This window comes from Vibrio sp. OPT20 (assembly GCF_963889365.1).
Lineage (GTDB): Bacteria > Pseudomonadota > Gammaproteobacteria > Enterobacterales > Vibrionaceae > Vibrio > Vibrio splendidus.
Window position 1 is genome coordinate 667,686 of sequence record NZ_CAWPOA010000031.1, and the last position, 115,343, is coordinate 783,028.

General features: G+C 43.9%; 91 protein-coding genes, 1 tRNA gene, 2 pseudogenes and 1 riboswitch (1 of these 95 only partly in view). Of the genes and pseudogenes, 51 read left to right on the forward strand and 43 right to left on the reverse strand.

Annotated features, from left to right (window positions below; translation table 11 throughout):
* A pseudogene (locus tag AACR09_RS04190) lies at window positions 1–405 on the reverse strand (translesion DNA synthesis-associated protein ImuA); the annotation flags it as partial.
* A gap of 155 nt (window positions 406–560) precedes the next feature.
* A complete protein-coding gene (locus tag AACR09_RS04195) occupies window positions 561–1,301 on the reverse strand; it encodes a YciK family oxidoreductase (RefSeq protein WP_004736577.1) in 741 nt (246 codons plus the stop codon).
* A 143-nt stretch (window positions 1,302–1,444) separates the two neighbouring features.
* On the opposite strand from AACR09_RS04195, the gene sohB reads away from it, so the two are divergent.
* Window positions 1,445–2,506 carry a protease SohB gene (sohB, locus tag AACR09_RS04200; protein WP_009849001.1) on the forward strand — a complete coding sequence of 354 codons (1,062 nt, stop codon included), beginning with the start codon at window positions 1,445–1,447 and terminating at the stop codon, window positions 2,504–2,506.
* 239 nt (window positions 2,507–2,745) lie between these two features.
* Here sohB and AACR09_RS04205 read toward each other — a convergent pair whose 3' ends face one another.
* The 3 genes from AACR09_RS04205 to AACR09_RS04215 all read right to left on the reverse strand — a co-directional run bounded on the left by AACR09_RS04205 (window position 2,746) and on the right by AACR09_RS04215 (window position 7,686).
* Window positions 2,746–4,326: a SpoVR family protein gene (locus AACR09_RS04205; RefSeq protein ID WP_017084003.1), complete on the reverse strand. Its 1,581-nt coding sequence runs from the start codon at window positions 4,324–4,326 to the stop codon at window positions 2,746–2,748.
* 11 nt (window positions 4,327–4,337) lie between these two features.
* On the reverse strand, window positions 4,338–5,609 hold the full coding sequence (locus tag AACR09_RS04210) for a YeaH/YhbH family protein (RefSeq protein ID WP_004736580.1): 1,272 nt from the start codon (window positions 5,607–5,609) through the stop codon (window positions 4,338–4,340).
* 142 nt (window positions 5,610–5,751) lie between these two features.
* The gene (locus AACR09_RS04215; RefSeq protein ID WP_004736581.1) at window positions 5,752–7,686 is read right to left on the reverse strand and encodes a PrkA family serine protein kinase; all 1,935 of its coding nucleotides are present in this window, start codon (window positions 7,684–7,686) and stop codon (window positions 5,752–5,754) included.
* A gap of 354 nt (window positions 7,687–8,040) precedes the next feature.
* Between AACR09_RS04215 and AACR09_RS04220 the strand changes: the two genes are divergently transcribed.
* Complete coding sequence (locus AACR09_RS04220; protein ID WP_017078144.1) at window positions 8,041–8,796, forward strand: MipA/OmpV family protein; 756 nt, start codon at window positions 8,041–8,043, stop codon at window positions 8,794–8,796.
* 149 nt (window positions 8,797–8,945) lie between these two features.
* On the opposite strand, the pseudogene AACR09_RS04225 reads toward AACR09_RS04220, so the two are convergent.
* The 7 genes and pseudogenes from AACR09_RS04225 to AACR09_RS04255 all read right to left on the reverse strand — a co-directional run.
* Window positions 8,946–9,023: pseudogene (locus tag AACR09_RS04225) on the reverse strand (type IV pilin protein); the annotation flags it as partial.
* A 12-nt stretch (window positions 9,024–9,035) separates the two neighbouring features.
* The gene (locus AACR09_RS04230; protein ID WP_004736526.1) at window positions 9,036–9,605 is read right to left on the reverse strand and encodes an outer membrane beta-barrel protein; all 570 of its coding nucleotides are present in this window, start codon (window positions 9,603–9,605) and stop codon (window positions 9,036–9,038) included.
* Between the two features lie 397 nt (window positions 9,606–10,002).
* Window positions 10,003–10,503 (reverse strand): YfbU family protein, encoded by a 501-nt coding sequence (locus AACR09_RS04235; protein ID WP_004736527.1) that lies wholly within the window; start codon window positions 10,501–10,503, stop codon window positions 10,003–10,005.
* 400 nt (window positions 10,504–10,903) lie between these two features.
* A complete protein-coding gene (gene pflA / locus AACR09_RS04240) occupies window positions 10,904–11,644 on the reverse strand; it encodes a pyruvate formate lyase 1-activating protein (protein WP_017084000.1) in 741 nt (246 codons plus the stop codon).
* A gap of 164 nt (window positions 11,645–11,808) precedes the next feature.
* Entirely contained in the window at window positions 11,809–12,810 is a 1,002-nt protein-coding gene (locus AACR09_RS04245) for a lipid A deacylase LpxR family protein (protein ID WP_017091534.1), read from the reverse strand.
* A gap of 200 nt (window positions 12,811–13,010) precedes the next feature.
* Window positions 13,011–15,287 carry a formate C-acetyltransferase gene (gene pflB, locus AACR09_RS04250; RefSeq protein ID WP_004736530.1) on the reverse strand — a complete coding sequence of 759 codons (2,277 nt, stop codon included), beginning with the start codon at window positions 15,285–15,287 and terminating at the stop codon, window positions 13,011–13,013.
* A 307-nt stretch (window positions 15,288–15,594) separates the two neighbouring features.
* Window positions 15,595–17,136 (reverse strand): DUF3360 family protein, encoded by a 1,542-nt coding sequence (locus AACR09_RS04255; RefSeq protein WP_004736531.1) that lies wholly within the window; start codon window positions 17,134–17,136, stop codon window positions 15,595–15,597.
* 790 nt (window positions 17,137–17,926) lie between these two features.
* Between AACR09_RS04255 and AACR09_RS04260 the strand changes: the two genes are divergently transcribed.
* The 5 genes from AACR09_RS04260 to AACR09_RS04280 all read left to right on the forward strand — a co-directional run bounded on the left by AACR09_RS04260 (window position 17,927) and on the right by AACR09_RS04280 (window position 24,122).
* Window positions 17,927–18,697, forward strand: a complete 771-nt coding sequence (locus AACR09_RS04260) for an ABC transporter ATP-binding protein (protein WP_004736532.1) — start codon at window positions 17,927–17,929, stop codon at window positions 18,695–18,697.
* Between the two features lie 136 nt (window positions 18,698–18,833).
* Window positions 18,834–19,604 carry an ABC transporter substrate-binding protein gene (locus AACR09_RS04265; RefSeq protein ID WP_017078148.1) on the forward strand — a complete coding sequence of 257 codons (771 nt, stop codon included), beginning with the start codon at window positions 18,834–18,836 and terminating at the stop codon, window positions 19,602–19,604.
* 79 nt (window positions 19,605–19,683) lie between these two features.
* Window positions 19,684–20,424 (forward strand): ABC transporter permease, encoded by a 741-nt coding sequence (locus AACR09_RS04270; protein ID WP_004736534.1) that lies wholly within the window; start codon window positions 19,684–19,686, stop codon window positions 20,422–20,424.
* A 2-nt stretch (window positions 20,425–20,426) separates the two neighbouring features.
* Window positions 20,427–21,104, forward strand: a complete 678-nt coding sequence (locus tag AACR09_RS04275; RefSeq protein WP_004736535.1) for an ABC transporter permease — start codon at window positions 20,427–20,429, stop codon at window positions 21,102–21,104.
* 222 nt (window positions 21,105–21,326) lie between these two features.
* Window positions 21,327–24,122 (forward strand): ImpA family metalloprotease, encoded by a 2,796-nt coding sequence (locus AACR09_RS04280; protein WP_193836043.1) that lies wholly within the window; start codon window positions 21,327–21,329, stop codon window positions 24,120–24,122.
* Window positions 24,123–24,245: 123 nt separating this feature from the next.
* Here the strand turns inward: AACR09_RS04280 and xthA are convergent, their stop codons facing one another.
* From xthA to emrD, 3 genes are all read right to left on the reverse strand, one after another.
* Complete coding sequence (gene xthA, locus AACR09_RS04285; RefSeq protein WP_017078150.1) at window positions 24,246–25,052, reverse strand: exodeoxyribonuclease III; 807 nt, start codon at window positions 25,050–25,052, stop codon at window positions 24,246–24,248.
* 171 nt (window positions 25,053–25,223) lie between these two features.
* Window positions 25,224–27,314, reverse strand: coding sequence for a S9 family peptidase (locus AACR09_RS04290; protein ID WP_193836210.1), 2,091 nt, complete (start codon window positions 27,312–27,314; stop codon window positions 25,224–25,226).
* Window positions 27,315–27,650: 336 nt separating this feature from the next.
* A complete protein-coding gene (gene emrD, locus AACR09_RS04295) occupies window positions 27,651–28,856 on the reverse strand; it encodes a multidrug efflux MFS transporter EmrD (protein WP_029405212.1) in 1,206 nt (401 codons plus the stop codon).
* A gap of 499 nt (window positions 28,857–29,355) precedes the next feature.
* Between emrD and AACR09_RS04300 the strand changes: the two genes are divergently transcribed.
* Entirely contained in the window at window positions 29,356–31,473 is a 2,118-nt protein-coding gene (locus AACR09_RS04300) for a methyl-accepting chemotaxis protein (protein ID WP_193836044.1), read from the forward strand.
* 164 nt (window positions 31,474–31,637) lie between these two features.
* Here AACR09_RS04300 and AACR09_RS04305 read toward each other — a convergent pair whose 3' ends face one another.
* The 5 genes from AACR09_RS04305 to dinG all read right to left on the reverse strand — a co-directional run bounded on the left by AACR09_RS04305 (window position 31,638) and on the right by dinG (window position 36,585).
* Window positions 31,638–32,771, reverse strand: coding sequence for a ribosomal protein uL16 3-hydroxylase (locus AACR09_RS04305; RefSeq protein ID WP_108093799.1), 1,134 nt, complete (start codon window positions 32,769–32,771; stop codon window positions 31,638–31,640).
* Window positions 32,772–32,870: 99 nt separating this feature from the next.
* Window positions 32,871–33,041, reverse strand: a complete 171-nt coding sequence (rsmS, locus tag AACR09_RS04310; RefSeq protein WP_004736541.1) for a pleiotropic regulatory protein RsmS — start codon at window positions 33,039–33,041, stop codon at window positions 32,871–32,873.
* The gene (locus AACR09_RS04315) at window positions 33,031–33,579 is read right to left on the reverse strand and encodes a primosomal replication protein (RefSeq protein ID WP_193836045.1); all 549 of its coding nucleotides are present in this window, start codon (window positions 33,577–33,579) and stop codon (window positions 33,031–33,033) included. The genes rsmS and AACR09_RS04315 overlap by 11 nt, the downstream gene beginning before the upstream one ends.
* 22 nt (window positions 33,580–33,601) lie before the next feature.
* Complete coding sequence (locus tag AACR09_RS04320) at window positions 33,602–34,381, reverse strand: sulfite exporter TauE/SafE family protein (protein WP_004736543.1); 780 nt, start codon at window positions 34,379–34,381, stop codon at window positions 33,602–33,604.
* Window positions 34,382–34,509: 128 nt separating this feature from the next.
* Window positions 34,510–36,585 carry an ATP-dependent DNA helicase DinG gene (gene dinG / locus AACR09_RS04325; RefSeq protein WP_193836046.1) on the reverse strand — a complete coding sequence of 692 codons (2,076 nt, stop codon included), beginning with the start codon at window positions 36,583–36,585 and terminating at the stop codon, window positions 34,510–34,512.
* Between the two features lie 514 nt (window positions 36,586–37,099).
* Between dinG and AACR09_RS04330 the strand changes: the two genes are divergently transcribed.
* Together AACR09_RS04330 and AACR09_RS04335 are read left to right on the forward strand one after the other, a co-directional pair.
* Window positions 37,100–38,095, forward strand: coding sequence for a porin (locus AACR09_RS04330; RefSeq protein WP_193836047.1), 996 nt, complete (start codon window positions 37,100–37,102; stop codon window positions 38,093–38,095).
* A gap of 190 nt (window positions 38,096–38,285) precedes the next feature.
* Window positions 38,286–38,942 (forward strand): DUF2057 family protein, encoded by a 657-nt coding sequence (locus tag AACR09_RS04335; RefSeq protein WP_193836048.1) that lies wholly within the window; start codon window positions 38,286–38,288, stop codon window positions 38,940–38,942.
* A gap of 71 nt (window positions 38,943–39,013) precedes the next feature.
* Here AACR09_RS04335 and AACR09_RS04340 read toward each other — a convergent pair whose 3' ends face one another.
* A complete protein-coding gene (locus tag AACR09_RS04340; protein ID WP_193836049.1) occupies window positions 39,014–39,742 on the reverse strand; it encodes a pseudouridine synthase in 729 nt (242 codons plus the stop codon).
* A gap of 321 nt (window positions 39,743–40,063) precedes the next feature.
* Between AACR09_RS04340 and AACR09_RS04345 the strand changes: the two genes are divergently transcribed.
* Entirely contained in the window at window positions 40,064–42,289 is a 2,226-nt protein-coding gene (locus tag AACR09_RS04345) for an NADP-dependent isocitrate dehydrogenase (RefSeq protein WP_193836050.1), read from the forward strand.
* 372 nt (window positions 42,290–42,661) lie between these two features.
* On the opposite strand, the gene cspD is transcribed toward AACR09_RS04345, so the two are convergent.
* Window positions 42,662–42,883 carry a cold shock domain-containing protein CspD gene (gene cspD, locus AACR09_RS04350; protein ID WP_004736548.1) on the reverse strand — a complete coding sequence of 74 codons (222 nt, stop codon included), beginning with the start codon at window positions 42,881–42,883 and terminating at the stop codon, window positions 42,662–42,664.
* 586 nt (window positions 42,884–43,469) lie between these two features.
* Here cspD and clpS point away from each other — a divergent pair.
* Entirely contained in the window at window positions 43,470–43,790 is a 321-nt protein-coding gene (gene clpS, locus AACR09_RS04355; protein WP_004736549.1) for an ATP-dependent Clp protease adapter ClpS, read from the forward strand.
* 39 nt (window positions 43,791–43,829) lie between these two features.
* Window positions 43,830–46,103 carry an ATP-dependent Clp protease ATP-binding subunit ClpA gene (gene clpA / locus AACR09_RS04360; protein WP_004736550.1) on the forward strand — a complete coding sequence of 758 codons (2,274 nt, stop codon included), beginning with the start codon at window positions 43,830–43,832 and terminating at the stop codon, window positions 46,101–46,103.
* Between the two features lie 385 nt (window positions 46,104–46,488).
* Here clpA and infA read toward each other — a convergent pair whose 3' ends face one another.
* The 3 genes from infA to aat form a co-directional block, all read right to left on the reverse strand.
* Window positions 46,489–46,707: a translation initiation factor IF-1 gene (gene infA / locus AACR09_RS04365; RefSeq protein WP_001040192.1), complete on the reverse strand. Its 219-nt coding sequence runs from the start codon at window positions 46,705–46,707 to the stop codon at window positions 46,489–46,491.
* Between the two features lie 81 nt (window positions 46,708–46,788).
* On the reverse strand, window positions 46,789–47,487 hold the full coding sequence (locus AACR09_RS04370) for an arginyltransferase (RefSeq protein WP_004736551.1): 699 nt from the start codon (window positions 47,485–47,487) through the stop codon (window positions 46,789–46,791).
* Window positions 47,484–48,197, reverse strand: a complete 714-nt coding sequence (gene aat, locus AACR09_RS04375; protein WP_017078161.1) for a leucyl/phenylalanyl-tRNA--protein transferase — start codon at window positions 48,195–48,197, stop codon at window positions 47,484–47,486. Before aat ends, AACR09_RS04370 begins: the two co-directional genes overlap by 4 nt.
* Before the next feature lie 53 nt (window positions 48,198–48,250).
* Here aat and AACR09_RS04380 point away from each other — a divergent pair, with 53 nt between their 5' ends.
* Complete coding sequence (locus AACR09_RS04380; RefSeq protein ID WP_193836051.1) at window positions 48,251–48,706, forward strand: outer membrane lipoprotein; 456 nt, start codon at window positions 48,251–48,253, stop codon at window positions 48,704–48,706.
* 162 nt (window positions 48,707–48,868) lie between these two features.
* Entirely contained in the window at window positions 48,869–50,149 is a 1,281-nt protein-coding gene (gene aroA, locus AACR09_RS04385; RefSeq protein WP_108161194.1) for a 3-phosphoshikimate 1-carboxyvinyltransferase, read from the forward strand.
* Window positions 50,150–50,211: 62 nt separating this feature from the next.
* On the opposite strand, the gene AACR09_RS04390 is transcribed toward aroA, so the two are convergent.
* Window positions 50,212–50,457 carry a YciN family protein gene (locus AACR09_RS04390; protein WP_004736440.1) on the reverse strand — a complete coding sequence of 82 codons (246 nt, stop codon included), beginning with the start codon at window positions 50,455–50,457 and terminating at the stop codon, window positions 50,212–50,214.
* 439 nt (window positions 50,458–50,896) lie between these two features.
* Here AACR09_RS04390 and topA point away from each other — a divergent pair, with 439 nt between their 5' ends.
* From topA to AACR09_RS04410, 4 genes are all read left to right on the forward strand, one after another.
* Window positions 50,897–53,527 carry a type I DNA topoisomerase gene (gene topA, locus AACR09_RS04395; protein ID WP_017095683.1) on the forward strand — a complete coding sequence of 877 codons (2,631 nt, stop codon included), beginning with the start codon at window positions 50,897–50,899 and terminating at the stop codon, window positions 53,525–53,527.
* Window positions 53,528–54,052: 525 nt separating this feature from the next.
* Window positions 54,053–55,282 carry a glucose-1-phosphate adenylyltransferase gene (gene glgC, locus AACR09_RS04400; RefSeq protein ID WP_076648142.1) on the forward strand — a complete coding sequence of 410 codons (1,230 nt, stop codon included), beginning with the start codon at window positions 54,053–54,055 and terminating at the stop codon, window positions 55,280–55,282.
* Complete coding sequence (glgA, locus tag AACR09_RS04405; RefSeq protein WP_193836052.1) at window positions 55,272–56,726, forward strand: glycogen synthase GlgA; 1,455 nt, start codon at window positions 55,272–55,274, stop codon at window positions 56,724–56,726. Before glgC ends, glgA begins: the two co-directional genes overlap by 11 nt.
* A 285-nt stretch (window positions 56,727–57,011) precedes the next feature.
* Window positions 57,012–57,809: an alpha/beta fold hydrolase gene (locus tag AACR09_RS04410; protein ID WP_193836053.1), complete on the forward strand. Its 798-nt coding sequence runs from the start codon at window positions 57,012–57,014 to the stop codon at window positions 57,807–57,809.
* Window positions 57,810–57,948: 139 nt separating this feature from the next.
* Here the strand turns inward: AACR09_RS04410 and AACR09_RS04415 are convergent, their stop codons facing one another.
* From AACR09_RS04415 to torD, 5 genes are all read right to left on the reverse strand, one after another.
* Window positions 57,949–58,266 (reverse strand): putative signal transducing protein, encoded by a 318-nt coding sequence (locus tag AACR09_RS04415; RefSeq protein WP_193836054.1) that lies wholly within the window; start codon window positions 58,264–58,266, stop codon window positions 57,949–57,951.
* Between the two features lie 70 nt (window positions 58,267–58,336).
* Window positions 58,337–59,017 (reverse strand): TVP38/TMEM64 family protein, encoded by a 681-nt coding sequence (locus AACR09_RS04420; RefSeq protein ID WP_004736447.1) that lies wholly within the window; start codon window positions 59,015–59,017, stop codon window positions 58,337–58,339.
* A gap of 135 nt (window positions 59,018–59,152) precedes the next feature.
* Window positions 59,153–59,743, reverse strand: coding sequence for a TfoX/Sxy family DNA transformation protein (locus tag AACR09_RS04425; protein ID WP_004736448.1), 591 nt, complete (start codon window positions 59,741–59,743; stop codon window positions 59,153–59,155).
* A gap of 127 nt (window positions 59,744–59,870) precedes the next feature.
* Window positions 59,871–59,956, reverse strand: a riboswitch (cyclic di-GMP riboswitch).
* A 170-nt stretch (window positions 59,957–60,126) separates the two neighbouring features.
* The gene (gene purR / locus AACR09_RS04430) at window positions 60,127–61,131 is read right to left on the reverse strand and encodes an HTH-type transcriptional repressor PurR (protein WP_193836055.1); all 1,005 of its coding nucleotides are present in this window, start codon (window positions 61,129–61,131) and stop codon (window positions 60,127–60,129) included.
* 316 nt (window positions 61,132–61,447) lie between these two features.
* On the reverse strand, window positions 61,448–62,095 hold the full coding sequence (gene torD, locus AACR09_RS04435; protein WP_017085859.1) for a molecular chaperone TorD: 648 nt from the start codon (window positions 62,093–62,095) through the stop codon (window positions 61,448–61,450).
* Window positions 62,096–62,379: 284 nt separating this feature from the next.
* On the opposite strand from torD, the gene torR reads away from it, so the two are divergent.
* A complete protein-coding gene (gene torR, locus AACR09_RS04440) occupies window positions 62,380–63,093 on the forward strand; it encodes a two-component system response regulator TorR (RefSeq protein ID WP_193836056.1) in 714 nt (237 codons plus the stop codon).
* 244 nt (window positions 63,094–63,337) lie between these two features.
* Here the strand turns inward: torR and elyC are convergent, their stop codons facing one another.
* Window positions 63,338–64,192: an envelope biogenesis factor ElyC gene (elyC, locus tag AACR09_RS04445; RefSeq protein ID WP_029222038.1), complete on the reverse strand. Its 855-nt coding sequence runs from the start codon at window positions 64,190–64,192 to the stop codon at window positions 63,338–63,340.
* A 115-nt stretch (window positions 64,193–64,307) separates the two neighbouring features.
* Here elyC and cmoM point away from each other — a divergent pair, with 115 nt between their 5' ends.
* From cmoM to fdhF, 5 genes are all read left to right on the forward strand, one after another.
* Window positions 64,308–65,093, forward strand: a complete 786-nt coding sequence (gene cmoM / locus AACR09_RS04450) for a tRNA uridine 5-oxyacetic acid(34) methyltransferase CmoM (protein WP_076668908.1) — start codon at window positions 64,308–64,310, stop codon at window positions 65,091–65,093.
* 125 nt (window positions 65,094–65,218) lie between these two features.
* Complete coding sequence (gene mukF / locus AACR09_RS04455) at window positions 65,219–66,556, forward strand: chromosome partition protein MukF (RefSeq protein ID WP_017078171.1); 1,338 nt, start codon at window positions 65,219–65,221, stop codon at window positions 66,554–66,556.
* The gene (gene mukE / locus AACR09_RS04460; RefSeq protein WP_017085861.1) at window positions 66,537–67,343 is read left to right on the forward strand and encodes a chromosome partition protein MukE; all 807 of its coding nucleotides are present in this window, start codon (window positions 66,537–66,539) and stop codon (window positions 67,341–67,343) included. The genes mukF and mukE overlap by 20 nt, the downstream gene beginning before the upstream one ends.
* Window positions 67,340–71,800, forward strand: a complete 4,461-nt coding sequence (mukB, locus tag AACR09_RS04465; protein WP_193836057.1) for a chromosome partition protein MukB — start codon at window positions 67,340–67,342, stop codon at window positions 71,798–71,800. Before mukE ends, mukB begins: the two co-directional genes overlap by 4 nt.
* A 355-nt stretch (window positions 71,801–72,155) precedes the next feature.
* Window positions 72,156–76,385, forward strand: coding sequence for a formate dehydrogenase subunit alpha (gene fdhF / locus AACR09_RS04470; protein ID WP_193836058.1), 4,230 nt, complete (start codon window positions 72,156–72,158; stop codon window positions 76,383–76,385).
* A gap of 128 nt (window positions 76,386–76,513) precedes the next feature.
* Here the strand turns inward: fdhF and AACR09_RS04475 are convergent, their stop codons facing one another.
* The 6 genes from AACR09_RS04475 to AACR09_RS04500 all read right to left on the reverse strand — a co-directional run bounded on the left by AACR09_RS04475 (window position 76,514) and on the right by AACR09_RS04500 (window position 82,956).
* Window positions 76,514–77,494: an alpha-L-glutamate ligase-like protein gene (locus AACR09_RS04475; protein WP_004736463.1), complete on the reverse strand. Its 981-nt coding sequence runs from the start codon at window positions 77,492–77,494 to the stop codon at window positions 76,514–76,516.
* Between the two features lie 3 nt (window positions 77,495–77,497).
* Window positions 77,498–79,003, reverse strand: coding sequence for an inactive transglutaminase family protein (locus tag AACR09_RS04480; RefSeq protein ID WP_004736464.1), 1,506 nt, complete (start codon window positions 79,001–79,003; stop codon window positions 77,498–77,500).
* Window positions 79,004–79,020: 17 nt separating this feature from the next.
* Window positions 79,021–79,761 (reverse strand): ATP-dependent zinc protease family protein, encoded by a 741-nt coding sequence (locus AACR09_RS04485; RefSeq protein ID WP_004736465.1) that lies wholly within the window; start codon window positions 79,759–79,761, stop codon window positions 79,021–79,023.
* Between the two features lie 267 nt (window positions 79,762–80,028).
* Window positions 80,029–81,000 (reverse strand): tRNA 5-methoxyuridine(34)/uridine 5-oxyacetic acid(34) synthase CmoB, encoded by a 972-nt coding sequence (gene cmoB, locus AACR09_RS04490; protein ID WP_004736466.1) that lies wholly within the window; start codon window positions 80,998–81,000, stop codon window positions 80,029–80,031.
* 182 nt (window positions 81,001–81,182) lie between these two features.
* Complete coding sequence (gene cmoA / locus AACR09_RS04495; RefSeq protein ID WP_017078176.1) at window positions 81,183–81,911, reverse strand: carboxy-S-adenosyl-L-methionine synthase CmoA; 729 nt, start codon at window positions 81,909–81,911, stop codon at window positions 81,183–81,185.
* 139 nt (window positions 81,912–82,050) lie between these two features.
* Window positions 82,051–82,956, reverse strand: a complete 906-nt coding sequence (locus AACR09_RS04500; protein ID WP_017095675.1) for a DUF72 domain-containing protein — start codon at window positions 82,954–82,956, stop codon at window positions 82,051–82,053.
* A gap of 314 nt (window positions 82,957–83,270) precedes the next feature.
* Between AACR09_RS04500 and aspS the strand changes: the two genes are divergently transcribed.
* The 18 genes from aspS to AACR09_RS04590 all read left to right on the forward strand — a co-directional run bounded on the left by aspS (window position 83,271) and on the right by AACR09_RS04590 (window position 101,107).
* Window positions 83,271–85,043, forward strand: coding sequence for an aspartate--tRNA ligase (gene aspS / locus AACR09_RS04505; RefSeq protein ID WP_004736469.1), 1,773 nt, complete (start codon window positions 83,271–83,273; stop codon window positions 85,041–85,043).
* A gap of 211 nt (window positions 85,044–85,254) precedes the next feature.
* The gene (gene ruvC, locus AACR09_RS04510; RefSeq protein ID WP_004736470.1) at window positions 85,255–85,776 is read left to right on the forward strand and encodes a crossover junction endodeoxyribonuclease RuvC; all 522 of its coding nucleotides are present in this window, start codon (window positions 85,255–85,257) and stop codon (window positions 85,774–85,776) included.
* A gap of 194 nt (window positions 85,777–85,970) precedes the next feature.
* Complete coding sequence (locus AACR09_RS04515) at window positions 85,971–87,431, forward strand: methyl-accepting chemotaxis protein (RefSeq protein ID WP_193836059.1); 1,461 nt, start codon at window positions 85,971–85,973, stop codon at window positions 87,429–87,431.
* Window positions 87,432–87,523: 92 nt separating this feature from the next.
* Window positions 87,524–88,135: a Holliday junction branch migration protein RuvA gene (ruvA, locus tag AACR09_RS04520; protein ID WP_017076435.1), complete on the forward strand. Its 612-nt coding sequence runs from the start codon at window positions 87,524–87,526 to the stop codon at window positions 88,133–88,135.
* A gap of 103 nt (window positions 88,136–88,238) precedes the next feature.
* The gene (ruvB, locus tag AACR09_RS04525) at window positions 88,239–89,255 is read left to right on the forward strand and encodes a Holliday junction branch migration DNA helicase RuvB (RefSeq protein WP_017083931.1); all 1,017 of its coding nucleotides are present in this window, start codon (window positions 88,239–88,241) and stop codon (window positions 89,253–89,255) included.
* Between the two features lie 552 nt (window positions 89,256–89,807).
* Complete coding sequence (cydA, locus tag AACR09_RS04530; RefSeq protein ID WP_004736475.1) at window positions 89,808–91,394, forward strand: cytochrome ubiquinol oxidase subunit I; 1,587 nt, start codon at window positions 89,808–89,810, stop codon at window positions 91,392–91,394.
* Window positions 91,395–91,407: 13 nt separating this feature from the next.
* A complete protein-coding gene (gene cydB / locus AACR09_RS04535; protein WP_114633768.1) occupies window positions 91,408–92,544 on the forward strand; it encodes a cytochrome d ubiquinol oxidase subunit II in 1,137 nt (378 codons plus the stop codon).
* A 31-nt stretch (window positions 92,545–92,575) separates the two neighbouring features.
* On the forward strand, window positions 92,576–92,683 hold the full coding sequence (gene cydX, locus AACR09_RS04540) for a cytochrome bd-I oxidase subunit CydX (protein ID WP_000270284.1): 108 nt from the start codon (window positions 92,576–92,578) through the stop codon (window positions 92,681–92,683).
* A complete protein-coding gene (ybgE, locus tag AACR09_RS04545; protein ID WP_193836060.1) occupies window positions 92,676–92,978 on the forward strand; it encodes a cyd operon protein YbgE in 303 nt (100 codons plus the stop codon). Before cydX ends, ybgE begins: the two co-directional genes overlap by 8 nt.
* Window positions 92,979–93,150: 172 nt before the next feature.
* Window positions 93,151–93,588, forward strand: coding sequence for a tol-pal system-associated acyl-CoA thioesterase (ybgC, locus tag AACR09_RS04550; protein ID WP_017078182.1), 438 nt, complete (start codon window positions 93,151–93,153; stop codon window positions 93,586–93,588).
* Complete coding sequence (gene tolQ, locus AACR09_RS04555; protein WP_004736480.1) at window positions 93,578–94,261, forward strand: protein TolQ; 684 nt, start codon at window positions 93,578–93,580, stop codon at window positions 94,259–94,261. Before ybgC ends, tolQ begins: the two co-directional genes overlap by 11 nt.
* A 3-nt stretch (window positions 94,262–94,264) precedes the next feature.
* Entirely contained in the window at window positions 94,265–94,708 is a 444-nt protein-coding gene (gene tolR, locus AACR09_RS04560; protein ID WP_004736481.1) for a protein TolR, read from the forward strand.
* Between the two features lie 13 nt (window positions 94,709–94,721).
* Window positions 94,722–95,789, forward strand: coding sequence for a cell envelope integrity protein TolA (gene tolA / locus AACR09_RS04565; RefSeq protein WP_193836061.1), 1,068 nt, complete (start codon window positions 94,722–94,724; stop codon window positions 95,787–95,789).
* Window positions 95,790–95,801: 12 nt separating this feature from the next.
* Complete coding sequence (gene tolB / locus AACR09_RS04570) at window positions 95,802–97,154, forward strand: Tol-Pal system beta propeller repeat protein TolB (RefSeq protein ID WP_017078184.1); 1,353 nt, start codon at window positions 95,802–95,804, stop codon at window positions 97,152–97,154.
* Between the two features lie 110 nt (window positions 97,155–97,264).
* Complete coding sequence (pal, locus tag AACR09_RS04575; RefSeq protein ID WP_004736484.1) at window positions 97,265–97,807, forward strand: peptidoglycan-associated lipoprotein Pal; 543 nt, start codon at window positions 97,265–97,267, stop codon at window positions 97,805–97,807.
* A 33-nt stretch (window positions 97,808–97,840) separates the two neighbouring features.
* Entirely contained in the window at window positions 97,841–98,629 is a 789-nt protein-coding gene (ybgF, locus tag AACR09_RS04580) for a tol-pal system protein YbgF (RefSeq protein WP_004736487.1), read from the forward strand.
* 210 nt (window positions 98,630–98,839) lie between these two features.
* On the forward strand, window positions 98,840–99,901 hold the full coding sequence (nadA, locus tag AACR09_RS04585) for a quinolinate synthase NadA (RefSeq protein ID WP_004736488.1): 1,062 nt from the start codon (window positions 98,840–98,842) through the stop codon (window positions 99,899–99,901).
* A gap of 174 nt (window positions 99,902–100,075) precedes the next feature.
* On the forward strand, window positions 100,076–101,107 hold the full coding sequence (locus AACR09_RS04590) for a potassium channel protein (RefSeq protein WP_004736489.1): 1,032 nt from the start codon (window positions 100,076–100,078) through the stop codon (window positions 101,105–101,107).
* Window positions 101,108–101,182: 75 nt separating this feature from the next.
* Here the strand turns inward: AACR09_RS04590 and AACR09_RS04595 are convergent, their stop codons facing one another.
* A complete protein-coding gene (locus AACR09_RS04595; protein WP_017083925.1) occupies window positions 101,183–101,752 on the reverse strand; it encodes a UPF0149 family protein in 570 nt (189 codons plus the stop codon).
* A 138-nt stretch (window positions 101,753–101,890) separates the two neighbouring features.
* On the opposite strand from AACR09_RS04595, the gene AACR09_RS04600 reads away from it, so the two are divergent.
* The 6 genes from AACR09_RS04600 (at window position 101,891) to AACR09_RS04625 (ending at window position 109,471) form a co-directional block, all read left to right on the forward strand.
* Window positions 101,891–104,377 (forward strand): ATP-binding protein, encoded by a 2,487-nt coding sequence (locus tag AACR09_RS04600; RefSeq protein WP_445329550.1) that lies wholly within the window; start codon window positions 101,891–101,893, stop codon window positions 104,375–104,377.
* Between the two features lie 248 nt (window positions 104,378–104,625).
* Window positions 104,626–105,075, forward strand: a complete 450-nt coding sequence (locus tag AACR09_RS04605; RefSeq protein ID WP_004736492.1) for an L-alanine exporter AlaE — start codon at window positions 104,626–104,628, stop codon at window positions 105,073–105,075.
* Between the two features lie 180 nt (window positions 105,076–105,255).
* A tRNA-Ser gene (locus AACR09_RS04610) sits at window positions 105,256–105,346 on the forward strand.
* A 254-nt stretch (window positions 105,347–105,600) separates the two neighbouring features.
* Window positions 105,601–106,815: a sodium/glutamate symporter gene (gene gltS, locus AACR09_RS04615; protein WP_017078190.1), complete on the forward strand. Its 1,215-nt coding sequence runs from the start codon at window positions 105,601–105,603 to the stop codon at window positions 106,813–106,815.
* 251 nt (window positions 106,816–107,066) lie between these two features.
* On the forward strand, window positions 107,067–107,993 hold the full coding sequence (locus AACR09_RS04620; protein WP_193836063.1) for a LysR family transcriptional regulator: 927 nt from the start codon (window positions 107,067–107,069) through the stop codon (window positions 107,991–107,993).
* Between the two features lie 224 nt (window positions 107,994–108,217).
* On the forward strand, window positions 108,218–109,471 hold the full coding sequence (locus tag AACR09_RS04625; RefSeq protein ID WP_193836064.1) for a D-amino acid dehydrogenase: 1,254 nt from the start codon (window positions 108,218–108,220) through the stop codon (window positions 109,469–109,471).
* A gap of 81 nt (window positions 109,472–109,552) precedes the next feature.
* Here the strand turns inward: AACR09_RS04625 and AACR09_RS04630 are convergent, their stop codons facing one another.
* The 4 genes from AACR09_RS04630 to AACR09_RS04645 all read right to left on the reverse strand — a co-directional run bounded on the left by AACR09_RS04630 (window position 109,553) and on the right by AACR09_RS04645 (window position 113,570).
* The gene (locus AACR09_RS04630; RefSeq protein WP_193836065.1) at window positions 109,553–110,290 is read right to left on the reverse strand and encodes a dienelactone hydrolase family protein; all 738 of its coding nucleotides are present in this window, start codon (window positions 110,288–110,290) and stop codon (window positions 109,553–109,555) included.
* Between the two features lie 216 nt (window positions 110,291–110,506).
* Window positions 110,507–111,442: a pyridoxal-phosphate dependent enzyme gene (locus AACR09_RS04635; RefSeq protein WP_193836066.1), complete on the reverse strand. Its 936-nt coding sequence runs from the start codon at window positions 111,440–111,442 to the stop codon at window positions 110,507–110,509.
* A 161-nt stretch (window positions 111,443–111,603) separates the two neighbouring features.
* A complete protein-coding gene (locus AACR09_RS04640) occupies window positions 111,604–112,896 on the reverse strand; it encodes a sensor histidine kinase (RefSeq protein ID WP_193836067.1) in 1,293 nt (430 codons plus the stop codon).
* On the reverse strand, window positions 112,893–113,570 hold the full coding sequence (locus AACR09_RS04645; RefSeq protein ID WP_004736501.1) for a response regulator transcription factor: 678 nt from the start codon (window positions 113,568–113,570) through the stop codon (window positions 112,893–112,895). The genes AACR09_RS04640 and AACR09_RS04645 overlap by 4 nt, the downstream gene beginning before the upstream one ends.
* A gap of 125 nt (window positions 113,571–113,695) precedes the next feature.
* Between AACR09_RS04645 and AACR09_RS04650 the strand changes: the two genes are divergently transcribed.
* Window positions 113,696–114,715 (forward strand): glycosyltransferase family 2 protein, encoded by a 1,020-nt coding sequence (locus tag AACR09_RS04650; protein WP_102535652.1) that lies wholly within the window; start codon window positions 113,696–113,698, stop codon window positions 114,713–114,715.
* On the forward strand, window positions 114,712–115,343 hold the 5' end (the start) of the coding sequence (locus tag AACR09_RS04655; protein ID WP_193836068.1) for an ArnT family glycosyltransferase. 856 nt of this gene lie beyond the right edge of the window; the window shows 632 of its 1,488 coding nt (coding positions 1–632); its start codon is at window positions 114,712–114,714; its stop codon lies off the right edge, out of view. The genes AACR09_RS04650 and AACR09_RS04655 overlap by 4 nt, the downstream gene beginning before the upstream one ends.

Genomic DNA, 115,343 nt, shown 5'->3' on the forward strand with positions numbered 1-115,343 from the left:
TATTTCTAGATCGGCTCCCCATAGCAATACTGAGTGACAGGCGCCGCTTTTAAGGCACTGCTCTGCTGCCCACAATGCATCGAGATCGCGCTGAGGTTGGATAACGAGGATGTTCTCTAGTTCAATACCTTGGCTGCTAAAAAACTCGGCACAGATCTTCCCCGGTGGGTTAATGAAGATGGCCAATTTTTGTGAGTTTTGTTGAGCTAAATAAGGTGTAAGCAGACGAAGTTCACCGATCCCTTGTTGCGATTCAACCTCAATAACACCATGCGTCGGAAAGCCACCATCAAGCTGTTTATCCAGTTGAGGATAGCCTGTTGAAGTAGTACTTCCTTGCGCTGTTGATTGTAACCCTGTCCAAATTAGCTGGCGGTCTTGTAAGTTTTTTATTAGTTCATGCATAATTAAATACCTGTATATTTATACAGTATATTTAACAATGAAAAAGATGCAAAGAGAAATGATGAAAATTAGCGGAAGTAAGTGTTAGTTGATTGATTTAGATACAAAAAAAGCCGCTATTGAAGCGACTTTTTACTATTGGTTAATGATATCAGTTACTTAGGTTGAGCATCGATACATTGGCCATTAATGTCTGTCACACTTGGGTTCATTAAGTGTAGATACAACGGGATGATGTCGAGTGGCGTTTTTAGCTTGTTCGCATCTTCACCTGGGTAGGCTTTTGCACGCATGCGTGTTTGAGTGCCGCCAGGGTTGATCGCGTTTACACGAATGTTGGTGTCTTCAAGCTCGTCCGCTAGGATTTGCATCATGCCTTCAGTCGCAAACTTAGAAATCGCGTAAGTGCCCCAGAACGCACGGCCAGAGTGACCAACTGTAGAAGAGGTGAATACGATACGACCGGCTTCAGCTTTTTTAATGACAGGCAGTAATGCTTGAGTCATTAGAAATTCAGCTTTAACGTTGATTTGCATAACGCCATCAAATGTTTCTTCATCGATTTGATCAAATGGGCTTAACGTGCCAAGCACACCTGCGTTATGCAGTAGGCCGTCTAAACGACCGAACTGTGATTCAATGGTTTCAGCCATATCAATGTAGTTCTGCTTTGTTGCTCCTTTGAGGTCTAGCGGAATGATCGCAGCCTGAGGGTAACCAGCACTTTCGATTTCATCGTAAATGAATTCAAGGTTTTTAACATTGCGGCCTAACAGAATGACAGTTGCACCATGTTGAGCGAAGCTTAGTGCGGCTTGGCGACCAATGCCAGCACCGGCACCTGTAACCAAAATTACTTTATCTTTGAGGGCATCTGTAGAGATTGGGTAATCCACTGTGCTTATCCTTCTTTCTTTTATTATGTTCGTCATTCCATTGGTGTTTAATCACACAGATAAACGCAGGAATGATGAGAAATTCTTGGTAATCGTGACAAGATGGTTACAATACACTAATTCATACATTAGGGGATATGACATTGGAATTTTTGTTGGACTACGGCTTGTTTTTAGCCAAGATTGCGACCGTTGTAATCGCCATCATTGCAATTTTAGTGATTGCTAAATCGGTGGGTGGAAAATCAAGCGCGATTAAAGGTGAGCTGGAAATCACGAACCTATCTGAGCACCATAAACAGACGATTGAACAATTAGAGCACCATCTACACGATGATGCTTTCATCAAAGCCCGTGATAAAGCAGAAAAGAAAGCGGAAAAAGAAAAAGTAAAATCACGTGGCAAAGAAGTGAAAAAAGCAGCGAAAGAGGGTGAGCTTGATAGCAAGCGTGAACCACACCTATTCGTTCTCGATTTTAACGGCAGCATTGATGCGAAAGAAGTGGCTTCGCTACGTGAAGAGGTAACGGCGGTGTTGGCTGTGGCTCGTGAAGGTGATGAAGTATTGCTTAAGCTTGAGTCTGGCGGTGGCATGGTTCACGGCTATGGTTTGGCGTCTTCTCAACTCGACCGTATCAAAGCAGCAGGCCTGCCTCTGACTATCTCGGTAGACAAAGTAGCCGCGAGTGGTGGTTACATGATGGCATGTATCGCGGACAAAATTGTATCTGCACCTTTTGCTATTGTTGGCTCTATTGGTGTTATTGCTCAACTGCCAAACTTCAATAAATTACTTAAAAAGCATGACATTGAGTTCGAACAGCTAACGGCGGGTGAGTACAAACGCACGCTTACTATGTTTGGTGAGAACAGCGATAAAGCACGCGAGAAGTTTAAAGAAGAGCTCGAAGAGACACATGGCCTATTCAAAGACTTCATCCGTGACCATCGTCCAGCACTCGATCTTGAAAAAGTAGCAACGGGTGAACACTGGTTTGGTACACAAGCACATGAGCTTGGGCTGGTGGATGAGATCAGTACTTCTGATGATTTAGTCGTAGCGGCATGTAAGGACAAAACGGTTCTAGCGATTCACTACGTACAGAAGAAAAAGCTGTCAGACAAACTAGCGGGCGTGGCAGGTAAATCTGCAGACAGCGTGCTGATGAAGCTGATTGAACGCGGCCAAAAGCCGATTGTTTAAGCTTATTTAGTTTTAGTATTAGCTCTAGCTCTAGCTCTAGCTCTAGCTCTAGCTCTAGCTCTAGCTCTAGTATCTAGATTTAGTGCCTTGCGTCTATTGAAGACGTTTGAGCCTTAAAAAGAAAGCGCATAAGTCATCAGACTTATGCGCTTTTTTATTGCTCCACTTCCGAGCGGGTGACCACTATGTTGTAGGGGGAGCGGAGTTTTATACCAAGCACTTACTTACTGTGATTGATATTAAATCTTGGCTCCATAATCATTACGTTTTGGACAAGTAGTCAGAATCTCTCTGTGACCCGTATCTTTGAGCTCTTCCAAAATTACATCAAAGCCCCATAAGCGATAGAGATGTTTCATCACTTCGTCGTAGCCTTTATCAAGCGGGATACGGCCGTGAGGCACATATTGCAGTGTCATCGAGCGATCACCACGAACATCGACGTTAAACACCTGAATATTCGGTTCAAGGTTACTTAGGTTGTATTGCGCCGCAAGCTTTTCACGAATCAAGCGATAGCCTGGGTCATCGTGAATAGCACTTATCTCAATGGTGTTTTTGCGGTCGTCGTCGAGCACAGAAAACAGTTTAAAGTCTCGAATGATCTTTGGTGAAAGATATTGGCTGATAAAGCTTTCATCTTTGAAATTGTGCATGGCAAAGTGCACCGCTTCCAACCAATCACTTCCGGCTAACTCAGGGAACCACTCTTTGTCTTCATCGGTTGGTTCTTCACAGATGCGTCGGATGTCTCTAAACATCGCAAAGCCAAGCGCATAAGGGTTTATCCCGCTGAAATAAGGGCTGTTGTAGGCGGGTTGTGCGACCACGCTGGTGTGGCTGTGTAGGAATTCTAAGATGAACTTGTCACTCACCAAACCTTCGTCGTAAAGGTGGTTAAGAATGGTGTAGTGCCAGAAGGTTGCCCAGCCTTCGTTCATTACTTGAGTTTGCTTTTGAGGGTAGAAGTATTGGCTCACCTTGCGAACAATGCGAACACACTCACGCTGCCAAGGTTCAAGTAGTGGTGCGTTCTTCTCGATAAAGTAGAGAATGTTTTCTTGAGGTTCGCTAGGAAAGCGGATTTTGGTCTCTTTTTCCTTGTCTTGATTTTTAGGCACAGTTCTCCACAGCTCATTGACTTGAGATTGCAGATACGCTTCACGTTCTTCTTGCCTTGCTGTCTCTTCAGCTATGGAAATCTTCTCAGGGCGTTTGTATCTATCTACGCCGTAATTCATGAGGGCATGACAAGAGTCGAGAAGTTGTTCGACTTCGGCGACACCGTATTTTTCTTCACAATCGGTAATGTATTTTTTAGCGAATAATAGGTAGTCGATAATGGAACTGGCATCGGTCCAGGTTTGGAATAGGTAGTTGCCCTTAAAGAAAGAGTTATGGCCGTAACAAGCATGAGCCATTACCAGAGCCTGCATCGTGACCGTGTTCTCTTCCATCAGATATGCGATACAAGGATCTGAATTGATCACGATTTCGTACGCCAATCCCATCTGACCATGCTTGTAGTTTTGCTCGGTTTGAATGAATTTTTTGCCAAATGACCAGTGATTGTAATTGATCGGCATACCGATGCTCGAGTATGCATCCATCATCTGCTCAGAAGTAATCACTTCAATTTGGTTCTGGTAAGTATCTAAACGGTAATGCTGCGCCACACGCTTAATTTCTACGTGATATTGTTCCAAGAGGTTGAATGTCCAATCTGGACCATCAGGCAGCATCTTGTCGTTTCTCTTCTGTGTCGCTTTGTCTCTATCTGCAATGTTTGATTTCTCTGCAACGTTTGATTTCGCTGTCATGGCAAGCCCCCTTACGCTGTCTCTTTCTGGAACAATTCTCTAAACACAGGAAAAATATCATCCACCGTTTTAATATTTTTCATGGCGAAGTTGTCAAAGCTACTCTCGAGTTTTTCGTATTCGTGCCAAAGTGTTTGATGAGAGCGGCGTGTTATTTCGATGTAAGAGTAATATTGGCAAGTTGGCAGAAGTGTATTGACTAATAGCTCTTTACAACGAGGAGAGTCATCAGCCCAGTTATCGCCATCAGAGGCTTGTGCTGCATAGATGTTCCACTCATTAGCAGGATAACGATCTGCGACAATTTCTTTCATTAGTTTCAGTGCACTGGAAACGATGGTGCCACCGGTTTCTTGGGAGTAGAAAAACTCGTGCTCGTCGACTTCTTTAGCCTGAGTATGGTGACGAATAAACACAACATCGACGTTTTCGTAGGTGCGGTTTAGGAACAGATACAGAAGGACATAAAAGCGCTTCGCAATGTCTTTCGTGGCTTGATCCATTGAGCCAGATACATCCATTAGGCAGAACATGACGGCTTGGCTAGATGGAATAGGGCGCTTCTCGTAGTTTTTAAAACGCAGGTCGAAGGTGTCAATAAATGGCACGCTTTCAATTTTTTTACGTAACTCGACAATCTCTTCTTTTAAACGACTTTCTTCAAAGGGTTGTGCGGGTTCCGTCATTTTAACTTGGTCAAGCTGCTCCATCAGTAGGTTAAGCTCGCGCTTTTTACCTGCTGTCATCGCGGTTCTACGAGCCAGAGATTGCTGCAGTGAACGCACGATTGCGATGTTGGAAGGAATCCCCGCGCTTTGATAACCAGAGCGATGTGTCTTCCATTCGGTGATTTTGTTGACCTGATTCTTCTCTAGATTAGGAAGAGCTAAATCTTCAAAGAGAATATCAAGATATTCATCTTTTGAAATTTGGAATGTAAATTCATCTTGGCCTTCGCCATCAGGGCTTGCGTCACCCTGGCCTGCGCCACCACCTTGACCGCCACCTTTAGGACGTTCAATTTTATCGCCCGTGATGAACTGGTCATTACCTGGGTGAACGCGTTCTCTTACGCCGCCTTGACCTTGGTGAAAGCTTGGTTCTTTGATGTCTTTATGGGGAATAGTGACGTCTTCACCGGTTTCAGTATTGGTGATTGAGCGTCGGTTGACTGCATCGGCCACAGATTCTTTGATTTGCTCTTTATGGCGTCGTAAGAAACGCTGTCTATTCACAGCACTCTTATTCTTGCCATTGAGCCTCCGATCGATAAATTGTGCCATAAGAACTCCCTCTCAGCTGATGTCGCGATCCTACTTTTTATAGGTTGTAAGAGTTATTGGTTTATTAGAGCTATTCGTATATTAGGGTATAAAGTTATTGGTTTGTACGAGCTGCTCAGTTGAGCAGCTCAGTACGATTTGGTTATGAGGATTTACGAACTCTTAGGTACCACTCGGATAGCAGTCTCACTTGTTTCTCGGTGTAGCCTTTTTCCATCATACGAGCAACGAAGTCGTCATGTTTTTTCTGATCATCCGTTGAGGTCTTAGCATTGAACGAAATAACAGGAAGCAGTTCTTCTGTGTTAGAGAACATTTTCTTCTCAATCACAGTGCGCAGTTTCTCGTAGCTTGTCCAAACTGGGTTTTGACCGTTATTGTTGGCTTTGGCACGAAGCACAAAGTTCACAATCTCATTTCGGAAGTCTTTAGGATTACTGATACCGGCTGTTTTCTCGATTTTCTCTAGTTCACCATTCAGAGAAGCTCGGTCAAATAGCTGGCCTGTTTCTGGATCGCGGTACTCTTGGTCTTGAATCCAGAAGTCTGCGTAGGTGACATAGCGGTCGAAGATATTCTGACCGTACTCAGAGTAAGACTCTAGGTAAGCGGTTTGAATTTCTTTACCGATGAACTCTACGTAGCGTGGCACTAGGTATCCTTTCAAAAACTCTAGATACTTCTCGGCGGTCTCTTGAGGGAATTGCTCACGTTCGATTTGCTGCTCAATAACGTAGAACAAGTGCACAGGGTTCGCAGCCACTTCGGCTTGGTCGAAGTTAAACACACGAGACAGGATCTTAAAGGCGAAACGCGTTGATAGCCCAGACATGCCTTCGTCAACGCCAGCATAATCTCGGTACTCTTGGTAGCTCTTCGCTTTTGGATCGGTGTCTTTTAGAGTTTCACCATCGTAAACACGCATTTTTGAGAACAGAGAAGAGTTTTCAGGCTCTTTCAGTCTCGATAGGATGCTGAATTGCGATAGCAGATCGAGTGTGCTTGGTGAACAAGGGGCTTTGGACAGCTCACTGTGCTCAAGCAGTTTTTGGTAGATCTTAACTTCTTCAGAGACGCGCAGACAGTAAGGGACTTTTACAATGTACACACGGTCGAGGAAGGCTTCGTTGTTTTTGTTGTTACGGAAGGTCTGCCACTCGGATTCGTTTGAGTGAGCTAGAATCATACCGTCAAATGGCAGTGCAGAAAGTCCTTCAGTACCGTTGAAGTTACCTTCTTGTGTTGCCGTTAGGAGTGGGTGCAAGACTTTGATTGGCGCCTTGAACATCTCTACGAATTCCATCACACCTTGGTTTGCTTTACACAGTGCACCAGAGTAACTGTAGGCATCAGGGTCATCTTGAGAAAAGTGCTCAAGTTTACGAATATCGACTTTACCTACAAGTGAAGAGATATCTTGGTTGTTTTCATCACCAGGTTCTGTCTTCGCGATCGCAACTTGGTCGAGAATCGAAGGGCGTAGTTTGATGACTTTGAATCTAGAGATATCACCACCGAAATCATGGAGGCGTTTCGCTGCCCAAGGAGACATGATAGAGCGTATGTAACGTTTCTCTATTCCGTACTCTTGTTTCAAAAGGTCGCCATCTTCGTTTACGTCGAATAGACAGAAGGGGTGATCATTCACAGGGCTTCGTTCACCATCTGCAGACAGCACATAGATTGGTAGCTTTTGCATCAGTGCTTTGAGTTTTTCAGCAAGGGAAGATTTACCACCGCCCACAGGGCCAAGCAGGTAAAGGATTTGCTTCCGTTCTTCTAAGCCTTGTGCAGCGTGTTTTAGGTAAGAAACAATCTGTTCAATCGCATCTTCCATGCCGTAGAAATCTTTAAATTCGCTGTAGCGTGAGATGACACGGTTCGAGAAAATACGACTTAGATGGGGGTCTTGAGCGGTGTCTATAACCTCCGGTTCGCCGATGGCCAGTAGTAAGCGCTCAGCAGCGTTAGCGTAAGCACTTTTATCGTCTTTACACAGCCCTAAGAACTCTTGCAATGTGAGCTCTTCTTCCTTGGCTGCTTCATAACGTGATTGATAGTGGTCAAAAATACTCATAGTCACATTCCCCTTGTTAACCAGTCAAAACTGATGAGCGATTGAAAAATAGGCTCTCCCTACATTTTAAGGTTAGACCCGCTTGCACAATTTTGCTTAACAATTATGTATTTATTTACAATTTTGCGTGTGAAAAACCTAGCGAGCGCAATAGGCAACTTGAGGCGTGTAGAATCCAATTATTTTACATTCGAGGGGATCTAGCCGTTTGTTTTGTGATTTTAGGTCGCTTAATAATACTCACACTGGATTTATGTGTATTAGATGTATAACTGAGCTCTATTGATTTACTGGAATGAAGTACCATATAATGCGCGGCGTTATCAAAAATTGCTCAATAAATAGGTAGATGTAGTGAAGAATTATGGGTTAAAAATAGTGGCTATCAGTGTTGCGTTACTGGCTTCGACAGCAACACATGCAAAAATCTCGCAGTGGTCACTGGGCGTTGCCGCTTCTTATTCTCCGGCTGTCTATAAAGATACACCGTCAAACCGCGCTGTGATTCCTATGATTGGCTATGAAGGTGAGCACTTTTTCATGCGTGGATTCAGTGCGGGTTATCGCTTACTTCCTGCGGGCTCACCACAGAATATCGTGTTTCGAGCGGTTTATGATTCGAGGACATTAAAGCCGGGTGATTCTGATAACGTTGATATTCAAAAGTTAGATGAACGTAAAGCATCAGTATTAGGTGGCATTAGCTACCAAGTGATCACCTTGGTCGGGATGTTTGAAGCGACAGCAGGCTCTGACTTAGGGTTTAGGCATAATGGTATCTATGCGGAAGCTGCATGGCGTTTACCGATTCGTCGCAATGGGTGGGCGATTACACCCTCTATTGGTTATGCTTATAACAGTGAGCGCTTGAATAACCACTTATACGGGGTGAGTTCAGCAGAAGCGTCGAGAACTAATTTGAATGAGTTCGATGCAGACTGGGATGGTCAGTACTTTATTGGTTTAGGTGGTTACTTGCATGTGACGCCAAATATCCGAGTCACTGGTGGCGTTCGTTATACCAACCTTGAAGGTGATATTGAGAACAGCCCAATACTTGAAAGTGGCATCAACATGGCCGCAAACGTCGGTGTTGCTTACGTCTTCTAGTTGCTTTGGTTTCCCTCTCTAAATGCGGACATTAAAAAAGGGTTACTCATGATGAGTAACCCTTTTTATTTATGCGAAGTACCGACCGATTATTACAGTAATCGAATCAAGGAAAGACATGGCTAGATTTAGCTCCCACCAGTGGTTTAAAAACTTGGGGCAGCGGTTAACGCTAAGATACCAAGAATAGCAATAACGATGATCAGCTCAATTAGTGTAAAACCTTTCTACTTCATACCTTAGAAAGTGAAACCGGCCTGTAGACCTAGAGTGCCGTCACTGCCTAGATTTAGACCACCAGAGCTGAAGTCGTACCAATCAAAACCAACACGTGCCATAAACTTCGAGTTACCAAACATTGGTTGCACTGACTTAAATTCAGCACCGATGCCGTAAGTTGCCCCCCATTCACTATTTGAATGCTTGTTATTCACTGAGCCATCTTTATCAGTGATCGTTGATTTAGAATTAAAGTTTGAGTAAGCAAGACCAACTTTACCGTAGATAGCAAAAGACTCATCGAAACTATATTTATACATTGGCGCTAGAGACATTTTGAAGTGTTGGTAATCGCCCTTGTGCTTAGTTAGGTCGCCGTTTACGTCTGAAGTAACATCGCTGATATCTGAATCGATGTAATTCATGGTTGATTCTAAATAAAAGTTTGTATCAAGAACTTGTGAACCAACAGTGAATTGTGCGCCTGTGTCGTCTTCGTTAATGCCAACGCCGCCAAGTACGTACATTTCGTTAGCTGCGAAAGCTGAAGTAGACATGATAGCTAGTGATGCAAGGATGAATTTTCTCATTTTGTTTATCGCTCTGGTTAATAAATTTCGGGGAGCATTCTAGCTATCTTATTTAAAATAAAAAACACCGTTCAAAATCGTTCGATGGTTTTTAATTTGTATTAAATGTTTCGAAGTGGAATTAATAAAGATGAATGACTTAATTGGTTATAAATACTAGGTTTGTGTTCGTTGGTTAATGGGCGATATCAGAGAAATTAATTGGAAATGGTTCAACATTTAATATCTTATCTTCATGATTAATTTGCGTTTTCTGTATATAAAGTACACTTTTTATCCACATCGCTTCATAAGTCCCGTTTTCTGTTTGTATGCGAACATTAAAAAAGGGTTACTCATGATGAGTAACCCTTTTTCTTGAAACTTTTTAAAAAGTTATCGCTGATCTATTAACGTATTAAGCACTAAAGATTTGAGATAGCTCTGTCGCACATAGGTGGTACTGACGAGGGCAGTTGCGCCATGTTGTTAGCATGCGGCGGTATTTCTCTAGCATTGGCATTTGGCTATTGAAGTGGTGATCTGCTTTGTCGAATTGAGGGTAAAGACCTTCAGAATCAACAAGGAAACGCACGTAATGTACGCTCTGAGCTTCAGAAGCGATATCAAAACCTAGGAACTGTAGGCGACGTTGGTCTACTTCAGCACGTTCTTGTTCTGCTAGCATTTTGTTCGACTCTTGCATGGCATGGTACATCTCCATGATGTCGATAACTTCGCGACACTCGGCTTCAGTCAAACAGCCAAATTCTTTATTAAGTTCACGCATTTGAAGTTCGTAACCACGCTCTACAACCGTTTGTAGACGTTGGTATTTAGCGGAGTTCTCAGGATCCATTTGAGACATTAGGTAGTATTGATTTGATAGAATTAGACGCTGAGCATTGGTCATTTCCATGGGAGGAGCCTCACTAAAAAACTAAATGTTATATTCTTTTGTTGCAGTAAGAGTAACAGCATTCCTACGAGTGGAAACATGATCTCAACACGGATTTAATATGATTTTTTGAATTGATAAACAAAAGTTGTAAAGAAAAGTGAAAGGATTGTTTTGATACCAATCACAGTAAGTAAGTGATCATAAATAGCGCAGGAAAAAGGTTTAAGAACAAGGCAGACATTTTCGATAAGTAATTATTCTACAATCAAAATTTCTAACGCAGTTATTGAGCGTTTTAACCAGCTAGGATGACCAGTTATTTACTACGATTGGTATAATCATAAAACAAAACGCCCCAATCGAAATTGAGGCGTTTAAATAGAGGTTGAGCACCGTCTTTATTCGAACTTTAGCAGTATTAGTACTTTACGTTTGAATGGTACTGGCTTAGAACAGCAACAATCTCGTCCATTTTCTCTTTGCTTGGCGGATTTGTACCTTCAAGAGGGTAGTCATAACCAAGCGCTTCCCATTTATGAGCACCAAGCTTGTGGTATGGAAGCAGTTCTACTTTCTCGATGTTATCCATGTCTTTAATGAATTCACCAAGAAGATGAGCATCTTCAGGCGTATCCGTGTAGCCAGGAACTATCACGTAACGAATCCACGTCTTCTTACCGATTTTGTGCAGGTAGCGTGCAAAATCCAGAGTACGTCTGTTTGATACGCCAATGAAATCGTGGTGTATCTCATCTCGCATATGTTTAAGATCCAACATCACTAGATCAGAGGCTTCTAGTACTTCATCGACCACTTCTGTGTGCTTACGAATGTAGCCATTAGTATCAAGACAAGTGTGAATGCCTTCAGCTTGCGCCGCTTGGAAAAAGTCACGAACAAACTCAGGTTGTAGCATCGCTTCACCACCAGAACAGGTGATACCACCGCCCGATGCTTTCATGAAATGACGGTATGATTTTGCTTCGTTGATGATCTCTTCGACTGTTACTTCCTTTCCGTCATGAAGATCCCATGTATCGCGGTTATGGCAGTACATACAACGCATTAAGCAGCCTTGAAGAAACACAATGAAGCGGATACCAGGGCCATCGACAGTACCACAAGATTCGAATGAGTGAATGCGACCAGTTGTAGACATGAGCTATTCTCGTAGAGGAATTTATACCGTTTATTTTATTACAAAAACGGTACATAAAATAGGGTCAAATGGTAACGAGACCTTTAAAAATAAAGGCAATCACCGGTGAAGATGATTGCCTTTATTAAACTTGAAAAGTAAAGGGCGAAAGCCCTTACTGGTGGCTAGAAGAAAGCAAACATTGTGATACCACCAGTGGTATAAACCGACTCTTTTGCTTCTTCGTAATCAGGGGTTTTTGCGGTTAGCGCGAAAGAGGCACCAACGTATTGGTTATACCAAGCCACACCAAGCACAGCAGTAGCTTGAATGTTTTCTAAAGTTACATCGTAGGTAGCGGGATCTTCGTTGTTTTTGTTAGCGTATTCATCAACACCAGAACGATCACCTTCGATAGTTAGGTCATTGAATCGGTAACGACCCTCAAGGCCTGCATAGGTGAACCAACCTGTGTTTGATGCGCCGATCATGCCCGATTTGAAAGGGTTTTCCGTGGTGATGTTGGCTGCACCAAAGTTGCCGCCTAAGTCCGTACCCCAGCGAAACATAAAACCAGTCGAGATATCACTTCTAAAGTTACCGACGTTGATTTCTGAAACGTTAGAGATCTCGAAGTCTGTATTTGCTAGTGCTTGATTACGCATTAGGTTGAAATGACTTAAGTAACCAACACTCCCCGCCCACTCATCATCAACTTGATATTCCCAGCCCATAGGCTCATCCGACTTGGTGATCGAGTGAACCAGCTTTTGAGCGTCTTCTGAAAGTGCGCGCTCGCCCGTGGTGCCAAATGTAATGTTAAAACGTTGGGCTTGCTGTGGGTTCAAGCTGATGTAGTTGAATTCTGTGTGTAGGTAACCTGCGTATGGGCGGTCATTAGCCGATGGCGTCTCTAACTCAATGTCAGAAGGCGTATACATCTTATGCCCAATGGTGATTTCCCATTTGTCTAAAGAGCTTGCGCCCCAGTAAGAAAGACTCAATGGTTTTACCCAATTATATGGCGTAATACTTGATGATGTGTAACCCAGAAATAAGCCGTTGGTATAGTCTTGGTCGACACCAAAAATACCATCGTTATCTAAAGCAAAAGTCAGCGTAGAACGCTCAGAGGCAAAAGATGAGAAAGAGAGAAGAATCAGGGGTAAACAACGCAGGTATTTCATGGAGCAGTTACTCTTAAATTATGAACAGAGATATTACCGTAATTTAAGTGAATTTGTGGAAAAAAAGTGAATGATTGGGTGCTTTCTTGCTCAACCTAACATTTTGGGAGGTAGGTGAGTTCAGTGCGATTTACAGCAGATATAAAAAAGCCCCGCACATTGGCGAGGCTAATAATATTTACCGTCTATTTAGCGTGAGCTTATAGAGACTCAGTAAATGTACGTGCGATTACGTCAGCTTGCTGCTCTGTAGTTAGAGAGTTGAAGCGTACAGCGTAACCAGAAACACGAATCGTTAGCTGAGGGTATTTCTCAGGGTGCTTAACTGCGTCTTCAAGAGTTTCGCGGTTAAGAACGTTAACGTTAAGGTGTTGACCACCTTCAATGCCAGCTTCGTGGTGGAAGTAACCATCCATTAGGCCTGCAAGGTTAGCACGTTGGCTGTCTTGTTCTTTACCTAGCGCGTTTGGCACGATAGAGAAAGTGTAAGAGATACCATCTTGAGCATCAGCAAACGGTAGTTTACCTACAGACGTTAGTGAAGCTACAGCGCCTTTCTCATCACGACCGTGCATTGGGTTAGCACCAGGAGCGAAAGGAGCGCCAGCACGACGACCGTCTGGAGTGTTACCTGTCTTCTTACCGTATACCACGTTAGACGTGATAGTAAGAACTGACTGTGTAGGGATTGAATCACGGTAAGTCTTAAGCTTACGGATCTTGTTCATGAACGTAGAAACTAGTTCACAAGCAATGTCATCTACACGAGAGTCGTTGTTACCGTATTTAGGGTAATCGCCTTCGATTTCGAAGTCAGTTGCGATGCCATCTTCGTCGCGGATTGGTTTAACAGTCGCGAATTTGATTGCAGACAGTGAGTCAGCAGCAACAGACAGACCAGCAATACCACAAGCCATAGTACGACGAACGTCACGGTCATGAAGAGCCATTAGAGACGCTTCGTAGCTGTACTTGTCGTGCATGAAGTGAATGCTGTTTAGAGCTGTCACGTATTGCTTAGCTAACCAATCCATGAATGTGTCTAGGCGACCCATTACGTCATCGTAGTTAAGTACTTCGTCAGTGATCTTGTCGCCAACTGGACCAACTTGCATCTTAAGCTTCTCATCAACGCCGCCGTTGATTGCGTAAAGCATAGTTTTTGCAAGGTTAGCACGAGCGCCGAAGAACTGCATTTGCTTACCAACGATCATTGGTGATACACAACAAGCGATTGCGTAATCATCAGAACCAAGATCAGGACGCATTAGGTCATCATTTTCGTACTGGATAGAAGAAGTATCGATAGATACCTTCGCACAGAAACGCTTGAAGCCGTCAGGCAGTTGCTCAGACCAAAGAACCGTGATGTTTGGCTCTGGAGAAGGACCCATAGTGTATAGAGAGTTAAGGAAACGGAAGTTCGAACGCGTTACTAGCGTACGACCATCGACACCCATACCACCCATAGACTCTGTAGCCCAGATTGGGTCGCCAGAGAATAGCTCATCGTACTCAGGAGTACGTAGGAAACGAACCATACGCAGCTTCATTACGAAGTGGTCGATCATCTCTTGTGCTTGGTCTTCTGTGATTTTGCCAGCAGCGATATCACGCTCGATGTAGATGTCTAGGAAAGTCGAAGTACGACCTAGAGACATTGCAGCACCGTTTTGAGACTTAACAGCAGCTAGGTAGCCGAAGTAAGTCCACTGGATAGCTTCTTGAGCAGTTTGAGCTGGCTCAGAGATATCGAAACCGTATTTCTCAGCCATTTGCTTGATTTGACCTAGAGCACGATGTTGCTCAGAGATCTCTTCACGCAATTGCATTGTTGCAGAAAGATCTTCGCCGTTCTCGAAACGCTCTTGTAGAGATGCGAATTGAGCCGCTTTGTCTTTCATTAGGAAGTTGATACCGTATAGTGCAACACGACGGTAGTCACCAATGATACGACCACGGCCGTAAGCATCAGGAAGACCAGTCAGAACACCAGACTTACGACATTTTAGGATATCAGGAGTGTAGATATCGAAAACGCCAGCATTGTGTGTTTTGCGGTATTCGGAGTAGATTTTTGAAACCATTGGGTCAAGAGTTTCACCGTATGCTTTACAAGAACCTTCAACCATACGTACACCACCGTTAGGGATGATTGCACGTTTTAGTGGCTTCTCAGTTTGTAGACCAACGATAGTCTCAAGATCTTTCTCAATGTAACCTGCATCGTGAGCAGTAATGGTAGAGATAACAGAAGTATCGAAATCTACAGGTGCTTTAGTTGCGTTTTCCTGTTTGATACCTTCCATTACCGAAGACCAAAGCTTGTTAGTTGCTTCAGTACCCTCAGAAACTAGGAAAGACTCGTCGCCTTCATACGGCGTGTAGTTCTTTTGAATGAAATCACGAACGTTTACTTCGCTTTGCCACTCACCTGCAGCAAAATCTTCCCAAGCTTTAGCAAATTGCTCTGCCATGACATACCTACCTTTTTAGTAGAAAAAATACGTACATTAACACTGTTGAGCCAGCGCCCCTCGTAAGGGTAGTACACTCTTATTAATAACAATATATATGAGCATATTCGCATCATATGGTTATATATATTGTCACTACCTTTTATATGTTGTCTTTACTCTATGTATTCAAGACTACGCTAAAAAATTTCTGTAAACCTTAAACTAAATCAATAAATGCCAAAAAAAGTTGAAAAAAAATGGGTGGCAGGGGTTGCCACCCAAACTTTTTTTTAATCCCAATACTACTTTTGTGTAGTTAGAACCATTATAGCCAAGCTTTTAGGCCATATTGACTTTCTAGCATACCAACTGCAAGCATTGCTACTAAACAGATAACTAAAACGCCAACTGGGATAACAATCTTGTCTACAAATGATAGACGCTTCGCACGCTCTTTATCACCAATTAGACCGTTATTATCTAGAAGCATAGTCAGTGCCCATGCTAATACTGGGTTAACAACCGCTGAACCGAAGATACAGATACCCGCTGCTTGAGAATCTTTTGAATCCTTAACCATTTGCATACCCGCTTCAAGTAGAGGCAGAGATACACCTACAAGCAGCGCAACACGCATCACTGGTGGCCATACAGCTACGTCCATTGGGAAACCAAGAATCGCAACAATAATACAAAGAGAACCAAGCAAGATTGCGCCGCCAGGAATTGGACGTTTCGCGATTGCTGCTGGGATCATGTAAGTACCCCAAGAAGATGTGATGTTACCACCACCAACTGCAGTACCCACCATTTGACGAACTGAACACATAGTCATTGTGTCATCAACATCCATCAGAACTTTTTCAGAACGTTTAGGGTAGTTCAGTTCTTGGAAGATACGGTGACCTAGGAAATCTGGCGACCACATTGCTACGGCAAGAATTGCGAATGGTAAAGAAGCAATGAAGTGTTCAACGTTTGGCAAGCCAAGCATCCAACCTTCAGAAGTAGAACCCCACCAGTAAACTGGGTTTAGGTTTGGAATACCCATTTCAGTTTCGAATACGATATCGAAACCAGCACCTAGTGCTAATGCAATAGCAAGGCCTGTGAATGCACAAACTGGGATAGCCAACCAACGCTTGTTCACTTTTGCTAAGAAAGCGTAGATAGCAATCGTAATAGCAAGAACGATCAAACCAACGTAACCCATGCTGCCCGCTTCAACAGTAGAAGATTGAAGACCAACCGCCCATTCTTGAATCGAGTTAATTTGGCTCATGGTGCCTGTTAGGCCTAAGAAAATGAGCAAGCCGCCAGCGGTACCTTCGGAAGTCAGGTTAACCAGCTTGGAGCCGCCTTTTAGGAAACTTAGGATTAGACCGAAGACACCGATAAGGATTGCCAATGCAAGAGGGTGAGCACCAGCGAGAGCGATGGTACCAATAAGAGGAATCATTGGGCCGTGGTTACCGGCAAGGTTTGCTTTAGGGTTGAAGAAACCAGAAGCAAGAATACAGAACAGCAGTGCAGGAATCAGCATTTCTACACGAGCAACTTCAATTGCGAAGTCTTTACCTAGGTTTACGTGATCCCAAGCTTGAGTTAGGCCATCAGCCCAAGACATCATTACTGCTGAGTACATCGCGATGATACCGATGGTACCAGCAAGTGCAGGAACAAGGTCTTCAAGTTCAAAACGGAAATCACGGCCTGGAAGGTTTAAACCGAAGCGGCGAGGCTTCATGATTTGAAGTTCGTGATCTAAATAATCTGAGCGGCTCTCAAATTCCGAAGAAGGGCGGTGTAGCTCTTTATAGCTTTTCTCTTCTACTTCAGAGTTCGCATTATTCACAACGTCTGACATAGATTCCTCATATTTTTATGTTAGTAATTCTAAAATTGAATTAAATAAGTTCGCGTAATTGCGTTATTTCTTAGTTATAACTTATTAACACTATGTTGCACGGTTTTGATGTGCTTTATGCAGCTAAGTTAAAAGAAATGTTTGGCATTTTTAATGCCTTATTTTGTATTGAGGAGTCTAACAAGCTTACCCTTTAGGGTGATTGATCTTGATCACTTTATGAGTGTATGTGAAAGAAAGCTACAAAACGCAGCGATTCATTAACGTACCGTTGATAAAAAGTGTAATTTGTTTTCACAAACTGACGTTTTCCAATCTTCTTTGAGCCTCTCCCGTTATGGCATTAGCTGAATTCTCAACGCCAACTGAGTTATTTCACTATTATTCGATTGTCATCCATTCCTCTTGAAATACTTACCATGTAATGACTTCAAACAGAACAGTGATTGATGGAGGGGATGTGCTGAATGCTCTGGTTGCATGTTTTCGACAGCGATGTTTCTAAGTTCACAAAACGTGTTTTTCTTGTGAGCTATCAGGCTACGAGAATCTCATTTTGATTAACTTTATTTAAACAATGTAAGAGTGGTAATTACGACTTATTGATAGAACTCATTCATTAAATTGAGGTGAAAACGCTACCTTTTGCATAATAAGTCAGAGTGAATCGCTATTTATTCCAAATTATTAGGTTAATAATTTGTTGCATGTTATTCCGTGTGGTGCTAGTTTGTATCGCATGAAAAGGTCGGAGTACCTTGCATTTTCACAAACTTGGGAGAGAAAGCGCATGAAAGATGTACCAGCGCTGGACATAAAGGATCTACACAAAACGTTTGGTCAAAATGAAGTTTTAAAGGGAATTTCACTTTCTGCGCATAAAGGCGATGTAGTCTCGATTATTGGATCTTCTGGGTCTGGTAAAAGTACTTTCCTTAGATGTATCAACCTTTTAGAGACACCTACCGCCGGCGAGATTTGGGTTAATGGCGAATTAATTCAAATGAAAAACAACCGCCAAGGTGTTTCAGTTCCTGCCAATGAAAAACAAGTACAGCGAATCCGTTCTCGCCTAGCGATGGTTTTTCAGGGTTTCAATCTGTGGTCTCACCTGACCGTTCTCGAAAATGTTATCGAAGCGCCTGTTCACGTCCTAGGTGTACCTAAAGCACAAGCGATTGAAAATGCAGAGTTACTACTGAAGAAAGTCGGTCTGTATGAGCGTAAAGATTACTACCCAGGTCATTTGTCTGGCGGACAACAACAGCGTGCTGCTATTGCGCGAGCGCTAGCGGTTGATCCTGAAGTTATGCTGTTTGATGAACCAACATCGGCATTAGACCCTGAGTTAGTAGGCGAAGTGCTTGGTGTAATGCGCGATCTAGCAGAAGAGGGCAGAACCATGCTTGTGGTAACACACGAAATGGCTTTCGCCCGCGACGTATCAAATCATGTGATGTTCTTGCATCAAGGTCTAGTGGAAGAACAGGGCGATCCAGCTAAACTGTTTACGGAACCTGAATCTGAGCGTTTACAACAATTTATCTCATCGATTTACTAATCAGAATTGAAATACCGCCGCTAAGGAAAATGGCGACGGTATGAACAATAAAACACAACAAGTAAGTTAATAAGCAACAACAAACAAAATATTAAAATTAGCAAAACATAAAAACCTAAATCACAGGAGTAGGGATATGAAAAAGTGGTTATTAGTCGCGGCACTTGCTGCAACTGCTGCAACGGGCGTAGCTCAAGCAAAAGAATGGAAAACAGTACGTTTCGGTATTGAAGGTGCTTATCCTCCATTTAGCTGGACAGAAGCTGACGGTTCACTAAAAGGCTTCGATGTTGATATGGCTAACGCGCTTTGTACCGAAATGCAGGTGCAGTGTAAGATCGTTGCACAAGATTGGGATGGTATTATTCCTTCTCTACTTGCTCGTAAATATGATGCAATCATCGCGGCAATGTCTATCACGGAAGAGCGTAAGAAAAAGATCGACTTCACTGGTAAATACGCACTTATCCCAAACAAGTTCATCGCTAAAAAAGGTGCAGGCCTTAACTTCGATGATCTAAGCGGTCAAAAAATTGCCGTTCAACGTGCAACAACTCACGATAAGTACCTAACAGACAACTACGGCGACACAGTAGAAATCGTTCGTTACGGTTCATTCGATGAAGCTTACCTTGATCTAGCTAATGGTCGTGTTGCTGCTGTACTGGGTGATGCATCGGCTCTAGAAGAAGGCGTACTAAACAAAGCGGGTGGTGAAGACTACGAGTTTGTTGGTCCATCATTAACCGATCCTAAATGGTTCGGCGATGGTTTTGGTATTGCTCTACGTAAGCAAGACAAAGATCTGACTAAGCAATTAGATGCGGCAATCCTTTCACTACGTGAAAAAGGCATCTACCAAGATATCGCGGCTAAATACTTCAACTACGACGTATACGGTCAGTAATATCTAGCGTCAATTCTTAAGGGAGAGGTTCTCCTCTCCCTGTCTTACCAACTTTTTCGCAGTTCTGTTGGAATTCATTATGTTTGATTTACAAGGATATGAAGCTTCGATCCTGAAAGGGGCGGTGCTTACAATCGAAGTTGCCTTGCTGTCGCTAATTTTAGCTATGGTTCTTGGTATGCTAGGTGCCTTAGCAAAACTTGCGCCTTATCGCTGGGCTCGTGCAATTGCAACCCTCTACACAACCGTCATTCGAGGCATCCCCGATCTCGTATTGATGATGCTGATTTTCTTTGGTGGACAAATCCTTTTAAACAACAGTTTGTATTCCATCAATGAGTGGCTCAATGAGTGGTTCACATCAAGTGATCCTAACCACGAGTGGACCGCTTACTTACCAGATTATATTGATGTCAGCCCATTTATTGCTGGTGTCTTAACCATTGGCTTCATCTTTGGCGCTTACATGGCTGAAACTTTCCGTGGTGCAATCATGGCTGTCGACAGCGGTGAGATGGAAGCGGCAAAGGCCTACGGCATGGGGCCCGTTTTAGCGTTCCGCCGTATTTTATTACCTCAAATGATTCGTCACGCACTGCCGGGTTTTGGTAACAACTGGTTGGTTCTACTAAAGACCACCGCGTTGGTTTCGATTATCGGCCTAGAAGACATGGTACGTGTTAGCGCGTTGGCTGCAGGCTCAACCAAAATGCCATTTACCTTTTATATGACAGTGGCACTTATTTTCCTATTCTTCACCAGTGTTTCGACGGGCTTGCTTAAGTTGGTTGAACGTAAATTTAGTATCCACGCGAGGTAGTTATGGACTTTTCATTGATAATTGAAAGCCTGCCGATTTACCTTAGTGGTTTATGGACAACGGCTTGGATGGTTTGCGTCGCTTTGATCATTGGCTTATGTGTAGCAATACCATTAGCTATCGCTCGTAACAGCCCAAATATGCTGATTAACGCTCCTGCTTGGTCGTTCATCTATTTCTTCCGTGGTACGCCATTATTGGTGCAGTTGTACCTGATTTACTATGGAATGGATCAGTTCTTCCCGGTAAAAGATACACTATGGGAGAATGCATGGTTTTGTGCTTTGGTGGCATTCATTCTTAACACATCGGCATACACAGCAGAAATCATTCGTGGTGCTATCAACGGCTTGCCTAAAGGTGAGGTTGAAGCAGCAAAAGCTTATGGTATGAGCACACCCAAGACATACCGCCGCATCATTCTTCCAAGTGCTTTACGTCGAGCATTACCGGCTTACAGTAATGAGGTTATCTTTATGCTTCATGGCTCAGCGGTAGCCGGTATCGTAACCATTATGGATCTAACTGGTGCTGCCCGTTTGGTTAACTCACGTTACTACGCACCATTTGAATCGTTCCTAACAGCAGGCCTGTTCTACATGGGGTTAACGTTTATCATCATTGCGATTTTCAAATTCGCAGAGAAACGTTTCTTAGCTTACTTAAGACCACTTAGCTAATCACACGTTACAAATCATAGTTAAAAAACGGCGCTTCTATAGCGCCGTTTTTAATAGCATTAAACAAGTCGTGTGATTTTGAATTCCACGAACTTTCGAGAAGCTACATCCCAACGAAATAGTTACCTTGCTTCAAATTAAACTCACGCATTCATGAGATTGATTGCTTTAGGTTTGGCGATAGATAGACTCATCGAAATTTTGTTGTTGTATGGAATGATGATGAAAAAGAGTAACTTACTGTCGAATTTGGTTGTTTGTGTTATCGCGTTATCACTTTTAGGATGTGGCGGTGAAAGTGCCCAAACTGGTTCTGGAGGTTCTGGAGGAGGTAATGAAGGTGGCGGAAGTGGCGAGCCTGGTATCACTCCGGTTCCACAAACTGCTGTTCAAAAGGCGTTGTCCACAGGTGACGCTTCTTATGTAGCAGACTCCAATGAATTCATTGATGCAAGCCAAGCGTTAGTTACTGAATACAACTCGAACTACAACCACATTAAGCAAGCTCTATCACAAAACTCTGATGGTGAGCCTTTACGCAATCTTCATTGGGATCCAACACATGATGCGGCAATTATCTTACCAACTTATGGTTTTAACGATGTCATCTTGCAAACCAATAAAGCGATGCAAGATGGGTATTCCGACCAAGAGCTTGTCATTGGTATCGCGGGTTATACGTCAGATAACAGTCGCTATGCAGCATTGGCAAGTAACCCGTTTCGAACTAAGCAACGCTTTCCAGATTCTGTCAACGAAGAGATGGATATTTGGCTAGAAAACTTGGTTAAGTGGGCTGCTGATAATGATTCACCACACAATGTCGTATTAGCTCAGCTCGATCAATCTCATTATTTTCCTGACGACCAAGCTACACGCAACTGGTTGACTAGCAATATCAATCCTTCAATGGTTATTAATGCCGACAATACTTGTGATGGCGGTAAGTTGAGTCAATGCATTGAAAACAATAACCCTGATTTACTGGTTTTGTCTCAAAAGCTGAATGATGGTGATGACATTGAAGATGTGATTACGGGTTTACGCTTGGCGTTCAATAAAAATATACCAGTGTTATATCTACACCTTGATGGCGGCATGACGGACTTAGGTAACGCGCTATTTTCAGAAATGCACATGACTTACGTTGGCGACAACTATTGGCGTAAGCTCGGTTTATCGAACTGGGATTCTACACAGCTGATAGATCGAATGCCGGATAATATTGTTCAACAACAAGCGCTTTTACAGCGACTGAAAGACAACAGCTTCACCGTCGATCTGAATTCGTGTGATGACAAATCTTGTCCTGACGATTCCAACATGAATGAAGAGTTCTATGCCGCTGCGAACAGTATTCGTTCACACTTAACGACTCTTGATAGCAAAAAAATTGATCTGTTTGCAACCGATGATTACGAATATGAAAAGTTGTTGCTGTTACTCGCTGATCGTTATCGCCAAGATGTTCAATACCCGATGGGTAAAGGCGTAACTGAGAGAATCGAGTTTCTCCATTCTTACTATAGTGATTACGCCACATACAACAGCCGTTTGTATAATGCAGCGCAACCAAGCTTAGGTAATTTCAGCTCTAAGAGTTTTGATAATGTACCGTTGGTCACCAAGCTTATTTCCTTAGAGTCTAAGAGAAACTTTCGTGCGGCTGGTGTTTATGCTTTGCCGGGTAAGACAATCAAAGTGACTCGTTTGGACAGTAATGAGGTGGCGACATCGATAGCATTTAATACCCTACGTAGTGGCGCGACTCACGAATTTTCGGGCGATGACGGCTATGCTAGGCCGAAGTTTTTGACCTCAGTAACCTATCCCGTGAAAACAGGAGAGACGATTTATCTGACTTCTGCCTATGGCGGAACATTACAGGTTCATTTTGATACCAATGATATTGATGTTGAACTGCGTTTTGAGAATGTTGCTCAACACCCTGTTTGGCGAAGTGAAGCCGACAACGACAGTTTTGTCGCCCAGCTTGAAGAAGGAAAGTTTGATTGGGCCGAGTTGGTTACACCTGGGTTCGAAGTCCATTCTAAACTAGACAAGATGAAAGAGTCTATCGGTGCCTCAGATTGGGCGCAGCCGCATGATATGGCACTCGCCACTGAGCGTTATGTACATAACTTTCCTCATGCGCTTGCAGGTTTTAGAGGTCCTGGGATTGATGAAATTACTGAAGTACATCAATACGGTGAGGCAAAGGGCTGGGAAATCGCGAACATTGATATCGTGAAGCACATGAATGCCGATCAAGCGAACTGTGGTTACGGCTGTTCAGGAAATCCTTACGATGCTTACTGGTCTTTTCACCCGTTAGGGCATGGTGATCTTCATGAGTTAGGGCATGGCTTAGAGAGAGGTCGTTTCAGATTTTCTGGATGGGATGGTCATTCAACAACCAACTACTATTCGTATTTTAGCAAATCAAAATACTACAAAGACACCGGAAAGGTATCTTCTTGCCAAGGCTTAGATTTTAAAGGGCAGTATCAGCTTTTACAGCAGAGTCGGGCTCAACCTGATCCAAATGCTTTTATGGCGGCTCAAAATCAAACTGGTTGGAGTTGGGGAGCTCGTATCTACATTCAAATGATGATGCTTGCAGAGCAGCAGGGTGTATTGAATTCGGGTTGGCATTTATTAGGGCGCTTGCACTTGATTGAGAGAGAGTTTAATCGCTTGAAAGGCGGTGATGAACTTTGGAACGATCGAAAAGGCTCGATTGGTTTTTCAGATTATACGAGACAAGAAGCGGTAGATATTACAAACAATGATTGGTTGCTTATCGCATTGAGTTACGTTGCAGAACGGAATATGACGCAATACTTAGACATGTGGGGGTTCAGTTTCAGTGATAAAGCGAAGCAACAAGTCACGGCTCTTAGTCTAAGTAACATGCCTTTGACATATTTTGCATCATCTAATCAAGGGTATTGTTTAGACGAGTTTGCCAAGGCAGCGCTGGATGTTGATGGCACGACTGCTTGGCCGCTGAACTAGACCATACGATATAAAAAAGAGAGGGGATATTATTTCCTCTCTTTCCTTATTAGCTTCTGATCAGCGTTGTGAGCACTATTTGTTTGCTGCTTGATCTGGCTAAGTTTTGTTACCTAAAAATAACTATTTAAACGTCGACCAAATCGGAGCGTGATCTGACGGTTTTTCGATGCCACGCAGTTCGTAGTCGATACCGGCTTCAGTACATTTGTCAGCAAGCTTTTGAGTTGCGAGGACCACATCAATACGCAGGCCACGGTTGTCTACGAAGCCTTTTGAGCGGTAATCAAACCACGAGTATTGATCGTTCACTTCAGGGTGTAGTAAACGGAAGCTATCCACAAAACCCCAATCCATCAGTGTTTTCAACCATTCGCGCTCTTCTGGTTGGAAAGAACACTTACCTGTTTTTAACCAACGTTTCGCATTAGGTTCACCAATACCGATATCAATATCGGTAGGGCTGATATTAATGTCGCCCATTACGATCACTTGTTCATCTTTGTTGTGGTAATCGTTCAGGTACGTCATTAAGTCTTTGTAGAACTCACGCTTATACGGGTATTTAGTTTCATGCTTAATGTTATCCCCTTGAGGGAAGTAACCATTTAGTACGGTAACCTTTTCACCATTTTCATCTTCAAACGTCGCCATGATCATGCGTTTTTGATGGTCTTCATTGTCAGTAGGAAAACCCTTCTGCACAGAGATAGGCTCTTGTTTACACAGCATAGCCACACCGTAGTGCGCTTTTTGACCATGGAAGTAAACCTTGTAACCCATCGCTTCAACATCAGCGAGCGGGAAGGCTTCATCGTGCACTTTAATCTCTTGAAGACCAATCACGTCGGGTTGGTGCTTATCGATAATAGCTTGCAGTTGGTGAAGGCGGGCTCTAAGGCCATTTATGTTGAAGCTAATGACTTTCATTTGTTTTTATACCTCTCGTAAACCCTTGTGCTTGCTTGTTTATCAAGGGTTTGTTGATTTGGTGGATTTCATGGTTAATCGTATTTAACCATGCTTAATAATTTCTGTCGCCACTTTAAAAAGACTAAATGGCGACGTTAAATTGTGTGAATACCTACAGTTACGCTGAGTCTACTGAGTTTTTAGTAAGTCTAAAAAGAACGCGTATTCAAGTGCGTCTTCTTTCAATCTTTTGAAGCGACCAGAAGCCCCGCCGTGACCAGCTTCCATATCGGTTTTGAACAACAGCACATTATTGTCTGTTTTCATTTCACGCAGTTTCGCCACCCACTTCATTGGTTCAAAGTACTGTACTTGTGAGTCATGCAGGCCTGTTGTTACTAACATGTTCGGGTAGCTTTGAACTTTCACATTGTCATATGGCGAGTAACCTAGCATGTAATCGTAGTAGGTTTTATCGTTGGGGTTGCCCCATTCGTCATACTCGTTTGTGGTGAGAGGAATCGATTCATCAAGCATAGTCGTCACCACGTCTACAAACGGAACATGTGCACCAATACCACGGTAAAGTTCTGGTGCTTGGTTGATGATTGCGCCCATCAATAGGCCGCCAGCAGACCCGCCTACCGCAAATACTTTATCTTTAGCACCATAACCTTCTTCAACAAGCCCTTTAGTGACATCAATAAAGTCGTTGAACGTGTTTTGTTTGGTCAGTTTCTTGCCATCTTCATACCAAGGGCGACCAAGCATTTCTGAACCACGGATATGTGCGATAGCATAAACGAATCCGCGATCAAGTAAGCTGAGGCGAGCCGATCCAAAGGTTGGTTCGATTGTGTGGCCGTAAGAGCCGTAGCCGTATTGGTAGATAGGGTTTGTACCGTCTTTCTTGAATAGATCTTTACGATAAACCAAAGACACAGGAACTTGTTGACCATCGCGAGCCGTTACCATGATTCGCTCTGATTGGTAGTTATCCGCTTCGAAATCACCTAATACGGGTGTCTGCTTCATTAGCTCAGATTCACCTGTACTTAGATCGAAATCATAGTAAGTACCTGGCGTAGTTAAGCTGCTGTAATAGACACGAACTTTTGAGTTATCTAATTCATAGTTACTCGTTAGGTAAGCGGCAAATGCGGTGTCGTTAAATTCAAGTGGGAACTCGTTGCCTGTTGATAGTTGGCGAACTTTCACGGTAGACAAGCCATTCGCACGTTGCTCGTAAACAAGATGGTCATCAAACAGTTCGAAATCGACAAGTTGAGTGTCGTCGTCTGCTGGGATGACGTCGACCCATTTTGAACGGTCATGCATGTCTGCCGTGTTTACTTTCATTAAACGGAAGTTGACGGCTTGGTAGTTGGTGTCGATGTAATACCAATCATCTAGCTTAGCGATGCTGTACTCGATGCCTGCCTCTCGTGGGTAGAAAGGTTCTGCTTTCGCGTTTGGGTTGTTGGCATCAATGATCGAAACACCACTGGTTTCAGTGCTCGAGTGCCAAATGTAGACCTGTTCACCATCTTTGCTTTTACTCAAAGAGGTGTAGTAAGCGCTGTCGGTTTCTTCGTAGATTAGCTCATCGCTTGTCTGAGATGTGCCCAATACATGTCGTAAAACTTGGTAACCCAACAATGTTTGTGGATCTTTCTTGATGTAGTAGAAGGCTTGGTTGTCGTTTTGCCATGCAATTGCACTCGAGGCACCTTCAATTTCATCTTTCAGATATTCACCTGTCGTGAGGTCTTTAATCTTGATGGTGTAGATTCGGCGGCTAAGCGTATCTTCGCCATAGGCCAACAAGTTTTCGTTTGGACTGATCGTCAAGCCACCAACACTGAAGAATTCATGTTCTTTTGCCAGTGCGTTAACGTCTAAAATGATTTGCTTGTCTGCGCCTGCAAAGTCTTTTGCACGTAAGTGAACGGGGTATTCGTTGTCACCTGTGACTTCATTCGAATAGAAGTAGCTGCCTTTGCGAACCGGTACTGAATTGTCGTCTTTTGCGATTCGCCCTTTGATCTCTTCAAATAATTGTTTTTGTGCCGCTTCTGTATGTTTAAGCACCGTATCTGCGTACTGATTCTCTTGCTCAAGTTGTTTCAAGATCTCTGGGTCTTGGCGTTCATCATCGCGCATCCAGTAGTAATCGTCGATTCGGGTATCACCATGAATCGTCATTGCATGAGGGACTTTCTTAGCAACAGGAGCTTGTGTTTGCTGGGCGACAAGTTGCGATGGAGAGTAGTGGTTCATGGTTGTTATTCCTTGATTGCTGCATCCGGCGACAAGCGCGACCGATACGGCTAATGTGGTTAAAGCGAAACGCATCTTTATATCCTTAGTGTGCACCTTACTCGTTTTAATGCCAGCATCCTTTGTTGGTTAGGTTTCTTCCAGTGATGTTATTTATAATTGGATTCTGGATATGCACTTTCAGCGTAAGTGTCTGTTATTGTTTTCAAAAAATCAAAGTAATGTTAAATGAAATTGCTGATACGTGAGAATGGAAGGAATAAATGCGAAACAAAAAAGGGACACACTTTTTCAGTATGTCCCTCTTCGTTGTTTGGGCTGGGTACGAGTTTTACTTTAGATAGCTAATGGCATTTCGTTTGAATGGTCAGGTTTGCGATTAACCCAACGTAAACCAAGCATGGCGATGAATGACATTGCAATCATCAAGCAACCGAGTGGCAGTTGGTCTTGAGCAGGGAAGAACGATGCCAATAGTGTTGCGATGCCAGCACCTAGATTTTGCATACCACCGAGGATCGCGCCCCCTGTACCTGCGTGGAATGGGAATGGCGAAAGCGCTCCCGTTGTTGCTGCTGGAAATAAGATACCAGCGCCTAAGAAGTAAATCGTTGCACCGCCAATCAAAGTTAATGCGGTTGTTTGACCGAATAGACCCGGTATCAATACCACTGTTGAGCCTACCAAGATAGCAACTAGACCAACATTCAGTACACGGCGCTCACTGCGACGTTGTGCGATGTAACTAGATAGGCCTGCACCGACTAAGTAACCTGGAATGGGTAAGACAAACAACAAGCTTACTGTGGTTGCAGGTAAGCCAAGTACGCCGCCAAGCAGTACGCCTGCCGCTGCTTCAAATACGGCTACACCAGCAAAGGTTGCGACTAATACCAATAAGAAACCTTGGAAACGTTTGTCAGACAGAACGAATTTGTAGCTGTTGGCAACTGATTCATGCTTGCGTCGTTCTTTCGGTAGTGTTTCCATCATGCTCGTCATCATGGTAATCACAACGGCGATACCAAACAGCGCAAGGAACAAGTAGCTAGAACGCCAGCCGAAAGCTTCTGTTAGGTAACCACCTAGAACTGGAGCCATTAATGGTGAGAAAATCACACACATGCTGATTAAGCTATTTGCGCGGTGCAGTTCAGCGCCTTCAAAGCAGTCACGAGTCAATGTACGAGACATCGCACCGCCACAACCGATACCCAAACCTTGGATAAAGCTACCCGCTAAGAACCATTCATACTCGTGAGCGAACAATGCCACCAGAGTGCCGATGATGTAGATGATCAAACCAATCACGATGATCGGTTTACGACCTAGGCGATCAGAAAGTGGACCGTAGACAAATTGCGACAGACCATAAGGGATCAAGTAACACGCCATCACTGCTTGGAGTGAAGACGCCGAAACCAAGAACTCACCTGACATATGACCGATAGAAGGCACGTACATCGTTTGAGTCATTTGACCTACGGCAGTCAGAATAGCGATTAAAAAGGTAAGTTTCGCTAATGGAAACGAGGCGGACATTTGCTTATCTCTCCAAAAAATAAAGACGTAAAAAGCCTTAGCGCTCCTTTGAGGAGAGCCAAATGAATAAAGTGTTCAGGGAATCTAGGCGCGAGATATTAGATCTTGAATGCCGAGTTAGCAATCAAAAAGTGTGAAGTTGATCAAGATAAAAATCTATAGTTTGGATTATTAAAACTAATCCGAAGTTACTGTGTTCTCAAAGATCAAAAGGGGGAATGTTTTTCCTAGAAATTTCGATGCTATGGTTATGCCTAAAGTGTTAGTTCAATAGTTACATGGCCCATGATGGCGTGAATACATTTAGTTGAAATCACAGAAAAAAGGCAAAAGACACGGCCTATTAACATTTATGTAAACTTTCGTTTTATATGTAAGCAATTTGTGCTGTAATTATCCGCTAAGCTATTCGTCAAACTTATTTACATTGTGCTCTTCAATTCATCTCAATGTGGTAGTTACGGTTATGGAAGTCTTTTGGCTTAAATAAGGATATTAAATGCGCTCACTATCGGTACAGTGGAAAATCACCCTGCTTGCAGGCTGCTGTCTAATCATTACTTCACTGTCTCTTATTGGTTTTTCAATCTATAACGCGACCAGTAACCAACAAGTCATCAAATCTCAAAGCTCAGAATCAGTTATCAATAAAACTCAGCAGTTGCTGGCGTCTGTTTCTCAGCTTAATGCTCAAGAAACCCAACGCTATGTAGACGAAGCGGTTTACCGCGCAGAAATGTTAGCAGCCAGTGCTCAGTTTCTAAAGAACAATGCGGATGAAAACTTTACCCCAAGTGAAGAGCTACGTACTGCGTTAGATGAAATGGTTCGTCGCTCAGTTTTGAACTTTGATTCTATTCAAGGTGCATATTTAGTTTTCCAACCTGATTTACTTGATGGTGAAGATGCGAATTATGTCGATGCGGACTATGTTGGATCTAATGAAAAAGGTCGTTTTGCTCCTTATTGGAAGGTGGCGGATAACGGCGAAAATGTTCTAGCGAACGTTCTGTCAGAACCTATCTTGAGCGATGATAGCAATAGCGAACGCTTTTATTGTCCTTTGTCTTCAGGGCAAACGTGTATAAGTACTCCACGAGTCGTGAACAGCGGTGGTACTGCATTACTTACCTCTTCTATTTCAGTACCTATCTTAGTTGATGACGTTGCTATTGGCTTCTTGGGTATTGACCTAAGGCTAGATGGCTTGACCAGTGTGGTCACGCAATCAGATCAAAGCTTATTTGATGGCGCTGGTGCCGTTTATGTTGTCAGCCTAGACGGTTCGGTTATTGCTTCAGATGACTCAAGTATTGCAGTCGGCTCGGTCTTTCAAAGTGACAATACCAACAGTGATTTAATGACTGATTTTATCTTCGGTGGTGAAGTGATGACTCAATGGAGTGAGAATGGTGAGTGGTTACTCGCATTTGCTCCTGTTACCGCGGCAAACCAAACTTGGGGCGTGTTGTTTGAGATCCCGCGTGAGAGTGTAGTTGCCGATGCTAACCGATTGGATTCAATCATTAGTACTAAAGTAAGCGAAGGCATCCAAACGGAAGTGATTGCAGGCGTCATCTTTATTCTTTTTGGTTTAGCTATTATCGCGTTTTCTTCATTGTCTATTGTTAAGCCTATCCGACAGGTAGTTGAAAGGCTCAATGATATTGCTTCTGGTGAAGGTGATTTGACTCAGCGTTTGGAAGTGAAATCTCAAGACGAAATTGGTCAGTTATCACAAGGGTTTAACCTGTTCTTAGACAAGCTTCAGCACACGATTAAAGAAGTGATTCAAACCACTGAGCAAGTAGCGAGTACGACAAGCCAAGCTAAGGCATCAGCATCAAGTACACGTGAAAGCAGTGAATCTCAATTTAAAGAAGTCGATCTAGTGGCAACAGCCGCAGAAGAGATGACTCAGACTGCTGGCTTAGTGGTACAAAATGCAGAAGTTGCAGTTGATGCTGCTTGTGAAGCGAACCGTTCTGCTCGACAAGGGCAACAAGTCATCGAACTCTCAGCTGGAGAAATGAGAAAGCTGGTGGAGCGTATGTCGAGCGCTGTTCCTATTGTTGAAGAGTTAGCTAAAAATAACGGTAACATCACCGAAATCTTAAGTGTTATTGAAGGGATCTCTGAGCAAACCAACTTACTAGCATTGAATGCGGCGATTGAAGCGGCGAGGGCGGGTGAGCAAGGGCGAGGTTTTGCTGTTGTAGCTGATGAGGTAAGAAACTTAGCAAGTCGTACGCAATCATCGGTTGGTGAAATCAGAGCGGTGATCGACAAGGTTCATGCTGGAACTCAAGATGTTGTCGAAGCGATACAAGAAGGTAATATCTTAGCCAACGATACTGCGTTACATGTTCAAAATGCAGTTGAAGATCTTGGTTCGATTTTCACTTCAATTGAAGAGATCAGCGATATGAATAGCCAGATCGTGAGAGCAGCAGAAGAGCAGCAATCGGTTTCCGGCGAAGTGAATCAAAGTGTGGTTAACATTCGCGACTTAAGTGCGAAAATTTTGGAACAAGCTGCAGCTTCTGAGCAAGTGGGCAGCGAAATCGAGCAACTATCTCAACAGCAACAGAAATTGGTGAATCAGTTCAAGGTCTAGTAGTTGACAGTCTAGTTGTTCACGGTTTGGCTATTTAAGTTTAGTTAACGGTTGAATCGAAAAAGGGGCAAATGAAGATTTCATTTGTCCCTTTTTTTTTTCTAAGGCTATTAGGCTATTAGGTTCTAGGGCTCGGTGATATTCATCGAAACCGATTCACCAAATTAGTCTTCGATAAACCAGTAACCTTTGTTTACCAATTCAGTCACGACAGTGACACCTGAAGGAGTCAAAGTGGTTGCTGAGTTAATCACCGAGTCATCACACAGTACGTTTAGTAGCGATGAATCCGCTTCTTCAACCTTGACCACTTCACCATTGATGTAAGCCGTGTTGGTTTCATTCTCATGGTAGAGCGCTTTCAAGCCCGATACTCGACAGATCTCGCCTTCTGACTCTAAGTGCTGAGCGATCTCTTCTTCTGTCCATAATGGCTCAGGAGCGACGATATCAAGCTGGTGGCGTGATTGGCTTAGCAAACATCCCATGAATTCGCTGATGGTTTCAGGTTGCTCTAGTGCAGATTTCAACATGTCAGTGAGATTGCTTAAATCCGATGAACGAATCTTGCCGTAACCATCTTGCGTTTTGAATTCTGGATCGTGAAGATGAACGTCACCCATATCATGAGCAAGTACAAAATCGGCGAAGTTGCTGATTAGCTCTTGTTCTTTAGGGGAGCGATAGCCAATAGAGTAGCTCATTGACGGCTCTAACGTGTTGCCTTCATGCGGGAAACCCGGTGGGATATAAAGGATATCGCCCGGCTCTAAGGTTTCATCAATGATCGGTTCAAAACCTTCTATTTGACGAAGTGCAGAAGCTTGAACGGTCTCTTTGTATTGGCCCACATCTTTTGCGCCGACTTTCCACTGGCGTTTACCTTGACCTTGAATGATGAATACGTCGTATTGATCAATATGGGGGCCAACGCCACCTTCTGGTGCTGAGTAGCAGATCATTAGGTCGTCGAATAACCAGTTTGGTAAAGCTTGGAACGCTTCTGTCAGTTGATTTGCACCTTGGTGCCAGTGATTCGCTGCTTGAACGATCAATTGCCAATGTGTTTCAGTTAGCTCGCCAAATTTCTCTTCTGAGAATGGACCATGTTCTGCAGTCCATTGGTTGTCGAGGTTAGAGACAAAGCGAGAATCCACTTCTTCTTCCATCGATAAACCAGCAAGTTCTTCCGGCGAAATTGGGTCGACGAAGTCTTGGAAGCCACCTTTTAAGATGGTTGGTTTTTTATGCCAGTAGTTTTCAAGAAATTCGGGCATAGAAAAGCTAAGTTGGTACATGTGAATCCTGTATGTTTTTATGCTAGATGCTAGATGCTAGATGCTAGATGCTAGATGCTAGATGCTAGATGCTAGATGCTAGATGCTAGATGCTAGATGCTAGATGCTAGATGCTAGTTTGGCTTGTAAATCTTGTTGGACAATCTTAATTGCTTCTAACGCCACTTTTGGGTCGATTTCGTTGCTTTCGAGCAGATAGATCAGGTCGACAGCTAACTTAACTTCTTCTGGCGCATTATCCAGTGGTGATGATGTGTTATCAGTGTTCATTTCGCTTAGGGTTCTCTAAGTTAATCAGTCTCTCAATATTTTTCATTGAGTCTTCACAGCGTTCTAATCGTTCTTTTGCTAATTGCCAAGCCTCGTCCGCTTTTTTCTTACTGTGGCGAGGCGCAGAATCAAACGCTAACTTTCGTACTCGTACTAAATCGACCAGTCGCTTTTGCCAATCTTGGTGCTGAGCGAGTTCGTTGTATAGGTCGTTGAGATTTTTGCCTGACTTACTTTTTCGGTCTAAGCGTAAATCATGGTTAGCGAGCTCCCTTTGGATTGCAGCTATCTGGTTAGTCAGCTTTTCCGTCAGGTAGTTGGCCCGAGATGCGGTCAGTTGATTTGTATCTTGTTCACGAATAATGGTGTTGTACGTTGTTTGAGTTTCAAGTGCGTAGGGCAGTAAAATAGAAGAGCTGCACTTAAATAAGGTTCGGTCAAACAAGGCTTGATGATAAGCACCTCGGGCTTTGTCGACCTGAGAACTGTGCCCAATTAAGGTATCCAGTACACTTTTAAGATTTGAAAAATGGTTCATTTCGCTTCCCATTGGCTGGTGGTTATAAGTTTACAAACCACGCTTCGTAAGCCAGTTTAATCGCAAGGACACTCACAACAGTCACAAAGACAGGTCGTATAAATGTAGCACCAAAGCGAATAGCAGAATGTGCTCCAACAAATGCACCAGCCATCAAACAAAGCCCCATGGTTAAACCTAGAACCCAATCAATATGACCGAGAATCGCAAAGGTCACCAAAGAGGTGAAGTTGCTAGTGAAGTTCATCGCTTTAGACAAACCAGAAGCCAGTAAGATATTTAAGCGATAAAGCGCCATAGAACTCACCGTCCAAAACGCGCCAGTACCTGGGCCTGCAACACCATCATAAAAGCCAAGAATGAATCCTTGGTACTTTTGTTTTCTTTTAAGTACCGGACACGGTTTAGGAGACACATTATGGCTCACATCCGGAGTTTTATGAAAAATGGTATAGACAGCAGCGGCCAGAATAACTAATGGCAATACCTTCTCTAACCACTCTGTACTAATGGCATCAACAGTCAGGGTGCCGATTGTTGCACCTATTAATGTCGATATGAATGCATTGGTCCAACATTCAGGTTTGAACAGTTTCTTACGATAGTAAGTAAAAGCTGCAGTTGATGAGGCAAACGTTGCGGCCAGCTTATTAGTTCCGAGTGCAATATGTGGCGGTAAACCAAGCGATAGCAAAGCTGGGACGGTTAACATCCCTCCGCCACCGGCGACAGCATCGATAAAGCCTGCTGCAAATGCAACCAAGGCAAGTATGACCAACATGGTTGGTTCAATCATTTCCATAAATAGCTAGTGTTCTCGTTATCGGCTGTTAGGGCAGCCACATGAATAATCAATGGATTAGCCATGTTGGGTTGTGAATGCAAGGACCTAGCGATGACAGGCCCATAACTACCTTAAGGGCAGTAAAATTAGTATTTTATTGTTCTTTTAAAAGGCGGTAGCGAATCGAGTAGGGATTTCCCGTATCGCTTCGTGACTATGCGTCTATCAAGGATCGTGACTCTACCAGAATCTCGTTCTTTACGCAGCAATCTACCCACAGATTGAATAAGCTTTTTACTCGCTTCTGGAACAGTAATCTGCATAAAAGGATTACCGCCGCGTGATTCAATATATTCTGAATGTGCTCGCTCTACAGGAGAGGTAGGAACACCAAAAGGAATCTTGGTAATAACGAGGTTTTCAAGTAGCTCGCCAGGTAGATCAAGACCTTCAGAAAAGCTACCCGTTCCAAAAAGGACGCTGGTTTTACCTTGGTCTATGAGCTTTTTATGTTTTTTTAGGATTTCGGTTCGTGAAGTATCACCTTGAACCTGCAATGCCCACGACTTTTTAACGAAATCTGTTGCCAAAGCTTCTGCAACTTTATTCATTTGCCAATAAGAAGAGAATAAAACGAGATTGGCTTTGTTGTCTTCTATTACCTTAGGCAATATTTCAATAAGATATTCAGTAAACTGAGGTGCTTGCGGTTCGTACTTCATTGCAGGAACAACCAGTTCAGCTTGGTTCTGATAATCAAACGGCGATGCCAAAGCAAGAAATTGTACACCGTCTTCAGCTTTTTGACTGATACCAGCTTGATGACAGAAAAAGTTGAAGGAGTTGAGTGCTCTCATTGTCGCAGAGACTAGCACTGCACCAACACAACGACTCCAGATCTGTTGATCCAGTTGCCAACCCACCTCTAGTGGCGAAACATTCACAACGAAATCGCCTTCACTTTCTTTATTCAGTTCGAGCCAACGCGCTAAAGGCGCTCCTTTTTCTCTCTTAGGTTCAGCCATTAAGCGCCAAACTTGGGCAAGGTTCTCTGTTCTTTGTATATAGAAGCCAATTTCTGCAAGTGCAGGCTCTGCCAGTTTTGCTGAAAGCTCTCCGTCTTTAACTCGCTCTGCAATCAAGTCTGCAATCTTCGCAACGGCTTGGCTCGCCTTTTGTGTGAGTTGCTTGAGATCTTTAGATTCATTCTCTAGCCAATCAGGTAAGTCGCCATGCTCGAAGCGATACAAGCCGTCTTCAAAGTGGCTAGCATCAAACTGTTTGCTCATTTGAGTAAGAGTAGGAATCAGCTGTTGTACAGAATCCTGCAATTCATTTCTGAATCGACCCACTCGCTTTTCATCCGCCAAGCCCGAAAGCTTGGTGATTGATTGATTCAAACGCTCTAACCATGAAGCGGCACCCTTTAAGCTCGCCGCTGCAGAAGAGTGATCTCTCGCTACGTGTGGTAAGTGGTGAGCCTCGTCAAATATATAGATGCTATTTTCTGGTTCGGGCAGTATCACGCCGCCACCAAGGTCGGCATCAGCCATCACTAAACTGTGATTGGCGATAATCACGTCTGCTTTATCCAGCTCCGAGCGTGCTTTTTGGAAAGGGCAGTCTCGATGAGTCGGCATACTGTTGTTACAGCTATGCTTATCACTGACAATCATCAGCCAAATCATATTGTCGATTGGTTTAGGCCATGAGTCTCTATCCCCGTCCCATTTGCCTTGAGCCAAACTACGATACATGGTTTGAAGCTGTTCGATGTCTTTCTTCTTTGGCTTAGATTCGAACATCGCCATTTGCCCACCATCAACTCCACACGCGGCGGCTAACTTTTCGGTACAACAATAACGCTGTCTACCTTTGGCGAGTATAAAAGAGAACTCTCTATCAGTAAGTCTTCTATATAGAGGGAGATCTTTATTTACGAGCTGTTCTTGAAGCGCAACCGTCGCTGTTGAAATGACGATTTTTCGATTATTGAGCACAGCGACAGGAATCGTTGCCATGAGATAGGCGAGTGATTTTCCGATCCCTGTTCCTGCTTCAGCCACGATCATGCGATTACTTTTATTGTATTGACCACAAAGTGTCTTCGCAATTTCGGCTACAAGGTAATTTTGAGCACGTCTAGGTACAAAGTTGTCCAACTGATCTTGGAGGTTTTGATAACTGGTGCGAATGGATTTTTGAATTTTAGTAGTTAGCATACTGTGACCTACGTAACGGAGCGAGGATAGTAGCACATATCACTAGCCGGTACATTTACGGCAAAATAGCTTGCTTTTGAATCAAAGGTAGATCTCGTTCACAAAAAAAAACTGAACCATCAGGAACTTAACGATTTTATTTATCTTGCGAAATATAAATATTAAAAAAGACTTATCTACAGGTATTAAGTTCTGATTTTTGGTTGTTATCCATCCAGCCTTTGGTGTTAAGTTCTGTATTGTTCTTTTTTAGGATTATTATATTTCCTGATAAAACTAAGGATAAGTTGCTCGTAAAATGATGAAAAAAAATGTAAGTATTTGATTTTTATGTATTTGTGTTTTTTTTAGGTCTGTTTTTAGTTTATTTGACACGCAGGGTAATCTTTTGCAATCTAGACCTCGAAATTTAGTGACGGTGATTAACCAACAAAGAGTGGTAATGATCAGTCATAAAAAATAAAAGGGAACCGGGCAAGGATCTCCCATTCTTAGAAAAGGCAGTGGATTTATTATGAAAAAGACTCTATTAGCGCTAGCACTAGCAGGTATCTCAACTTCGACCCTAGCAGCAAGCATTTACGATGATGGTACAACAGCTTTCAACATTAAAGGTGAGATTGATACTTACCTAAGTACTGCTGAATCAACAACAACAGCTGCTGGTGTAGCTGCAAAAACTGAAACTGACCTAGACGTAGATCTATGGGCAAAAATCCAGATTGATGCAACGCACAAGTTGAACGATAGCGTATCTGCATTCGGCTCTTTCGAAATCCAAAACGGTAACGGTTTTGATGGTTGGAAAGGTATCGTAAACGACGATAACTCAATGCAAACTGATGACCTTTACTTCGGTTTCAATATTGGTGAAAACTTCGGTATTGCTGCAGGCGAAATCGGTGATTTTGGTGATTCTCTAGATGCAATCACGATTGACAAAACAAACGAAGGTCTAGGTTACATGGATGACTTCGTTAGTTCTCTTGAAAGTGCTGGTCACGCTGTTTCATTGAAGTACACAACTGGTGGTCTTAAGCTAATTGCTGATACTTACCTATCTTCAGATGAAAACGAAGATGCAGCATACGGTGTGTCTGCGGAATACGCGTTGAACGAAATGTTCACTTTTGGCGCATCTTACCAAGATCAAGGTAACCGTGGCCTTGGTACTGACCACAGTATTATGGGTGTTGCAGCGCGCTTAAGCCTTGGCGATTTTGGTGCGGCAGCAAACTACGTTACAGAAGATATCACTGGTGCGTCTGATCGTGATACAGTTTCTATTGCTCTAGACTACCAAATCGAGAAAGTACGAGCTTACACTTCTATCGGTGCTACTGATGGTGATGCTGACCAAGAAATTAACTACTTCACAGTGGGCGCTGACTACTCAATGTCTAGCAACATCTTAGCATTCGTTGAATACACTGATGCAGAAGAAGTAACTGACAGCGCGAACAAAGTTGAAGGTGACGGTTTTGTTGCTGGTATGTACTACACATTCTAATAACTTGATATCAAGTTGAATGTAAACAAAGGTCGCATTTATGCGGCCTTTTTGATTATATGGGAAGCTGTCAGTGTTATACCCAACTGAGCTTAAATCTCTGGCTAGTAAGCTATATTTTTATGCATGATATTAGCGAGACCTCGAGGTTATTTGGGTATAAGACTTAATGATAAAAAAGGGTTAAATCATGAAACGTACTATTTGGACTCCGATTTTAATGGCGCTTTCCGCGTTGAGTGTCCCGAATGCATATGCAAACACCAATACGTCGACCGAGCTAGATGCGGCTCAAGGAATTGAAGTGTTATTTATCAATAGTCAAAAGCAGATGGATGAACCGTTTATGCTTACCACGGGATCGAATCAAATCGTGTTACGCATGGATACGATGTTGGGGCGAGGTGAGCAGCGCGGCAACTTCACTTCAGCGCCTTATATTCTTACCTTGGATGTTAATGGTGGCGAACTGGAAATCGAAGGTCCGAAACTGAACGACGTACTTCAAGCAAGAAAAGTGTTTGAAGGCGATACGATTGACTGGAATGTGAGCCTCAATGGCAGCGATATAGATTACGACCAAATCAAAATGGTGGGGAAAAAGGGCATGCTCCCATACTCAAATCTTGACGAGCAACTTGCGATTTATAATGCTGCCAATGGTATTAGTTTTTCGGGTAATGTCATTGCACCTGCTACGGGAGCAAGCCTAGTAAACGGTATGCAACAAACCGTTAAGTCTGTAGAGCAAGACAGCCTAGCAATGCAAAAAGCGAAAATGTCGTATTTGAAATTGTCGCCACCTGAGCGGAAATCTCTCCGTAAATGGCTAGTCGACCAACAGTAATCGTATTCAACTAACGTTGATAATTTTTTAGGAAGCCAGTAGTGTTTGCTGCTGGCTTTTCATTTAAGCAGCTAGATCTCTTTCCACTCTCCTGGTTGAAGTTGCCCCACATTCATATCACCCATTGAGTAACGAATAAGACGCAGGGTAGGGAAGCCGATATTTGCTGTCATTCGTCTTACCTGACGGTTACGCCCTTCAATGATAGTAATCGCTAACCATGTTGTCGGTATTGCGGCTCTGAAACGCACTGGAGGGGTTCTTTCCCACACAACAGGTTCAGACATCACCTCAACCTGAGCAGGCAGTGTCATGCCGTCTTTTAGCTCCACGCCTTTTCTCAATTTATCTAAATCTTCCTCAGAAGGTGCGCCTTCAACCTGTACCCAGTAAGTCTTTGGTGATTTTGAGTTTGGTTGAGTTAACTTAGCTTGGAAGATGCCATCATTGGTCAAGACCATTAATCCTTCACTGTCGCGATCAAGTCGACCCGCCGCGTAAACATCTTTAACCGGAATAAAGTCGGCGAGTGTTTTCCTGCTTTCGCCATCAGTGAACTGGCTGAGAGTATCGAAAGGCTTGTTGAACAAAATGACTTTGCGATCTTCAAGTGATACTTTGGGTTTTGCGCCAGTAGGCTTGCCTTTGTATCTGTGTTTACTTGAGTGCGGTTTCTTGTGCGAATTGCCAGTGTCATTTTTATCACTGCCGCGGCTTGGTCTATTACCGTTTTGTTTTAATGTGGTACCAGAACGAGCTGGTTTGTCTGAGCTAGATGCGCCTCGAGAGCGAGTAGACATGTTAACTACCTTGCAAAAATGTAAACGAAGTGTGCTGAAAAGTTTTCACTGAAACGGAATTGAGCTATCATTTGCGCGCCTAAAAGACACAAAATAGAACAAGTTGATGGACTCTTAAGCCTGATTTGTTTAATTATACCTTCGTGTTTTATTATAACAACGCACTCACGGATTTGGTTCATGCTGTCATCAAGATTGTATGAAAAATAAGATAGATTACGACTATCGAGTAAGCAGTTTTCACTCTTTGAGTGGCTTACTGGTCAATTTATAACATGCTCACTACTTTAAATGAGCTTGTAAGAACTATAGGGAAATTTCATGCCTACTGAAAAACCAACGATCATCTATACCATTACAGACGAAGCTCCGGCGCTAGCAACTTACTCTTTGCTGCCAATCATTCAATCTTTTACAGCTTCTTCTGGTATTAACGTTGATACTCGCGACATTTCACTTGCAGGGCGCATTATTGCCAACTTCCCTGACTATTTGAACGAAGAGCAACGTATTGGTGATGCACTAGCAGAACTAGGTGAATTGGCTAAGACACCAGAAGCGAACATTATCAAGCTTCCAAACATCTCTGCATCTGTACCTCAACTTCAAGCAACGATCAAAGAACTTCAGTCAAAAGGTTACGCACTTCCTAATTATCCAGAAGAAGCAAATACTGACGAAGAGAAAGCCGTTAAAGCGACTTACGACAAAATCAAAGGCAGTGCAGTAAACCCTGTGCTACGTGAAGGTAACTCGGATCGCCGTGCACCACTTTCTGTTAAGAACTATGCGAAGAAGAACCCACACTCAATGGGTGCATGGTCTGCAGATTCTAAGTCGCACGTTTCAAGTATGGATGACAAAGACTTCTTCGGCAGTGAAAAGTCAGTAACGATTGAAGGTGCCACAGAAGTGAGCATCGAATTTGTTGGCAAAGATGGCGCGAAGAAAACACTGAAGCCAGCTTTTGCACTACAAGATAAAGAGATCATTGATGCGTCAGTGATGAACAAAGCTGCTTTGATTGCGTTCTTTGAGAAAGAAATCGCATCGGCTAAAGAGCAAGGCGTACTGCTTTCTCTTCACATGAAAGCGACGATGATGAAAGTGTCTGACCCAGTGATTTTTGGTCATGCGGTTAAGGCTTACTACAAAGATGTATTCGCTAAGCACGGTCAACTGTTCAACGAGTTAGGTGTTGATGTAAATAACGGGATCGGCGATGTATACGCAAAAATCGCTGCACTTCCTCAAGATCAGAAACAGGCAATCGAAGCTGACCTACAAGCAGTATACGAAACTCAGCCTCCACTAGCGATGGTTGACTCAGACCGTGGTATTACTAACCTACACGTTCCAAGTGACATCATTGTTGATGCATCGATGCCTGCAATGCTGCGTTCTTCAGGTCAAATGTGGGATCCAGAAGGTAAGCAAAAAGACACGAAAGCAATGATTCCAGATCGTAGCTACGCGAGCATCTACCAAGCGGTTATTGATTTCTGTAAAGAGAACGGTGCTTTCGACCCTACAACGATGGGCAGTGTACCAAACGTTGGCCTAATGGCTCAAAAAGCGGAAGAGTACGGTTCTCACGATAAGACTTTCATCCTTGCAGCTGCTGGTCAGGTGCAAGTTGTAGACGCTTCAGGTTCAGTGCTTCTTGAGCAAGACGTAGAGGAAGGTGATATCTTCCGTATGTGTCAGGTTAAAGATGCACCAATTCAAGATTGGGTTAAGCTAGCGGTTACTCGTGCTCGTGCATCGGGTGTTCCTGCGGTATTTTGGCTAGACGCGTCTCGCGCACATGACGCTCAGCTTATTGAGAAAGTAGAAGCGTACCTTCCTGAATACGATACTGATGGTCTTGAAATTAAGATCCTTGCTCCACTTGAAGCAACTCAATATTCATTGGTTCGTATCAAAGAAGGTCTAGATACTATTTCTGTTACAGGTAACGTGTTACGTGACTACCTAACGGATTTATTCCCAATTCTAGAGCTTGGTACGTCAGCTAAAATGCTATCGATTGTTCCACTAATGAACGGTGGCGGTCTGTTTGAAACAGGTGCTGGCGGTTCTGCTCCTAAGCACGTGCAACAAGTAGAGAAAGAAAACCACCTGCGTTGGGATTCTTTAGGTGAGTTCTTGGCACTAGCGGCATCTCTAGAGCACCTAAGCGTAGTCACTGGCAATGCTAAGGCACAAGTTCTAGCTGACGCGCTTGATAAAGCGACGGGCGAGTTCCTAGATAAAAACAAATCTCCTTCACGTCGAGTAGGTGAGCTTGATAACCGTGGTAGCCATTACTACCTAGCAGCATACTGGGCTAAAGCGCTTGCTGAGCAAACGGTTGACGCTGACCTTGCTGCTGAGTTTGCAGGTGTGGCAAGTCAATTGGCTGAAAGTGAAGAAGCTATCGTTGCTGAGCTAAACAACGCTCAAGGTCCAGCAGGCGATTTAGGTGGTTATTACCTACTTGATGATGCATTGGTTTCATCACTAATGCGTCCAAGTTCAACACTGAACGCATTCATTGACGCATAGTGATTAGACTCATCGTTAGCAAATTATGGTCATGATTTACTAACGAGTGGCTTGGTATGACAGTTAAGTCATAGACCAATACAAAACGAAAGACGCTTTAACGATAACGTTAAAGCGTCTTTTTTTATTCATAATGCTTTCCTAGACCTAGACCTAGACCTAGACCTAGACCTAGACCTAGACCTAGACTCAGAAGTACCTTGGGGCAAACATCCTCGAGCGAATCGTATTGTGAGCAACGTTATAGCTTCTAGATCGAAAAACCGCTCATTTAATCCTGTATTAGGGGTATCAAATGAGCGGTTTCAATATTCTGCTTACCTGTCAGCCGTTAATTAGGACTGATGGAGGTCAACATGATTTGGCCATCGCCTATTTAGCGGCGCTGCCTTCTACAGGAACAACAGAGCTAGCGTGCGAGCCTTTAGGTCCACTTTCTACTTCATAGTCGACCTGCTGACCTGCCTTTAAGGTTCGATAACCTTCCATCTGTATTGTGGAGTAGTGCGCGAAAATATCGCCGTCTTCACCTTCTGGACAAATAAAGCCAAACCCTTTGGCGTTGTTAAACCATTTTACTGTACCTGTAGCCATGCTATACATCCCTCATGCATTTTGTTACTAACGTTGTTATATCAATTGTTGTAAGTGCGATTGATATCATTCCTACCAACTAAAGAATTTCAGCTGATAGCTTGAATCTCATACATTGCTTACGGAAATTAACGCTACCCTGCGTAATTATTCCTTATTGTTCATTCTTAACGCGTATTACTCGATTTTGAATCTTGTTATAAAGTTGTATCAGAAAAACCTTTTAGCTCCAATGTAGCTAATGATTGAGCGCAGTCAATAGTAAATTGGTATAAAAGTGATCAATTTTAATAACAAATCACATTCGAGATTAACTGCAAACTATTAACTAAATAGTAACTTAGCGGTAATCTTATCGTTAACATCAATAGTTATGGTGTCTTTTTAATCAATCACATATGTTAATCCTGTTAATAGAGATCTTTTATTTGCAGCGATGGAAATGGTGGATTAGGCTCAGTATAGAGGAATATTTTTTGGTACTGTTTCTCGGTGCAGTTTCTTAGTACACCGTAATGCGTGAATGTGGTAAATTTGAATGACGTAACACTCACGACTTCCGAAAAATAACTCTTAGCAAAGCGATATGAGCAGAAACTTTGAATGGGCATCTCCAGGCTCAGATTTACTGGAGAAAGAAGAGACAAAAGTAAAGCCACCGGCGATGTATAACGTTGTATTGAATAACGATGACTACACGCCTATGGACTTTGTAATCGAGATCCTAGAGCGATTCTTCTCACTAGATATCGAACAAGCAACGGAAGTGATGCTCAAGGTTCATTATGAAGGTAAAGCTATATGTGGCACATACAGTGCTGAAATAGCGGAAACAAAGGTAGCGCAAGTAAAGATGTACTCAAAGGAAAATGAGCATCCGCTACTATGTACAATGGAGCAAGTATAAATTGCTCGAACAACACTGTTGTTCCCTTAGGAGGTACTTATGCTAAATAAAGAATTAGAGACAAGTTTAAATGGTGCATTTGCTCGTGCGCGAGACAAGCGACATGAATTCATGACTGTCGAACACCTCCTACTAGCATTATTAGAAAATGATGCGGCCAAGGAAGCGCTCCAAGCTTGTCAGGCTGATCTCGATGCTCTTCGCAATGAGCTCGATATTTTTATCGATCAAACGACCCCACTTATCCCTGAAAGTGACGAGACTCGTGAGACTCAGCCTACACTGAGCTTCCAACGAGTACTTCAACGCGCTGTTTTTCATGTTCAGTCTTCAGGTCGTAGCGAAGTTACAGGTGCAAATGTACTTGTGGCTATTTTCAGTGAGCAAGAATCTCACGCGGCATATTTACTCAAGAAAAACGATATTAGCCGCTTAGATATCGTTAACTTTATTTCTCATGGCATTACCAAAGCCAGTAACGAAGGTGATAGTTCATCACCGTCTGATTCATTTGGTGGCGCAGAGAATGCAGAAGAAGCTAACTCTGAAGATCGTCTAGAAAATTTTGCAACTAACCTTAACGAAGTGGCGAAACAAGGTAATATCGACCCGCTTATCGGGCGTGATAAAGAGCTTGAGCGTACGGTTCAAGTTCTATGTCGTCGTCGTAAAAACAACCCTCTGTTAGTGGGTGAAGCGGGTGTGGGTAAGACCGCCATCGCGGAAGGTCTTGCATGGCGTATTGTTGAAGGTCAAGTACCTGAAATCATTCAGAGTAGTGTGATTTATTCTTTAGATATTGGTTCACTTCTAGCTGGGACCAAATACCGTGGTGACTTTGAGAAACGTTTTAAAGCGATTCTTAAGCAACTAGAGAAAGAAGAAGACGCAATCCTATTCATTGATGAGATCCACACCATTATTGGTGCAGGTGCAGCATCGGGTGGTCAGGTTGATGCGGCAAACTTAATTAAGCCACTACTAAGCAGCGGTAAATTACGTTGCATCGGCTCAACGACATACCAAGAGTACAGCAGCATTTTTGAGAAGGAGCGTGCTTTAGCTCGTCGCTTCCAGAAAATTGATATTATCGAGCCATCGCTAGATGACACAACCAAGATTCTAATCGGTTTGAAGCCAAAATACGAAGCTCACCACGAAGTGCGTTACACCAATAAAGCGTTGCGTGCCGCTGTGGAGTTGTCAGCTAAATACATTAATGAACGTCACCTTCCAGATAAGGCCATTGACGTGATTGATGAAGCCGGCGCTCGTAGTCGTTTGGCACCAGCAAGCCGTCGAAAGAAAACGGTAAGCGTGGCTGATATTGAGTCAATGGTTGCGAAAATGGCTCGTATTCCTGAGAAGTCAGTATCATCTTCAGACAAAGATACGCTACAGAAACTGGATGACCGCATGAAAATGTTGGTATTCGGACAAGACCCTGCAATCGATGTATTGAGTGAAGCGATTAAGCTAACCCGTGCTGGATTGGGTGCAGACAATAAACCTGTTGGTTCATTCTTGTTTGCTGGTCCTACTGGTGTCGGTAAAACAGAGGTGACTGTTCAGCTGTCTAAGTTGATGGGTATTGAGCTTCTGCGCTTTGACATGTCTGAGTACGGTGAGCGTCACTCTGTGAGCCGCTTGATCGGTGCGCCTCCTGGTTATGTTGGTTACGATCAAGGTGGCTTACTAACTGATGCCGTAATCAAGAACCCGCACTCTGTTGTGTTACTGGATGAAATCGAGAAAGCTCACCCAGATATCTTTAACTTGCTACTGCAGGTGATGGATAACGGCACGCTAACTGACAACAATGGTCGCAAAGCGGACTTCCGCAACGTGATTCTAGTGATGACGACCAACGCAGGTGTGGCTGAAACCGAGAAAAAATCGATCGGCCTGATCCAACAAGATCATGCGCCAGATGCGATGGGCGAAATCAAGAAGGTATTTACTCCTGAGTTCCGTAACCGTCTTGATAATGTCATTTGGTTCAACAGCCTTGATCCAAGTGTGATTAACCAAGTTGTCGACAAGTTCATTGTTGAGCTTCAGGTTCAACTGGACGCTCGAGGCGTGTCTTTAGAAGTTTCTGAGGATGCTCGTCATTGGTTAGCTGAAAGAGGTTATGACAAGACTATGGGTGCGCGTCCTATGGGACGAGTGATTCAAGAGAAGCTTAAAAAACCTCTTGCTAATGAGTTGCTGTTTGGTAGTTTGGTTGACGGCGGTACGGTTAAAGTATCCCTGATTAAGGACGATCTAGATTTCATCTATGTTGGTGCTAAAGAAGAGGTTATGCATTAAGCCTATTTCTTAACTGCTTAAGCTGTTGCTGACGGCTTATTGAGAGCTCGGTACAGCTAATCACGATAATAAACGCATGACTTCGGTTGTGCGTTTTTTTTAGTTATAGAGTAGCTGAAACAAAGAGAAAGCTGTGGATTGGGTTGTGGCACTGTTTGACTATAAACCGTTTATGCTGGCTAACCTACGCATATACAAACAGCGATTGGTGACACTGTTATTGGTGATACAGTTATTAGGAAGTGTATTGCAGGGGAATGTTACGAGAGACTGAAGGTATTGTTGGGGCTCTTGGAGAGCTAACCAGGTGTTTCTTTAGTATTTGTTTGGTCGATAAAAAACGGAGCATCAAGCTCCGCTTCTTATCGTATTCGGTAATTAAAAATTAACGAGCACGGAAGACGATGCGGCCTTTAGAAAGGTCGTATGGAGTCATCTCAACAGTTACTTTATCACCAGTAAGAATACGGATGTAGTTTTTACGCATTTTACCAGAGATGTGTGCTGTCACTACGTGACCGTTTTCAAGCTCAACACGGAACATCGTGTTTGGTAGAGTATCAAGGACAGTGCCTTGCATCTCGATTACGTCTTCTTTAGCCATCTAATCCTCTTTCGAAATTTGGCGGTTTTCAACGGCTTGATTGTGCCGTTAAAATCAAAATATGTAAAGTTGTCGCGTATTCTACCCTTGCCACCGCTGATTTACTAGCCTTTGATGACGTTGAAATCGTACTTTATAGTTCATCGCAGGACATTCATCGATTTGATAACCCAAATATAACCACTGTTTCTGTTCTTTCTGGGCGTGCTGGATTTGAAACAGAACACCTAGTGTTCCCATAGAGATGTCGATATCAGGATCGAAGAAGGTATAAAATGCGCTTGTGCAGTGAGACATCACATCAGTGACGGCGATGCCGACTAACTGGCTATCATCATAGATGTGCATGAACTTTGTGGCAAGCCATTCATTTTTAGAGAATTGTAGAAACTCTTCTTTTTTTGGGGGATACATGGTTCCGGAACGGTGACGAGCGGTTATATAGCGACTATATAAGTCAAACCAGTTGTCATCCATCTCGTCTTTCAATTCCCAACGTAGTGATTTGGCTTTGTTGAGGATTCGTCGTTGGCTTTTGGAAAACTTGACTTCGGGAATCGAGAGGCGAATAGCTTGGCACGCAGAGCAATTATCGCAATGTGGCTTATAAATGGTCGCTCCACTGCGGCGAAATCCGTTGGCGAGCAGGACTTCATAATTATCTGAAGTATGCATGTGCTCATCAAGCGTGACCGCCACTCTTTCTTGAAGATGTGGCAGGTAGCTGCAAGCATGGTTATCGGTCAATCCAATTCTGATTTGTTGTAAATCTGAACTCATGAAGGCGTTCCCTCTAGCCATTGTGATTTAAAACATCCATCGCTAAGTTGATTTTCTTTAAGTATTTTCAAAGCACTAAGGAACTCATCTCTTTCTACTTCGATAGCGCCCAAGGATTCCAAATGAGGGTTCATGACTTGGCAATCGATGAGCTTTCCTCCGAATCGTGTAAAGTGTTCACAAAAGTACCACAGTGCAATTTTAGAGGCATTGGTCTTCAGACTAAACATCGATTCACCACAAAAGACTTGGCCTCTTTGCAAACCGTAAAGTCCGCCGATAAGCTCGTCGCCTTGCCAAACCTCAACGGAGTGGCAGAAGCCTAATGAAGAAAGTTCGCGGTACGCTGACTGCATGTCACCGTTTAGCCAAGTTTCTTCTTCGGGTCTTAGCGAGGAGCAGTAGCCAATCACTTTGTCTGTCGCTTGGTTAATGCTGACACGGTAATTATGCTTTCTTTGAAACTTTTTAAGACTTTTTGACGGTTCGAATGTCTTAGGATTAAATACCGCTCGTGGTGCAGGGCTCCACCAAAGTATAGGCTCCCCTGGGCCGTACCATGGAAATATACCTTGGCTATAAGCGTTTAAAATTCGCATGGGTGACAAATCACCACCGAAGGCGAGCAGACCGTTAGGTTCATCAAGCGCGTCGAAAGGCGAAGGAAACTCTATACTAGTAGTATCAAGTTCGGTTAGGTATATAGTCATAAGTACCGCGTTACAGATTAATCACTGACCAAGAGGTCTTTAGGAGTTTTACCATGAAAAAGTTGCTTTGGATTTTACTTGTTTTGCCCATGTTGGCAAATGCAGCTTACAACAGAAACCAAGCTCGACCGGTCAATGAGGTCGTTTATGGTGAGGTTGACACGGTCAGATACATTACCCAACAAGAGATCGTAGAGTCGAAAGCGAATGGTTGGGAAACCTTGTTAGGAGCGGCTATTGGTGGCTTGATAGGTAATCAATTTGGTGGCGGTACCGGCAAAGAAGTCGCAACGGCCGTCGGTGCTGTGGCGGGCGCCGGGATTGCTCGCAATCGAGGTAACACACAATACAAAGTGGAATATAAGCTCGTCGAGTTATTGGTCAAAACTAAAGATGATAAGTTGGTTAACATCATTCAAGACGTCGATAACTCGATGTTGTTTAACCGAGGTGATGATGTGCGAATTCTCTATTTTTCAGATGGCGTTCGAGTTGATCTCGCGTACTAGTATGTAAATGTGTTTAGTTGGCTAATTAATCGCCTTTATCGAGGGGATTAGCTCTGGAGTTCATTGGAAAAGTTCGTTAGTCTGCAAGTACGAAGAATTATTCATCACCCGAAAATAAATACGCGCCAGTGGCTTCGGGTGGTACAAGGACTATAAGATTTAATGGAAAGCCTTACGTTACAACCAATTCAAAAAGTGAGCGGGGAAGTTAATCTACCTGGCTCAAAAAGTGTTTCCAACCGTGCACTTCTTTTGGCTGCACTTTCAACGGGAACCACGCGCCTAACAAACTTACTAGACAGTGATGATATTCGCCATATGCTGAATGCTTTGACGCAATTAGGTGTTGATTATCAGCTGTCTGCAGACAAAACCGTCTGTGAAGTGACAGGTGTGGGTGGTGCATTCTCAAGTGACAAAGCCCTAGAGCTTTTCTTAGGCAATGCGGGTACGGCGATGCGCCCGCTGGCTGCTGCACTTTGTTTGGGGCGTGGTGAATATGTTCTGACTGGCGAGCCTCGTATGAAAGAGCGACCAATCGGTCACTTAGTGACTGCACTGCAAGAAGCCGGCGCCGACGTTGAATACCTAGAAAACGAAAATTACCCACCATTGAAGATCACGGGTACTGGCCTTAAAAGCGGTACGGTTTCAATCGATGGTTCTATCTCTAGCCAATTCTTGACGGCATTTTTGATGGCTGCGCCTTTAGCTGACGGTGAGGTAACAATCAAAATTGAGGGTGAATTGGTCTCTAAACCTTACATCGATATCACGCTACACATTATGAAACAATTTGGTGTGGATGTGATCAACAACGATTACCAAGAGTTCGTAATTCCGACTGGGCAATCTTACTCAGCACCGGGTGATTTCTTGGTTGAGGGTGATGCATCATCTGCGTCATACTTCCTTGCAGCCGCAGCGATTAAAGGCGGTGAGATTAAAGTAACGGGTATTGGTAAAAACAGTATCCAAGGTGATATCCAATTCGCTAATGCGCTTGAAAAAATGGGTGCTGAAATTGAATGGGGTGACGACTACGTTATTTCTCGTTGTGGTGAGCTGAAAGGCATTGATATGGACTATAACCATATCCCAGATGCAGCGATGACTATCGCAACGACAGCTTTGTTTGCTAAAGGTACAACGGCAATCCGTAATGTTTACAACTGGCGTGTGAAAGAGACAGATCGCTTAGCGGCTATGGCCACAGAGTTACGTAAAGTCGGCGCTGAAGTCGAAGAGGGTGAAGACTACATCATTGTTAACCCTGTTGCTCAACTGACACATGCGGCGATCGATACCTATGATGATCACCGTATGGCGATGTGTTTCTCGCTGGTGGCGTTGAGTGATACACCTGTGACAATTAATGATCCAGGTTGTACTTCAAAGACTTTCCCTGATTACTTCGACAAGCTGAAAATGCTGAGTCAATAAAAATGCTAAGCATATAACGGTCCAGGAAGTAAAAAAGCTTGCCTAAATGGCAAGCTTTTTCGTTATTGCTGAAGCGTAAATTCTTTTGAAAGATGGTGCGCTAAGTATTTAAACATGTTAAATACTGCGGTTGTATTCTCTGTCGGCATTCCATTGCTGTCTAAGAAGTATTCACCTTTGAAGATGAGGACATCGTCTTTTTCTACTACGCTGTTTGCGCGCATGCCTTCAATGTAGTCATCATGTGATTGGATAATTTGGTTTGCGATAAGCAGTAAATCAAATTCTGCTATTACTTTCTTTGTCATGAGTTTATCTCTGATAACTGAATATAACGTTGAGTTTATGGTGTCGAACTAGAAATTCAATGATTTCACAACCGATTAATAGAGTCTTTTTAAACATCCACAATTTATTTTGTGATTTACGGCAAAAATAATTGAATGGGGCTCGCGTTAGATTCGCGGACAAGCTTAGTATGAGCCCGTTTAGACGTAATGCCTGATGAATAGGCTCTTGCAAGTATTCTTAGTGAGTACTTTATAGCTTCTTTATATTGTGCCCCTTTTCTCTATGAGTCGTCGAATTGTCGAGCGATCAGATCCAATTTTGAAAAAAGCGGTTGATCTTCTAGTAATCTCGCACAATAGTAAAAAAAGAAGCAATGAATTTAGAATATCATGCGTAAAAGCCCACAAGCTAAATTGTTGGTGCTGAAGCATCGTGATTAAGGACGTTAGAGTCAATATGGGTAAATCGCTCGTTATAGTGGAGTCGCCAGCCAAGGCTAAAACTATCAATAAATATCTTGGCAAAGACTTTGTCGTTAAGTCGAGTGTAGGTCACGTACGTGATTTACCAACGGCGGGTCAAAGTACTGGTCAAAAGGCTGCTGCAGTTTCAACCAAGGGTATGAGCCCAGAAGATAAAGCTCGTATCAAGAAAGAAAAAGATCGCAAAGCTCTCATTAAAAAGATGGGTATCAACCCATATCAAGAGTGGGAAGCGAACTACCAAATTTTACCTGGTAAAGAAAAAGTCGTTGCTGAATTGCAAAAACTGGCTGAGAACGCAGACCATGTTTATCTCGCAACCGATTTGGACCGCGAAGGAGAAGCTATCGCATGGCACCTTCGTGAGATCATCGGTGGCGATGAAACGCGATACAAACGAGTGGTTTTTAACGAAATCACTAAAAATGCTATTCAACAAGCTTTTGAAACTCCAGGAGAGCTAAACATTGATGGCGTAAACGCACAACAAGCACGACGTTTTATGGACCGTGTTGTTGGCTTTATGGTGTCACCACTGCTTTGGAAGAAAGTAGCACGAGGCCTGTCCGCTGGCCGTGTTCAATCAGTCGCTGTAAAACTACTGGTTGAGCGTGAGCGCGAGATCAACGCTTTTATCCCCGAAGAGTTCTGGGATGTGCATGCTGATACCAAAACAGCAGAGAAAACAGATTTCAGACTGCAAGTCGCTCAGAAAGACGGCGTTGCGTTTAAACCTGATAATGAAGCGCAAACACAAGCTGCAGTTAGCGTTTTAGAAAAAGCTCAATACGAAGTATGTAAACGTGAAGACCGCCCAACTAAGAGTAAGCCGTCTGCCCCTTACATCACGTCTACGCTGCAACAAGCGGCGAGTACGCGTCTTGGTTACGGCGTGAAGAAAACCATGATGTTGGCTCAACGTTTGTATGAAGCGGGTTACATCACTTATATGCGTACTGACTCAACCAACTTGAGTTCAGAAGCTGTTGAAGCCGCTCGTGAATACATTGGTTCTGAGTACGGCGAGCAATATCTTCCACCTAAAGCACTTGTATACGGCAGCAAAGAGGGCGCTCAAGAGGCCCACGAAGCGATTCGTCCTTCAAGTGTAGATGTTAAGTCGGAAGACCTAAACGGTGTAGACGCAGACGCACACAAGCTATATTCACTGATTTGGAATCAATTCGTTGCTTGTCAAATGACACCTGCGCAATACGATTCAACGACAGTAAGCGTTAAAGCGGATGAGTACACGTTAAAAGCGAAAGGCCGTATTCTTAAGTTTGACGGTTGGACTCGCGTTCAACGTCCAATGGGCAAAAATGAAGATACTATTCTTCCTGCTGTGCAGGTTGGTGAAAAGCTAGACTTAATCGCACTCGACCCTAAACAGCACTTCACTAAGCCACCAGCACGTTTCACTGAAGCTGCGCTGGTTAAAGAGCTTGAGAAGCGCGGTATTGGTCGTCCTTCAACTTACGCATCAATCATCTCGACGATTCAAGATCGCGGTTATGTAAAAGTTGAACAGCGCCGTTTCTATGCTGAGAAGATGGGTGAAATTGTTACTGACCGTCTAGATGGCAGTTTCAATGATCTAATGAACTATGACTTTACTGCTCGTATGGAGCAGAAGTTAGACCAAATTGCAGAAGGCGAAGCAAGCTGGAAAGGCGTGCTAGATAACTTCTTCGAAGACTTTACTGGCGATTTGGAAAAAGCGGATCTAGACGAAGACGCTGGTGGCATGAAGCCAAATCATATCGTAGAAACCGATATTGAGTGTCCAACTTGTAGCCGTAAAATGGGTATTCGTACAGCTTCGACAGGCGTATTCCTAGGTTGTTCTGGTTATGCACTTCCACCAAAAGAGCGTTGTAAGACAACAATCAACCTTGGTGATGAAGAAGGTATTATCAACGTTCTTGAAGAAGACGTTGAAACAGCAGCACTTCGAGCGAAAAAGCGTTGTCCTATTTGTGAAACGGCAATGGATGCTTATCTGATTGATGATAAGCGTAAGATGCACGTGTGTGGTAACAACCCTAACTGTGAAGGTTATGTGGTTGAACACGGTGAATTCAAAGTCAAAGGCTACGATGGTCCACTTGTTGAGTGTGACAAATGTGGTTCTGACATGGTTCTGAAGAATGGTCGTTTCGGTAAATACATGGACTGTACGAGTGAAGATTGCAAGAACACTCGTAAGATTCTGAGAAATGGCGAAGTAGCGCCACCTAAAGAAGACCCAGTGCATTTCCCTGAACTTCCATGTGAAAACTCAGATGCGTACTTCGTACTTCGTGACGGTGCTTCTGGTCTATTTATGGCAGCGAGCAACTTTCCTAAATCACGTGAAACACGTGCGCCATTAGTGGAAGAGCTGGTGCGTTTTAAAGACCGTATTTCACCTAAATTCCAATACCTGACATCAGCACCAGTTGCTGATCCTGATGGCAAGCCGACAGTCGTTCGTTTTAGTCGTAAGACAAAAGAGAACTACGTTCGTACTGAAGCGGATGGTAAACCATCTGGTTGGACTGCGTTGTACATCGATGGTAAGTGGGAAATTACGGATAAACGTAAAAAGCCTAAAGAGAAGTAACTGAACGTTATTTGAAAAAAAAACAGCCATTAGGCTGTTTTTTTTTGACCAAAATACGACTAATTATGCGACTGGTTGATTTGGTGTATTGATTGCGAGAATTTATTAAATTCACAGGGTAAAATAAATGGAGATGATTAATTATATCTTCTTATGCAACTTTAACGAGAATGTAACTTAATTCAAATATTGTAACTCAAAGATCAGTGTTTAGTTGTATACCTGATGTGTGACGGGTGTTAATGTAATGTTTCGCCCGCACGGTGTAGTGTGAGCTGCTTTAAGTCTTAGGAAAGCAATCAGCTTACATAGCACAGAATGGCGTATTAAAAATTGAAATCGACCGAAAAGTCGATAACGTATATAAAACCAAGTGCAAAGAATAGTGCACGCATAACAACGTTTGGCTTAGGATATTGTCACTGTATGTGAATGAATATTCGTTAAGTACCGAAATAAGTGTTAGTGCTCATCCCCCAGAGGAAGACACCTCTACGAGTACTGACATCGACAAGCTATAGATATATGGAGAATAAAATGGCTGGTGTATTGGGAATGATTCTTGCTGGTGGTGAAGGCTCTCGCTTAAGACCTTTGACTGAATCTCGCAGCAAACCCTCGGTTCCTTTCGGTGGTAGTTACCGCTTAATTGATTTCGCTTTGAACAACTTCGTTAATGCTGATCTTATGAAGATCTACGTATTAACACAATTTAAGTCACAATCTCTGTTCCACCACATGAAAAAAGGTTGGAATATCAGTGGCATCACAGATCGTTTTATCGACCCAATTCCTGCGCAAATGCGTAAAGGAAAGCGTTGGTATGAAGGCACAGCAGATGCTATCTACCAAAATATGGGTTTTATGGAGCTGGAAGAACCTGATCAAGTCTGTATTTTTGGTTCTGACCATATCTATAAAATGGACATCAAACAAATGCTTGATTTCCATAAAGAAAAGAAAGCAGCGTTAACCGTTTCTGCACTGCGTATGCCGCTTGCTGAAGCATCAGAGTTCGGTGTTATCGAGGTGGATGCTGAAGGCCGTATGATTGGCTTTGAAGAGAAACCTGCAAACCCTAAGTCGATTCCGGGAGACCCAGAGTCAGCGCTCGTTTCAATGGGCAACTACGTGTTTGAAGCGAAAGAACTTTTTGCTGAACTCACGGAAGATGCAGATAAACCTGAATCTTCACATGACTTCGGGAAAGACATTATTCCAAACATGTTCCCACGTGGTGATGTGTTTGTTTATGATTTCAGCACCAACCGTATTACTGGTGAGAAAGAAGAAGTTTACTGGCGCGATGTAGGTACGATTGATGCGTACTGGCAAGCACATATGGACCTTCTTAAGAAAGATGCACCATTCTCGCTATACAACCGTAAATGGCCTCTACACACTTACTATCCGCCACTACCACCAGCTACATTTACTGACTCGGCTAATGGTCGAATTCAGATCATTGATAGCCTTGTGTGTAGCGGTAGTTACGTACGTGGTTCGCGTATTGAAAAGAGTGTATTAGGCTTCCGCAGCAATATCGCATCAGCGTGTGATATTAGTGAGAGTATTTTATTAGGTGATGTGAAGGTGGGCGAGGGTTGTATACTTCGTCGCGTTATCATTGATAAAGATGCAGACATCGCACCAGGCACTCAAATTGGTGTAAACCTGACAGAAGACAAAAAGCATTACCACGTATCTGACGATGGTGTAGTTGTTATTTCTAAAGGAGCACGAGTTGGTTACTAAAACTCTCTCGGTACTTTTTGTAGCGTCTGAAGTTGAAGGCTTGATTAAAAGTGGTGGCTTGGCTGATGTAGCCAAGGCACTGCCGAAAGCGTTACAAACACTCGAACAGGGAGTTCGAGTGACTATCCCCGCGTATAGAAACATTCCAAACATTGATGCAGCCGAAGTCATTTTATCGACCGAGCTCGATCATTGGCCTCATACCGCTTACCAAGTCAAAAAACTGAGTGTAGAAGGTGTTCAAGTTTTTGGTATCGAATGTGCCAAATATTTCGACCGTCCAGAAATGTACGCAGAAAATAATCAAGCTTACGCAGATAACGGAGAGCGTTTCTCGTTCTTCAGTGCAGCCTGCCTTGATATGCTTCCTAAGCTTGGCTTCCAACCTGATATCATTCATGTAAATGACTGGCATACAGGCTTTGTTCCTTTTTTGCTTAAATTACGTTATCAACAACATGATTTCTTTGAAAATACGCGCAGTGTTATCTCAATTCATAACGCAGTTTTCAAAGGTGTGTTCGCATACGATGAACTGCAATTTCTACCAGAAATGCATAGCTACAATGTGCCTGAAGCTTCAGTGAGTGACACGCATGTCACAATGCTGAGAGCCGGCGTGATGTGTGCTGATAAGGTGAACGCAGTCAGTCCAACGTATGCCGAGGAGTTGAAAACGGAATTAGGCAGTCATGGTATGGCAGCAGAATTCCAGTACAGATCCGCGGATCTTTTTGGCATTTTGAATGGTTGTGATTACGGAGCTTGGAACCCGGAAACGGACGCTTTCCTCCCTCGTAAATTCAAAGCGACAAAGCACAGCATGGTTCGTGGGAAGTCAGCTTGTAAGCAAAAACTGCAGCAAGATGTTGGCCTCCCCGTCACCGATTGTGCGGTTTATGGCATGGTTTGTCGTTTGACTAATCAGAAAGGTGTTCATTACTTACTGCCTATCATCGAACAGTTTTTGAAAAACGATCTTCAGATCGTGATTGTCGGTACTGGTGATCCAGTTTTAGCGAGTCAGCTGAAAGAGCTGTCGGCACTTCACTCAGATAAGTTCTCGTTTGTAGAAGCGTATAATAATGAGCTTGCGCACTTAGTTGAAGCGGGTTCTGATTTCTTCTTGATGCCTTCGGAGTTCGAACCTTGTGGCTTAAACCAAATCTACAGCATGGCTTACGGTACGTTACCGATTGTTCGCTCTGTGGGCGGTTTAAAAGACAGTGTGAATGATTACGATCAGGATCCCGAGATAGCGACCGGCTTTGCTTTTGAAGAGCCAACACCGCAAGCGTTACTGGCAGTATTGCATCGTTCATTACTACTTTATGCACAAAATCCCGCTGAAATTAAACGTGTTCAACTTTACGCGATGCAACAAGATTTTAGTTGGGAAGATGCGGCAAAAGAATATCTTACGATGTACCATTCTGCATTTTAACGTGCTGAATTAGCTGTAAAATAAGCTGATGTATAACAACTGAACTTAATAGTAGAAGGCGCTCTGATAGTAGAGTGCCTTTTTGTTTTCTGGTCAGATCACATCACGTTTAGGAAGAGAAAACTTGCAAACTCATTTTAGTCAGGTAGAAAAGGTGGGGTAGGTATTCACATGACTAATGTTAGGTTTGACACTATTATCACTTAAATTTCTTGATTGCGTGATATCCTTAGCCATCGCCTTGTGATGAGGCAGAGCTCCATTCCAATAATTAAAGCGATAGGTATGTCTGAGAGTTTACTATTTCATAAAACATTTACTCACCCTACGAGCGATGAGTGGGTTGTATTTGTGCATGGCGCAGGAGGCAGTTCCTCCATTTGGTTTAAGCAGATCAAAGCGTATAAACAGCACTTCAACTTGCTTCTCATTGATTTGAGAGGGCATGGTAAATCAGACAACATCCTCAAAGAGCTGATTTCGAATCGTTATACGTTCAAAGCGGTAACGCTCGATATTCTTAAGGTGTTAGACCATCTGAAAATCCGTTCTGCACACTTTGTAGGCATGTCTTTGGGCACGATTATTGTCCGTAATGTCGCAGAGCTAGCGGCTGGCCGAGTACGTTCAATGGTGCTAGGTGGTGCCGTGACCAAACTCAACACTCGCTCTCAAGTCTTAATCAAGTTGGGTAACTTGAGTAAGCACATCATTCCTTATATGTGGTTATACAGCCTTTTCGCTTACGTTGTGATGCCACAAAAAAGCCAAAAAGAATCACGTCACCTGTTTATCCGCGAAGCCAAAAAGCTGTGCCAAAAAGAGTTTAAACGCTGGTTTATCCTTACGGCTGATGTGAACCCATTGATGAAGTACTTCAAAGACCGAGAGTTGCCGATTCCAACTTTGTATTTGATGGGCGAGCGCGACTACATGTTCATCAAGCCAGTAAAAGAAATGGTACAAGCGCATAAGTCGAGTGAGTTGGTAGAAATTGCCAACTGTGGGCATGTGTGTAACGTAGAAAACCCTGAAGAATTCAATCAACGATCTATCGCTTTTATTCAAAAGCAAATTCAGTGATTCTTTAGCAGAACAGATGCTCGAATAGAATTGAAACAAAAACGGGAAGCTAATTTTAGCTTCCCGTTTTTATTTGGAGGAGGTATCTGACCGAGTTGTTAGATAAGGCCGTTGGAGCCACTTTACCTTTCAAAACCTGCTATTCAGGTGAAGCAGCACCGCACTGCCAACAAGAACCGAATTGTGCTTCGTTGACTTCATGACATTCTGCGCAACGCCACTCTTCATAAATGATCGAATCTTGCTGTTTCTGGTAGTCATTAACAACTGCCCGGGCTTTGTTCGCCAATTCTGGTTCATATAACCATACGTAAGGGTCAGTTTCTTCGGTAAATGGGATTTCCCCTTTCAAACCGAACAACCCTTCACCACGGACTTCACACGCAATATTCACACTTTCTAGTAATCCACAGATGATGTGGGCTTCTGTCGGATTCGATGCACTGAAGATTTTCATTGAGATAGAACCTTATCTGGCTATATGCGTTATTTAGCTATTATAAGTATACGTTACTCAGTGATATACGTTATTCAGCCACAGGTGCTGAGCGAAATTTATTCATCAACCATTTAGCAATGATTGGGAATACACCCAGTAAGGCAAATGACAAAAGTACTGAAGGGGACACTATCCCCGAAAGTGAATCAATTTCTGCGAGCTGAGTACCAGCATTCAAGAAAACAGCGGTACCCGGTAACATCCCGATTTGACTCGTAATGTAGTAACGACTCACGGACATCGGTGTTAGACCCATCAACAGGTTGATAAGGAAAAATGGGAATACAGGAATCAGACGCAGAGAAAACAAGTAAAATGCTCCGTCTTTTTCAACGCCCTTGTTAATCGTAGCTAATTTGTCACCAAATTTGGTTTGGATCCAGTCACGTAACAGGTAGCGGCTACTTAAAAATGCGAGAGTTGCACCAATGGCACTGGCGAAAGAGACCAGCAGCAAACTATTCCAGAAACCAAATAGCGCAGCTCCTAACAGGGTCACAACAGCAGCACCAGGAATTGAGAAAGCAGTAATCATTACATATGCGACAAAATAGATAGCAGCGGCAGCAATGAAGTTGCTATCAATGTAGTCATTTAAAACGGCTTGTTGGGCCTTGGCATTTTCAAGCGTTAGGTATTGGCCGAAATTGACGCCTAACAAGACGATGGTTACGACCAACACAATACCCAATATCATTTTCTTACTCATTGATACTTCCTCTAAATTTTCAATGTATACCATTAGTATAGATAGACAGGCAAAGCATAGATTAACTTTCAGCAGATATAAAAAAAGCCGCAGTAAATGCGGCTTAGTTATGTAGATAGTTTTTCACTTGTAATGTTAATTGACGCGATTGATAAGCTCTTCACGACGCTGCTGCGGTATAACAGACCAATGTGTGCCATTGATCGCGCCTTCTAGCGCCCAAAGTAGTTCAATACTGACAGAAGACGCATGTGATTCTTTGATGGCGTTAAATGCGTTTACAGAGCCAGATTCATATAAACGTTCTACGGAATCGATCCCTGCTTTTTTCAACATACGCTCAGTGGCGAGTCGAAGGTTGGGCAGATCTTTGAGTCGAGTAGGCTTAGCTGAAGATTGCTCAGCTTTTTCTTCTTTAGCAAAACCCAGAGACGTCGTTGCAAGCTGCAAGATTTTCTCTTGGTCTTGCCACAGGCCTTCAGGTAAAGCGAAATATTTAGTAACGACAGGGAAACCACGTTTTTTGTAGACGTACGGTTGAAACCCTTGTTGTTCGAACTGTTTCGTTGTGCATTTGTCTGCTCGTATGTGCAGCTGGTCATTTACAACCAGAGCAAACATAGTGTCATCAGCAAAAAGACCGAAGCCACCAAACATCGAGCGTGATTTTATTTTTCCTAGGGATTCAAATAATTTCATTGAATCCTTTAGTATCGGTTTATCCATGTTATTTATCTCGGTGTATTTGAACTACGCCACCAAATAAGCAGGTCCGAGAGATTAGCAAAATGTTGCAATTAAATTGTCAATTAGCCGTAAATTACTAAATTATTAGTAGTTACTGCATTTTGCCATCGGTAACCCCGCTACCATACCAACGAGTGGTTTAGGCCGGAAGCTTTGCGTCTCACTCTTTCAAGTGATTTGCCCTGTGCGTGACTGATTGAATAGAATAAAGTTTTTGTTGAATGAGGCTCACACTTGTTATTTCAAAATGTGATATTGCTTCAATTAATGATCTTTCCAGTATGATACCAGGTTCATTCATGTTGTTGATAAAAAAAGCGCACCTAAAGGTGCGCTTAATTATATTAAACTGAATTTATCAATTAATTTAACCTTTTAACTGTGCTTCGCTCAACAATTTCAGGATGCATTTCGAACACACGCTTTTCATGGTCTTTATCTTTAATGCGTTCTAACAAAATTTCGAAAGCGTTCTTACCAACACGACGTTTGGGTTGGTGAACCGTTGTTAACGGCGGAGAGAAGTATTCAGCCAACTCGATGTTGTCATAGCCGATCACTGAAATATCTTCAGGGATACGAATTCCTTTCTCTTGCAACCTGCTCATTAGGCCAAGTGCCATCGTGTCGTTAAAACAGAATACTGCCGTTGGGCGATCTACCATCTTAATGATTTTCTCTGCAGCAAGAACCGCAGTATCACACTCGAAGTTACCTTCAATGATCATGTTATCATCGGCAGCAATCTTAGCTTCGTTGAGTGCGCGTTTGTAACCCGCGATGCGTTCAACACATGCCGCTTTGTCTAAGTGGCCACTTAAACAAGCAATCTTGGAGTGACCGTGATCAATGAGGTATTTGGTCGCTAGGTAACCACCTTCCTCAGAGTTGTCGATGATCTTATCTGCTTGAGAACTCTCAGGGCCCCAATCCATAATCACTTTAGGGATGTCAGCGTGACGATCTAACATGCCTCTCAGTTCTTCAGTTAGGTCAGAACACATAACTAAGATGCCATCTACACGTTTCTCTGCAAGCATTCGAATGTAGTCACGTTGCTTCTCATAGATACCGCCCGTATTACACAGGATCAAAGTGTAACCTTGACGGTAGCAGTAGCTTTCAACACCATCGATAACTTCAGAGAAGAATAGGTTAGTTGATTGAGTAACTAGCATGCCGATAGTGCGGGTTGTATTGCACTTCAAACTACGAGCAACGGCACTTGGTGCATAGTTCAGTTCGTCTACGGCTTTATTTACTTTTTCTTGCGTCGCTTCTGCAACAAAGCGAGTTTTGTTGATTACGTGAGAAACGGTTGTTGTTGATACGCCTGCTAAGCGAGCGACATCTTTTATAGTGGCCATGGTTTTATCCTATTAGAAGCTACTTTCCCAAAGTACGGAATGAAGTAGCCGTTAAGCTACCTAACTAAGAGCTTAAATTTGTAGGGCTCTTTGGGTACTAAAGTGCTAAAAAACAAAAAACCGCTATTGAGCGGCTTGTCTTAACACCGAAATGCTCAAAACTATAATAAGCATAGCATTTCGTGAATGTTTCATATTTTATCGTTTGCGGTCACAATTTTAGACTGACTAGAAATTACTCGCAATAAAATTCACCCGGAAATCCGGGTGAATTGTCACATTCTTCTGAATTTATTTAACGAGTCATCCAATAAGCTTATTCACCAGCAAGGTATTGGGTGTCCAATTTACAGAATGCAAGTAGCAGAGATGAGACTGATGCGTAGAAACCGAATTCGTCAACGTCATGACATTTAACGTTGAACTTTGGTACCCAAGTAAGAAGTTGTTGCTCGATAAATTGCTGTTGAACAATGAACGATTTTTCTAGCTCTTCTTCAAGTTCCGTTTCATTAGAACGGATGATCAAGTTGCCAAGGAAGTCGAGTGCGATAGCGATGTGGTCAGCTGGTTCTTTTAGATCTTGGTTCACCACTAAGTTGTGCTTAGCCATGATCTCTTCCATATCTTTTGCTGGCTTATCATTCAAAAGGCCAGTCTCACCGATATACATAGAAGCGTAAGGAAGTGCTCCATGCTTATCTGTTTTTAAGAATAAGTCACAGAAGTCAGCAGACAATTCTAGTTGAGCATCTTCACGCGTTTGTAGGCGGTTTAGCGCATCCACTAGGCTATCGATCGCCGGCTTTAGTGTTTCATTTTCGCCTAAACCAGTTAGGAAAGAACGAATTTCAACAGAGTGGTAGTGATCGAGTTCTTCTTGAGTGATCTCTTTAGCGAATAAGCTTGATAGCCACCAGTATATTTCTGCTCTTTGCTCGTTGAACGCTTTCGTATCTTTCATTTCTTAGATCCTGATTTAGTCTTGTGGTGTTACTTATACGCATCTTGAAGTCACTTGTGCAAAGCACACCAAGGCTGAATAACAAGGTTATTTGCGAAACGCAAAGTTACTCGTTAGTGGTAATGCCTATATTGAATTGCGATGGACGATAAATAGCAAGGTTTAAGATTGTCTTGTATCAAAAAAGATCCATGTTTCTGGCTTTTATCTTGTGTACCACTAGAATTGTTACGAGTTATGAATAGAATAGTCACTGAAACTATTAAATAAGAAAAGTGGTGTAGATGAGCTATCACGTATTAGTCGTAGAAGATGATGTGGTAACCCGCAGTAAACTGGTCGGATACTTCCAGAACGAAGGTTACACAGTAAGCGAAGCAGAAAGCGGCGCTCAAATGAGAAACGTGTTAGAAGAAAACAACGTTGACCTCATTATGCTGGACATCAACTTACCAGGCGAAGATGGATTGATGCTAACTCGCGAATTACGCAGTCAATCAGACATTGGAATTATTTTAGTTACTGGACGCACGGATAGCATCGACAAAATCGTTGGCCTTGAAATGGGCGCTGACGATTACGTTACTAAACCCTTCGAACTTCGCGAGTTATTGGTTCGAGTTAAAAACCTACTTTGGCGCATTTCTGCCGCTCGTAAAACAGCAACAGGTAAGGTTGAAGAGACTGAAGACGAATCTGTGGTTCGTTTTGGTGAGTGGACGTTTGATATCCCTCGTCGTGCGCTAAGCAAAAACGGCGAACCGGTCAAACTGACTAAAGCTGAATATGAACTGTTGGTTGCGCTCTCTTCTTATCCTAACCAGGTATTAAGTCGTGAACGCATTCTGAATATGATCAGTCACCGAGTGGATGCTCCAAACGATCGAACTATCGATGTGTTAATCCGTCGTATGCGTGCGAAGATGGAGTTTGACCCTAAGAATCCACAAATTTTTGTAACGGTTCACGGTGAAGGTTACATGTTCGCTGGTGATTGATTTCCTTTAGGAATGACTAATCAACAACGATATTTAAACGTAAAAAGCCGAGACATCATTGATGTCTCGGCTTTTTTATTGCTTAGCTTTTACTGTTTACGAACTGGAAACCTGCAAATTACTTGGTTAATCAGTTTTGCCTATCTGGCCGAACCTACAGATAAGACCATTTCTACAGGTAATACTATGTCTACAGGTAATACTATGTCTACTGATAAAATTCAGTTTACTTATTCGGTTGAGTTTATTGAGGCTGCGCCGCAGAAATACCACCGTCATCTTCAACTAAGCGAGATGTTTCAGGAACAACAATGGGTTCTTCAACGGTGTCATTGCTTGTATCAAGCCAATCACGCAGGCTTTGCCACATCAACCCCATTGTTTCGTGCCAGTAACGCTCAGTTTGCTCAAGGTAAAGAGCTTTAGGCATGTACTTATTCCAAGGTTCAACAATCCCTTCTTGTGCAAGGTAATTGGTTGGGGCTGGTAATGGCTTCATGCCAGCTGCATGGAATTCATTCAATGCGCGAGTCATATGGCTAGCGGAAGTTACCAGTACCATTCTTTTATTTTTAACGAACGCAGCGGCTTGTCGGGCTTCTTCCCATGTGTCTTTCGCTGTTTCAAGCAGAATGATATCGGGCTTTGCGACACCTAGTGCCAACGCAACTTTGGCCATCATTCTAGCATTGCTCACTTCAGTGCCTGCGCCATAGCCAGACAAAATGAGTTTTGCACCAGGGTAAAGGCGTAGAATCCGAATCCCTTCACTTAAACGCATTAGACCGGTGCGACTAAGCTCTGATGTTGGTGGGATTTGGTCGTCTACGACGTGACCACTTCCGAGAACCATCACGTAATCGACGGTTTCATCGACAGGTAAAAAAGCGGTGTGTTGCCTTTCCATTGGCATTAAAAGTTGACTAGAAACTGGCTGGAAAGCGATTAGGAAAATACCACATAGGGCTGAAAGGGTGATTAGGCAACCCGTCTTCCTTTTGGTAGTAAACATCACTAGGGCTAAACCCAGAAAAGCGAGAATTAACATTGCTGGCAGTGGCATCAGTAACGAAGACACTACTTTTTTCAGCTCAAACATATCCGAATAGTCCGAAAAAACATCACTTAGTAGTAAAAAGAGACATCGCCTCTTTATTCCTGAAATTCCTGTGACAGAATAGCAGGCACGATAGGACATAATAACTCAAGTAGCCGTGACTGAAGACCGTAATTTCGACGATATTGCCCACAAATTTGCAAAAAATATTTACGGCTCTGACAAAGGAGAGATCCGTCAGATCATCGTATGGGAAGATTTAGAACAAGCTTTGAGCAAATTTGAGCAATCAGCTTCGCCGCTGCATGTGCTTGATGCTGGAGGCGGCCTTGCGCAGATGTCGCAAAAAATTGCGTCGCTTGGGCATAACGTTTCTCTTTGTGATCTCTCTTCTGAGATGCTTAAGCTTGCACAAGAAAGTATCAACGAAGCGGGTTTGTTAGAACAGTATCGGTTTATTCATTCTCCGGTTCAAAAAGTGGCAGAACACCTTGAAGGCCAAGTCGATTTTGTGATGTTTCATGCCGTAATGGAATGGTTAGCCGATCCTAAAGAGGCGCTTGATTTATTACTGGAACAAGTAAAACCCGGTGGTGTTGCCTCGATAATGTTTTACAACCACCACGGATTAGTCCTGAAAAATGTGATTTGTGGCAACATTCCTCATGTATTGAATGGGATGCCACATCGAAAACGGTTTAAGCTGCAACCACAAAAAGGCTTGAAGCCAGAAGAGGTTTATCAATGGATAGAAGACGCCGGTCTAGAAATCTGTGGTAAATCAGGCATTCGTTCCTTCAGTGACTACATAGGTAATATGGAGTACATGGGCGATTACCAATTTGAAGATGTATTGGAACTAGAAAAACAGCTATGTCGCCAAGAGCCATATCTGTCGCTAGGCCGTTATATTCACGTTTGGGCTCAAAAACCTGCGCAATAACAGCGGTGAATGTGGTAAAAGAAGCCACAACATGCGCTATGCAATCGTAACAAGCCCGCGTCATAAAGAAATAGGCGTCATATCTAATACGTTCGATATGACGAAGAACAGTAACAGGAACCACAATGAGTGAAATGACTCAAACTGCCGAAGAGCAGCCAATTGATGAGTTGGTGGGCTGGGTCAAGCAGCATGATTTTTCATTAAACTTGCCACCAGAGCGTTTAGCATTTTTAATTGCTATCGCAGTACTAAGCAATGAAAGGTTCGATGAAGAGTTGGGCGAAGGTGAACTGCACGATGCATTTACCATTGTCACTCGACTGTTTGAAGATACTGGCGAAGCGTCTGCGTTTCGTGCCAACAATGCCATCAATGAGCTAGTTAAACAGAAGTTGATCAGCCGCTTTACCAGTGAAATCACCGATGGTGCGAGTATCTACCGCTTATCACCATTGGCCGTTGGTATCTCTGATTATTACTTACGTCACCGTCAGTTCTCTAAATTAAAACTGTCTATTCAGCTTTCTATGGTTGCCGATGAGATGGCAAAAGCCATTGAAGCTGCGCAGAAGGGCGGAACTCCGGGGCATTGGAAAAAGAACGTTTACGGCGTGCTCAAATATTCAGTTGGTGAAATTTTCGATCAGATTGATCTTAACCAACGTGTTATGGATGAGCAGCAACAAACCGTTAAGCAGCAAATTGCCGACCTTTTAAATAAGGACTGGCGAGAAGCGATTAATAACTGTGAAGCTTTGCTATCAGAAACTTCTGCGACGCTAAAAGAATTGCAAGATACCTTGCAAGCGGCGGGTGATGAACTGCAAACACAGATCCTCGATATTCAAGAAATTGTTTACGGTGACGATGAACTCGAGTTCGTTGGCGAAACCCTGTTCGGTTTGCAAATGAAGCTTGACCGAATCACCAGTTGGGGTCAGCAAGCAATCGACTTGTGGATCGGCTACGACCGCCACGTTCACAAATTTATCCGTACCGCTATCGATATGGATAAAAACCGTGCCTTTAGCCAGCGCTTGCGTCAGTCAGTCACAGACTACTTTGATGCGCCTTGGTTATTGACCTACGCCGATGCTGAGAAGCTGACCGATCTTCGTGATGAAGCGCTCGTGCTTCGTGATGATGAAGTGATGGGACAAGCGCCAATCGACGTTGAGTACGAAGAATTTGAGCAAGTGAATGATCTGCTTTCAGAACGAATTGCAGAGATGTTAAAAGCTCACAAACAGCAAGGCGCGCCAATTGACCTTGGCCTTGTGCTACGCGATTACCTCGCAGCACACCCTCGCACACACCATTTTGATTTAGCCAGAATTGTTGTCGACCAAGCCGTGCGCTTAGGTTACTCAGAGTCTGACTATCAGGCTATTCAGCCGGATTGGCAGGCAATCAACGATTTCGGTGCAAAGGTACAAGCAAATGTCATTAACAAGTACTGATGATTACATGCCAGAGAAACTGGTAAAAGCGATAGCGAACCCGTTGTTCCCTGCGCTAGATAGCATGCTGCGTTCGGGTAAGCATGTTTCAACAGAAGATCTAGACAACCACGCGTTGCTTTCTGATTTCGAAGTGGAACTTCAGCATTTTTACCAACGCTACAATACGGAACTGGTAAAAGCGCCGGAGGGTTTCTTCTACCTGCGTCCGCGTTCTACATCTCTGATTGGCCGTAGTGTGTTGTCTGAATTAGACATGCTGGTTGGTAAGGTGTTGTGTTTCTTATACCTAAGCCCAGAACGTCTTGCTCATGAAGGTATCTTCACCAATCAAGAACTGTTTGATGAATTGATGTCGTTAGCGGATGAGAAAAAGCTCATGAAGCTAGCAACGAACCGCGCATCTGGTTCTGACTTAGACAAAGAAAAGCTCTTTGAAAAAGTACGTACTTCTTTGCGTCGTTTACGCCGTATCGGCATGCTGATTGCGATTGGTGAAACCGGCAAGTTCCGTATCAGCGAAGCGGTATTCCGCTTTGGCGCTGACGTTCGTGTTGGCGACGATATGAAAGAAGCGCAATTACGTCTTATCCGTGATGGTGAAGCTGTGGTTCATACCCAAGAGCCTAATCAAGGTAGTTTGTTGAATGAAGAACAAGCGGAAGCTGTATCAGAACTAGACCTAGACGTAGATGAAAACGGTCAACAAGACATTTTTAACGATCAAGCCGGTTTTGACCTTGAGTCAAATGATGGCGAACAAACAAAAGTAGAAGGTGAAGCATGATTGAAAGAGGTAAGTATCAATCATTAACCATGATCAACTGGAACGGCTTCTTTGCACGTACTTTTGATATTGATGGATTGGTTACAACGCTTTCTGGCGGCAACGGTGCAGGTAAGTCGACCACAATGGCGGCATTCATCACAGCACTGATCCCTGACCAAAGCCTTCTGCATTTCCGTAACACAACGGAAGCGGGCAGTTCACAGTCGTCACGCGATAAAGGCCTTTACGGTAAACTTCAGCCGGGCGCATGTTATGCCGCGCTAGATGTTGTGAACTCTCGTAATCAGCGTCTACTGTTTGCAGTAAAACTGCAGCAAGTAGCGGGTCGTGATAAGAAAGTAGACATCAAACCGTTCGTAATCCAAGGCCTTCCAAGCCATGTAAAACCAACGGATGTGTTGATTCAGAACGTTTCAGACAGCCATGCTCGCGTGTGTCAGTTAAACGACGTAAAAGCGGCGGTTGCACAATACGAAGGCGCGCACTTTAAAGCGTTTTCTTCGATTGTTGATTACCACTCACAGATGTTTGAATACGGTGTAGTACCGAAGAAATTGCGTAACAGCAGCGACCGTTCTAAGTTCTACCGCTTAATTGAAGCATCACTTTACGGTGGTATTTCTAGTGCGATTACGCGTTCTCTGCGTGATTACCTTCTACCGCAAAATGGTGGCGTGAAGAAAGCATTCCAAGACATGGAATCAGCACTGCGTGAAAACCGCATGACGCTAGAAGCGATCAAAACGACTCAGTCGGATCGTGACTTGTTCAAGCACTTGATCACTGAATCTACGAACTACGTGGCAGCAGATTACATGCGCCATGCCAACGATCGTCGCAACAAGCTTGATCAAACTATGAAATTCCGTGGTGAACTGTTTGGTTCTCGCGAAACCTTGCTTGATCAAAACAACTTGTTGAACCGCGTTCAAGAAGAGCTTGAGCTGTTGGTCGATCAAGAATCGGCACTAGAGCAAGATTATCAAGCGGCTTCGGATCATCTTCAATTGGTTCAAACTGCACTTCGTCAGCAAGAGAAAATTGCTCGCTACAGTGAAGATCTAGAAGAGCTGAATGAGCGTCTAGAAGAACAGATGATGGTAGTTGAAGAAGCTCAAGAGCGAGTACTTCTTGCTGAAGAGCAGGCAACCATTACTGAAGAAGAAGTGGATAGCCTGAAAACTCAGCTTGCTGACTACCAACAAGCGTTGGATGTTCAGCAGACTCGTGCGCTTCAATACCAGCAAGCGGTTCAAGCATTAGAGAAAACTAAGCAGCTACTTGGTGATGAGTCTATTACTGCAGAAAGCGCATTAACTCTGGTTTCTGAGCTAAAAGAACAAGAAGAATCAAGCACTCAAACGTTACTGTCGACTAAGCATAAACTAGACATGTCTTCTGCTGCGTCTGCGCAGTTCGACAAAGCGCTGTCTTTGGTTAAGAGCATCGTTGGTGACGTTGAGCGTAAAGAAGCGTCTAACAGTGCTAAGCAAGCGTTAGAAAAAGGCCGTAACGCAAAACACGTCGTTGAAAACGAACAACAGTGGCGTGCTCAGCACCGTGACATGGCTCGTGATGTGGCGCAGCAGCGTCAAGCAAAAGAGCTTGCGACTGAATACCAAAAGCAACACAACATCTCACTGACTGACGAAGCGGTTTTCGATGAAGAACGTGAACGCCATGCAATGCAGATCGAGTCTCTTGAGTACGCTCAAGAAGAGCTGCGTGAAGCGAAGAGTGAGCAACGTCGTGTGCAACAAAACCACGACCAAGAGATTCAAAAACTTGAGTCTATTGCCCCTGCGTGGATCACGGCGAACGATGCACTTGAAGCCCTAAGGGATCAAACAGACGCTGAGCTAGAAGATAGCCAAGCAGTAATGACTCAAATGCAGCAAGTGCTTGAAGACGAAAAATCTCAAGCGGTAGCGAAAGATCAATTGGCGACGCGCCGTTCTGAACTTGAGCAAGAGATTGAACGCTTAGCTTCTCCGGGTGGCTCTAACGATCCTCGTTTGAAAGGTTTAGCAGATACGCTTGGTGGCGTTCTGCTTTCTGAAATATATGACGACATTACCATTGGTGATGCACCGTATTTCAGTGCGATGTACGGTCCTGCTCGTCATGCGATTGTGGTCTCTGATCTTGATGATATTAAAGAGAAGCTGGTGGATCTTGATGATTGTCCAGATGACCTTTACATCCTTGAAGGCGATGTCGATGCATTTGATGACAGCTCATTCAATGCTGATGAGTTAGAGGGCGCGGTGTGTGTTCAGCTGAACGATCGCCAAATGCGTTATTCTCGTTTCCCTGAGATCCCATTGTTTGGCCGTGCGGCTCGTGAACAACGTTTAGAGAAATTGCGTGAAGAGCGTGATGTTGTTGTGGAAAACCACGCGAAAGCGGCGTTTGATGCACAAAAGCTGAATCGCCTATACCAAGCATTCAATAGCTTTGTTGCTAAGCACTTACACGTTGCATTTAACGCCGACCCTGAACAGGCACTAGTGTCTATTCGTGACAAGCGTAACCAGATTGTACGTTCTTTGGCTGAATTAAACTCTAAAGAGCAACAGCAACGTAGTCAGCTACAACAGAGTAAACAAGCGTTGGGTGCGCTAGACAAATTAGCACCAATGGTTCGTATTTTAGAAGACGAAACATTGGCTGAACGCCTAGCTGAATTAGAAGCGCAACTAGAGCGCTTGAGCGAAGCTAAGTCGTACTTGAACAACCATGGCAAAGCACTTGCTTCGTTAGAGCAGATTGTTTCTGCACTAGACGCAGACCCTGAACAGTTCGAGACACTGGAAGCACAATACCAACAAGCTGACCAAGCTCTACAAAGCTTGAAAGGTAAAGTGTTTGCTCTGTCTGACTTGATTGAACGTCGTCACTACTTTGCCTATGCGGATTCTGTTGATCTTCTAAACAAGAGCAGCGAACTGAGCGAGCAATTGAAAGCGAAGTTGGTGCAAGCAGAACAAGCAAGAACCAAAGGCCGTGATGGCTTCAAGCAAGCTCGTGAACAGATGAATCAGTACAATCAAGTATTGGCAGCACTGAAGAGCTCACATCAAGCGAAACAAGAAACGGTTCAAGAGTTCAAACAAGAGCTTCAAGAGTTTGGCGTAAATGCTGATGAAGGCGCTGAAGAACGTGCTGTACGTCGTCGTGACGAGCTTCAAGAGCGTTTGCACACATCTCGCAGCCGTAAGAGTGAATACGAGCGTACCATTACGTCAACTGAACTTGAGATGAAAGCCTTGGCTAAGCGTCTTAAGAAAGTTCAGAAAGAATACACAGAGCTTCGTACCTTCGTTGTTGCAGCAAAAGCAGGCTGGTGTTCAGTACTTCGCTTAGCTCGTGAGAATGATGTTGAACGTCGTCTGCATAAACGTGAACTGGCTTATCTAACGGCGGGCGAGCTTCGCTCCATGTCGGATAAATCACTGGGTGCGCTACGTCTGGCGGTAGCCGACAATGACGACCTGCGTGATTCGCTGCGTTTATCTGAAGACAACGCGCATCCAGAGCGTAAAGTTCTGTTCTACATTGCGGTTTACCAACACCTTCGTGAGCGTATTCGCCAAGACATCATTCATACGGATGATCCGGTTGAAGCAATCGAAGAGATGGAAGTGGAGCTAGCTCGACTAACAGAAGAATTGACGCAGCGTGAAAATCGCCTGGCAATCAGCTCTGAGTCCGTAGCAAGCATTATCAAGAAAACGATTCAGCGCGAGCAGAACCGTATTCGAATGCTGAACCAAGGTTTGTCTAACATTTACTTTGGTCAGGTTAAAGGCGTACGTCTGAACGTTAAGATCCGTGAAAGCCACGAGATCTTGCTATCAGGGCTAGCGACTCAACAAGAGCAACACAAAGACTTGTTTGAATCAACGCGCTTTACCTTCTCTGAAGCGATGGCGAAACTGTTCCAACGTGTGAACCCACATATCGATATGGGTCAACGTTCTCCGCAAGTTCTGGGTGAAGAGCTACTGGATTACCGTAACTACCTAGAGCTGAGTGTTGAAGTTAACCGTGGTTCAGATGGTTGGTTACAAGCGGAATCAGGCGCACTGTCTACGGGTGAGGCGATCGGTACAGGTCAGTCAATCCTATTGATGGTTATTCAGAGCTGGGAAGAGGAATCTCGTCGACTTCGCAGTAAAGACATCGTTCCATGTCGTTTGTTGTTCCTTGATGAAGCAGCGCGTCTGGATTCTAAATCGATCTCTACGCTGTTTGAACTTTGTGACCGTTTGGGTATGCAACTTCTGATTGCAGCACCTGAAAACATTAGCCCAGAGAAAGGTACAACCTACAAACTGGTTCGTAAGGTCTTCAAAGACCACGAACACGTACATGTTGTTGGCCTGCGCGGTTTTGCTCAAAACAAACCAGCATCTCCAGTTCAAGAGCTTATCGAAGAAGCTGAGCAATAAGCTTGATAGCTGAGCTATAACCTTGATAGCTTAGCTATAAGCTCGAAAGCGACTCAATGATATTTATTCAAAGCCCCTAATCATTAGGGGCTTTTTTGTATCTCGAATCTAATTTTCTGCATTCAAACTGCATTCAAACTGCATTCAAACTCTTCATCCAATCCACTCTCATAATTACTGATAGACCACTCATACCTTATGGTTATTATCAATGGAACTTGTTTGAGGTCACACGCACAAAACCACAAATAATGTATGGTAATGACATAGGTTTAATAATATTAATAATATTGTATTACTTAAATTTTAATTATTGATAACTCGCGTGTGCGAAAGGTAAAGGTAGGACTTAGGTATGATTCAAATCGTTATTGATGGGAAATATCGAATCGTCGAGCAAGGGCAAACCGTTCTTGAAGCGGCAAAAACATGTGGTTTGGAGATCCCATCTTTATGTGGTTTGAACAAAACAGCGGATAAAGTACCGTGTGATTTGTGTGTCGTTGAAGTTGATGGCGTTGGTGTCACTCGTTCTTGTGAGCTTGAAGTGTCTAATGGATTGAATATTACCACCCAGTCAAAACAGTTAACGATTCATCGGCAAGACGCGTTGAACCGCATCATGACCGATCATTACGCCGATTGTGAAGCGCCATGCCAAACAGCGTGTCCTGCTGGGGTCGATATCCAATCTTATCTGCATCATATTGCTCAAAATGATCACATCAAAGCGATAGAGGTCATCAAAAAGACACTACCAATGCCCCTTTCGATTGGTCGAGTATGTCCTGCTTTCTGTGAAACGGAATGTCGTCGCAACTTGGTCGATGAATCCATCGCGATTCGTCAACTCAAACGACACGCTGCCGACGCAGATTTAGCCGCTCAAGAGAGCTACATGCCAACTAAGAAACCAATCAAAGGCAAGAGTATTGCGATTGTTGGTAGTGGCCCCGGTGGTCTTACAGCAGGTTATTACCTATCTAACGAAGGCTACGATGTCAGTGTTTATGAGTCGATGCCCAAAGCGGGTGGTTGGCTGCGTTACGGTATTCCAGAGTATCGCTTACCTAAGTCGATTCTAGACAAAGAAATCGAGCTGATGTGCCGTAACGGGATGTCGGTGGAGTGCGGCAAGAAACTCGGTATTGATTTTAAACTGTCTGATTTGAGTAACGATTTTGATGCGGTTTGTTTAGCCGTTGGCGCGTCGCAAGCGGTTGAAATGAATTATCCGGGGAGCGAGCTTGGCGGTTGTTATCTAGGCGTCGATTACTTGAAAGATTACGTGACCGCTCAGCAGTATGTCACTGGTAAAAAGGTTGCAGTGATCGGTGGTGGTAATACCGCGATTGATTGCGCTCGAACAGCGGTGCGTGATGGTGCTGACACCACGCTGATCTACCGTCGTACTCGAGATGAGATGCCGGCAGAAGATTACGAAATCGAAGAAGCTGAGCATGAAGGTGTGAAGTTCCATTTCTTAACCAACCCGGCAGAAAACATAGCCGATGAAAATGGTCATGTATCAGAAATACGATTAGAGCGTATGGCTTTGGGTCCGGCTGATGCTTCAGGTCGTCGCAGCCCTAAACCAACAGGCGAATTCTTTGTTGAAGCGTTTGATACGGTTATTGCTGCCGTGTCGCAAAAGCCGGATCTGAGCTTTATGGACAATGAAGCGATTGATATTCCTCTTACTCGTTGGAATACCGCTGATGCCGATCCGCAAACCATGCATACAGGTACTGGCAATATCTTTAGTATTGGTGATTTCCGACGCGGCCCTGCAACCGCAGTGGAAGCGGTGGGGGATGGGCGCATTGCTGCACAGGCGATCGATCGCTTCTTCCATGGCGACATGGATAACATTCCGGCTAAACCGTTTAACTCAAGAAAGCACAAGCAGCTCAAAGCAGTGGATCCTGAGCAATACAAATCCATACAGCGTATGGCGCGTAAGATCATGCCAGAGCTAACACCCGAGCAGCGTGAACAAAGCTTCGACGAAGTAGAAACTGGATTTGATAATGCTGATGCAATTGCGGAAGCAGCAAGATGCCTAGAATGTGGTTGCCAAGCCAATACCGATTGCGACCTACGAGACTACTCGACCGAATACAAAGCAACGCAAACACATCCAGAGTACAAAATCGATGTGGCTTCGAATGAGAACTGGCAGGCGATACGCGTAGAAGAAGCGAAGGTCGGTTTAACAAGACAAAAATTTGCAGTTGATGACAGTTCAGAATTTATTATCTTTGATGCCAACCGCTGCATCAGTTGCGGGCAGTGTATCCAAGCGTGCCGTGAACAGAATGTTCATGGTGTTTTAAGCTTCATGAATCAATCTGATGGCAAGCCTGCATCAAGACCTGAATGTCGTCCTAATTTTGGGGCAGACAAGACCTTAATGGGCGACTCAAACTGCGTTCAATGTGGATCTTGTATTCAGGCGTGTCCAACCGGTGCAATGGTGGATGCTCGTGATAGAAAGCAGGGAGACACAGACCTACTCAAGAAAGTGGATACCATCTGCACCTATTGTGGTGTGGGCTGTAAGCTAACCATGCATATTGATGAGCAGAAAAACAAAATCCGTTATATCGAGGGCGGTGACTCTCCGGTCAATGAAGGCATGTTGTGTGTTAAGGGGCGATTCGGCTTCGATTTTGTGGGCAGTGATGCGCGTTTAACCACACCATTAATTCGTAAAGATGGCTGGTTGCAACCTGCAAGTTGGGAAGAAGCGATTAAACTCATTGCTGATAAATTTACCGCGATTAAACAGGGCTTTGGTAGCAATGCTTTGGCGGGCTTCTCGTCGGCGAAAACCACCAATGAAGACAACTATGCCTTCCAAAAATTCATACGCCGTGAATTAGGCACTAATAACGTCGATCACTGTGCACGTCTTTGTCATGCTTCTACTGTTACCGGTTTAGAGGCTTCGCTGGGTAGCGGGGCGATGACCAATGATATTCCAAGTATCAAGCACTCAGATGTGATCTTTATTATCGGTTCAGACACGACTTCAGCACACCCAATTATTGGCTCGCACATCAAGCAAGCGGTGAGGCATGGTGGAGCACGATTGATCGTTGCTGATCCAAAACGAATCGATATTGCTGACCACGCTGAGCTTTACTTAGCGCACCGACCGGGCACCGATGTGATGCTGATTAATGGTGTGATGCAGCAGATCATCAAACACGGTTGGTACGATCAAGATTATATTGATGATCGTGTCGACGGCTTTGATACCTTATTGCAAGAAGTCATGTCACCAAGCTACTCACTTGATAAAGTCGAATTGGTGACTGGCGTGAAAGCGGAAGATATCTTCGCGATGGCTCGCTTGATTGGTACTGCAGAACGCACCGCAGTGTATTATTCGATGGGTATTACGCAACACACCACTGGTCACGACAACGTACGTTCAATCGCTAATCTACAACTATTGTGTGGCAACATTGGTATTGAAGGCGGTGGTATAAACCCATTACGTGGCCAATCCAATGTTCAGGGCGCGTGTGATATGGGGGCATTGCCGAACAACCTTCCAGGTTATCAGAAAGTGTATAACCCGATAGTTCGTCAAAAATTCGCGATGGAGTGGGGTGTTTCTGACTTACCAGCGGAAGCGGGGTTAACGCTCACCGAAATTATTGATGGAGCGTGCCATCGAGATGTTCGTGGTCTGTATGTCATGGGTGAGAACCCAGTGTTGAGTGACCCAAATCAAGCGCATGTGATTGAAGGCCTTGAAGCGTTAGATTTCCTAGTGGTTCAAGATATTTTCTTAACCGAAACCGCTCAGTATGCCGATGTGGTTTTGCCGTCTTGTTCGTTTGCTGAAAAGTCTGGCCACTTCACCAATACAGAGCGCCGAGTCCAACGTATTAATCCTGCTGTTAATCCGCCCGGTGACGCGAAAGAAGATTGGGTGATTATTCAAATGCTAGCCAATGCAATGGGCGGCGGTTGGGACTACAAAACCGTTGCTGATATCACCAATGAGATAGCACGTGTAACGCCGCAGTATGGTGGTTTACGTTGGGAGAATATTACGGTGAACGGCGTCCAATGGCCAACTAATAAGAATAATCCTGACGGTACACGCATCATGCACCAGACTCAATTCACTCGCGGGCGTGGTCAAATGGAGGCGATTCCGTTTAGATACGCAGCAGAACTTCCTGATGCGGAATACCCGCTAGTATTAACGACAGGTCGCATCCTAGAACAGTTCCACACAGGAACCATGACACGTAAAACCAAAGGGCTTGATAACTTGGCAGGACCACGTGCGATGGTGAGTGTTCATGATGCCGAAGCGTTAGGGATCTCGAATGGGCAGATGCTCAAAGTATCAACCCGTCGTGGAGAAATTGAAATCGCGGCATTTGTGACTAAGCGAATGCAAAAGGGTGTGGTATTTATTCCATTCCATTTTGTCGAATCTCCAGTTAACCGCTTAACTACGACTGCAACCGATCCGCACGCTAAGATCCCAGAGTTTAAGGTGGCGGCAGTCCGCATTGACCCAATTCGTGAGCCTGAAGCAGAAACAACAGAAGCTTAGTTCCGAGCGTTAAGCTAATTAACAATAGGCATTAAAAAGCCGCGTAACTCTCAGAGTTATGCGGCTTAATTTATTGAGCTAGATTCAGTATCAATGACTGAGTCGTTTCGCTTTTAATTTAGATGAGCTTAGTTTGAAGCGAGTTCGTTACCGTGAACACCAAATTGCTTTGCGGCGTATGCAACGCGCTCGGCAGGTTTTGGATATTCAGCTGGCGTGCCTAGGTTTTCAATATGATGCAAGCGAGGCAATAAACCCGCGCCGTTTGCAATCTGTATTGCTAATCCTGGACGAGCGTTTAGCTCTAGTACCATTGGGCCTTCTTCTTGGTCTAAAACCATGTCAGTGCCCATGTAACCAAGGCCTGTCATTTCCCACGCGCTTGATGCTAGCGTAAGCAGTTTTTCCCAATGCGGTACTTGAAGTTGTGCCAACTCTTTGTCCGTGTCCGGGTGGTGAGTCACAGGGTGGTCAAATTGAACCGCCCGAACGGCTTTACCCGTAGCGATACAGATGCCCACACCCACAGCGCCTTGGTGCAAGTTTGCCTTGCCGTCAGAAGCTGAAGTAGAAAGACGCATCATCGCCATCACAGGGTAGCCTTTGAATACGATAATTCGTACATCGGGCACACCTTCATAACTGAAGCCATCAAAACACTCGTCAAACTTGATGAGGTTTTCAACCACGGCTACGTCGTTCTTACCACCCAGTGAGAAAAGACCCGCGAGAGCGTTACTGATGTGACGCTCTACGTCTTCTTCATTGATAGTCGAACCTGATGGCTTGGTATAAACACCGTCCTTGTGAGAAATAACAACAAGGATACCTTTACCACCACTACCTTGAGCGGGCTTGATTACAAACCCCGGCCACTCTTTAACCATCTTGTGGATTGTTTTTACTTCAGCTTGGTGACCAATAACGCCAATAAGTGTTGGTACGGTTGCACCAGCTTGTTCAGCGATAATCTTAGTCTTAAGCTTGTCATCAACGAGTGGATACTTGGAACGATCATTGTAGCGACCAATATAGCTATGGTTACGCTTATTCATTCCCATTATGCCTTTGTCTTTCAACTTAAACGGTGAAGTAAATTGATCAAACATAACTTAGTCCTCCGCTAGCGGTTTAAAGCGACGAAGCTCGGTTAGACGGTAGCCTGTGTAGTTACCTAGTAGCAAGATGGTCGCTAGAATAACAAGCTGTAAACCAATAAAGTTAAACGTTAAATGCTGGATGAACGGGTTAGTCATGCCTAAGTAAACAAGAACAGCGGTAAATAGAGAACCACCACCTTGTAGCACCACCTCTTTCGCCCCTTCTTCTTCCCAAAGGATAGACATACGTTCGATAGTCCAAGATAGGATAATCATTGGGAAGAACGTAATCGATAAACCTTCAGTCAGACCGACTTTAAACGCCACTACAGTAAACACAGAGATAATCATGATTACCGTAATGATTACGGCGGATATCCTGGCGACCAGTAGCAAGTTGAGCTTGGATAAGTAACTTCGAATAATAAGACCTGTACCTACGATAAGTAGGAAGCCGACAATACCCGTTACCAATTGTGTTTGTACAAAGGCTACCGCAATCAGTACAGGCATGAACGTACCAGACGTTTTCAGACCGATGATGACACGTAGGAACACAACAATCAGAGCACCGATAGGAATCAGCATGATGGTTTTAAACATCGCTTGCTCTTCTAGCGGCAGACTATGAATGGAAAGGTTTAACAGTTGATCCGCAGAGACTTTACTGTTGGTTGCTTCAGTGGGAGTCACCTCCTGAGCAATCATCGAGAAGTGAACTTTACTGTTCTGACCACCAACCACGTCTAATAGAGATACATTTGATTCATCCCAAATTAGCAGGTTTGGCTGAACTTGCTGTTCGCTTGATTCAGGAGAGAATAAAACCCATTGGTCGTTATCCCAGATCTGGTTCATTTGCTGGATAGATTGACGACGACGGCCATCTTCTAGCTCGATAACACCAACCACTTTATTGTGAATGTTTGCTGCTGAAAGTAGCTTGTGTGTTGCTTCAACTTTGCTCATGTTATTCAGAATCAGCGCAGAGTTTTGGCTGTCTGGATCATTAAGCGTTTTGATAAGTTCACGAGTGAAGGTGATGTTGTCTGCTGAGCGCTTAGTGGCTCGGTCAATCAGTGCCAACGCTGCCGCTTCTTCTGGACCATCAAAGCTTGGTTGCGTAATTTCACCTTCTGGTGGTATCGCATCAATTTTTGCTTGGTTATCAACTAGGAATTGAGTCTTGTAGTAGATAGTTTGCGGGCCATCGGCGTGGCGAATAGACCATTCTGCACGACGACCTGACTCGGTGTTCAAGTAAGAGATGCCGTAACCTGGAGATGAAGCTGACTCACCAATAAGTGTGTAATTAGATTGAGTGTGAGGAGCAGCTAATGAAACTTTTGCTTCTTTACCAACCGCATTGAACTCGATACGAGCTTCAACGTCCCAAACCTGCCTGGTTTCCCCTGGAGTCCAAGGTACACCGTAGGTCGTATGTCTGAACATACTCAGTGTTATACCTGCCACGATGAGCAGGAAAATAGAGATATAAAATGGAATTCTTGACGTCATAGCTTACCCTACTATTGTTATTTAACTTCCGTTTGTACGTACTTTTTACTTACATCTACTAGCGCTATGTCTTTGATAAATTCGCGCCCTAGTAATACAGGGTGACTCATTTGAGAGCGATCCGCCAATGTAAATTGCGCTTTTTCATGGATATTTCCAACTTTTACCCATAATTCGATCACAGCTCGACGTTCTGTCTGGTCATTCGTTGACTGACGGATTTTTACATACCGCACAACGGGCGCTTCAATCCATTTTTGGTCTTCTACAGCTTGTGCTTTATCGGCCAAATGGAATCTCACCCAGTCTTTACCGTTACGTTCGAATTCTTTGATGTCGACAGCATTTAAAGAAGAGGTGGTTGCGCCAGTATCAACACGCGCATCAAAGCTCTGTTTGATCGAGTCGATAGACACTTTTTCGATTCCGCCAAGGATGGTCGGTTGTAACGTAGTAGTGACAGGAGTAGCGGCAACGACGACGGGTTCTTCTTGCTCTAGTTCTTCAATTACCTTGTGTTCCATACTGGTCAGGTGAACATCTAATTGACTAGAAAGAGTGGTGATTTCGTCTTCTAAGCTTTCAATATAATCGCTTTGATTACTTAGTTGCAGTTCAAGATTTTGAACCTTATTTGCGATGTTTGTCTCTGAGCGGGCAATAGCGTCGAGAGTTTCTTGGTGGTAGGTAGCACCGTTCGTGAGGGTACAACCAGAGAGCAAACCAACCGCCACGATAGGCGATAATCGCTTAAACATATAAAAAACCTTTGAGAATTAGAGAATAGTTCAGACTATTTAGTAGTTTATCCCACAAAAAAGGACGCGTGAAGCATCCTATTGTAAGAGTCTGGTCATATTGAATCGCTATGTGAGCGCTACGAAAATTATTGAGATCTGAGTTCGTTCATTTGTTAAGCATGAGCGCGAATTTTATATAATTCATGCTCATGCTATTCAAAACTTACACATATAAATAACTAAGACTTAGTGACCACAGAGTTCATGGCTTTGGTCCTATAGCAGTTACGGTTTCGTCGCGACAAGAACAGCACGTCTTGGTGCAGGGTGACCCTCAACCGTTTTACTTGGATCGTTCGGATCGAGGTAATCTGGAAGGGAGTTGTGTGTCATCCATTCTGTTGTGCGTTGTTCGCCAATCGTTGTGACATTTTCGTCAACGATACGCACGTCTTCAAAGCCAACCTGTTCAAGCCAGCGTTTTAGCGCGCGAGCAGAAGGGAAGAAGTACACATTTCTCATTTGCGCGTAACGGTCAACAGGGACCAATACCGCATTCTCGTCACCTTCAATCACCAAGGTTTCAAGAACCAGCTCACCGCCAGATGCCAATTGGTCTTTTAGCTGAATCAAGTGATCCAGTGGTGAACGACGGTGGTACAGCACACCCATGCTAAATACAGTATCGTAGGCTTCTAGTTTTGGCAGTTGCTCAATACCTAAAGGTAATAGGTGAGCACGTTGGTCATCGCCCATTAACTTACGAATCGCTTCAAACTGAACCAAGAATAGGTGAGAAGGGTCGATACCCACCGTTAGGCGTGCGCCTTCACCTAGCATGCGCCACATGTGGTAACCATTGCCACAACCTACATCGAGCACCGAGCGGTTTTTCAATGGAGAAATATGAGGAAGGACACGGTCCCATTTCCAGTCACTGCGCCACTCCGTATCGATATGAATATCGTGAACGGTGTAAGGACCTTTCCTCCACGGGTGGAAGGTCTTTAGTAAGCTTTCTAACTTCTTAAGTTCACCTGTGTGAAATGGTGTCGAGCTACCAATGGTTACTGAGTTTTTCAGATCAACTTGGTCAGGCACGCCTTGAGGGATTTTATTCAGTGCACGTAACCAGCGGTCGAAGTCACCGTGCTCTGCATTTTGCCAATCCGTCAGCTGTTGAGGAAGAACATTGAGCCACGGCTGTAGGCGAGTGTCTTGGGCAATGAGTTGATAAAAATTGGCAAAATTAAACATAGTTTTTCACTGAGTTAATAGGGTCAATAAACCCTAAAATAAAAATTAAATTTGTCATTCCCTACAGCGAGGGACGAACATGATAGGGAATCTCGGTTTATCGTACTTGATAGAGATCCCCAACTCGCTCGTTCCTCGCTCTTGAGGATGACGTTTTAGTTCGAGCTGACTGGGTATGTGCGCTATTTAATAGCGAACATTGAACCAAAGTTGAAGCATTGGAACCAGACTTCGCTGCTTGAGAAGCCAATCTTATCAAAGCGTTCCTTGTGGACAGGGATCGAGTCTGGACGCATCACGTTTTCGATTGCACTGCGTTTTTGGCTTACTTCAAGCTCACTGTATCCATTGGCACGTTTGAAATCATGGTGCAGATCGATAAGCAGTTCATTTGAACTTTCATCTTCGAATACGTATTTTTCTGACAGAATTAAGATCCCGCCCGGGCGCAAGCCTGCATAAATTCTCTCAAGCAGAGCGTATCGGTCGTCGGGAGACAGAAATTGCAGCGTAAAGTTAAGAACCACAACAGAGGCGTCTTTAATTTCTACTTCACGGATGTCGGCTTCAATGACTTCAACTGGCGTGTCACTGCGATAAGCATTAACGTGCAACTTGCAGCGTTCAACCATCGCTTGTGAATTATCAACAGCGAAAATGGTGCAGCCTTCTTGCTGAATATGGCGACGCATAGAAAGTGTCGCCGCGCCAAGAGAGCAGCCTAGGTCATAAATATTTGAATGTGGCTTTACAAAGCGCTCAGCCAGCATGCCGATTGCGGAGATGATATTGCTATAGCCAGGCACCGAGCGTTGAATCATATCCGGAAATACTTCAGCAACCCTTGCATCAAAGGTGAAGTCACCAATTTTATCAATAGGAGCGGAAAAGATATTGTCTGTGTTGCTCATGGCATTTTCTCTCGACAGTCAGCGTAATTGGCACAAAATTCGTACCAAATAAAAGGGGACGTATTTTACGTAAAAAAAGCGCCACTGTCACGAAAACTGAGATTTAGCTCAAGGTTCGAAGTTACTGATAGGTGATGGGTTAAAACATCGAGATTTGATGATTGCCTTTCTGTGCTGGAAATTGAGCGAGGTCAGGCAAGATAAGTGACGTATTTTCAGACACTTGCTTTTGCAGCTGCTTATAAATAGCTATCGCAAGTTCAGGTGCGTGATTATTGTCTGGGGTGTGGATCATTAAATAGGGCTGTTTGCCTTCATTAAGCCAGCTTGGAATTTTGGCAAACCAAGGTTTAAAAAACTCAATATTAGGTTCTTGGTCTGGGTGACCAATAAATCGAACCATAGGGTTATTGGCGGTCGCAATCGCATGTACGGGAACGCGCGGCTTTTTCTGATGAGCATCGATAACGGCTTCCGTTGTTGGTGGTGCGGAGAAAACGGGGCGGCTATCCATAATAATGCGATTGATCCCTTCTTCTATTAACCAATGATTGAAGCGCTTTTCCGCATCACCCTTATCAAAAAAACCAAGGTGACGAACCTCTACGCCAAGCTGCATATTTTTGGGGAACAAGGTACAAAACTTTTGCAGGGCAGGGAGCATACTAGGTTCAAAACTGTGTGGTAGCTGAATCGTCCATTGGCCAATACGGTCGTGCAGTGGCGACATGGTCATTAAAAACTCTTTGAGCTCGGCTTGGCAGTGCCTAAGTTGTTGCTGGTGGGTGATGAACTTTGGCAGCTTGAAGGTGAACCTAAAATCATCGTGACTGGCGGCTTTCCAGTTGTTAACGGTCGACATACTCGGTGTGGCGTAGAAGGTCGTGTTGCCTTCAACCGTATGAAAAACTTGTGTGTACTTCTCTAAGCGTTCAGCAGGTTTTGTTCCCTTACCATAGAACTGACTTTGCCACTCGGAATGAGACCACATGGTTAATCCAAGTCTTAGAGGTAAAGTTTCTGTTGTTATTACACGATCATCCATCTATTACACCGTTATTCATCACGCTATCAGTCATTACAAAAAGTTTTTGGTTTGAAACGAAAATCTACTGTACGAGAGTTTTGCTGATTAAGGTACTTTCGAGATATAATTAGCGCAATTTTTTCAGTTTTGATGAATCTTTGCGCACTTGATGGGCTAAAAAGCAGCAAAGCCAGATAAAACACAATAAATTCGAATGTGGAAGGTCGATTTTAAACGAGTTTCCGCGTATAAATGTTCCTTTGCTCTGTTGTGTGGAATGACCACTGACAGCTTGGAAACTAGTAAATAATTAAGAGATTGGGAAATTCATTATGCGTACCCATTACTGTGGTAACCTGAACAAGTCCCTGGCGGGACAAACTGTAGAATTGTGCGGCTGGGTAAACCGTCGCCGTGATTTAGGCGGTCTTATCTTTATCGATATGCGAGATCGTGAAGGCGTCGTTCAGGTTGTTGTCGATCCAGATATGAAAGATATCTTTCCGATCGCTAACCAACTGCGTAATGAATTCTGTATCAAATTTACTGGTGAAGTACGTGTTCGTCCTGACAGCCAAGTAAATAAAGATATGGCGACGGGTGAAGTTGAGCTTTACGCAACTGGCCTAGAGATCATCAACCGTTCAGAAGCGCTTCCACTAGACTTCAACCAAACGAACTCTGAAGAGCAGCGTCTTAAGTACCGTTACATCGATCTTCGTCGTCCAGAAATGAGCGATCGTATCAAGCTTCGTGCACGTGCTTCTAGCTTCGTTCGTCGTTTCCTAGATGAGAACCTATTCCTAGACATCGAAACACCAGTACTAACGAAAGCGACACCTGAAGGCGCTCGTGATTACCTAGTACCAAGCCGTGTTCACAAAGGTAGCTTCTACGCACTTCCTCAATCTCCTCAGCTGTTCAAACAATTGCTGATGATGTCTGGTTTTGACCGTTACTACCAAATCGTTAAATGTTTCCGTGATGAAGATTTACGTGCTGACCGTCAGCCTGAATTTACTCAAATCGATATCGAAACATCGTTCATGTCTTCTCAAGAAGTGCGTAACATCACTGAGAAGCTAGTTCACGATATGTGGAAAGAGCTTCTAGATGTTGAACTGGGCCAATTCCCAGTAATGCCTTTCTCTGAAGCGATTCGTCGTTTCGGTTCTGATAAGCCAGACCTACGTAATCCACTAGAATTAGTAGACGTTGCTGACTTGGTTAAAGACGTTGAGTTCAAAGTATTCTCTGGCCCTGCGAACGACGAAAAAGGTCGCGTAGCGGTTATCCGTGTACCAGGTGGCGCTAAGCTAACTCGTAAGCAAATCGACGGTTACGCAGAGCATGTAGGTATCTACGGCGCGAAAGGTCTAGCTTGGATGAAGGTTAACGACCGTGCTGCTGGCATGGAAGGTATCCAATCTCCAGTTGCTAAGTTCCTAAACGAAGACGTAATCAACGGTCTTCTTGAGCGCACTCAAGCTGAATCTGGCGATATCATCCTATTTGGTGCAGATAAAGCGAACATCGTTGCTGAAGCAATGGGCGCACTTCGTATCAAGCTAGGTGATGACTTAGAGCTAACAGACAAGAAAGCGTGGGCTCCTCTTTGGGTTATTGATTTCCCAATGTTCGAAGAAGATGGCGAAGGCAACCTTCACGCAATGCACCACCCATTCACATCACCACTTGGTGTGAACGCGGAAGAGCTAAAATCGAACCCAGCAGCAGCTAACTCTGATGCCTACGACATGGTAATCAACGGCTACGAAGTAGGCGGCGGTTCTGTACGTATTCACAGCGCAGAAATGCAAACGGCTGTATTCGGTATCCTAGGCATCGAAGCTAAAGAACAGCAAGAGAAGTTCGGTTTCCTACTTGAAGCGCTTAAGTACGGTACGCCACCTCACGCAGGTCTAGCATTCGGTCTTGACCGTTTAGCAATGCTTCTTTGTGGTACAGAGAACATCCGTGACGTTATCGCATTCCCGAAAACAACAGCTGCAGCATGTCTATTAACAGACGCGCCAAGCCTAGCAAACCCAGCATCACTGGAAGAGCTAGCAATCGCTGTTAACTTAGCGAAGAAAGAAGACTAATCAAACGATTAAGCTCAACTTTCTAATCAAGCAGTGAGTTTTCGATGAAGCTTAAGTCTTAAATAGCACTTAAGCTTTCAACAAAACTTAGTTTTTGATAGAACTTTTTCTTTCGCAGAACAACGAAATGCCCGTTAATTTGACGGGCATTTTTTTTTGCGTTCGATATACTAAGCTCATAAAGCATGTATAAATAATCAGTATTGAAGTTATGTCTATTATCTTAGGGATTGACCCTGGCTCTCGCATTACCGGCTATGGCGTGATTCGTCAAAATGGTCGCCATCTATATTACTTAGGTAGTGGTTGTATTCGCACTTCCGAAAAAGAACTGCCAGGTCGCTTAAAGCAAATCTATGCGGGCGTTAGTGAGATCATTACTCAGTTTCAGCCTGATGTATTCGCGATCGAACAAGTGTTCATGGCGAAGAATGCCGATTCAGCACTTAAACTTGGTCAAGCTCGTGGTAGTGCGATTGTAGCAGCGGTGAATGCAGATTTACCTGTACATGAATATGCGGCTCGTTTGATCAAACAAGCGGTGACAGGTAATGGTGGTGCTGATAAGTCGATGGTTCAGAACATGGTGATGAGCATGCTTAAGCTACCTGCCAAACCACAGGCTGATGCTGCCGATGCTCTCGGCGTAGCGATCACTCACGCTAACACCAATAAAACCTTGGTTGCACTGGCAGGTAAAGCGACAGGTGCGAGAAAAGGACGCTACCGTTAATCCCCCCATCGCTTTCTAGAAGTTTGCTTTCGATGAGCCTTACGCCCTGTTTGGCTCATATCAAAACAATACGCCCCCAAATCCTTGATGAAATGAGATCTTTCGAACAGAACCCAGATAATAACATTGCGTATCATTTAACATGTTATTAACATTGGTCGGAGGTCTTATAAGTTAATCAAGGATGATCACTGATGAACCCAATCAAGCTGTGGCGCGCGCTGTTTCTACCTAAAAGCAATGGGTGGAGTAACAACGAAGTCAGACAAGCCGATATCTTATTACTCTTCACTTTTATCGCATTCTTCGTGGGTGTCTATAGCTTAATCAAGTGGACTAAGCACGAAGAGCAACTTCTGATCGCCACATCTCTATTTCTTATCGTATTCGAACTGATCTCTGCACTGCTACTTCGTGTAACGAGTAAGCCGAGCCTTGCACTTAACTTTGGTTTTGTCGGCATGGCGGTACACGCGTTGAACATCATTTATCAAAGTGGTGGGGTTGTGGCTTCCACTCAAGCTTATTGGGTGCCGTTGTTAGTGGTCGCTTTCTTCTTGTCAGGAACACGAATTGTGGCTTTGGTGTGGAGTGGACTGGTTATCGGTGTTTCATTAGTGATGACCTCAGCACATCTCAATGGATTTGTATTTCCTCTACTTGAGCTAACTCCCGATGCGGTAGTGGTAGAAACTTGGTCTGGTGTGATTATGCCGCTGGTGGTGATCTGCATTGCCCAAGCCTTTACCGCTAAGCAAAAAGAGGTGGCGATCGAAATGGCAGAGGATGCGATTTCAGAAAGCCAACACGTTGCCACCCAAGCGACGCAAAGTGAAGGTCGACTTTCCATTGTCCTTGACCAAGCTAACTCAAACTCTGAAAGCTTACAGGGCGTATCTGTTCATTTAGACCAGCAGTCGCAAGATCTGCATGCTCAAGTTGAGGTGTTGAACATCAATTGTGAATCTCAGGCGAGTGCAGCAGAACAAATGAGCCAACAACTACATCAAATGACTCAAGGTATCGAAGAATCCAATTCATTTGTGGGTGAACTGAAAGAGCGCAGTGAAGCGGTTGGAACCAAAGCGCAAAAGAGCTCCGAGTCATTAGAAGCCTCAACCAGTGCAATCAGCCAGATCATTCAAAGTAATCAAGAGATCATGAAAGTCGCCGATTTGATTACTTCCGTAGCCGAACAAACCAACCTATTAGCACTCAACGCAGCAATAGAAGCCGCTCGAGCCGGTGAACAAGGGCGAGGTTTTGCTGTGGTGGCCGATCAAGTGAGAGAATTATCGGCGAAAAGCAGTCATTCTGCGATAGAGATTCGAACTTTGTTAGACCGGAGTAAAGAAGAAGTGGAAAACGGTCGAGCCATTATTGAAACTACGGCGAATGAAATGAACGGTATCATATCTGAGGTTCAAACCATTTCTACTGATGTTAATCAGCTCACCAATATTATGGCGATGCAGATGAGCTCACTGAAAGAACTCGATCTCGCGAGTTCAGAGGTGGCGCAGAGTGTTGCAGAAACTAAATCAGTATCGGGTTTAGTGGCCAATTATGGTTCTGAATTAACAGGCCATGTTACTTCGGTAAAAGATCTGGTTGAAAGCCTGAATAGTGTGGTTTCCCAAGCTAAGCAAGCTTAAATAAATCACCTTAATAAACACAAAGAACTGGATAAGCATCCAGTTCTTTTATATTCTGTCCCTCAAATAATATTCCATCAAGAGAGTGAATTGTGATCGGACGCCTACGCGGTACATTAATAGAAAAACAGCCACCAGAGTTGCTAATCGAAGTCAGTGGTGTTGGTTATGAAGTACAAATGCCAATGAGCTGTTTTTATGAATTACCAAACGTTGGCGAAGAGGCAATTATCTACACTCACTTTGTCGTACGTGAAGATGCGCAACTACTTTATGGTTTCAATACGGTAAAAGAGCGTGCTCTGTTCCGTGAAGTGATCAAAGCGAATGGTGTCGGTCCTAAGCTAGGCCTAGGCATACTTTCAGGCATGACCGCTAGCCAGTTTGTTCAGAGCGTTGAACGTGAAGATATCTCTACGTTGGTTAAACTTCCGGGTGTGGGTAAGAAAACCGCAGAGCGTCTTGTCGTTGAAATGAAAGACCGCTTGAAAGGGTGGGGAGCAGGTGATCTGTTTACGCCTGCAACGGATGCAGCGCCTATGGACTCTATGCCAACTGTTCACGATGCAGAAGAAGAAGCAGTAAGCGCATTACTTGCACTGGGTTATAAACCAACTCAAGCCTCTAAAGTTGTTGCTCAAGTGGCTAAAGATGGCATGACAAGTGAACAATTGATTCGCGAAGCACTGAAGTCGATGGTTTAATACCTCATATACTTGTTCTACAAAATAGACTCATTCACTTTGCCTTTACACAGAGTCAAGAAGCGCAGAGTCAGGAAGAGCAGAGTTAGGAATAACAGAATTTATGATTGAAGCCGATCGCCTGATTGCACCGGATAATCCGGTCTTTAAAGATGAAGATGTCATTGATCGCGCAATACGCCCTAAAGCACTTGCCGACTATCAAGGTCAGGACCACGTTCGTAACCAGATGGAGATTTTCATTCAAGCCGCTCAAATGCGAAATGAAGCTCTGGATCATCTGTTGATTTTTGGCCCTCCCGGTTTAGGTAAAACCACGTTGGCGAACATTGTTGCCAATGAAATGGATGTGAGCATCCGTACCACTTCAGGCCCAGTTCTTGAGAAAGCCGGTGACCTTGCGGCGCTACTGACTAACCTTGAAGAAAATGACGTCCTGTTCATTGATGAGATCCACCGTCTGAGCCCAGTGGTTGAAGAGGTTCTGTATCCAGCAATGGAAGATTACCAACTGGATATTATGATTGGTGAAGGCCCTGCGGCTCGCTCTATCAAGATTGACCTTCCTCCTTTCACTTTGATTGGCGCAACCACTCGCGCTGGCTCACTGACGTCTCCGTTACGTGACCGTTTCGGCATTACCCAGCGTCTTGAGTACTACAAAGTAGAAGATCTTCAAAATATCGTTCAACGCAGCGCGGATTGCCTTGGCCTATCTCTGGAGTCTGAAGGTGCATTAGAAATTGCTCGCCGTGCGCGTGGTACACCACGTATTGCTAACCGTTTATTACGTCGTGTTCGTGACTATGCGGAAGTGAAAGGCGATGGACATATTTGCCCAGACGTTGCAGATAAAGCACTCAACATGCTGGACGTTGACGCCAAAGGCTTTGACTACATGGATAGAAAGCTTCTGCTTGCGATTATGGAGAAGTTTGGCGGTGGTCCGGTTGGTATCGACAACATGGCAGCTGCGATTGGTGAAGAGAGAGACACCATTGAAGATGTGTTGGAGCCTTACTTGATTCAGCAAGGTTACTTACAAAGAACGCCAAGAGGTCGAATCGCGACCGACAGAGCGTATTTACACTTTGGAATAGATAAACCGTCTAATCGTTAAATTATTCATTTTCAAAGATCCCAGTTGCATAAGCGCTGGGATTTTTTGCTTTTTATTGAATAACAACTCTTTGAGCGATTCGATAAAAAGGCTGAATAGCCTCTGTCAAAAATGAAAACTTTGATTGCAGGTTTGATTTAGCTAGCAAAAAATGAAATAAGTTGTCATATTTTTTGTTAATACTTTATAGGTAGTTGTAATTCGTATGTTGAGGTGGTGCTGAGCTTTTGTCACAGATATCATGCGCTGTTATTAACAGAGGCTAAATTGGTGTGATTTTAATCATGATTGTACAAAAATAACTCTAATTTGCTCGAATAAAATTGATACAAATCAACGCAAGGTTCTCCTATAAACCTTTTGAAACATACTGATTTTACCAGTAATATTAGCGCCAGCTATATTAGCTCATGCTTAACAATAATCTAACTATAACGGTACGTTTTTGCTACAAATTTCAATTTGTAATAACAATTACACAAATTGTTTTAACATGGATTTTTGCGGTGAATAATCACACAAGTGTCATTCAGCCGACACAAAGGAGTTACCATGATTGATGTTGTTGATCTGTCGCGATTGCAATTTGCATTTACAGCGATGTATCACTTCCTATTTGTTCCACTGACTTTAGGTATGGCATTTCTACTTGCCATTATGGAGTCAGTTTATGTAATGACTGGCAAGCAAATTTACAAGGACATGACTAAGTTCTGGGGTAAATTGTTTGGTATTAACTTTGCTCTTGGTGTAGCGACAGGCTTAACCATGGAGTTCCAGTTCGGTACTAACTGGTCTTACTATTCTCACTATGTTGGCGACATCTTTGGTGCTCCGCTGGCTATCGAAGCGCTTGTTGCATTCTTCCTAGAGTCTACTTTTGTTGGTCTTTTCTTCTTCGGTTGGGACAGATTGTCGAAGCGTCAGCACTTAGCGGTAACGTGGTTAGTAGCTCTTGGCTCTAACTTCTCAGCGCTTTGGATTTTGGTAGCGAACGGCTGGATGCAAAACCCAGTGGGTGCGGAATTTAACTTTGAAACCATGCGTATGGAAATGGTGAGCTTCGCTGAAGTTGTCCTAAACCCAGTAGCACAGGTTAAATTCGTACACACAGTAGCGTCTGGTTACACTACGGGTGCAATGTTCATCCTTGGTATCAGCTCATACTACATTCTTAAAGGTCGTGACCTTGCCTTTGCTCGTCGTTCTTTTGCGATTGCAGCATCTTTCGGTATGGCGGCGATCTTGTCAGTAATCGTACTAGGTGATGAATCTGGTTACGAGCTTGGTGAAGTTCAAAAAGTGAAGCTCGCTGCGGTAGAAGCCGAGTGGCACACTGAAGAAGCACCAGCAGCATTTACTGTTTTTGGTATTCCAAACCAAGAAACAATGAATACTGACTACGCAATTAAGATCCCATACGTAATGGGCATCATCGCAACGCGTTCGCTTGATACTGAAGTAACGGGCCTACGTGACTTACGTGATGATCACGTTGATCGTATCCGCACTGGTATGTACGCATACGAGCTGCTTGAAAAGCTACGTTCAGGCGATAAGTCTGAAGAAAACATCGCAGCGTTCGACGAAGTGAAAGGTGACCTAGGTTACGGTCTGCTTCTTAAGCGCTACACAGACGACGTTGTTGATGCAACAGAAGACCAAATCCAAATGGCTGCGGATGATTCTATCCCAACTGTTTGGCCTCTATTCTGGTCATTCCGTCTGATGGTTGCTTGTGGCTTCATCATGCTGTTTGTATTCGGTGCGGCGTTTGTTCAAACGTGTCGTCAGAAGATCGAACAGAAACCATGGGTACTTAAAGCGGCGCTGTTCTCAATCCCACTTCCTTGGATTGCGATCGAAGCGGGTTGGTTCGTTGCTGAGTTTGGTCGTCAACCATGGGCGGTTGGTGAAATCCTACCGGTTAACGTTGCAGCATCAGCACTAACTATTGAACAGCTATGGACTTCTCTCTTCGCTATCCTGGCACTGTACACGGTGTTCTTGATTGCTGAAGTTTACCTAATGCTGAAATTCGCACGTAAAGGTCCAAGTAGCTTAAAGACAGGCCGTTACCACTTTGAACAAAACGATAACTCTGTTGAAGACAAAGTTAGCCGTTCAGTCGAAGTATAAGTGAGGGAATATTATGTTTGATTACGAAAGCTTACGACTTATTTGGTGGGTATTGATCGGTGTTCTACTGGTTGGTTTCGCCGTAACTGATGGCTTCGATATGGGTGTTGCTGCTCTTTCACCGGTTATCGGTAAGAGCGACACTGAACGCCGTATTATGCTAAACACGATTGCCCCTCACTGGGATGGTAACCAAGTTTGGCTTATCACTGCGGGTGGCGCATTGTTTGCTGCATGGCCGCTGGTTTACGCAACGTCGTTTTCTGGTTTCTACTTCGCAATGTACGCGACGTTAGCAGCGCTTTGGTTACGACCACTCGCTCTTGATTACCGCTCTAAGATTGAAGATCCAAAATGGCGTAAAACTTGGGACTACGCACTTTGCTTTAGTGGCACAGTACCACCAATCATTTTCGGTGTGGCATTTGGTAACCTACTACAAGGTGTTCCATTTGACCTGAACGAGTTTATGATGTCTAAGTACCATGGCACGTTCTTCGCTCTGCTAAACCCGTTTGCATTGCTTTGTGGTGTATTAGCTCTGATGTTGTTCGTGATGCAAGGTGCAACATGGCTTCAAATGAAGACTACAGAAGAGCTGCACAGCCGCGCTCGTAATGTTGCTCAGATCACTGGCCTAATTGCTATTGCTCTGTTCATTATTGGTGGCTTCTGGGTTCAGTCTATTGAAGGCTACGTAATCACTAGCACGATGGACACGTTTGCTGATTCAAACCCACTAAACAAAGAAGTATCACTTCAAGTTGGTGCTTGGATGACAAACTTCGAAACGTATCCAGCAATGTGGGCTGCGCCGATTCTTGGTGTAGCAATGCCACTGCTTGCTGTGATTGCATCTCGCTTTGAGCGTGGTGGTTTCGCATTCTTGTTCTCAAGCCTATCTAACGCTGGTGTTATTTTAACGGCTGGTTTTGCAATGTTCCCATTCGTAATGCCATCAAGTCTGAACCCTAGCCATAGTTTGACTATGTGGGATTCAACAGCGAGTGAGCTAACGCTTGGTCTTATGACCGGAGTTGCGGCGGTAATGGTTCCTGTGATTCTTGGCTACACAACTTGGACATACTACAAAATGTTCGGTCGTCTAGATAAGAAACACATCGAAGATAACGACGTTTCAGCTTACTAAGCTAGAAGTTAAATAACTTAGGAGAAATTTTATGTGGTATTTCGCATGGATTTTGGGTGTACTTCTAGCATGTGCATTCGGCATCATCAATGCTCTATGGTTAGAGCATTCAGAAATGATGGATAAAGACAGTGAGTAATCTCGCGGAGCAAATCGCTAAACTGCACCAACCAATGGATAAGACTCTGTTAAGAGCTTTATCCCTAATATTGGGTTTCATGCATGTTGGTTTAGTAATGTGGGATCCTGAAACGTATGCGGCAAGCATCGGTGGCTTTAACGCTATCATTGGGCCTATGTTCATCTGGGCTGTATGCTCGAGCATGGTTTATGGTATTGGTTTTAAGCCTAGAGCTTGGATGTGGCAGCTACTGTTTAGCCCATACGTTTCACTCACAATTTTGCTCTACCTAACGGTGTTGCGCCTTTTATAAAAGGCAGAAGATTTAGGTTCATAACGACGTGAACCTTTATACTTGTTGGGTTTTTAGCCAAAAAGAGGTCATCTTATACAGATGGCCTTTTTTTTCGTCTATTAAATCAAAAAATTCACAGCGATATACTATTAATGATAAGGAGTTAGGTTATAGTGAGATCTTTATCGTTTTGGATTGTGGTATCAAATTGCAGGGAATATCTAAGCCATTTACGTGGCCAGTGACAGTGTATTACGAAGACACCGATGCAGGTGGTGTTGTATACCATTCAAACTATCTTAAGTTTTTCGAACGCGCTCGAACTGAGATGTTGCGCTCAATTGGCGTCTCTCAGCAAGTCTTGTTAGAACAAAATATCGGTTTCGTAGTCCGACATATGGACATTGATTTTATTCAAGGTGCGCGACTTGATGATTCTTTACAAGTCATTACAAATATTTACGAGTTGAAGCGAGCTACCTTGGTCTTCTGTCAAGAGATCGTAAATCCTGATGGCAAGGCATTGTGTAAAGCAATGGTTAAGGTAGCATGTATCGATAATCAAAAAATGAAACCCAAAGCAATGCCAACATTTATTCTCACGGAGCTAACGAATAGTGACTGCTGAAATCTCAATCTTAGGCCTAATATTAGAAGCTAGCTTACTAGTTAAGATGGTCATGCTGATTCTTATGGGCATGTCTGTTGTTTCTTGGGCAATGATCATAAAAAGAAGTAAAGTATTATCTCAAGCTTCTAAACAAACTGACGTATTTGAAGATAAGTTCTGGTCAGGCGTTGATCTCGCAAAACTGTACCAAGAGAGCAATAAGCGCAAAGACGAGCTTTCTGGTACTGAAGAAATTTTCTACGCAGGCTTTACTGAGTTTGCTCGCCTTCGTAAATCGAATGCAACATCTCCTGACTTCATTATGGAAGGTACTGGCCGTGCAATGCGCGTAGCGGTTGCCCGTGAAGTAGACGAGCTAGAAACCAACTTACCTTTCCTAGCAACGGTCGGTTCTATCAGTCCATACATCGGCCTATTTGGTACGGTTTGGGGCATCATGCACTCATTCATCGCATTAGGTGAAGTGAAGCAAGCGACATTAGCAATGGTTGCTCCTGGCATTGCAGAGGCACTGATCGCGACAGCAATGGGCCTATTTGCAGCAATTCCTGCTGTTATGGCTTACAACCGCTTTAGCAGTCGAGTCGGTAAGCTAGAGCACAACTATGCGACTTTCTCTGAAGAGTTCCACAGTATTCTTCACCGTCAAGCGATGGCTGGCAGGGAATAATAGATGGCCGGATACCAACCTAAAAAACGCAAAATGACAGCAGAGATCAACGTTGTACCTTACATCGACGTTATGCTTGTTTTGCTGATTATTTTTATGGTGACTTCGCCATTCGTGACTCAAGGCGTAGACGTTGAATTGCCTAAGGCTTCAACGGCTCAGTCTGCACAAGATCTATTGGGTGACGACAATGCGAGCTTTATTATCGTTGAAGTGAACAAAGACGGTGAGCTTGGTTTGAGTGTGAATAACGAAGAAGTACAGCGTGGCTTATCAATGGAAGACATTATCGTCCGAGTGAAAGCCGAGCTGTCTCTTAAGCCAAACTCTCCAGTGGCGGTTGGTGGTGATGCCGCAACGCCTTACGCTGAAGTGGTTTTATTACTTGATGAATTAAGCCGTGCAGGTGTGCCAAAGGTTGGCCTATTAACGGATATAAGGGAATAGCTCCGTAGCATTCATGAAAGCGAATAATAAGAAATCCAATAACTTTAGATCACCGCTTCTTATCTCTCTAGGGCTGCACGTCATCTTATTCGTTGCGCTTATTTGGGGGGCGGATTTCACAATGTCGGAGCCAAAGCCTACTGGGCAGATGGTTCAAGCCGTGGTGATTGATCCTCAGTTGGTTCGCCAACAAGCTCAACAGATTCGTCAACAAAGAGAAGCAGCGAGTAAGAAAGAGCAAGAGCGTCTAGACAAACTAAGACGTGAAAGCGAACGACTTGAAAAAAATCGTAAAGCTGAAGAAGAGAACATTCGAAAGCTGAAAGAAAAGCAGGCTAAAGAAGCGAAAGCCGCTCGCGAAGCGGAAAAGCGTCGAGTTGAGAATGAAAAACAACGTAAAGTTGAAGAGACTCGTTTAAAGCAAGAACAAAAGAAAGCCGCTAAAGCAGAAGCTGATCGTAAAGTCAAAGAAGCAGCGGTTGTGAAAGCGGAAAAAGAGCGCAAAGCCAAAGAAGTGGCGATAGCTAAAGCTGAACAAGAACGTGTGGCAAAAGAAAAGGCCGCGAAAGAAGCTGCAGATAAAGCTCGTAAAGAAAAAGAAGCCGCTGAACGTGCTGAAAAGCAACGTATAGCGAAAGAGAAAGAAGCGGCAGCCGCAGCGGAGAAAGCGCGCAAAGCAAAAGAAGCTGCAGCAAGAGCTGAAAAAGAGCGTAAACAGCAAGAGGCAGCATTGAACGACATCTTTGCTGGACTGGAGACTGAATCGACTCAAAACTCTTCAGCAAGACAACAGTTTATTAGTGATGAAGCACAGCGTTACGGCGCTATTTATACCCAATTGATTCAGCAGAACCTGTTGTTAGAAGACAGCTATAGAGGGCGCTCATGTCGAGTGAACCTTAAGCTGATTCCAACGGGCTCTAACGCGATATTGGGTAGCTTGAGTATCTTAGATGGCGATAGCCGTTTATGTGCAGCAACCAAGCGTGCAGTGGCACAAGTGCAATCTTACCCGTTGCCGAAAGACCCAGACATTGTGAAATCACTGAAAGACATTAACTTAACTGTATCACCAGAGTAAAAGGACGAACTTGTGTTAAAGAAACTATTACTGAGTTTTGTTTTCTTAATAGCTACAAGCAGCCAGTTTGCACACGCGGCACTGGAGCTGGTTATTACAGACGGTATTAACTCCGCAAGACCTATCGCTATTGTCCCTTTCCGTTGGGAAGGCGCAGAGCCATTGCCACACGATGTATCAGCGGTTATTGCTTCTGATTTACAACGCAGTGGTAAATTCAGCCCAGTTGCAACAAGCAAGATGCCACAGACGCCTTACAGCGAAAGTGAGGTGGATTTTGATGCTTGGACTAACTTAGGCGTTGATTCATTACTTACTGGCAGCATTACTAAAAATGCTGAAGGCCAATATGTAGTCAACTATCAACTGATCGACATTGTTCGTGGTCAATTGACCAAAGGGCAAAGCCGTGCGTTAAGTGATGAGGGCCAACTGGTACTTTCTAAAGACCACGTGTTGTTCAATAAGAAAGCGACAGTTCCTGGTAAACGCTTGAGAGAGTATGCACACCGTATTTCTGATTTAGTGTATGAAGAACTGACTGGCGAGAAAGGTGCGTTCTTAACTCGTATTTCTTATGTGGTAGTGAACGACAAAGATAAATACCCATACCAACTTCGTGTTGCTGACTACGATGGGTTTAACGAGCGCTTGGTACTTCGTTCTAAGCAACCACTAATGTCACCGGCATGGTCACCAGACGGTAAAAAGCTTGCTTATGTGAGTTTCCAAAATGGCCAAGCTGAAATATTCATCATGAATATTTACACGGGTGAGCGTGAGAAAGTAACGTCATACCCTCGTCATAATGGTGCGCCAAGATTCTCGCCAGATGGTAAAACATTGGCATTGGTATTGTCTAAAACAGGCAGCCTTCAGGTGTACACACTTGACCTTGCTAGCCGTAAGCTGACTCAAATTACTCGTGGCCGTTCTAATAACACGGAACCATTCTGGTACCCAGATGGCAAGTCTCTTATTTTCACATCGGATCGTGGTGGTAAACCACAGATTTATAATGTAAATTTGTCCAATAATTCGACTTCTCGTATTACTTGGCAAGGTAGCCAAAACTTAGGTGGCCAGATCACCCCTGATGGTCGATTCCTAATCATGGTCAATCGCAGTAATTCAGGCTTCAACTTGGCTAAGCAAGATTTGGAAACCGGTGCGGTTCAGGTGCTAACAAAGACATTGTTAGATGAATCTCCAAGTATTGCGCCAAATGGAGGTATGGTTATCTATAGCTCTATTTACAACAAAACAAACGTATTATCGATGGTTTCTATCGATGGCCGTTTCAAAGCTAGATTACCGGCAACCAACGGACGTGTAAGAGCGCCTGCATGGTCACCGTTCCTCTAGCGAAGTGATACATTCTTTTAGCTATTGATAGTGTTAACTATTGTGGCAATTAACTATCTATAGCACTTAGTCGCTGTAGAAACTAAGTTTGATAACGTAAGGAAAAAAAGATGCAACTTAACAAAGTTCTTAAAGGCTTGATGATTGCACTACCAGTGATGGCAGTAACGGCATGTAGCTCAACTGATGAAGCAACATCTGCAACTTCAGGTACTGAAAGCAACCAAACAACTTCAGGTTCAGAAGGCAACGTAGACACAACTGTTGTAACGCCAATTGATGCTAATGCTCAACTGTCTGAGCAAGAGCTTAAAGAGCAAGCGCTACGCGAAACTCAAACAATCTACTTTGCATTCGATAACTCTACTATCGCTGGCGACTACGAAGAAATTCTAGCAGCTCACGCAGCTTACCTAAGCAACAACGTTGACATGAACGTTACTATCGAAGGTCACGCTGACGAACGCGGTACTCCTGAGTACAACATCGCTCTTGGCGAGCGTCGTGCACAAGCTGTAGCGAAATACCTACAAGCTCTAGGTGTTCAAGCAGACCAAATCTCTATCGTAAGCTACGGTGAAGAGAAGCCACTTCTTCTAGGTCAATCTGAAGATGTGTACGCTAAAAACCGTCGCGCAGTACTAGTTTACTAATTTTAGTAGACTATATAATTGAGGAATTGCCTCATGTTCAGTAACACAAAGCGAGTCATTTTGCTTTCGTTACTGGCAAGTGCAGCGAACACTACGTTCGCTGCACCAGCTCCAGTATCCGATCTCAATAGCACCGCAACCAATTCATCATCTTCCTCTCGAGCAGCGTCTGCATCTAACGAATCAGATATTGAGCGTTTAGAGCGCCTGCTTCAAAATCGCAATCTCGTTCAGCTTCAAATGCAACAGCAAATCGACGACATGGCACTGGAGATCAGTGAACTTCGTGGTGAGCTGGAACGAAACAGCTACGATATGAAGCAAATGCTAGAGCGCCAACGCGAACTGTTCATTGAACTGGATCGTGTGAGAGGCGAGGTGAAAGCAGCAGGAACAGCAACGGTAGCAGTAGCGGCGAGCGAAGGCTCTAAAGACGCTTCTGGTACGTTCAGTACTGATGTGGATGAGCAAACCGCTTATCAAAATGCTGTAGATATGATTCTAAAGCAACGAGACTACACGGGTGCTATCGCAGCATTTCAAAAGTTTCAAAAAGACTTCCCAGATTCAACCTTCACACCTAACTCACACTACTGGTTAGGTCAGCTTTATTTTGCTAAGAAGCAAGATAAAGAAGCCGTGAAGAGCTTTGCCGCTGTTGTGTCATACAAAGACTCAAATAAGCGAGCAGATGCACTGGTTAAGCTTGGTGACATAGCTGCACGCAACAACAATGCGGCGCAAGCTAAGAAATATTACCAACAAGTCGTTACCGAGTACCCAAACAGTGCTTCGGCTAAAGTGGCTAAAACCCACTTGTAAAACAAAATAGGGGTGCTCAGGTACCTCTTTTTTATACCTGTTCACTCCCGTTTAGTGTCTATTTATCTTCTTTATGATGCCAACACATCGCCTTGTTTATGCGTTTTAAGCATTAGCTAGTCACTACTTGCAACCAATCCTTTTTGATCCTCATCGCTGTCCTGTGTAGAATACTCTAATCCTCGGAAGAAGTTGCGTAGAGCAAGAGCAATGAGTCATATACTAGATAAAATCGATACAGTTTACCCGTTTCCGCCTAAGCCAGTTCCATTGAGCGACGCTCAGAAACAGGCCCACATCGCAAACATCAAAAAACTACTTCAAGAAAAAGATGCAGTTCTAATTGCACACTACTACACCGATCCTGAAATTCAGGCTCTGGCAGAAGAAACTGGTGGTTTCGTTGGCGATTCATTAGAAATGGCTAAGTTTGGTAACCGTCATTCAGCAAGCACTTTGATCATCGCTGGTGTTCGTTTTATGGGTGAGTCTGCAAAGATCCTTACCCCTGAAAAACGCATTTTAATGCCAACGCTTGAAGCTGAATGTTCACTTGATCTTGGCTGTCCTGCGGATAAGTTTACAGAATTTTGTGATGCTCACCCCGACCACACCGTGGTTGTATACGCGAACACCTCTGCGGCTGTTAAAGCACGTGCTGATTGGGTCGTTACGTCGAGCATCGCTTTAGAAATTGTTGAAAGCTTAGATGCTGAAGGTAAACCCATTATTTGGGGGCCAGACCGCCACCTAGGTTCTTACATTGCAAATCAAACTGGCGCTGACATGTTGCTTTGGCAAGGTGAGTGTATCGTTCATGATGAATTCTCAGCTGATGCTTTGAAGAAAATGAAATCGGTCTACCCAGAAGCGGCTATTTTGGTTCACCCAGAATCACCAGCAAGCGTAGTTGAACTGGCTGATGCTGTAGGCTCAACAAGCCAACTGATCAAGAAAGCAAAAGAGCTGCCTCATCCACAGATGATTGTTGCGACAGACAAAGGTATCTTCTTTAAGATGCAGCAATTGGTTCCTGAAAAAGAGCTGATTGAAGCGCCGACTGCGGGTGCTGGTGCAACTTGTCGCAGCTGCGCACACTGTCCTTGGATGGCTATGAATGGCCTTGAAGCGATTGAAAATGCACTTGAGCATGGTGGTGAGCAACACGAAATCTTCGTTTCTGACGAATTACGCGTTAAGTCTCTTATTCCATTGAACCGTATGCTAGATTTTGCAGAGCAGTTAAATGTGCAGGTAAAAGGTAACGCGTAAGCCGTTCTTTTATCTAACGTACGAAAAACCAGCCAATAGTGCTGGTTTTTTTGTACCTGAGTATAGGGCGACCATATCAATCTTGTGGTCATGTATCTTTTTCTGATGATACATCTTGTTGATATCGCGTATTTTTTCTAGCATGTAACTAAGAGAAATGGATTAGAGGCTCGAATGATAATCTGGTTACAACTCAAACGCTGGATCAAAGCAAACATCTTTGTTTTGAATGGCAAAAACTTACTGTTCACTTTTCTTGGCTACATAGTTCTATCGTGGTCGATGCTGTATTTGGCGGGTGAAACAGATTTAACCAGTTCGGTTACCGTATTTGCTTACTACTTGGTGGTCACGGCTTCTACAGTTGGTTATGGTGATTTGTCACCAACCACAGCTGCGGGGCAGTGGATAGTCATTCTATTTGTGATTCCGGGTGGACTCAGCCTTTTTGCCGCATTACTCGGTAAAGTGGCAACAGAAGGTGTTGAATATTGGCGAGCGGGCTTGCTAGGGAAAAGGAGAGTTAGAGTGGACAACCACATTTTGATGTTGGGATGGAATGAACAAAGAACTATTCACCTCATCCGCATGCTGCAACACGAAGAAACGGGTAAGCGACCAATCGTATTATGTACTCGTTCAGATATCGAAAACCCGTTACCCGGTGAAATCAATTTCGTCAAAGTAAACAGCTACACCGATGGAAAAGAGATGGAGAAAACGGGTATTGAGTCTGCGAGTTGCATCCTGATTGATAACCCAGAAGACGACATCACCCTGTCTGCAGCACTTTACTGTGCTAACCGAAATCCGAAAGCTCACTTACTGGTTTATTTTAAAGATGAAGCGCTGAGCGACCTGCTACATAAACATTGCCCAAACTCTGAATGTATTCCGGCTGTGGGTGCAGAGATGCTAGCAAAGGCTGCAGTAGACCCAGGTTCAAGTGCGCTTCATCAAGAGCTATTGAGCTCAACAAGAGGTATGACACAATATTCAACGTATTTCCCTGAAGACGCTGAGCCTGTCACCGTCGCGCCTATTTTCTCTGTGTTTAAAGAGAAGTACAAAGCAACGCTGATCGCGATTGATACGGGGAGTGGTATAGAACTTAACCCAGAACTAGACCAAGTTGTCAGCAGCGGTACTAAACTATTTTATATCGCCGACGAGCGAATTGATGACTTCGATTGGAAAGGCTTCTAGATCTACTATTTTAATCTCGTCCAAAAACGAAAAAAGGCCTCATTGTGAGGCCTTTGGGTATGTATACAGCTAACTTTATTGAGCTTCAGCCAGGGCAATACCACGCTGCGTTAATCCGCAAAGCATTACAGGAACAGCGTTAAAGATCTCTTCAAATTGCTCTAGGCCTTCGATGCCTTGCTCTGCAAGTGTCGCAATTGACGTTTCTGGGTCGTAAAGCATGCTCAGTGAAAGCAACACACCGCCCACGAGTGCGTTGTCTTCGCTCTCTTCAGGCATCAATGTTTCCCAGTCATCACGGGCGATCTGCCAGCCTTGAAGTAAGCCTTCACAGAAATCGCGAGCAGCGGTATTCACCACTTCTGCATCATCCAATTGGCAAGCTTCAGGCCAAACCCACGTTCCTTCAATTAGCTCAGGACGTGTTTTATTCCAAAGCGTGATGATAACTTCAATGTAGCTCTCTAGCTGCTCACCATCCGTAAAAGGCGCGACTTCTTCGCCACCCCATAAGAACGGTAGCCACTCATGCGGGGTTAACACATTAGGTGCCGCAGCCATTGCCGTGACAAATCCCATTGTTTTGTGTTCTGTGATTAGCTTTCCTTCCAACTCTGGAAGCGCAAGAATATCTTGTAAAGTCAAAGTGAGGTACCGTAAAAGGGAACATATTTGCGCTTATAGTACCAATGAACTTGTACCAATCAAGCTTCATTCTAAAAAGGCTTGATGTCATGGATGATAAACACTAGGTTTAACAGAAAAGAAAACAATAAAAGAATTATGCAGATACGGTCGTCTTTAAAGAAAAAAAGTATGGTAGCGCTTGGGTTATACCTTGCGATGTTTATTGCCATTGTCGGTAGTGTGACGTATTACGTCGTAGAATCCCCTGTGCGCGCCAAATTACAACAAAACCTCGACTTGCGTACGCAACTTTTGTCCGCATTGATTACAGAGCCGCTCAGCAGCTCTCAAGGCTTTGTTGATAGTCTAGTTGGCTTTGCTCAAGCGCATCGTAACGGTGATGATGTTATTCCGCTCTTTAAATTCATGTTGGCGGCGAGCGACGATACGATCGTCAGTGCTGGAATTTGGCCTGAACCTTATGCGCTTGACCCTAAAAAGCTTCTTAACAGCCACTTTTTCAATAAAGCCGACGATGGAAAAATTGATCAGCTGTTTTCTTATAACAATCCTAAAAACACCCCTTATCAAGAAGAGTATTGGTACACCTCTGTAGTCAACAAAGAACAAGGAACGATCTCTTGGAGCGATGTCTATATCGACCCATACACACACGTTCGAATGATTACCGCTTCATCGCCTTATTATTACGACGGCATTTTTGCTGGCGTTGCGACGGTGGATCTCTCACTTGAAGAGTTGCTAGGCTTTATCAAGAACCACGCCGAAGAATACAATCTTGGCATTATGCTCAGAGATAAACTCAATCAAGTGTTGGTTTCGCATAACTTCAATCTCGTTGAAGGGATCTACATCAGTAGCAATCAATTTGGTGATTTCGGTTGGCAAGTGGATGTGGTTAATTCTAAGTCACGTGTAGCAGACGAAGTATTTCGTCAGGTGATGAGTATTGAGGGCGGTATTGTTCCGCTATTGCTACTTTGTGTGATGGCGGGCTACTACTTATTGAACCGTTATTTGATTAGCCCAATTACAACGATTGCTGCACAGGTAGATAGCTCGAAAGCAGGCGAAATCATAGATGTTGACTACTCAAGTGAAGACGAAATTGGTCACTTAATTAAAACGTTCAACGAAAAGACCATTTATCTCGAAGCGGAAAAGGTTAAAGCTCAGGCATCCACCAATGCAAAAACCGCTTTCCTTGCGACCCTGTCACATGAAATTCGTACTCCTATGAATGGGGTATTGGGTACTGCTCAGATCCTATTAAAAACGCCTTTAAATTCTGAACAAGAGAAGCATCTCAAGAGTTTGTATGAGTCCGGTGATCACATGATGACCTTACTCAATGAAATCTTAGACTTTTCGAAGATCGAGCAGGGAAGGCTGGATCTTGATGAGACTCGCTTTCCACTCGATTCGATCATCGGCAGTATCAACAGTGTCTACTTCACACTCTCTTCAGAGAAAGGACTTCAATTCAAAGTGTATTCTGAGGTGCCTTCTGGTCGTTGGTACTTCTCAGATAAAGCACGTCTACGACAAATCTTGTTTAATCTTTTGAACAACGCGGTGAAGTTTACTTCCAGAGGCTTTGTTGAGGTGTACCTGAAAGAAGTGATAGAGGGGAGTGACACCTACCTTAGTATTCGAGTTCGCGATACCGGAATTGGTATTTCTAAGGAAGCTCAAAAGCGTATTTTCAAACCTTTCGAACAAGCGGAGTCTTCCACAACAAGGCGTTTTGGCGGTACAGGCCTTGGCTTAGCGATAGTGAAGAAAATTGCCCAACTCATGGATGGCAGTATTACCGTCACCAGTGAAGAAGGGATAGGCACGAGCTTTGATGTTCGCTTGAAGATTCAGCCATGCCAGCCTGGCGAGATAGAGAGCTTGCCACATAAGAAGTTGGACTACTCAGGCTTAAAAGTATTGATTGTCGAGGATAACCGAACGAATACGGTGATCATTGAAACCTTCATGAGCAGCAAAGGTTTCACTTGTAAGAGCGTCGAAAATGGTGAACTTGCAATACAAGCCGTGGTTGCCGAGCGCTTTGATTTGGTACTCATGGATAACCATATGCCTGTGATGGATGGCGTTGAATCAACCACTGCGATTCGTGCTTTGATAGGTGATGTGTCATCGGTACTGGTATTTGGTTGTACGGCTGATGTCTTTAAAGAGACTCGCGAACGTATGCAGGGGGCGGGTGTGGACTACATTATCGCTAAGCCGATTGATGAGCGTGAGCTGGATGACGCGTTGTTCCGCTATTCAAATAAGCTTTATCAATACCATGAAGTAAAAGCGGATGCTCTCGAAAGCCAAGATGTAAAAAAGCACGACTCGAAAAGTAAAAGCGAGTCACTGCCTAAACCTGATCTGCGAAATAAAGATAACACCGAAGAGCTATTGGTGACGCTGTATGTGGCGCTAGAAGACAACAACCTAGAACTGATTCAATTTGCACTAGAGAGTCTACGTGCCCACGTTGAACCTATGAACAACGCTGAACTTACTGAACAAGTCGATAAAGCGCTAGAGCAGGTTTCTTTAGGAGCACCACCTACACAAGATGTCATTAATATCATTACCGTAAATCTACCGATGGCTTAAATGTTGTTTAATTACGGTAAGTAAATGACGAATTGTCCAATATTTGACCTTGGTTTGATTTTTTGGTGGAAGCTACTGCTTTTGAAGAGGTTTTTGGTTGTTAATTTACAACTTGATTTTTAATTTGGAATGTATGACTGCTAATCTTATGATTTAATAGCGACATTATCTGGTAGGGTGTAAATACACCTTGTTTATATGTTACTAATTCACTCAATAGGCAGTGATATATTTTAGGTTTGGCGTCGATGAAGTCTCGTGGTCCATTTTGTATTCGAAACGCAGCTGCGGATACATTTGCTATGGTCGTTTTCTGTTTTATTTCAGGCATGATCGTAGAAGTGTTTATTTCTGGTATGACATTTGAGCAGTCTCTCGCTTCTCGAACGTTATCTATCCCAGTGAACATTGCTATTGCTTGGCCTTATGGTCTTTTTCGTGATTGGTTTTTACGTAATGGTGCAAAGCTTTCACAAAGTTCGTTGATGAAGAATATTTCTGACCTTTTAGCTTACGTGTTGTTCCAGTCGCCTGTGTATGCCGGTATTTTATTGGCGGTGGGTGCTTCAAGCGACCAGATCGTTACGGCTGTAACCAGTAATGCGGTTATCTCGTGTGGTATGGGCGTACTTTATGGCTACTTCCTAGATATGTGCCGTAAATGGTTTCGAGTTCCGGGCTACTATCAACAAGCTTAAGAAAAGCAACAAGCGTAAGTGCAGCGAAAGAATGAAATTTGGTTTGTTTTTGATCTAATGAGTTAATTTGTAATCGAACAAACTGAAAAAGGCACTTTTTTTGACAAAGCCCCTTGACCAAAGCAAGCAGAATCAATAAAGTAGCGCCTCGTTGAGTGACAAGCTCAACACACAATTTGTGGAAGGATGGCTGAGTGGCTTAAGGCGCTCGCCTGGAAAGCGAGTATACGTTTATAGCGTATCTGGGGTTCAAATCCCCATCCTTCCACCACTATTCAAAACCCTAGCAGAAATGCTGGGGTTTTCTCGTTTTAGAGCCCCTATATTTCACGTCATCTACATCCATCCCTAGTATCAGTTCCTTTAATCATTTCTTTATAGTTATTTCCTCTATTAATGGCGTCGCAGACTGAACCATATTTGGTGTTTTTATCATCGATAAACGCTTGATCTTTTGGTATGAATCTAGATTATTAATAGTACGAAATATTATTAATAATCTAACTATTAGGAATTCATTACCCCATGACAGAAACCCTAGTTTCTCCAATGCTCTCTTTTACTATCGCGATTTCGTTACTGTTTATCGGTAAAGGTTTGATTGAACGATCTGAAGTATTAAGAAAGTATTCACTACCAGAGCCTGTGATTGGTGGCTTTGTTTGTGCTGCGACCGTAGCGGCGCTTTACTATATTTTTGAAATCCAAATCACCTTTAGCCTAGATGTAAGAGACTTTTTACTTCTCTACTTTTTTGCTGGTATCGGACTCCAAGCGGATATTAAGACACTGATTAAGGGTGGGCGACCGTTGTTCATTCTATTGTTTCTTGCTGCCGTCTTTATCGTTCTGCAAAACGTGGTAGGGATGGCAGTAGCTTCTGGCTTTGGAATGGATCCTAAAGCTGGTTTGTTATCGGGCTCTGTTAGCTTAATCGGTGGCGTAGGTACAACGTTAGCGTGGGCGCCAATGTTTGTGGAAGAGTTTGGTATCGCTAACGCGCTAGAGCTAGGTGTGGCGTCAAATACGGTTGGTTTAATTGCTGCGTGTGTGATTGGTGGTCCAATTGCCAACTACCTACTAAACAAGCACAAAGTGAGCCCATCCAATGAAGAAGAAGTGACAGTTGGTGCATACCAAGAAAGTGAAACTCGCAGTGAATTGAGCCATTACGGTGTCTTGTGGGCGTGGTTGATTCTCAACTTAACACTGATGCTCGGTTACAGCTTGAGCGAAGTTATCGATTCGATGGGCTTAAAACTGCCGTTATTCGTAAGCTGCTTAATTGCCGGTATCCTCATAGGAAACATTGGTCGAGCATTGTTCAAGAAGCGTCGTACACAAGAGAAAATTGCTCAAGGCCGCAAAGGCTTAGCGATGATCTCTGATATCTGCTTAGGTATGTTCTTGACCATGGCCTTGATGGGGCTGCGTATCTGGGATCTCGATGGACTGTTTGGCTATATCTCTGTTGTCATGAGTATCCAGATCCTGCTTTCACTGCTGTTTACGATATTTGTCGTTTATTACCTAATGGGGCGAAACTATGATTCTGTGGTGATATGTTCAGGCTTCGGTGGTATCACTCTTGGCTCGACAGCAACTGCAATTGTTAACATGACCGCGGTAACTCACCGCTATGGCGCAAGCCCACAAGCGTTCATTGTGGTGCCATTGGTGTGTGGATTCTTTGTGGATTTGATTAACGCGTTAGTGATCAGTTTCTTTGTTGGGATGTAGTGAAGTGACCGGTTATTAACTGCTTGAGGTTTACATCGGGATAATGACCACAAAGGCGATAACGAAAATTGTCGCCTTTGTCCTATTTACAGCAAACTAAATAATATGAATCTTCCTTCAATCTTTGGCTTGGCAGTGACTCGGTGCACAAGTTAGTAAGTGCAAACACGATCTTGATAAATTGGGATACATGTTCGCAGTAAATTTGTGAGACGCTTGAATCAGTGTCAGTTGAATCACAAGGAAGTTTAATGCACCACTTTAATATCCGTGCGCTGGAATACCTTAATGCTTTATCGAAATACGGGTCGTTACGTAAGGCGTCTAAGATGATGAACGTTGACCCTGCCGCGATGAGTAGAATGCTGACACAGTTAGAAGCGCAAGCGGAAATGAAAGTATGGGAGCGCAACAACCGCCAATCACTGTTAACTGAAGCGGGTAATGAACTGCTGAATTACTACCGTTCCATTGTTCGTGGAGAGGCCGCAGTACTTGCTCGACTAACCAAGCTTAAAAACCTCAAAGGAGGCAATGTCAGCATTGCCATCGGTGAAGGGTTTATTACCAACTTGGTGTCAAAGCCGATGCAAACCTTCATGGCTCGATACCCTGATATCAACTTATCAATTGAGATTGCTGGGGCATTGGACGCCGTAAAAATGTTGGAAGATCAACAGATAGATTTTGCGATAACCTATGCATCTGCACCGCACCCTAAACTGCACTCCCACGTTGAACGCAGCCATCCGCTGGAATTGATTGCTCCGAAAGGACACTCCCTGACGATGAAAAGTGCACCTGTGACACTGCGAGATATTAAAGATGCTTCTCTCGCCTTGATCGATAACTCGACCGGCATGGGGAGACTGGTAAAGCAGGCCGAACAATTTTCCCATCTTACCTTGCAGCCAAAGCTTCAAACCAATTCGGTAACCGCACTGACTAACTTTGTTTCAGCAGGGTTGGGCGTAACCTTTATGCCCAAACTCACCGTGATCGATGAGATCAAGTCTGGGCAGATCGAAGTGGTTGCGACCGAGTTGGAGATGCTATCGAAGGCGACGGTTAAGGTTCAATCTTTGAAAGGTCGCGCACTTACGTTACAGGCCGAAACCTTGTTGGATTTCCTACTCGAGAACGCCACTTTCTTGAGTCATGACGCTTACAATATCTAGGCATAGTAGATTTATGTAACGATCCCTCCCAAGCTCCCAAATACCGCCAATATCACAGTTCCAAACTGCCGAATTCGTTTTTAAGTCGAATTGAGTTTTTGTCAACACTCTACCTATTGTTAAGTCAACACGTGCGGAATAAGTTACAAATCATTAACGAAACGAGTTTTACACTGACAACTGTGTTCAACTGGTTTTGGCTTTGTCGGCATTAGGGGAAGAGAATGGAAGTTATTGTAATTGGCAGCGGTGTTATTGGATTGACCAGTGCTTGGTACCTGGCGAAAGAAGGTCACTCGGTCACGGTTATTGATCGTCAAGATTGCAGTGGCAAAGAAACCAGCTTTGCGAATGCAGGGCAAATTTCTTATGGCTATTCTTCACCATGGGCGGCGCCTGGTATCCCTTTGAAAGCGATGAAATGGTTAACCCAAGAACATGCCCCTCTCAAAGTAAAGCCTTCGCTTTCTCCTGAGTTGGTTTCTTGGGCGACGAAGATGCTCGCCAACTGCAACGAAGCTAAATATGCACGGAACAAATCGCGGATGCTGAGAGTCGCAAACTACAGCCGAGATTGTCTGACTGAGCTAAGAACCAGTGAGCAATTGGCTTATGAAGGTAGGCAGAAAGGGACGCTACAAGTGTTTCGAAGCGAAAAGCAATTGGATTTCATTCAGCAAGATATGAAGCTGCTTAAAGAAAGTGGAATTGAGCACTCGTTGTTTGATGTTGAGCAATGCCTATCCATTGAACCAGGTTTATCAGATGTGAAAGATAAGCTGGTTGGCGGCCTGTATTTACCACATGATGAAACCGGTGATTGCCATCAATTCTGTTTAACCTTAACTGAGAAAGCCAAGCAACTCGGTGTTAGGTTCGTGTTTGATACTGAAGTGGTCAAGCTCAATCATCAGAATCAAACCATTGAAAGTATTACCACGACTCAAGGTGACTTCAAAGCGGACGCTTACGTGGTCGCTTCAGGAAGCTATTCTCGAGACTTGTTGAAGCAAGTCGACTTGTCGATACCTGTCTATCCAGTGAAAGGGTATTCGCTAACGCTACCGATCGTGAATGCAGATAAGTCACCAACCTCTACTGTAATGGATGAAACCTACAAGGTGGCGATGACGCGTTTTGATGACCGAATTCGTATTGCGGGTACGGCAGAGCTCGCTGGTTTTGACTACCTAATCCCAGAAAAACGCAAAGCCACGATTGATATGGTGATCAAAGATCTCTTTCCACAAGCGGGTGATTTTTCAAAGGCAGAGTATTGGACTGGGCTAAGACCAATGACGCCAGATGGCACGCCTATTATCGGCAAGACTCCGATTAAGAACTTATTTACCAATACGGGCCATGGAACATTGGGTTGGACGATGGCGTGTGGTTCAGGGAAGATCTTGGCAAGTGTAGTCAGTGGTTCTTCAAGTGATATCAAAACAGATGACTTGAGTATTCATCGTTATTTGTAACAACATGATGTAATGATGGTGAAAGTAACCCCATTCTTAAGTTTTAGAATGGGGTTGTTTTTTCTGGGTGGGTGTCGAAGGTTATCTGGTGGTGGTTTCTAGCACATGAGTAAATCTATCCCACGATTTTTGGTCAGCTTCTTGTTGATAGTTGTTTGAGCCGAATACGGTAAAGGCATGTGGCGCACCACTGTAGGTGATCATTTCATGCGAAACCTTGGTTGTTTCAAGTTGAGCGGCAAGGCTGCCAAAATCTTCCATTGTAATCATAGAATCTGCTGTGCCATGGAACACGATAACCGGAGCTTTGGTCTGAGAGTAGTCTTGTCCTTTTGGTGTCGATAAACCGCCATGGAAGGTGACATAAGCTTTTGATGGGATACCCGCACGAGCGGCTTCTAAAACGGCAGCGCCGCCAAAGCAGTAACCCATCATCACGTTGTTATCTAAGTTACCACCAAGCCTTTTCGCTTCCATCGCTCCCGCATTAAGTAGTGCACGCATTTTTTCTCTGTCTTTATACAACTCGCCTGTGTGCTGTTTTTTGTCTTTCACTTCGGTCGGGCGAATGCCTTTACCGAATAGGTCGATGGCGAACACGTTGTAACCGAGTTCGTTGAGCATCTCAGAACGTTTCTTTTCGTAATCAGTTAAGCCGTCCCAATCATGTATGAGCAGCACCAAAGGCGCTTGATCGCTGGCCTCACTCCAATAACCTTCGTAATCCATACCATCGACTTGGTAAGTGATGTTTTCTCCTGAAATCGCAGAGAAGGGCAGTAAAACTGAAAACAAGCCTAGCGTGGTGAGTGTTCGCATGCGTTATTCCTTTCGATGACAATTGACGTTCCAATCGAAAGTATAGATAACGCGATGATTCTCGCCATATTTCTGTTTCTAACTTGAAATGTATGGCAGGGATAGCCGGTGGCTATTGCTGATGAATAGCCATCGAGAGGGAGTGCGATGGCTGTTTTGTGATGTTTTCAGCTTACCAAAATTTGAATAGCTAAGCTGGGGAATAAAGGAAAACAATTACCAAGATGCGTTGGTTTTGGTTTTGCTAATGCTCATCTCTGGATACTTACGTTGATAGCGCGGCAACATCGACTCATTACCTAAGATGCCACCTTGATGGATATAGATGACGGTTTTGGTTGGGTTGTCTTCTTGCCATCGCTCTAGGCATTGCCACATCAATGGGTCGTAGAGTAGGTCGAATTCAATATCCGTTTGTTCTTGTAGATCCAACCAGGTTTGATAGTCCTGTTGATACAACTTACCAAAGTGGTGCTTGGTTTTGAGCGGTAAAATCTGTGGGTGATCGGATTCGCCAAGTTCATTGAATTGCTGCGTTAAATAGTCGCTGCCGCCAACACACGCACAGGTTAACACCGGGATGCTGTGCACTTTTAAATGCTTATGCAGATACAGAGCCGTACTGCCGGTTCCTGCTGGTAGTGCGACCACGAAATCGTGTTTGTTTTCGAAACGCGTCCAGCTGAGTATTTCCATCGCCAGTTGCTTCACGCCGTATTCAGAAAGCTGAGAGCGTCCACCTTCAGGCAATACAATGCACTGAGAATCTGGCTGTCTTATTTGCTCAATATACTCCTGAGGATGAAGCTCAGAGCTCATCTCTTTGACTGAAATAACCTTAGCGCCCAAGTCTACAGCGCCACGGTAATTGCCGATTGGACGTTCTTGTAGCCATTGAGGAAGGTGGTCAACGTAAAACTCAAGCGTCCAGCCTTTAATTTTTGCAAGTGCAGCGAGTGAGAATAGAGAGTTAGCTTGCGCAGAACCGTAGCTGATTAAGGTTGTCGTATTCGGGTGTTCGTCTTCCAGTAGCTTCATGAACTTTCTGGCTTTATTGCCACAAAAGTGAGAGTGGAGCTGATCGTCACGCTTTAAGAAAAAGGTGTGGTCGTTGTATTGATGTTGAGTTACAGGGCTATTATTTAGTTTCATCGCGCTTAGACAAAATGCTGACTAAGAAGCCAGCATTTTTAGTTCAAATAGGACTAACAAGTATCTAGTAGCCTGCAAGTGCTGTAAACCAACTAAATCAAGTTTTCGTCGGATATTGAGTACAGCTCTAAGAGTTTATTTGGTGCTGATCTAGTTGATGTTTATGTAGATGTTTGTTTAGATGAGGTTGAATCTGTCTGAAAGGCGATTCTGGCAGTGCACCCTCCAGAGTTGCGATTGACCAACTCAAAGCCCCAATGGAAGCGTTGGCACAAGTCGTCGACAATCAATAAACCTAATCCATGACCATTCGGATTGTATTGTTCCTGAAGGCCTTCACCTTGGTCTTCAATCACAATGCTCTGTTCAGACAGGGTAACCGTGACAGTGCCACTATTGGTCGCTGCAATGGCATTCCTCAATAAGTTGCCGACCAACATATTCATGATCGCGCTGGTGGCTTGAATGGTCGGCTCTGATTGAATGTGTAAGGATATCTCGACTTGCTTCTCATCCGCCTGTAATGAATTCTTGGAAACGATAGCTTCTAACTCTTGCTGACTAAACAAGCGCAGTGGGGCATCGTCACTGTTTCTTTCATAACGAACTAAACCGAGCAGGGCATCGACCATTTCTGACATCTGGATAATGGCTTCATCGATGCGCTCAACCTGACGAGATTGAAATTCCGTTGTTTCGCTTCTTAATAGCAATTTATTCGCACCACGAGCGACCGTTAGTGGGGTTCTTAATTCATGACTTGAATAACGAGCAAACGCCTGTTCACGTTTGATCAAGGAATTGATTTCTCTACGGTATTGATTGAGTTGGTTTGTTAACTGACGAAACTCAACAGCTGCACCTTCACTGACATCAAACTCTTCATTAAGGTTGAGCTTATTCGACTCAAGCTGTTCAGAAAGAGAGTTGAAGGGCTCAATCAGTCTCTTAGATAGGCGATAGAGCAACGCACCAAAGCCAAAAATCAAGATAGAAAGCAGTGTGAGTACAAAGGTGGTCGCGTACATGAGTTCAGAAACATCTAACTCAACAAGGTCTATCTCGGAAAGCAGGATAATTGGAAAGGTTTCTCCTTCGTCAGTGTATTCTCCCACATACACCATACGAGATTCTGGTTCTTCGCCGACTTCACCAATGAAGCTCTCTTTATCTTTAATAAACTTGTAATATTCGGCAGGAATGAATGAAGGATCGTTATAGGCGATTGTCAAATCATCTATTCTTAACTCACCACTTTCTCCTGCTTGAAATAACCTTACCGCATAATCTCGGTCAATCAGGATGCGTCTTTCACCGACCCGATCTTCTGACATGTAAAGCGCGGCAACAAAAACGACATAGACGAATGCAGATACAATCACGGCCATCAACCCAAAGAAAAGCGCTAGGCGGCCTGTGAGTGTTTTGGTGCTTGTCAGAACATTTGAAATCAATTCGATGGCTCCAGACGGAATCCAACTTTAGGAACGGTAATCAACATTGGGGTGTCAAAAGGCTTGTCGAGTTGATTACGCAGTTGATAGATATGGCTACGTAACACATCGTTGTTGGGTTCGTCTTCTTGCCATAGCTTGTAGGAAATATCTTCACGAGTCACTACTTCAGGTGCTTTTTGGCACAGCATCTCAAGGATGGTGTAAGTCGTTGGGTTAAGCGCGAGCAGTTTGTCTTTACGGTAGGCTTTACGGGTTTTTTGATCAATAGTGAGTTCATCAAATTGAAGCTTAGAAGAAGCCACTTTTCCTCGGTAACGACGAACAAGAGCGTTCATTCTGGCTTCCAAAATATCCAAATCAAAAGGTTTGGTTAGATAGTCATCGGCACCATGCTCAAACCCTTTCAACATATCATCGCGGCTATCTAACGCGGTAAGCATTAGAATAGGCGTTGCGTTGCCTTGGTCTCGCAGTTTATTACAAACCGTGAGGCCGTCCATTCTTGGCAACATCAGATCCAATATGATGATATCAAATGAGTTTTCCAACGCGAGTTGCAGGCCGAGTTCGCCGTTGTCCGCATAATCGAGTTCCATACCAATACACTCAAAATAATCAAACAAGACACCTGCGATTTCACGGTTATCTTCGACTAATAGAACTCGTTTCATTTTGATTCTCATACAGAAATAGACGGTAACATTATCCTGAGTGAGCGTGAAAAATATGTCAATAACATAACTTTCACTTATGGGAGGGTAGATTGGATTCAGATTAAAAAATAGAAGAACGTATTATGTCTGAACTTCATATAAGCCGCCCTAAGATATCTACATCGCAGATCAACCCTGCGGTTTCTCTGTCTATCATTGTGCCTTTTTACGATGAACAAGAGGTATTGGAAGAGTTCCACTCTCGCCTTACCAAGGTGCTTGATAGCTTGCCCATCAAGAGTGAAATCGTTTATGTCGATGACGGTAGCAAAGACAGCAGCTTGGAGTTGGTGAGTTCATTCACTTCAATCAATAGCTCAATTTCTGTTATCGGTTTAAGCCGTAATTTTGGCAAAGAATCAGCGATGAGCGCAGGCCTCGAGCACTGTCGTGGACAAGCGGTGATTTTGCTAGACGCTGACTTACAAGATCCACCTGAGCTTATCCCGCAAATGATTGCCAAGTGGCGCGAAGGTTATGACGTCGTCAATATGCAGCGTAGCCAGCGCGACGGTGAAACATGGTTTAAGAAGTTTTCAGCAGCGAGCTTTTACAAAGTAATGAATGTGGCGGCGAAGATTGATGTTCCTGAGAATGTGGGTGATTTCCGACTGTTAAGCCGGGAAGTTGTCGACCATATCAATCAGCTTCCAGAGCGTAACCGCTACATGAAAGGCATTTTTTCATGGCCGGGTTTCCGACAAGCGACGCTCCAATTTAAGCGTGATGCTCGCTTCTGTGGTGAGACCAAGTGGAACTACCTCAAATTAATCGGTTTGGCGATGGATGGGATTACCTCGTTCTCTATCCGACCTCTGCGTATTGCGACGGCCATTGGTGGTTTAGTGGCACTTACTGCTTTTGTGTATGGCGTCTTTATCGTATTCAAAACCACTATGTTTGGCGAGCCTATCACGGGTTACCCGTCAATGATGGTCGTGCAACTTGCCCTTGGCGGTATTCAACTCCTGAGTATTGGTTTAATGGGTGAGTACATAGGTCGTATTTTTATCGAAACCAAGAATCGCCCTCTGTATCTGATTCAGTCGGTGGTCGATACACCTGCATTAAAAACACATTTCAAATTAGAGGAGTCAGCATGAGCCTGAACAGAACGCACCTATGGTATTTGTTGGCTTTTGCACTGGTTCTAAGACTCCTATCTTTGGCGACTTATCCGTTAATGGATACTACGGAGGCGCGCTACGGAGAAATGGCTCGCTTGATGGTGGAAACCGGCAATTGGTTAACACCTCAGTTTGATTACGGCATTCCTTTTTGGGGCAAGCCACCGTTGTTCACATGGATGAGTGCTGCTGGTATTGAGCTGTTTGGTTTGAGTGAGTTTGCTGTTCGTGCACCTCACTGGTTAGCGGGAGTAGCGACAATTTTGTTAACCGCTTACATGGCGAAGCGAACTGGGCAAAGTGCGTTGGTTGCCGCGGTAGTGTTGGCGACATGCGGTATTTTCTCTATTGCCGCGGGCGCTGTGATGACAGACATAGCATTAACCTTAGCGATGACCATTGCCATGTTAGGCTTCTACTTGTGTTGGCTAGGAGGAGAGGGTTGGAAAGGTGAAGGCAGTGCGAAGACTAATCGATCTTGGGGTTATGTTGGTTTCATTGGCTTAGCACTAGGCTTGCTTGCAAAAGGGCCAGTAGCGATTGTGATCATGGCTATCGCAGTTTTCCCTTGGTTAGTATTACAACATGGCTTCTTTGGCGCTTT

Coding starts and splice junctions, on each gene's coding strand:
- AACR09_RS04290 (WP_193836210.1), bottom strand. CDS start 27,314: ATGAACCACTACTCTCCATCGCAACTTGTCGCCCAGCAAACACAAGCT.
- glgC (WP_076648142.1), top strand. CDS start 54,053: ATGGAGAATAAAATGGCTGGTGTATTGGGAATGATTCTTGCTGGTGGT.
- elyC (WP_029222038.1), bottom strand. CDS start 64,192: ATGTTTGAGCTGAAAAAAGTAGTGTCTTCGTTACTGATGCCACTGCCA.
- AACR09_RS04210 (WP_004736580.1), bottom strand. CDS start 5,609: ATGGCACAATTTATCGATCGGAGGCTCAATGGCAAGAATAAGAGTGCT.
- mukE (WP_017085861.1), top strand. CDS start 66,537: ATGTCATTAACAAGTACTGATGATTACATGCCAGAGAAACTGGTAAAA.
- topA (WP_017095683.1), top strand. CDS start 50,897: ATGGGTAAATCGCTCGTTATAGTGGAGTCGCCAGCCAAGGCTAAAACT.
- nadA (WP_004736488.1), top strand. CDS start 98,840: ATGAGTCATATACTAGATAAAATCGATACAGTTTACCCGTTTCCGCCT.
- AACR09_RS04605 (WP_004736492.1), top strand. CDS start 104,626: ATGAAGTCTCGTGGTCCATTTTGTATTCGAAACGCAGCTGCGGATACA.
- tolA (WP_193836061.1), top strand. CDS start 94,722: ATGAAAGCGAATAATAAGAAATCCAATAACTTTAGATCACCGCTTCTT.
- AACR09_RS04205 (WP_017084003.1), bottom strand. CDS start 4,326: ATGACAGCGAAATCAAACGTTGCAGAGAAATCAAACATTGCAGATAGA.
- xthA (WP_017078150.1), bottom strand. CDS start 25,052: ATGAAAGTCATTAGCTTCAACATAAATGGCCTTAGAGCCCGCCTTCAC.
- AACR09_RS04635 (WP_193836066.1), bottom strand. CDS start 111,442: ATGAAACTAAATAATAGCCCTGTAACTCAACATCAATACAACGACCAC.
- AACR09_RS04420 (WP_004736447.1), bottom strand. CDS start 59,017: ATGAGTAAGAAAATGATATTGGGTATTGTGTTGGTCGTAACCATCGTC.
- AACR09_RS04245 (WP_017091534.1), bottom strand. CDS start 12,810: ATGAAATACCTGCGTTGTTTACCCCTGATTCTTCTCTCTTTCTCATCT.
- AACR09_RS04480 (WP_004736464.1), bottom strand. CDS start 79,003: ATGACGTCAAGAATTCCATTTTATATCTCTATTTTCCTGCTCATCGTG.
- AACR09_RS04300 (WP_193836044.1), top strand. CDS start 29,356: ATGCGCTCACTATCGGTACAGTGGAAAATCACCCTGCTTGCAGGCTGC.
- pflB (WP_004736530.1), bottom strand. CDS start 15,287: ATGGCAGAGCAATTTGCTAAAGCTTGGGAAGATTTTGCTGCAGGTGAG.
- clpS (WP_004736549.1), top strand. CDS start 43,470: ATGAGCAGAAACTTTGAATGGGCATCTCCAGGCTCAGATTTACTGGAG.
- AACR09_RS04255 (WP_004736531.1), bottom strand. CDS start 17,136: ATGTCAGACGTTGTGAATAATGCGAACTCTGAAGTAGAAGAGAAAAGC.
- AACR09_RS04515 (WP_193836059.1), top strand. CDS start 85,971: ATGAACCCAATCAAGCTGTGGCGCGCGCTGTTTCTACCTAAAAGCAAT.
- AACR09_RS04320 (WP_004736543.1), bottom strand. CDS start 34,381: ATGGAAATGATTGAACCAACCATGTTGGTCATACTTGCCTTGGTTGCA.
- AACR09_RS04235 (WP_004736527.1), bottom strand. CDS start 10,503: ATGGAAATGACCAATGCTCAGCGTCTAATTCTATCAAATCAATACTAC.
- AACR09_RS04370 (WP_004736551.1), bottom strand. CDS start 47,487: ATGAGTTCAGATTTACAACAAATCAGAATTGGATTGACCGATAACCAT.
- AACR09_RS04330 (WP_193836047.1), top strand. CDS start 37,100: ATGAAAAAGACTCTATTAGCGCTAGCACTAGCAGGTATCTCAACTTCG.
- AACR09_RS04620 (WP_193836063.1), top strand. CDS start 107,067: ATGCACCACTTTAATATCCGTGCGCTGGAATACCTTAATGCTTTATCG.
- AACR09_RS04230 (WP_004736526.1), bottom strand. CDS start 9,605: ATGAGAAAATTCATCCTTGCATCACTAGCTATCATGTCTACTTCAGCT.
- mukB (WP_193836057.1), top strand. CDS start 67,340: ATGATTGAAAGAGGTAAGTATCAATCATTAACCATGATCAACTGGAAC.
- tolR (WP_004736481.1), top strand. CDS start 94,265: ATGGCCGGATACCAACCTAAAAAACGCAAAATGACAGCAGAGATCAAC.
- AACR09_RS04280 (WP_193836043.1), top strand. CDS start 21,327: ATGAAAAAGAGTAACTTACTGTCGAATTTGGTTGTTTGTGTTATCGCG.
- AACR09_RS04260 (WP_004736532.1), top strand. CDS start 17,927: ATGAAAGATGTACCAGCGCTGGACATAAAGGATCTACACAAAACGTTT.
- ybgF (WP_004736487.1), top strand. CDS start 97,841: ATGTTCAGTAACACAAAGCGAGTCATTTTGCTTTCGTTACTGGCAAGT.
- clpA (WP_004736550.1), top strand. CDS start 43,830: ATGCTAAATAAAGAATTAGAGACAAGTTTAAATGGTGCATTTGCTCGT.
- AACR09_RS04600 (WP_445329550.1), top strand. CDS start 101,891: ATGCAGATACGGTCGTCTTTAAAGAAAAAAAGTATGGTAGCGCTTGGG.
- pal (WP_004736484.1), top strand. CDS start 97,265: ATGCAACTTAACAAAGTTCTTAAAGGCTTGATGATTGCACTACCAGTG.
- mukF (WP_017078171.1), top strand. CDS start 65,219: ATGAGTGAAATGACTCAAACTGCCGAAGAGCAGCCAATTGATGAGTTG.
- torR (WP_193836056.1), top strand. CDS start 62,380: ATGAGCTATCACGTATTAGTCGTAGAAGATGATGTGGTAACCCGCAGT.
- AACR09_RS04390 (WP_004736440.1), bottom strand. CDS start 50,457: ATGACAAAGAAAGTAATAGCAGAATTTGATTTACTGCTTATCGCAAAC.
- ruvB (WP_017083931.1), top strand. CDS start 88,239: ATGATTGAAGCCGATCGCCTGATTGCACCGGATAATCCGGTCTTTAAA.
- AACR09_RS04315 (WP_193836045.1), bottom strand. CDS start 33,579: ATGAACCATTTTTCAAATCTTAAAAGTGTACTGGATACCTTAATTGGG.
- AACR09_RS04425 (WP_004736448.1), bottom strand. CDS start 59,743: ATGGATAAACCGATACTAAAGGATTCAATGAAATTATTTGAATCCCTA.
- AACR09_RS04475 (WP_004736463.1), bottom strand. CDS start 77,494: ATGTTTGATCAATTTACTTCACCGTTTAAGTTGAAAGACAAAGGCATA.
- cydX (WP_000270284.1), top strand. CDS start 92,576: ATGTGGTATTTCGCATGGATTTTGGGTGTACTTCTAGCATGTGCATTC.
- AACR09_RS04485 (WP_004736465.1), bottom strand. CDS start 79,761: ATGTTTAAGCGATTATCGCCTATCGTGGCGGTTGGTTTGCTCTCTGGT.
- rsmS (WP_004736541.1), bottom strand. CDS start 33,041: ATGAACACTGATAACACATCATCACCACTGGATAATGCGCCAGAAGAA.
- aroA (WP_108161194.1), top strand. CDS start 48,869: ATGGAAAGCCTTACGTTACAACCAATTCAAAAAGTGAGCGGGGAAGTT.
- gltS (WP_017078190.1), top strand. CDS start 105,601: ATGACAGAAACCCTAGTTTCTCCAATGCTCTCTTTTACTATCGCGATT.
- AACR09_RS04305 (WP_108093799.1), bottom strand. CDS start 32,771: ATGTACCAACTTAGCTTTTCTATGCCCGAATTTCTTGAAAACTACTGG.
- AACR09_RS04415 (WP_193836054.1), bottom strand. CDS start 58,266: ATGAAAATCTTCAGTGCATCGAATCCGACAGAAGCCCACATCATCTGT.
- cspD (WP_004736548.1), bottom strand. CDS start 42,883: ATGGCTACAGGTACAGTAAAATGGTTTAACAACGCCAAAGGGTTTGGC.
- AACR09_RS04275 (WP_004736535.1), top strand. CDS start 20,427: ATGGACTTTTCATTGATAATTGAAAGCCTGCCGATTTACCTTAGTGGT.
- cydB (WP_114633768.1), top strand. CDS start 91,408: ATGTTTGATTACGAAAGCTTACGACTTATTTGGTGGGTATTGATCGGT.
- purR (WP_193836055.1), bottom strand. CDS start 61,131: ATGGCCACTATAAAAGATGTCGCTCGCTTAGCAGGCGTATCAACAACA.
- AACR09_RS04265 (WP_017078148.1), top strand. CDS start 18,834: ATGAAAAAGTGGTTATTAGTCGCGGCACTTGCTGCAACTGCTGCAACG.
- AACR09_RS04625 (WP_193836064.1), top strand. CDS start 108,218: ATGGAAGTTATTGTAATTGGCAGCGGTGTTATTGGATTGACCAGTGCT.
- aspS (WP_004736469.1), top strand. CDS start 83,271: ATGCGTACCCATTACTGTGGTAACCTGAACAAGTCCCTGGCGGGACAA.
- dinG (WP_193836046.1), bottom strand. CDS start 36,585: ATGCTAACTACTAAAATTCAAAAATCCATTCGCACCAGTTATCAAAAC.
- pflA (WP_017084000.1), bottom strand. CDS start 11,644: ATGTCTACAACTGGTCGCATTCACTCATTCGAATCTTGTGGTACTGTC.
- torD (WP_017085859.1), bottom strand. CDS start 62,095: ATGAAAGATACGAAAGCGTTCAACGAGCAAAGAGCAGAAATATACTGG.
- emrD (WP_029405212.1), bottom strand. CDS start 28,856: ATGTCCGCCTCGTTTCCATTAGCGAAACTTACCTTTTTAATCGCTATT.
- AACR09_RS04500 (WP_017095675.1), bottom strand. CDS start 82,956: ATGGATGATCGTGTAATAACAACAGAAACTTTACCTCTAAGACTTGGA.
- AACR09_RS04270 (WP_004736534.1), top strand. CDS start 19,684: ATGTTTGATTTACAAGGATATGAAGCTTCGATCCTGAAAGGGGCGGTG.
- AACR09_RS04335 (WP_193836048.1), top strand. CDS start 38,286: ATGAAACGTACTATTTGGACTCCGATTTTAATGGCGCTTTCCGCGTTG.
- AACR09_RS04380 (WP_193836051.1), top strand. CDS start 48,251: ATGAAAAAGTTGCTTTGGATTTTACTTGTTTTGCCCATGTTGGCAAAT.
- ruvC (WP_004736470.1), top strand. CDS start 85,255: ATGTCTATTATCTTAGGGATTGACCCTGGCTCTCGCATTACCGGCTAT.
- AACR09_RS04410 (WP_193836053.1), top strand. CDS start 57,012: ATGTCTGAGAGTTTACTATTTCATAAAACATTTACTCACCCTACGAGC.
- cmoB (WP_004736466.1), bottom strand. CDS start 81,000: ATGTTTAATTTTGCCAATTTTTATCAACTCATTGCCCAAGACACTCGC.
- AACR09_RS04630 (WP_193836065.1), bottom strand. CDS start 110,290: ATGCGAACACTCACCACGCTAGGCTTGTTTTCAGTTTTACTGCCCTTC.
- fdhF (WP_193836058.1), top strand. CDS start 72,156: ATGATTCAAATCGTTATTGATGGGAAATATCGAATCGTCGAGCAAGGG.
- aat (WP_017078161.1), bottom strand. CDS start 48,197: ATGACTATATACCTAACCGAACTTGATACTACTAGTATAGAGTTTCCT.
- AACR09_RS04340 (WP_193836049.1), bottom strand. CDS start 39,742: ATGTCTACTCGCTCTCGAGGCGCATCTAGCTCAGACAAACCAGCTCGT.
- AACR09_RS04215 (WP_004736581.1), bottom strand. CDS start 7,686: ATGAGTATTTTTGACCACTATCAATCACGTTATGAAGCAGCCAAGGAA.
- cydA (WP_004736475.1), top strand. CDS start 89,808: ATGATTGATGTTGTTGATCTGTCGCGATTGCAATTTGCATTTACAGCG.
- AACR09_RS04590 (WP_004736489.1), top strand. CDS start 100,076: ATGATAATCTGGTTACAACTCAAACGCTGGATCAAAGCAAACATCTTT.
- cmoA (WP_017078176.1), bottom strand. CDS start 81,911: ATGAGCAACACAGACAATATCTTTTCCGCTCCTATTGATAAAATTGGT.
- AACR09_RS04650 (WP_102535652.1), top strand. CDS start 113,696: ATGTCTGAACTTCATATAAGCCGCCCTAAGATATCTACATCGCAGATC.
- infA (WP_001040192.1), bottom strand. CDS start 46,707: ATGGCTAAAGAAGACGTAATCGAGATGCAAGGCACTGTCCTTGATACT.
- AACR09_RS04645 (WP_004736501.1), bottom strand. CDS start 113,570: ATGAAACGAGTTCTATTAGTCGAAGATAACCGTGAAATCGCAGGTGTC.
- AACR09_RS04345 (WP_193836050.1), top strand. CDS start 40,064: ATGCCTACTGAAAAACCAACGATCATCTATACCATTACAGACGAAGCT.